The 115,343-nt window shown below is 50.5% G+C and carries 99 protein-coding genes, 2 pseudogenes and 1 other annotated feature (1 of these 102 running past the window's edge); of the genes and pseudogenes, 74 read left to right on the top strand and 27 right to left on the bottom strand.

Annotated features, from left to right (window positions below; translation table 11 throughout):
• Positions 1-41, top strand: partial view of an IclR family transcriptional regulator gene (locus GPK90_RS02930; RefSeq protein ID WP_215702103.1) — the 3' end only. Its footprint begins 736 nt before the window's first position; 41 of the gene's 777 nt are visible here — the last part of the coding sequence; its start codon lies off the left edge, out of view; it ends in the stop codon at positions 39-41.
• A gap of 257 nt (positions 42-298) precedes the next feature.
• On the opposite strand, the gene GPK90_RS02925 is transcribed toward GPK90_RS02930, so the two are convergent.
• From GPK90_RS02925 to GPK90_RS02915, 3 genes are all read right to left on the bottom strand, one after another.
• Positions 299-1,072 (bottom strand): ABC transporter ATP-binding protein, encoded by a 774-nt coding sequence (locus GPK90_RS02925; protein ID WP_118321706.1) that lies wholly within the window; start codon positions 1,070-1,072, stop codon positions 299-301.
• A complete protein-coding gene (locus GPK90_RS02920) occupies positions 1,065-1,955 on the bottom strand; it encodes an ABC transporter permease (protein ID WP_118321707.1) in 891 nt (296 codons plus the stop codon). The genes GPK90_RS02925 and GPK90_RS02920 overlap by 8 nt, the downstream gene beginning before the upstream one ends.
• Positions 1,956-2,116: 161 nt before the next feature.
• The gene (locus GPK90_RS02915) at positions 2,117-3,208 is read right to left on the bottom strand and encodes an ABC transporter substrate-binding protein (protein WP_215702102.1); all 1,092 of its coding nucleotides are present in this window, start codon (positions 3,206-3,208) and stop codon (positions 2,117-2,119) included.
• A 236-nt stretch (positions 3,209-3,444) separates the two neighbouring features.
• Positions 3,445-3,681, bottom strand: a binding site (T-box leader).
• A 320-nt stretch (positions 3,682-4,001) separates the two neighbouring features.
• Between GPK90_RS02915 and ftsH the strand changes: the two genes are divergently transcribed.
• The 15 genes from ftsH (at position 4,002) to GPK90_RS02835 (ending at position 28,064) form a co-directional block, all read left to right on the top strand.
• Positions 4,002-5,852: an ATP-dependent zinc metalloprotease FtsH gene (ftsH, locus tag GPK90_RS02910; protein ID WP_215702101.1), complete on the top strand. Its 1,851-nt coding sequence runs from the start codon at positions 4,002-4,004 to the stop codon at positions 5,850-5,852.
• A 372-nt stretch (positions 5,853-6,224) separates the two neighbouring features.
• A complete protein-coding gene (locus tag GPK90_RS02905) occupies positions 6,225-7,436 on the top strand; it encodes a hypothetical protein (protein ID WP_215702100.1) in 1,212 nt (403 codons plus the stop codon).
• A 146-nt stretch (positions 7,437-7,582) separates the two neighbouring features.
• Complete coding sequence (gene rpoB / locus GPK90_RS02900) at positions 7,583-11,446, top strand: DNA-directed RNA polymerase subunit beta (protein WP_118321711.1); 3,864 nt, start codon at positions 7,583-7,585, stop codon at positions 11,444-11,446.
• Between the two features lie 19 nt (positions 11,447-11,465).
• The gene (gene rpoC, locus GPK90_RS02895) at positions 11,466-15,137 is read left to right on the top strand and encodes a DNA-directed RNA polymerase subunit beta' (RefSeq protein ID WP_118530057.1); all 3,672 of its coding nucleotides are present in this window, start codon (positions 11,466-11,468) and stop codon (positions 15,135-15,137) included.
• Between the two features lie 317 nt (positions 15,138-15,454).
• Complete coding sequence (locus tag GPK90_RS02890) at positions 15,455-16,624, top strand: cation diffusion facilitator family transporter (RefSeq protein ID WP_118530055.1); 1,170 nt, start codon at positions 15,455-15,457, stop codon at positions 16,622-16,624.
• A gap of 179 nt (positions 16,625-16,803) precedes the next feature.
• Entirely contained in the window at positions 16,804-17,859 is a 1,056-nt protein-coding gene (locus GPK90_RS02885; protein ID WP_147352714.1) for a DUF6612 family protein, read from the top strand.
• A gap of 297 nt (positions 17,860-18,156) precedes the next feature.
• Positions 18,157-19,248: a glycosyltransferase family 2 protein gene (locus tag GPK90_RS02880; RefSeq protein WP_215702099.1), complete on the top strand. Its 1,092-nt coding sequence runs from the start codon at positions 18,157-18,159 to the stop codon at positions 19,246-19,248.
• A 138-nt stretch (positions 19,249-19,386) separates the two neighbouring features.
• The gene (locus GPK90_RS02875) at positions 19,387-20,232 is read left to right on the top strand and encodes a collagen-like domain-containing protein (protein ID WP_215702098.1); all 846 of its coding nucleotides are present in this window, start codon (positions 19,387-19,389) and stop codon (positions 20,230-20,232) included.
• Positions 20,233-20,392: 160 nt separating this feature from the next.
• Positions 20,393-20,803 carry a PaaI family thioesterase gene (locus GPK90_RS02870; protein WP_118297454.1) on the top strand — a complete coding sequence of 137 codons (411 nt, stop codon included), beginning with the start codon at positions 20,393-20,395 and terminating at the stop codon, positions 20,801-20,803.
• Positions 20,804-21,180: 377 nt separating this feature from the next.
• On the top strand, positions 21,181-21,600 hold the full coding sequence (gene rpsL / locus GPK90_RS02865) for a 30S ribosomal protein S12 (protein ID WP_118297453.1): 420 nt from the start codon (positions 21,181-21,183) through the stop codon (positions 21,598-21,600).
• Between the two features lie 261 nt (positions 21,601-21,861).
• Entirely contained in the window at positions 21,862-22,332 is a 471-nt protein-coding gene (gene rpsG, locus GPK90_RS02860; protein ID WP_021905592.1) for a 30S ribosomal protein S7, read from the top strand.
• Between the two features lie 15 nt (positions 22,333-22,347).
• Positions 22,348-24,474 (top strand): elongation factor G, encoded by a 2,127-nt coding sequence (gene fusA, locus GPK90_RS02855; protein WP_021905591.1) that lies wholly within the window; start codon positions 22,348-22,350, stop codon positions 24,472-24,474.
• 139 nt (positions 24,475-24,613) lie between these two features.
• Positions 24,614-25,807 (top strand): elongation factor Tu, encoded by a 1,194-nt coding sequence (gene tuf, locus GPK90_RS02850; RefSeq protein WP_118530051.1) that lies wholly within the window; start codon positions 24,614-24,616, stop codon positions 25,805-25,807.
• Between the two features lie 476 nt (positions 25,808-26,283).
• On the top strand, positions 26,284-26,496 hold the full coding sequence (locus GPK90_RS02845) for a FeoA family protein (RefSeq protein WP_215702097.1): 213 nt from the start codon (positions 26,284-26,286) through the stop codon (positions 26,494-26,496).
• Positions 26,497-26,846: 350 nt separating this feature from the next.
• Entirely contained in the window at positions 26,847-28,064 is a 1,218-nt protein-coding gene (locus GPK90_RS02835; RefSeq protein ID WP_252197332.1) for a pyruvate kinase, read from the top strand.
• Between the two features lie 307 nt (positions 28,065-28,371).
• On the opposite strand, the gene GPK90_RS02830 is transcribed toward GPK90_RS02835, so the two are convergent.
• Both GPK90_RS02830 and GPK90_RS02825 read right to left on the bottom strand, forming a co-directional pair.
• Positions 28,372-29,520 carry a glycerate kinase family protein gene (locus tag GPK90_RS02830; protein ID WP_215702096.1) on the bottom strand — a complete coding sequence of 383 codons (1,149 nt, stop codon included), beginning with the start codon at positions 29,518-29,520 and terminating at the stop codon, positions 28,372-28,374.
• A 59-nt stretch (positions 29,521-29,579) separates the two neighbouring features.
• Entirely contained in the window at positions 29,580-31,025 is a 1,446-nt protein-coding gene (locus GPK90_RS02825; protein ID WP_215702095.1) for an amidohydrolase, read from the bottom strand.
• 493 nt (positions 31,026-31,518) lie between these two features.
• Here GPK90_RS02825 and GPK90_RS02820 point away from each other — a divergent pair, with 493 nt between their 5' ends.
• The 3 genes from GPK90_RS02820 to GPK90_RS02810 all read left to right on the top strand — a co-directional run bounded on the left by GPK90_RS02820 (position 31,519) and on the right by GPK90_RS02810 (position 34,217).
• A complete protein-coding gene (locus GPK90_RS02820) occupies positions 31,519-32,223 on the top strand; it encodes a response regulator transcription factor (RefSeq protein ID WP_215702094.1) in 705 nt (234 codons plus the stop codon).
• Complete coding sequence (locus tag GPK90_RS02815; RefSeq protein WP_215702093.1) at positions 32,220-33,665, top strand: sensor histidine kinase; 1,446 nt, start codon at positions 32,220-32,222, stop codon at positions 33,663-33,665. Before GPK90_RS02820 ends, GPK90_RS02815 begins: the two co-directional genes overlap by 4 nt.
• A 105-nt stretch (positions 33,666-33,770) precedes the next feature.
• Positions 33,771-34,217, top strand: coding sequence for a hypothetical protein (locus tag GPK90_RS02810; protein ID WP_142411843.1), 447 nt, complete (start codon positions 33,771-33,773; stop codon positions 34,215-34,217).
• Positions 34,218-34,454: 237 nt separating this feature from the next.
• On the opposite strand, the gene GPK90_RS02805 is transcribed toward GPK90_RS02810, so the two are convergent.
• A complete protein-coding gene (locus GPK90_RS02805; protein ID WP_118297442.1) occupies positions 34,455-35,183 on the bottom strand; it encodes a phosphatase in 729 nt (242 codons plus the stop codon).
• A gap of 375 nt (positions 35,184-35,558) precedes the next feature.
• Here GPK90_RS02805 and GPK90_RS02800 point away from each other — a divergent pair, with 375 nt between their 5' ends.
• The 7 genes from GPK90_RS02800 to GPK90_RS02770 all read left to right on the top strand — a co-directional run bounded on the left by GPK90_RS02800 (position 35,559) and on the right by GPK90_RS02770 (position 41,995).
• Positions 35,559-36,455, top strand: coding sequence for a S1 RNA-binding domain-containing protein (locus GPK90_RS02800; protein ID WP_215702092.1), 897 nt, complete (start codon positions 35,559-35,561; stop codon positions 36,453-36,455).
• Positions 36,456-36,522: 67 nt separating this feature from the next.
• Positions 36,523-37,242 (top strand): GTP pyrophosphokinase, encoded by a 720-nt coding sequence (locus GPK90_RS02795; protein ID WP_118530362.1) that lies wholly within the window; start codon positions 36,523-36,525, stop codon positions 37,240-37,242.
• Between the two features lie 96 nt (positions 37,243-37,338).
• Entirely contained in the window at positions 37,339-37,794 is a 456-nt protein-coding gene (dtd, locus tag GPK90_RS02790; RefSeq protein WP_118321724.1) for a D-aminoacyl-tRNA deacylase, read from the top strand.
• A gap of 31 nt (positions 37,795-37,825) precedes the next feature.
• A complete protein-coding gene (locus tag GPK90_RS02785; protein WP_215702091.1) occupies positions 37,826-39,217 on the top strand; it encodes an aminopeptidase in 1,392 nt (463 codons plus the stop codon).
• 390 nt (positions 39,218-39,607) lie between these two features.
• On the top strand, positions 39,608-40,795 hold the full coding sequence (gene tig / locus GPK90_RS02780) for a trigger factor (protein WP_215702090.1): 1,188 nt from the start codon (positions 39,608-39,610) through the stop codon (positions 40,793-40,795).
• A gap of 79 nt (positions 40,796-40,874) precedes the next feature.
• Entirely contained in the window at positions 40,875-41,666 is a 792-nt protein-coding gene (locus GPK90_RS02775; RefSeq protein WP_118513729.1) for an HAD-IIB family hydrolase, read from the top strand.
• A gap of 182 nt (positions 41,667-41,848) precedes the next feature.
• Positions 41,849-41,995: a hypothetical protein gene (locus GPK90_RS02770; RefSeq protein WP_182426457.1), complete on the top strand. Its 147-nt coding sequence runs from the start codon at positions 41,849-41,851 to the stop codon at positions 41,993-41,995.
• 109 nt (positions 41,996-42,104) lie between these two features.
• Here the strand turns inward: GPK90_RS02770 and GPK90_RS02765 are convergent, their stop codons facing one another.
• Entirely contained in the window at positions 42,105-43,433 is a 1,329-nt protein-coding gene (locus GPK90_RS02765) for an N-acetylmuramoyl-L-alanine amidase family protein (RefSeq protein WP_215702089.1), read from the bottom strand.
• A gap of 409 nt (positions 43,434-43,842) precedes the next feature.
• Between GPK90_RS02765 and GPK90_RS02760 the strand changes: the two genes are divergently transcribed.
• From GPK90_RS02760 to phoU, 12 genes are all read left to right on the top strand, one after another.
• Positions 43,843-45,819, top strand: a complete 1,977-nt coding sequence (locus tag GPK90_RS02760; RefSeq protein WP_215702088.1) for a thiamine pyrophosphate-binding protein — start codon at positions 43,843-43,845, stop codon at positions 45,817-45,819.
• Positions 45,820-45,982: 163 nt separating this feature from the next.
• Positions 45,983-46,936 carry an NAD-dependent epimerase/dehydratase family protein gene (locus tag GPK90_RS02755; RefSeq protein WP_215702087.1) on the top strand — a complete coding sequence of 318 codons (954 nt, stop codon included), beginning with the start codon at positions 45,983-45,985 and terminating at the stop codon, positions 46,934-46,936.
• 171 nt (positions 46,937-47,107) lie between these two features.
• A complete protein-coding gene (locus GPK90_RS02750) occupies positions 47,108-48,067 on the top strand; it encodes a glycosyltransferase family 2 protein (protein ID WP_118513719.1) in 960 nt (319 codons plus the stop codon).
• Positions 48,064-50,262 (top strand): glycosyltransferase family 2 protein, encoded by a 2,199-nt coding sequence (locus GPK90_RS02745; RefSeq protein WP_215702086.1) that lies wholly within the window; start codon positions 48,064-48,066, stop codon positions 50,260-50,262. Before GPK90_RS02750 ends, GPK90_RS02745 begins: the two co-directional genes overlap by 4 nt.
• Positions 50,259-51,245: a glycosyltransferase family 2 protein gene (locus GPK90_RS02740; protein WP_118530011.1), complete on the top strand. Its 987-nt coding sequence runs from the start codon at positions 50,259-50,261 to the stop codon at positions 51,243-51,245. Before GPK90_RS02745 ends, GPK90_RS02740 begins: the two co-directional genes overlap by 4 nt.
• 242 nt (positions 51,246-51,487) lie before the next feature.
• Positions 51,488-52,906, top strand: coding sequence for an undecaprenyl-phosphate glucose phosphotransferase (locus tag GPK90_RS02735; protein ID WP_118513715.1), 1,419 nt, complete (start codon positions 51,488-51,490; stop codon positions 52,904-52,906).
• Positions 52,907-52,922: 16 nt separating this feature from the next.
• Entirely contained in the window at positions 52,923-54,689 is a 1,767-nt protein-coding gene (locus tag GPK90_RS02730; protein ID WP_243022236.1) for an LCP family protein, read from the top strand.
• A gap of 455 nt (positions 54,690-55,144) precedes the next feature.
• The gene (locus GPK90_RS02725) at positions 55,145-56,092 is read left to right on the top strand and encodes a phosphate ABC transporter substrate-binding protein (RefSeq protein ID WP_215702085.1); all 948 of its coding nucleotides are present in this window, start codon (positions 55,145-55,147) and stop codon (positions 56,090-56,092) included.
• 162 nt (positions 56,093-56,254) lie between these two features.
• On the top strand, positions 56,255-57,193 hold the full coding sequence (pstC, locus tag GPK90_RS02720) for a phosphate ABC transporter permease subunit PstC (RefSeq protein WP_215702084.1): 939 nt from the start codon (positions 56,255-56,257) through the stop codon (positions 57,191-57,193).
• Between the two features lie 45 nt (positions 57,194-57,238).
• On the top strand, positions 57,239-58,075 hold the full coding sequence (gene pstA, locus GPK90_RS02715; protein WP_346011201.1) for a phosphate ABC transporter permease PstA: 837 nt from the start codon (positions 57,239-57,241) through the stop codon (positions 58,073-58,075).
• Positions 58,076-58,141: 66 nt separating this feature from the next.
• Entirely contained in the window at positions 58,142-58,903 is a 762-nt protein-coding gene (gene pstB / locus GPK90_RS02710) for a phosphate ABC transporter ATP-binding protein PstB (protein ID WP_275950555.1), read from the top strand.
• Positions 58,904-58,905: 2 nt separating this feature from the next.
• On the top strand, positions 58,906-59,568 hold the full coding sequence (gene phoU, locus GPK90_RS02705; RefSeq protein ID WP_118530003.1) for a phosphate signaling complex protein PhoU: 663 nt from the start codon (positions 58,906-58,908) through the stop codon (positions 59,566-59,568).
• 37 nt (positions 59,569-59,605) lie between these two features.
• On the opposite strand, the gene GPK90_RS02700 is transcribed toward phoU, so the two are convergent.
• Positions 59,606-60,415 (bottom strand): carbon-nitrogen hydrolase family protein, encoded by an 810-nt coding sequence (locus tag GPK90_RS02700; protein ID WP_215702081.1) that lies wholly within the window; start codon positions 60,413-60,415, stop codon positions 59,606-59,608.
• A gap of 232 nt (positions 60,416-60,647) precedes the next feature.
• On the opposite strand from GPK90_RS02700, the gene GPK90_RS02695 reads away from it, so the two are divergent.
• The 32 genes and pseudogenes from GPK90_RS02695 to GPK90_RS02540 all read left to right on the top strand — a co-directional run.
• Positions 60,648-61,094, top strand: a complete 447-nt coding sequence (locus tag GPK90_RS02695; protein ID WP_021905563.1) for an ACT domain-containing protein — start codon at positions 60,648-60,650, stop codon at positions 61,092-61,094.
• Positions 61,095-61,098: 4 nt separating this feature from the next.
• The gene (locus GPK90_RS02690; RefSeq protein WP_215702080.1) at positions 61,099-62,310 is read left to right on the top strand and encodes a homoserine dehydrogenase; all 1,212 of its coding nucleotides are present in this window, start codon (positions 61,099-61,101) and stop codon (positions 62,308-62,310) included.
• Complete coding sequence (locus tag GPK90_RS02685; protein ID WP_215702079.1) at positions 62,307-62,648, top strand: DUF2752 domain-containing protein; 342 nt, start codon at positions 62,307-62,309, stop codon at positions 62,646-62,648. The genes GPK90_RS02690 and GPK90_RS02685 overlap by 4 nt, the downstream gene beginning before the upstream one ends.
• Before the next feature lie 368 nt (positions 62,649-63,016).
• The gene (locus GPK90_RS02680) at positions 63,017-64,111 is read left to right on the top strand and encodes an S-layer homology domain-containing protein (RefSeq protein ID WP_215702078.1); all 1,095 of its coding nucleotides are present in this window, start codon (positions 63,017-63,019) and stop codon (positions 64,109-64,111) included.
• Between the two features lie 141 nt (positions 64,112-64,252).
• Complete coding sequence (locus GPK90_RS02675) at positions 64,253-66,016, top strand: efflux RND transporter periplasmic adaptor subunit (RefSeq protein WP_215702077.1); 1,764 nt, start codon at positions 64,253-64,255, stop codon at positions 66,014-66,016.
• 85 nt (positions 66,017-66,101) lie between these two features.
• Positions 66,102-66,854, top strand: a complete 753-nt coding sequence (locus GPK90_RS02670; RefSeq protein WP_215702192.1) for an ABC transporter ATP-binding protein — start codon at positions 66,102-66,104, stop codon at positions 66,852-66,854.
• Complete coding sequence (locus GPK90_RS02665) at positions 66,838-68,022, top strand: ABC transporter permease (RefSeq protein ID WP_215702076.1); 1,185 nt, start codon at positions 66,838-66,840, stop codon at positions 68,020-68,022. Before GPK90_RS02670 ends, GPK90_RS02665 begins: the two co-directional genes overlap by 17 nt.
• Positions 68,023-68,136: 114 nt before the next feature.
• On the top strand, positions 68,137-69,408 hold the full coding sequence (locus GPK90_RS02660) for a PspC-like choline-binding domain-containing protein (RefSeq protein ID WP_215702075.1): 1,272 nt from the start codon (positions 68,137-68,139) through the stop codon (positions 69,406-69,408).
• A gap of 88 nt (positions 69,409-69,496) precedes the next feature.
• Complete coding sequence (locus GPK90_RS02655) at positions 69,497-70,549, top strand: N-acetylmuramoyl-L-alanine amidase family protein (RefSeq protein WP_215702074.1); 1,053 nt, start codon at positions 69,497-69,499, stop codon at positions 70,547-70,549.
• Between the two features lie 215 nt (positions 70,550-70,764).
• Positions 70,765-71,619 carry an energy-coupling factor transporter ATPase gene (locus GPK90_RS02650; protein ID WP_215702073.1) on the top strand — a complete coding sequence of 285 codons (855 nt, stop codon included), beginning with the start codon at positions 70,765-70,767 and terminating at the stop codon, positions 71,617-71,619.
• An 18-nt stretch (positions 71,620-71,637) separates the two neighbouring features.
• A complete protein-coding gene (locus tag GPK90_RS02645; protein ID WP_215702072.1) occupies positions 71,638-72,630 on the top strand; it encodes an energy-coupling factor transporter ATPase in 993 nt (330 codons plus the stop codon).
• Positions 72,624-73,424: an energy-coupling factor transporter transmembrane component T family protein gene (locus GPK90_RS02640; protein WP_117469271.1), complete on the top strand. Its 801-nt coding sequence runs from the start codon at positions 72,624-72,626 to the stop codon at positions 73,422-73,424. Before GPK90_RS02645 ends, GPK90_RS02640 begins: the two co-directional genes overlap by 7 nt.
• A gap of 157 nt (positions 73,425-73,581) precedes the next feature.
• Entirely contained in the window at positions 73,582-74,616 is a 1,035-nt protein-coding gene (truA, locus tag GPK90_RS02635; protein ID WP_118529980.1) for a tRNA pseudouridine(38-40) synthase TruA, read from the top strand.
• A complete protein-coding gene (locus GPK90_RS02630) occupies positions 74,613-76,028 on the top strand; it encodes a sodium:solute symporter family protein (protein WP_215702071.1) in 1,416 nt (471 codons plus the stop codon). The genes truA and GPK90_RS02630 overlap by 4 nt, the downstream gene beginning before the upstream one ends.
• The gene (locus GPK90_RS02625) at positions 76,025-77,365 is read left to right on the top strand and encodes a sensor histidine kinase (RefSeq protein WP_215702070.1); all 1,341 of its coding nucleotides are present in this window, start codon (positions 76,025-76,027) and stop codon (positions 77,363-77,365) included. Before GPK90_RS02630 ends, GPK90_RS02625 begins: the two co-directional genes overlap by 4 nt.
• On the top strand, positions 77,343-78,698 hold the full coding sequence (locus GPK90_RS02620) for a sigma-54-dependent transcriptional regulator (RefSeq protein ID WP_117469275.1): 1,356 nt from the start codon (positions 77,343-77,345) through the stop codon (positions 78,696-78,698). The genes GPK90_RS02625 and GPK90_RS02620 overlap by 23 nt, the downstream gene beginning before the upstream one ends.
• A 224-nt stretch (positions 78,699-78,922) precedes the next feature.
• On the top strand, positions 78,923-80,134 hold the full coding sequence (locus GPK90_RS02615) for an NRAMP family divalent metal transporter (RefSeq protein ID WP_215702069.1): 1,212 nt from the start codon (positions 78,923-78,925) through the stop codon (positions 80,132-80,134).
• 94 nt (positions 80,135-80,228) lie between these two features.
• The gene (locus GPK90_RS02610) at positions 80,229-80,990 is read left to right on the top strand and encodes a LamB/YcsF family protein (RefSeq protein ID WP_215702068.1); all 762 of its coding nucleotides are present in this window, start codon (positions 80,229-80,231) and stop codon (positions 80,988-80,990) included.
• 71 nt (positions 80,991-81,061) lie between these two features.
• Complete coding sequence (gene pxpB / locus GPK90_RS02605; RefSeq protein ID WP_118529972.1) at positions 81,062-81,793, top strand: 5-oxoprolinase subunit PxpB; 732 nt, start codon at positions 81,062-81,064, stop codon at positions 81,791-81,793.
• On the top strand, positions 81,793-82,890 hold the full coding sequence (locus tag GPK90_RS02600; RefSeq protein WP_215702067.1) for a 5-oxoprolinase subunit C family protein: 1,098 nt from the start codon (positions 81,793-81,795) through the stop codon (positions 82,888-82,890). Before pxpB ends, GPK90_RS02600 begins: the two co-directional genes overlap by 1 nt.
• A 130-nt stretch (positions 82,891-83,020) precedes the next feature.
• Positions 83,021-83,842: a putative hydro-lyase gene (locus GPK90_RS02595; protein ID WP_215702066.1), complete on the top strand. Its 822-nt coding sequence runs from the start codon at positions 83,021-83,023 to the stop codon at positions 83,840-83,842.
• 472 nt (positions 83,843-84,314) lie between these two features.
• Positions 84,315-85,661: an MATE family efflux transporter gene (locus GPK90_RS02590; RefSeq protein ID WP_118529965.1), complete on the top strand. Its 1,347-nt coding sequence runs from the start codon at positions 84,315-84,317 to the stop codon at positions 85,659-85,661.
• A gap of 181 nt (positions 85,662-85,842) precedes the next feature.
• Positions 85,843-86,277 (top strand): 50S ribosomal protein L13, encoded by a 435-nt coding sequence (gene rplM, locus GPK90_RS02585; protein WP_015553390.1) that lies wholly within the window; start codon positions 85,843-85,845, stop codon positions 86,275-86,277.
• Positions 86,278-86,305: 28 nt separating this feature from the next.
• Positions 86,306-86,698 carry a 30S ribosomal protein S9 gene (rpsI, locus tag GPK90_RS02580; RefSeq protein ID WP_021905542.1) on the top strand — a complete coding sequence of 131 codons (393 nt, stop codon included), beginning with the start codon at positions 86,306-86,308 and terminating at the stop codon, positions 86,696-86,698.
• Between the two features lie 464 nt (positions 86,699-87,162).
• Positions 87,163-87,984, top strand: coding sequence for a ParA family protein (locus GPK90_RS02575; protein ID WP_066562181.1), 822 nt, complete (start codon positions 87,163-87,165; stop codon positions 87,982-87,984).
• Positions 87,941-88,867: a ParB/RepB/Spo0J family partition protein gene (locus GPK90_RS02570; RefSeq protein ID WP_215702065.1), complete on the top strand. Its 927-nt coding sequence runs from the start codon at positions 87,941-87,943 to the stop codon at positions 88,865-88,867. The genes GPK90_RS02575 and GPK90_RS02570 overlap by 44 nt, the downstream gene beginning before the upstream one ends.
• Before the next feature lie 12 nt (positions 88,868-88,879).
• Positions 88,880-89,155, top strand: a complete 276-nt coding sequence (locus tag GPK90_RS02565; protein WP_215702064.1) for a DUF5720 family protein — start codon at positions 88,880-88,882, stop codon at positions 89,153-89,155.
• Between the two features lie 29 nt (positions 89,156-89,184).
• On the top strand, positions 89,185-89,370 hold the full coding sequence (locus GPK90_RS02560; RefSeq protein ID WP_215702063.1) for a hypothetical protein: 186 nt from the start codon (positions 89,185-89,187) through the stop codon (positions 89,368-89,370).
• Between the two features lie 67 nt (positions 89,371-89,437).
• The gene (locus tag GPK90_RS02555) at positions 89,438-90,298 is read left to right on the top strand and encodes a DUF6017 domain-containing protein (protein WP_007886611.1); all 861 of its coding nucleotides are present in this window, start codon (positions 89,438-89,440) and stop codon (positions 90,296-90,298) included.
• Between the two features lie 50 nt (positions 90,299-90,348).
• Positions 90,349-90,660 (top strand): DUF5720 family protein, encoded by a 312-nt coding sequence (locus GPK90_RS02550; protein ID WP_008728385.1) that lies wholly within the window; start codon positions 90,349-90,351, stop codon positions 90,658-90,660.
• A 98-nt stretch (positions 90,661-90,758) separates the two neighbouring features.
• Complete coding sequence (locus GPK90_RS02545) at positions 90,759-91,259, top strand: PcfB family protein (protein ID WP_007886614.1); 501 nt, start codon at positions 90,759-90,761, stop codon at positions 91,257-91,259.
• A pseudogene (locus GPK90_RS02540) lies at positions 91,256-92,242 on the top strand (type IV secretory system conjugative DNA transfer family protein); the annotation flags it as partial. The gene GPK90_RS02545 and the pseudogene GPK90_RS02540, both read left to right, overlap by 4 nt.
• Positions 92,243-92,557: 315 nt before the next feature.
• On the opposite strand, the gene GPK90_RS02535 reads toward GPK90_RS02540, so the two are convergent.
• The 6 genes from GPK90_RS02535 to GPK90_RS02510 all read right to left on the bottom strand — a co-directional run bounded on the left by GPK90_RS02535 (position 92,558) and on the right by GPK90_RS02510 (position 97,388).
• Positions 92,558-94,234 (bottom strand): recombinase family protein, encoded by a 1,677-nt coding sequence (locus tag GPK90_RS02535; protein WP_019727566.1) that lies wholly within the window; start codon positions 94,232-94,234, stop codon positions 92,558-92,560.
• 100 nt (positions 94,235-94,334) lie between these two features.
• A complete protein-coding gene (locus GPK90_RS02530; RefSeq protein WP_004607973.1) occupies positions 94,335-94,562 on the bottom strand; it encodes a transposon-encoded TnpW family protein in 228 nt (75 codons plus the stop codon).
• Positions 94,563-94,979: 417 nt separating this feature from the next.
• A complete protein-coding gene (locus tag GPK90_RS02525; protein WP_019727567.1) occupies positions 94,980-95,240 on the bottom strand; it encodes a helix-turn-helix domain-containing protein in 261 nt (86 codons plus the stop codon).
• Positions 95,221-95,661, bottom strand: coding sequence for an RNA polymerase sigma factor (locus GPK90_RS02520; RefSeq protein ID WP_008978027.1), 441 nt, complete (start codon positions 95,659-95,661; stop codon positions 95,221-95,223). The genes GPK90_RS02525 and GPK90_RS02520 overlap by 20 nt, the downstream gene beginning before the upstream one ends.
• Before the next feature lie 535 nt (positions 95,662-96,196).
• The gene (gene rlmN, locus GPK90_RS02515; RefSeq protein WP_008978028.1) at positions 96,197-97,186 is read right to left on the bottom strand and encodes a 23S rRNA (adenine(2503)-C(2))-methyltransferase RlmN; all 990 of its coding nucleotides are present in this window, start codon (positions 97,184-97,186) and stop codon (positions 96,197-96,199) included.
• 22 nt (positions 97,187-97,208) lie between these two features.
• Entirely contained in the window at positions 97,209-97,388 is a 180-nt protein-coding gene (locus GPK90_RS02510) for a cysteine-rich KTR domain-containing protein (RefSeq protein ID WP_002588768.1), read from the bottom strand.
• A gap of 382 nt (positions 97,389-97,770) precedes the next feature.
• Here GPK90_RS02510 and GPK90_RS02505 point away from each other — a divergent pair, with 382 nt between their 5' ends.
• From GPK90_RS02505 to GPK90_RS02490, 4 genes are all read left to right on the top strand, one after another.
• Positions 97,771-98,124: a helix-turn-helix transcriptional regulator gene (locus tag GPK90_RS02505; RefSeq protein WP_008978029.1), complete on the top strand. Its 354-nt coding sequence runs from the start codon at positions 97,771-97,773 to the stop codon at positions 98,122-98,124.
• 267 nt (positions 98,125-98,391) lie between these two features.
• The gene (locus tag GPK90_RS02500; RefSeq protein WP_008978030.1) at positions 98,392-98,721 is read left to right on the top strand and encodes a plasmid mobilization protein; all 330 of its coding nucleotides are present in this window, start codon (positions 98,392-98,394) and stop codon (positions 98,719-98,721) included.
• On the top strand, positions 98,682-100,028 hold the full coding sequence (locus GPK90_RS02495) for a relaxase/mobilization nuclease domain-containing protein (RefSeq protein WP_008978031.1): 1,347 nt from the start codon (positions 98,682-98,684) through the stop codon (positions 100,026-100,028). The genes GPK90_RS02500 and GPK90_RS02495 overlap by 40 nt, the downstream gene beginning before the upstream one ends.
• A gap of 65 nt (positions 100,029-100,093) precedes the next feature.
• Positions 100,094-100,345, top strand: a complete 252-nt coding sequence (locus GPK90_RS02490) for a helix-turn-helix domain-containing protein (RefSeq protein ID WP_002585088.1) — start codon at positions 100,094-100,096, stop codon at positions 100,343-100,345.
• A gap of 177 nt (positions 100,346-100,522) precedes the next feature.
• Here GPK90_RS02490 and GPK90_RS02485 read toward each other — a convergent pair whose 3' ends face one another.
• The 13 genes and pseudogenes from GPK90_RS02485 to GPK90_RS02425 form a co-directional block, all read right to left on the bottom strand.
• Positions 100,523-100,888 (bottom strand): cysteine-rich VLP domain-containing protein, encoded by a 366-nt coding sequence (locus GPK90_RS02485; protein ID WP_067539660.1) that lies wholly within the window; start codon positions 100,886-100,888, stop codon positions 100,523-100,525.
• Positions 100,885-101,091: a transposon-transfer assisting family protein gene (locus tag GPK90_RS02480; protein ID WP_002569181.1), complete on the bottom strand. Its 207-nt coding sequence runs from the start codon at positions 101,089-101,091 to the stop codon at positions 100,885-100,887. The genes GPK90_RS02485 and GPK90_RS02480 overlap by 4 nt, the downstream gene beginning before the upstream one ends.
• A gap of 2 nt (positions 101,092-101,093) precedes the next feature.
• Positions 101,094-102,047, bottom strand: coding sequence for a hypothetical protein (locus GPK90_RS02475; protein WP_008978032.1), 954 nt, complete (start codon positions 102,045-102,047; stop codon positions 101,094-101,096).
• 3 nt (positions 102,048-102,050) lie between these two features.
• Positions 102,051-105,419 carry an antirestriction protein ArdA gene (locus GPK90_RS02470; RefSeq protein ID WP_008978033.1) on the bottom strand — a complete coding sequence of 1,123 codons (3,369 nt, stop codon included), beginning with the start codon at positions 105,417-105,419 and terminating at the stop codon, positions 102,051-102,053.
• Positions 105,420-105,659: 240 nt separating this feature from the next.
• Positions 105,660-107,750, bottom strand: a complete 2,091-nt coding sequence (locus GPK90_RS02465) for a DNA topoisomerase 3 (RefSeq protein ID WP_008978034.1) — start codon at positions 107,748-107,750, stop codon at positions 105,660-105,662.
• Positions 107,751-107,765: 15 nt separating this feature from the next.
• Positions 107,766-107,954: a hypothetical protein gene (locus GPK90_RS02460; RefSeq protein WP_002569177.1), complete on the bottom strand. Its 189-nt coding sequence runs from the start codon at positions 107,952-107,954 to the stop codon at positions 107,766-107,768.
• Entirely contained in the window at positions 107,951-108,652 is a 702-nt protein-coding gene (locus GPK90_RS02455) for a DUF4366 domain-containing protein (RefSeq protein ID WP_002585094.1), read from the bottom strand. The genes GPK90_RS02460 and GPK90_RS02455 overlap by 4 nt, the downstream gene beginning before the upstream one ends.
• Complete coding sequence (locus GPK90_RS02450) at positions 108,645-108,923, bottom strand: DUF4315 family protein (RefSeq protein WP_002569175.1); 279 nt, start codon at positions 108,921-108,923, stop codon at positions 108,645-108,647. Before GPK90_RS02450 ends, GPK90_RS02455 begins: the two co-directional genes overlap by 8 nt.
• A gap of 38 nt (positions 108,924-108,961) precedes the next feature.
• Positions 108,962-111,031: a C40 family peptidase gene (locus tag GPK90_RS02445; protein WP_002569174.1), complete on the bottom strand. Its 2,070-nt coding sequence runs from the start codon at positions 111,029-111,031 to the stop codon at positions 108,962-108,964.
• 35 nt (positions 111,032-111,066) lie between these two features.
• Complete coding sequence (locus GPK90_RS02440; RefSeq protein WP_008978036.1) at positions 111,067-112,026, bottom strand: DNA-methyltransferase; 960 nt, start codon at positions 112,024-112,026, stop codon at positions 111,067-111,069.
• Complete coding sequence (locus GPK90_RS02435; protein ID WP_067539662.1) at positions 112,023-114,461, bottom strand: VirB4-like conjugal transfer ATPase, CD1110 family; 2,439 nt, start codon at positions 114,459-114,461, stop codon at positions 112,023-112,025. The genes GPK90_RS02440 and GPK90_RS02435 overlap by 4 nt, the downstream gene beginning before the upstream one ends.
• Positions 114,412-114,813: a PrgI family protein gene (locus tag GPK90_RS02430; RefSeq protein WP_067539664.1), complete on the bottom strand. Its 402-nt coding sequence runs from the start codon at positions 114,811-114,813 to the stop codon at positions 114,412-114,414. The genes GPK90_RS02435 and GPK90_RS02430 overlap by 50 nt, the downstream gene beginning before the upstream one ends.
• Before the next feature lie 177 nt (positions 114,814-114,990).
• Positions 114,991-115,266, bottom strand: a pseudogene (locus GPK90_RS02425) (VirB6/TrbL-like conjugal transfer protein, CD1112 family); the annotation flags it as partial.
• Between the last annotated feature and the right edge of the window lie 77 nt (positions 115,267-115,343).

Below are 115,343 nucleotides of genomic sequence, written 5' to 3'. Positions count from 1 at the left end.
AGAAAGAACTGGAGAAGACGCTGGGATTCTCGAGAAGCTGAGGAAAGCACAGGAACAGTTACAGAATAAAAAGAGCGATGAGTTCTGGAATCTGATGTCGGATCCCGGAGTTCATCGCTCTTTTTCGTTACCGTGTGTGGGGATTTTCAGTGTGTGTATTGTAACTGGATTTTACTGATACTTTGTAACTGGTCAGTAGGTCTGCGCACTTGCTGCGCTGACCGTAATAAAACACAGGCTTGAAGGCAAAAATCCCATCGGTGAAGCCGATTTGGAATGGATTTTTGATATTTCCCGATCAGTTTCCGCACTCGATACTGATCGCGTTGAACATGTCGAGGATATCATCTACTTTCGTGTTCGCCTTTTCCTCGCCCTTTTTGTCCATGACCGCATGTCCCTGGTGCATCATCAGGAGACGGTCGCCGTACTCGACGGCAAAGCGGAGATTGTGGGTGACCATGATCGTTGTCAGGTGTTTCTCCGCAACGATCTTTCCTGTGAGTTCCATGATGATGTCGGCGGTCTTCGGGTCGAGGGCTGCAGTGTGCTCATCGAGGATCAGAAATTCGATCGGGGTCATCGTGGACATCAAAAGTGCCATCGCCTGGCGCTGGCCGCCGGAGAGAACGCCGACCTTCACGCCCATCTTATCCTCAAGACCGAGTCCTAAGATCTTTAACTGGTCGCGGTAGAAATCGATGCGGGACTTGTTTGTTCCGGGGAGCAGGTTAAACGGTTTTCCTTTATTATCGGCGAGTGCCATATTCTCCAGGATTGTCATGTTCGGGCAGGTTCCCATTGCCGGGTGCTGGTAGACGCGACCGATGCGGCGCTGGCGCTTGTACTCCGGCATCTTTGTGATATCGACTCCGCCCATCGTGATCGTTCCGGAGTCGACCGGAATGCTGCCGCAGATCAGGTTTAACATGGAAGTCTTTCCGGATCCATTGCTGCCGATTACGGAGACGAACTCGCCGTCGGCGATGCTCAGGTTGAAATCCTTAAAGAGGCACATTTCGTTCACGGTGCCTGCATTGTAATATTTATTGATGTTCTTTAATTCAAGCATGATGTGCCCCCTTTCTCTTCATGGAATCACTGATGATCAGGATCAGAAGAAGGATCGCCGCAGTGATCAGTTTCAGGTCAGTTGCTTTTACGATGCGCATGGAAATGACGAAAGCGACGCATGCCTTGTAGAGGATCGCGCCTGCGATGACCGCGGTGGTCGCTTTTAATTTTCCGAAGCGATGGAACAGCTGGGTTCCGAGGATGACGCTTGCGAGACCGAAGACCATGGTTCCGGTTCCGATGGAGATATCGAAGAAGGCCTGCTTCTGAGCAAGAACTCCTCCGGCGAGAGCTGCGAAGCCGTTCGCGATCGCAAGACCGATGATCTTCACGCGGCCTTTGTCCTCCGCGAGAGAGGTTACGAGAGCGTCATTGTCTCCGGCTGCCCGGAGCAGATATCCGGATCTCGTGTTTAAGTACCAGTCGAGGACGAATTTGCAGATCAGGGCGATCACTGCAAGAATGATCACAACGATGTACGGTCTCACGGATGCCGGCAGGCTGTTTCTCGTCCATTCATTGTCGAAGATCGTATCCTGGGACAGGAACGGGAGATTGGCTTTCATTCCGGCGATCCGAAGATTTACGGAGTAGAGAGCGGTCATGACAATGATACCGGAAAACAGATCGCGGACCTTGCATTTTACATGAATAAAGCCGGTCACGCATCCGGCGAGCACGCCTGCGAAGAAAGAGAGCGGTAATGCCCACACCGGGGAAATGCCTTTCACGATCAGCCCTGCGGTCAGCGCTGCGCCCAGGGGGAATGTTCCATCGACCGAAAGATCCGGAAAGTCCAGGATCTTGTAGGTGATGTATACGCCCAGGGCCATGATCGCGTAGATCAGCCCTTCCTCAAAGATTCCTAATAAGATTGCCATGTTATCCTCCGAAAATCAATAACCTATATTTTATCGCGGTTATTACAGTGGGTGTTCAGCTCTGCTGAACAGTTACTTTTACAGTTACATTCTGGTGCAAAGTCCGGCAAAGCGGATGAAATGCTTTGCCGGACTTCCTGACATTGTGTCTGTTTGAATTATTACTGGGTGATCTCAGTGAATAATTCTTTTGCATTCTTGGAGAGGTCCTCCGGGAATGTGATCCCGAGATCCTCAGCGACTTTGGAGTTTCCGTAGAAAGCTGCTTCCTCGATGACTTCAAAGTTCAGTTCGCTTGCTTTTTTCTCGCCCTTTAAGACTTTGGCAGCCATGCGTCCTGTCTGCTTTCCAAGATCAACATAATCGAGACCCATTGCAGCGAGGCAGCCGATCTTGACCTGTTCGATCTCACTTCCGAATACCGGGATGTTCTTTGCGTTTGCTTTGGAAAGGATCAGCGGAAGAGAAGCAACGACGGTGTTGTCCGTTAAGTTGTTTAAGCAGTCAACCTGTTCTAAGAGGCTGTCAGCTGCCAGTGGGATGTCTGCTGTGGAGGAAACGCCGGACTCAACGATCTCGAAACCGTAATCAGCAGCTTTTTCCTTATACTCTGCGAGTGTGGAAGCGGAGTTTACTTCGCTTGTTGTATACATGATACCGATCTTCTTCGCATCCGGAAGGATCGCGCGGATCATTTCGAGCTGCTGCTCGACCGGAAGCTTGTCACTGGTACCTGTCACTTCGCCAACCGGAGTTCCGTCAGCGTTTGCGAGCTCAGCTGCAACCGGATCCGTAACGGCTGTATAGATGACCGGGATGTCGTTCTTTCTGCCGACGCTGTATGCGCTCTGGGCGCTCGGTGTTGCGATCGCGCAGATGAGATCCACCTTCTGTCCGGCGAAGTTTGTACTGATCTGTGCTGCTAACCCTGGGTCAGCCTGTGCGTTTTCTTCTAATACGGTAAGATTTTTGCCTTCCACGAATCCGTTCTCGGCGAGACCTTCGATGAAACCTTCCCGGCAGTTGTCGAGAGAGCCGTGAACAGCGAACTGGTTGATGCCGATCGTGTAGGAACCGTCTGCGAGAGCGGTATCCGCTGCGTCTGCGGATCCTGCAGTTGTTGCTTCAGCAGTTGTTGTCTCGGCAGCTGTCGTCTCAGCGGCAGTCGTTGTGGAAGCTGTGTTTGAAGAGCAGCCTGCGAGAAGTGCTGCGGTGAATGTTGCTGCGATGATTGCTTTGATCGATTTTTTCATAATTTTGTTCTCCTCTTCTACTTTTTAATTGAGATGATTCGTAACTGCATTCCGGGTCTTTCCAATCCGGTCATGCGGTCCAGTAGTTGTTGGAGGTGTGGAGCGAAGGTGCCGTGGTGTGGGATATCTTGTACAGAGCATGTATTTTTGCTGCCATACATCTGTAGGGAGCTGCCGTCGGCAGGTCCTTTAGGTATAAAAAAATCCCAAGGATCAGATATCGATTTAAATCTGATCCTTGAGACGAATTTCATATCCGCGGTGCCACTCAATTTGACCTTTCGGTCCGCTTTTTTCGTATACCAACATATACGCCGCTCTCTTAACGACTGCGGTAGCCGTCAGTCCATACTAAAATTCAGGACTGCCCTCGAAAGTCCATTCCATTTCCAGTGCAATACTGCAATCCCACCGCCTGCAGCTCTCTGTGAAAACACGATCGAAAATGTACTCCTCTTTCTCAACGGTTTTTCTTGTTTGGTTATGGGTATCATAGTACGGAAAGGATTGTTTGTCAAGAAGAACAATAAAAAAAGTTTGGAAACCTGCAAACTCCGCCAGCCAGAAAGAAAAATGGTAATTTCTAAAAAAAATATAACATTTCAGAAACTTCCATAAATTCCATTGACTTTCAATGTTTCCTGATATAGGATAAATATCACACGAAATGACAGGGTGTCACTTCGCGGAGATGCTCAGAAAACAAAGCTTGTAAAAGGCAGAAAAAGTAACAGCAGAGGCTCGGATGCGATGAAAAGCTCTGCAGAAAAATGAAAATCAAGGAGGCAGACGTATGGGTACAAAAGACGGCGGAAAAAAGCCGAACCCGAATGATCTCAATTCATTTAAGGGATTTTTCTATTATATGATCATAATTCTGGTCATGACGGTCCTGTTAAACGGACTCGTATTCCCGTCCGCACTGAAAAGTCAGGTAAAGGAAGTCGGCTACAACGAATTTCTGGCCATGGTAGACAATAACCAGGTCACACAGGTAGAGAAAGATGACACGAACGGCGAGTACGTGTTTATCGCGAAAGACAGCAATGGAAAAGAGCAGGTCTACAAGACAGGACTCTGGGATGACCCGGATCTGACAGATCGCCTGTACAGCAAGGGCGTCACATTCGATAAAGTGATTCCGAGAAAAGAGTCAGCGATCATGAATATTTTCGTGAACTGGATCCTTCCGTTCGTGATCATGATTGGGCTCGGGCAGATCTTAAGCCGCAGCATGGCGAAGCGCATGGGCGGAAACGCGATGACATTTGGAAAGTCCAATGCAAAGATCTACGCGGAGAGTGAGACCGGCGTGACATTCGCGGATGTCGCAGGTGAGGAGGAAGCGAAGGATGCGTTAAAGGAGATCGTAGATTTCCTTCATGATCCGAAAAAATATGCGGATATCGGTGCCACACTTCCGAAGGGCGCCCTTCTCGTAGGCCCTCCAGGAACAGGTAAAACATTACTTGCAAAGGCCGTTGCCGGTGAGGCGCACGTTCCGTTCTTCTCGATCTCCGGCTCCGAGTTCGTTGAGATGTTTGTCGGCATGGGCGCCGCAAAGGTCCGGGACCTCTTCAAGCAGGCAAATGAGAAAGCTCCGTGTATCGTCTTTATCGACGAGATCGATACCATCGGTAAAAAGCGTGACGGAAGCGGCATGGGCGGAAACGATGAGAGAGAACAGACCTTAAACCAGCTTCTTACAGAGATGGACGGATTCGACGGACGAAAGGGTGTTGTGATCCTGGCGGCTACAAACCGTCCAGAGACCCTTGATAAGGCCCTCTTGAGACCGGGCCGGTTTGACAGAAGAATTCCGGTGGAGCTTCCGGATCTCAAAGGCCGTGAGGCGATCCTGCGGGTACATGGAAAAGATGTCAAGATGGATGAGTCCGTTGACTTTAACGCCATCGCGAGAGCGACTGTCGGAGCCAGCGGTGCCGAGCTTGCGAACATTATCAACGAGGGCGCACTCCGTGCCGTCCGCATGGGACGCCGCGTTGTATCCCAGGCTGATCTGGAGGAGAGCGTTGAGACTGTTATTGCCGGTTACCAGAAGAAGAACGCTTCCGTATCCGAGAATGAACGCCGGATCGTCGCTTACCACGAGATCGGTCATGCCCTCGTTGCAGCGTGCCAGAGCAACTCCGCTCCGGTACACAAGATCACAATTATTCCGAGAACATCGGGTGCTCTCGGTTATACGATGCAGGTGGAGGATGGCGAGCGTCTTCTTATGAGTAAGGAGGAGGCACTTAACAAGATCGCAACTCTGACCGGCGGCCGTGCGGCGGAGGAATTTATGTTCCACTCTATCACGACCGGTGCATCCAACGATATCGAGCAGGCCACAAAGCTTGCCCGCGCTATGGTGACCCGCTACGGTATGAGCGACCAGTTCGGTATGGTTGCCCTTGAGACCGTGACGAACCAGTACCTTGGCGGAGACACCTCCCTCGCATGCTCACCGGAGACAGCGAAAGCCATCGATGACGAGGTGATCGCTACCGTGAAGGCACAGTACGAGAAGGCAATGGGAATCTTAAGAGACCATGCAGCAAAATTAAACGAACTTGCCGGATATCTTCTCGAGAAGGAGACGATCACAGGAGAAGAATTTATGGAGATCCTGAACCGGTAAAAGCAGTATATCAGTGTGAGAAGACTCAGAGACCATGCAAAGTGGCTGCTCTGAGTCTTTTTTAGTTTTGGGAAAAGAATCAGTTACTTTTCATAGGTAGGAATTTTCTGAACTGAAAATTCCGTACAATACAGTGGTGGTAGTGGATTTTGCCGATTCGGAATGCGAAGCATCGGCAAAATCCTGTTACAGTGCGCGGGCAAGGAGTGCCCGTGTACTGTAACAAGAATCAGGCATTGGGCTGACGATGTGAAATCTCGATTGTGTGCACTGGAAACCTATGTTAAAATGAGAGTAGAAATTTAGATGTTGGGCTTAAAATACAAAATTAAAATGACCTGAAAAGAGGAATACCGACAGGAGGAAAAACGGATGAAACAGAGATATTGTCCATACTGCGACCAGAAAATGACATCGGGTCTATACTGCAGCGGATGCAAAAGGATCGTGTGGCATCCATATGTGCAGGATGTGGATTACTATTTAAATGAGAGGCATCCGCGCCATGAGTCAGACTGCCTGTACCATGATGGCGGAAGCGAATACCCTGGAAGCAGCGTGTCCGGTACAGATTCGTACGCGGGCATATTTAAAGGGAATGGGGCATCAACCAGAATACAGGGCGGAAAGAAAAAGACAAATCGGGAGAAGAAGACAGCGGATCCATTCCAGAATATGGGAAACAGGACGACGGGGCAGCGGAATGCGTTCGAACATATGAAGAGCCAGCTTGAACAGTACCGCAGCCAGGCAGATACCTGCCAGAGTGGAACTTACAGCAGCCAGTCCGCGAAGAACATCATGGACCGCGTAAACTCCGAGCGGGGACGGAAGAAGCCGTTTACCGGCATTCTGATCGTCGTGATCATCTGGCTGGTATTTTCCGTCGGCGGAAACCTGCTGTTCCTTATCACTCATGCGATCCGGGAATCGATCTACGGGATCGAGAACATCTTCGACTCGTCCAACGGCGATCTCTGGTCCTCTGCCGATTCCAACGCCGTGGAGGTCCTTGGGGAGGGCGAGCTCTCCGACGAGGAGGTGCGGGCCATCGGAACAAACTGTACAAACTACGGTCACTATGACGCCCAGCTTGCGGATGTGACGGCCGCCCTGGACCGGCTCCTGCCGCAGTACGGATTTTCTGAGTGGTCGATGGAGGACACATACAGCTACAACTATGCTTCGGACGATATGAGCTGGTACAACACAGATCAGGCCTATTATCTGAGCCGTGATGGGGAGTATGTGGGAAGCATTACCATCTACGCCGACACGGCAACGGACGATCTCCATGGAATCGGTGCCTACAGCAGCGACGAGGAGGCCTTCTACCAGATCGTGGACGTGCTGGAAGCCACATTCCAGGAATTCGGCTATCTGGATACGGATCTAAATGGACAGGAGGTATATCAGGAACTGATCAATACCGAGGATATGATCGTTAGTAAGACAGATGACAGTGTCAACGGATTTACCACAGCTTATGGACCGGAGATTTTTGCAAGTAAAGAAAGCCCGTCAGGGGATGATTTCTACTCGATCCAGATGTATGCGCCGGGGTATTACACAAGCGTAGAGTAGGAAAACTTTGTAAAAAAGTGCTTGACAGATTGACAACCCCATGGTAGTATGAAATGTGCACTATTGTGGTATCATGTGCATATGGTACCAGTATGCCCAAAATTAGTTATTGATTATAGAGAAAGAAAACAGGGGTGAAACGTCAAATGGAGAAAAGCAGAATGCGTCCGGTGCCGTCCGGCAAGAGCGTAAGAATGAGCTTCTCAAGACAGAAAGAAGTTCTTGAGATGCCGAACCTGATCGAGATCCAGAAGGATTCTTATCAGTGGTTCCTCGACGAGGGCCTGAAAGAGGTCTTTGACGATATCTCTCCGATCGCTGACTTTGCTGGACATCTTAGCCTGGAGTTTGTAGACTTCACGCTTTGCAAAGATGACATCAAATACACGATCGAAGAGTGCAAAGAGCGTGATGCAACTTACGCCGCACCTTTGAAAGTCAAGGTGAGACTCTGCAACAAAGATAAAGATGAGATCAATGAACACGAGATTTTCATGGGCGATCTGCCATTAATGACAGATACCGGCTCCTTCGTTATTAACGGTGCAGAGCGTGTTATCGTCAGCCAGTTGGTACGTTCCCCTGGTATCTATTATGGTATCGATCACGATAAGATCGGTAAAGAATTATATTCCTGTACCGTAATCCCGAATCGTGGAGCATGGTTAGAGTATGAGACAGATTCCAACGACGTGTTCTATGTACGTGTAGACCGTACCAGAAAGGTCCCGGTAACTGTCCTGATCCGTGCGCTCGGATATGGTACAAACGCTGAGATCATCGATCTCTTCGGTGAGGAGCCGAAGCTTCTCGCAAGCTTCACAAAGGATACATCCGACAACTATCAGGATGGTCTCCTTGAGTTATATAAGAAGATCCGTCCGGGCGAGCCGCTGTCTGTCGACAGTGCTGAGAGCCTGTTAAACGGCATGTTCTTCGACCCGAGAAGATATGATCTCGCAAAGGTCGGCAGATATAAATTCAACAAGAAGCTTCATATGAAGAACCGTATCGTCGGACAGATTCCGTCCGAGGATATCGTTGATACAGAAACAGGCGAGATCCTTGCGGAAGCAGGAAAAGCGATCACAAAAGATCAGGCGATCGCGATCCAGAACGCTGCGATCCCGTATGTATGGATTCAGACAGAAGAGCGCGTGGAGAAAGTCCTTTCCAACCTTATGGTTGACCTTTCCGCATATGTGTCCTTCGATCCGGAAGAAGTAGGTATCACAGAGTTAGTATATTACCCGGTATTAAAAGACATTCTGGAAAAAGCAGGGGATGACGAGGAAGAGTTAAAAGCTGAACTCCGCCGCAACGTCCACGAGCTTGTTCCGAAATGCATCACAAAGGAAGATATCCTTGCTTCCATCAACTACAACATGCACCTTGAGTACGGCATCGGCGTAAAGGATGATATCGACCACCTTGGAAACCGTCGTATCCGTGCAGTCGGAGAGCTCCTTCAGAACCAGTACCGTATCGGTCTCTCCAGAATGGAGCGCGTTGTACGTGAGAGAATGACAACACAGGACATCGACGGAATCACTCCGCAGTCCCTGATCAATATCAAACCGGTCACTGCAGCAGTGAAGGAGTTCTTCGGAAGCTCCCAGCTGTCCCAGTTCATGGACCAGAACAACCCGTTATCCGAGCTTACGCATAAGAGACGTCTCTCCGCGTTAGGACCGGGCGGTCTGTCCAGAGAGCGTGCAGGATTCGAGGTTCGAGATGTACACTACACCCACTACGGTCGTATGTGTCCGGTCGAGACTCCTGAGGGACCGAACATCGGTCTTATCAACTCCCTCGCAAGCTATGCGAAGGTAAACCAGTACGGCTTCGTTGAGGCTCCGTACCGTGTCGTAGACAAGAGCGATCCGGCTAACCCGCGTGTTACCGATGATGTTGTCTACATGACAGCTGACGAAGAGGATAACTACATCGTAGCACAGGCGAATGAGCCGCTCGATGAGGAAGGCCACTTCATCCACAACAACGTATCCGGTCGTTTCCGTGAGGAGACTTCCTCCTTCCAGAAGAAACAGATCGACCTCATGGACGTATCCCCGAGAATGGTATTCTCCGTTGCTACTTCCATGATCCCGTTCTTACAGAACGATGACGCGAACCGTGCCCTGATGGGATCCAACATGCAGCGTCAGGCTGTACCGCTGCTTTCCACAGAAGCTCCGGTTGTTGGTACCGGTATCGAAGGCAAGGCTGCCGTTGACTCCGGTGTCTGCGTAGTCGCTAAGAATGCCGGCGTTGTTGAACGCTCCGCTTCCAACGAGATCATCATCAAGAGAGATTCCGACGGAAACCGCGACGTTTACCGCCTGATCAAATTCTCACGAAGCAACCAGTCCAACAGCTACAACCAGAAGCCGATCGTTTACAAGGGCGATCATGTAGAGAAAGGCGAGGTTATCGCGGACGGACCGTCCACAAAGGATGGCGAGATCGCACTTGGTAAGAACCCGCTGATCGGATTCATGACCTGGGAAGGTTACAACTACGAGGATGCGGTCCTGTTAAGTGAAAAACTTGTTATGAACGATGTCTACACATCTGTTCATATTGAAGAATATGAATGCGAATCCCGTGACACCAAGTTGGGACCGGAAGAGATCACAAGAGATGTTCCGGGTGTCGGCGATGACGCATTGAAAGACCTGGATGAGCGCGGAATCATCCGCATCGGCGCTGAGGTCCGTGCCGGTGATATCTTAGTCGGAAAGGTAACTCCTAAGGGAGAGACCGAGCTGACAGCTGAAGAGAGACTTCTTCGTGCGATCTTCGGTGAGAAGGCAAGAGAAGTCCGCGACACATCCTTAAAAGTACCGCATGGCGCATATGGAACCATCATCGACGCAAAACTCTTCACAAGAGAGAACGGCGACGAGCTTGCTCCTGGCGTAAATGAGACAGTCCGCATCTACATCGCTCAGAAACGTAAGATTTCTGTTGGTGATAAGATGGCCGGCCGTCATGGTAACAAGGGTGTTGTCTCCCGTGTACTTCCGGTAGAGGATATGCCGTTCCTTCCGAACGGACGTCCGCTCGATATCGTATTAAACCCGTTAGGCGTGCCGTCCCGAATGAACATCGGACAGGTCCTTGAGATCCACTTAAGCCTTGCAGCAAAGGCACTTGGATTCAATGTTTCCACACCGGTATTCGATGGCGCAGACGAGAATGATATCCAGGATACACTGGAGCTTGCAAACGATTATGTAAACATGGAATGGGATGCATTCCAGGAGAAGTATAAAGAGATCCTTCGTCCGGAGGTTATGGAATATCTCGGTGAGCACCTTGATCACCGTGCTCTCTGGAAGGGCGTTCCGATCAGCCGTACCGGTAAGGTACAGCTCCGCGACGGACGTACAGGCGAATACTTCGATGGCCCGACTACGATCGGACACATGCACTACCTGAAACTGCATCACCTGGTTGACGATAAGATCCATGCACGTTCCACAGGCCCATACGCACTCGTTACACAGCAGCCGCTCGGTGGTAAAGCACAGTTCGGCGGACAGCGTTTCGGTGAGATGGAGGTTTGGGCTCTTGAGGCTTACGGCGCGGCTTACACACTTCAGGAGATCCTGACAGTGAAGTCCGATGACGTTGTTGGACGTGTAAAGACCTACGAGGCGATCATCAAGGGCGAGAACATTCCGGAGCCGGGTATTCCGGAGTCCTTCAAGGTACTCTTAAAAGAGTTACAGTCTCTCGGACTGGATGTAAGAGTGCTGCGTGACAATGGTGAGGAAGTCGATATGTCTGAGAACATCGACTACTCTGATACAAACTACGATCTTCGTTCCATCATCGAGGGAGACCGCCGCTACAACGATAAGGAAGACTTATCCGACTACGGATTCCAGAAGCAGGAATTCAAGGGCGACGAGCTTGTCAATGTGGAAGACGATGACTATACAAACGACGGTGCCAAAGACGACTATGTCGATGACGATTATACCGAGGATGACGACAAATAATTAGAAGGGAGTACCGTTCATGCCTGAGACAAATGAAACTTATCAGCCGATGACATTCGACGCGATCCGTATCGGACTTGCCTCTTCGGAAAAGATTCTGGAATGGTCCCATGGTGAGGTTAAAAAACCGGAGACCATCAACTACAGAACCTTAAAACCGGAGAAGGACGGTCTGTACTGCGAAAGAATCTTTGGACCGACCAAGGACTGGGAGTGCCATTGTGGTAAATACAAGAAAATCAGATACAAAGGTGTTATCTGTGACCGCTGCGGCGTTGAGGTAACGAAGTCCAGCGTGCGCCGTGAGCGTATCGGACATATCGCGCTTGCCGCTCCGGTATCCCATATCTGGTATTTTAAAGGTATCCCGAGCCGTATGGGTCTGATCCTGGACATCTCCCCGAGAGTCCTCGAGAAAGTTCTGTACTTTGCTTCCTATATCGTTCTGGATGCAGGAAATACCGGACTTCAGTTAAAGCAGGTCCTTTCCGAGAAAGAGTACCGCGATGCTGTTGAAAAGTACGGCTACGGCACATTCCGCGTAGGAATGGGTGCTGAGGCAGTCCAGGAACTTTTAAAGAATATCGATCTGGATAAAGACTCCGAAGAGCTGAGAAAAGCTCTTCAGGAGGCTTCCGGCCAGAAGAGAGCGAGAATCATCAAGCGCCTTGAGGTTGTTGATGCATTCCGCAGCTCCGGAAACAGACCGGAGTGGATGATCATGAACGTGATCCCGGTCATCCCGCCGGATATCCGCCCGATGGTACAGCTCGACGGCGGACGTTTCGCGACATCCGACTTAAACGACTTATACAGAAGAATCATCAACCGTAACAACCGTCTCGCAAGACTTCTCGAACTCGGCGCTCCGGACATCATCGTCCGCAACGAGAAGAGAATGCTCCAGGAGGCTGTTGATGCCCTGATCGATAACGGCAGACGCGGAAGACCGGTTACAGGACCGGGCAACCGTGCGTTAAAGTCCCTTTCTGACATGTTAAAAGGTAAGCAGGGACGTTTCCGTCAGAACCTTCTCGGTAAACGAGTTGACTATTCCGGACGTTCCGTTATCGTCGTTGGACCGGAACTTAAGATCTACCAGTGCGGTCTTCCGAAAGAGATGGCGATTGAGCTCTTCAAACCGTTCGTTATGAAGGAACTCGTTGCAAACGGAACTGCACACAACATCAAGAACGCGAAAAAGATGGTCGAGCGTCTTCAGACAGAGGTCTGGGATGTTCTCGAGGATGTAATCAAAGAGCATCCGGTTATGTTAAACCGTGCCCCTACTCTTCACCGTCTTGGTATTCAGGCGTTCGAGCCGATCCTTGTAGAAGGTAAGGCAATCAAGCTTCACCCGCTCGTTTGTACCGCATTCAACGCGGACTTCGATGGAGACCAGATGGCGGTTCACCTTCCGCTGACGATGGAAGCACAGGCAGAGTGCCGCTTCCTTCTTCTCTCCCCGAACAACCTGTTAAAACCGTCCGATGGTGGTCCGGTAGCAGTTCCTTCCCAGGATATGGTCCTCGGTATCTACTATCTGACACAGGAGAGACCGGGCGCAAAGGGCGAAGGCATGTTCTTCAAGAGCCCGAACGAAGCACTTCTTGCATATGAGAACGGAGCCGTTACTCTTCATGCGAGAATCAAAGTCCGTGTGACAAAGACACTTCCGGACGGAAGAACGATGACAGGCATCGTTGATACAACTGTAGGACGTATCCTCTTCAACGAGATCATCCCGCAGGACCTTGGATTTGTCGACAGAACGATCCCGGGCAACGAGTTAAAGCCGGAGATCGATTTCCTCGTAAAGAAGAAACAGTTAAAGCAGATCCTCGAGAAAGTCATCAATACACACGGAGCGATTCAGACAGCGATCACTCTGGACGATATCAAGGCGATCGGTTACAAGTACTCCACAAGAGCCGCTATGACCGTATCCATTTCCGATATGACTGTCCCGGCAACCAAGAAACAGCTCCTTGCGGACGCTGAGGCAACGGTTGACCGTATCGCAAAGAACTTCCGCCGTGGTCTTATCACAGAGGAAGAACGTTACAAAGAAGTTATCGATGTATGGAAAGCAACCGATGACCAGTTAACACATGACCTTCTGACAGGTCTTGATAAATACAACAACATCTTCATGATGGCGGACTCCGGAGCCCGTGGTTCTGATAAGCAGATCAAGCAGCTTGCTGGTATGCGAGGACTTATGGCGGATACAACCGGTCACACGATCGAACTCCCGATCAAGTCCAACTTCCGTGAAGGTCTTGACGTACTTGAGTACTTCATCTCCGCACATGGTGCGAGAAAAGGTATGTCCGATACCGCTCTTCGTACAGCCGACTCTGGTTACCTGACAAGACGTCTTGTCGATGTATCCCAGGATCTCATCATCCGTGAGACAGACTGCTGCGAAGGAAAAGGAACGATCCCGTACATGGAGATCGAAGGCTTTACAGACGGTAAAGAGACGATCGAGACTCTCCAGGAGAGATTAACAGGCAGATATATCGCTGAGACGATCACAGATCCGGATACCGGAGAAGTTGTTGTCAAGGCAAACCATATGTGTACACCGAAACGTGCCGCAGCCGTTATCAAGGTTCTTGAGAAGCTCGGCAGAAATACCGTTAAGATCCGTACAGTCCTGACATGTAAATGCCATATCGGTGTTTGCTCCAAGTGCTACGGCGCGAACATGGCGACAGGTCAGCCGGTACAGGTCGGCGAGGCTGTTGGTATCATTGCCGCACAGTCCATCGGTGAGCCGGGTACACAGTTAACCATGCGTACATTCCACTCCGGCGGTGTTGCTGGCGGCGATATCACACAGGGTCTTCCGCGTGTCGAGGAGCTTTTCGAGGCAAGACGCCCGAAGGGACTTGCGATCATTGCTGAATTTGGTGGTGTTGTCACAATTAAAGATACCAAGAAGAAACGTGAGATCATCGTTACTGATCCGGAGACCGGAAACTCCAAGACTTATCTGATCCCGTATGGTTCCAGAATCAAAGTTACGGACGGACAGGTTCTCGAGGCCGGTGACGTTCTCACAGAAGGTAGCATCAACCCGCACGACCTGTTAAAGGTTAAGGGCGTTCGTGCCGTACAGGATTACATGATCCGTGAGGTACAGCGTGTTTACCGTTTACAGGGTGTAGAGATCAACGATAAGCATATCGAGATGATCGTGCGTCAGATGTTAAAGAAGATCCGTATCGAGGAGAGCGGCGATTCCGACGTTCTTCCGGGCGTATCCATGGATGTTCTTGATTTCAACGAGATGAACGAGGAGCTCATCGCTGCAGGCAAACAGCCGGCAGAGGGCAAACAGGTCATGCTCGGTATCACAAAGGCATCCCTTGCAACCGATTCCTTCTTATCCGCTGCATCCTTCCAGGAGACCACAAAGGTTCTTACTGAGGCTGCGATCAACGGCAAAGTAGATCACCTGATCGGTCTGAAAGAGAATGTTATCATCGGTAAGCTCATCCCGGCTGGTACCGGTATGAAGCGTTACCGCAACATCAAGCTCAGCACCGGCGAGATCGAGGAGAAGAAGCCGGAGCCGGAAGTTCAGACTGCTGCTGAGCCGCAGGAGGAGACAGAAGCTCCGATTGAAGAGGCTGAGAAGATCATTCTCAACGAGGATGACACACAGGAAGTTGATGAATAATCGATTATAATGTGTAAAGCTTTATGAAAACAGGCGATCGTGCAGGTTTTCAGAACAGACAAGTTTATATTGTGGGGAAGCTCCTGGAAACAGGAACTTTCCCATAGGCTGATGCATATAAGAACAGCGAGGAGAACATGCGAGATCATGTTTTTCCTCGCTGTTTGAGTATACGGAAGGTTAGAGACAGGCAACTTTTACCAGGGGATATCTGGAAGGATTTCTTTCATTTGCGGATCTTATGATGGTTCGACCTGAATTTCAGGCTTATGTTTTATAGTCTGTATGCAAAGTGCAGACTGATTGGAGTGTTTTATATGATTACAATATTATCGAGCTTATTTATAAAAAACAGAGATCAGGTCGGAGACGGCAATGTGCGCCGCGCCTACGGAATGCTCTGCAGCATCGTCGGGATCGCACTCAACGTCTGCCTGTTTGCCGGCAAGTACCTGGCGGGAGTGATCAGCGGATCGATCGCCATCACGGCGGATGCGTTTAACAACCTGTCAGATGCAGGATCATCATTTATCTCCCTGGTGGGGTTCAAATTTTCCGGCATGAAGGCAGATGCGGACCATCCGTTCGGACACGGTAGGATCGAGTATGTGTCCGGCTTCGGCGTTTCCATGATCATCATCCTGATGGGATTTGAGCTCTTAAAGACATCGGTCGGGAAGATCTTTCATCCGGAACCGGTCGAGACAAGCACTCTGGCGGTCGGAATCCTCATTGTCTCTATCTGCGTGAAGGCATATATGTTCTTCTATAACCGTTCCGTGGGAACGAAGATCCAGTCGGAGACGATGAAGGCGACAGCGATGGACAGTATGAGTGACTCCATCGCGACAACGGCAGTCCTGGTCTCGATGGGGATCGCGTATGCGACGGGAGTCAACGTGGACGGATGGTGCGGATGTCTGGTTGCATGCTTTGTTCTCTACGCGGGATATGGCGCTGCGAAGGATACTTTAAATCCACTCCTCGGAGAGGCACCGTCAAAAGAATTTGTCGATGAGATCAAGTCCATCGTACTCGCGCATCCGGAGATCCTTGGGATCCACGATCTTGTGGTACATGACTACGGCCCGGGAAGACGCATGATCTCCCTGCACGGGGAAGTATCCGGTGACAGCGATATTTTTGAGATCCACGATGTGATCGACAGGATCGAGAAAGAATTAAAGAGAAAACTCGGCTGTGAAGCTGTGATCCATATGGACCCGATCGTTGTCAATGACGAGAAGATTAACGAGACGAAAAAAGAGGTCGTGGAGATGATCCGGGAAAATTTCCCGGGTGTCACGATCCACGATTTCCGGATGGTGCAGGGACCAACCCACACGAACCTGATCTTCGACGCAGCCGTTCCGTTCCAATATGGAAAGACAAACGAGGAAGTAAAGAAAGGGATCGCGAAGCTGATCACAGAGAAGTGGAGCAACTATTATGCGGTGATCCAGGCGGAGCAGTCGTATACGGAATAGGAAAGAAATGATAACAGAATCCTGAAGAATTACGGAAAAAATATAAATCCGACATACAAATGAATTGCGGAAGAGAGCGGAACCTGTTATATTGTCAATAGATGCTGCCTGAAGATACAGGCGAAAAAGGTCCTGCGCCGGAAAGGCGTCCGGACGGTAAAAACAAGGAGGTCTCTCTTATGAAAAAGTGGAAAATGGTCCTGACAGCTGCGATGCCGCTTGCAATGGCACTCTCGTTCCCTGCATTTGCGGGTGAGTGGCAGGAAGACATGAACGGCTGGAAATACCAGAATGATGACGGTTCCTACTGTAGAAACGGCTGGTACTGGCTGGATGGTGATCATGACGGCTGGGCACAGTGCTATTATTTCGGAAATACCGGATATGCGATGACTGATTACGGTCGTGCGGACGGTTATGAGATCGACAAGAATGGCGCGTGGAGCGTAAACAGTGTAACCCAGGTGAAGTCGGTTCCGACTGATGTGGAAGAGAATGATCCGGAGGCCATGGAAGTTTACGAGGAAGCGCAGCAGTTAAATGAAACGCTCAAGAGCGAAAATATCGATGTGAACTACCGGATTACAACATCTTATCTTGATGAAACTCTGGATATGACTATGGACATGAACATCAAGATGAGGGAGACGGAAGACGGAAACATCGAATTCCTCTGCGACGGAACATCCAATACACTGGGAACAGAGGTGCCGATCGAGATGTTCTATACGGGCGGCAACATGTATGTGGACATGATGGGAATTAAATATAAGCAGCCGATGTCTTTGGAAGATGCTGCAAAGCAGGCGACCCAGCTCGATATGAACCTGGGTACAGATGTGATCAAAGGTCTAAGAATGTATCAGAACGGCGATACAAAGAAACTTGCCTACAACATCAACGAAGATAAGATCAATGAAGTGATCCAGGCGATCACCGGTGCGACAGCAGAGACATATGCGACTCTCGGTGTTGGCATGGACATGAAGGTCAACGAGGCAAACGGCGAGATGACGATCAACAAAGATGGCTACTACGAGAACATGAAGATCTTCATGGATGTTACAATGAACATTACAGATATGGAGACATCTGAGGTCGATGTGATGAACTACAAGATCGACATGAACATGGACTGCAAGAATCCGGGTAAGGAAGTTCTCTTTGAACTCCCGTCCACAGACGGATTTGAGGAGCTGAATCTTCTGGATCTGACAGGTGAGGAGCAGGAGTAAAAACGGTACATCAGTCTGGGCTCTGCGGATAGACGGCAGACGGGACAAACCTGCAATAAATACAAATGAAGAGTGAATGCCGGAAATAATGCCGGAGAAAACGGGCGCTGCCTTTGAATCCTTATGGATCCAGGCAGCGCCTGTTTATATACGGTGCGCCGGGGGCAGATGGATTCACACAATGGATTCACACAACATGAGAGAACTTTAAGAGAGCTGCCGGTATAAAATATGAAATATTCGGACAGATTTTACAGGATCTCATATATTGATAAAAAGGGACAACAGAGGGAATGTATGGCTTCTGTCAGTTTATGCATGATCGTCCGCAATGAAGAACAGGTCCTTGGAAGATGCCTTTCCGGTGTGAAAGATTTTGCGGATGAGATCATCATTGTCGATACCGGTTCAAACGACAAAACAAAGGAAATCGCGTCATTGTTTACGGATCAGATCTATGATTTTCCCTGGATCGATGATTTTGCGGCGGCGAGGAATTTTGCGTTTCAGAAAGGAACGGGAGACTATCTTTTCTGGCTGGATGCGGATGATGTGATCACGGAAGAAGAGCAAAAGAAACTGATGAAACTAAAAATGCGTCTGGATCAGGAGAAACCGGACGTGGTGATGATGAAATATGCAGTTGGATATGACGGAAGCGGAAGTCCGTCATTTTTCTTTTATCGGGAACGTCTTCTGAGAAGATGCGAAAGAGCGGTATGGAAAGGGCGGATCCATGAGGTGATCGAACCGTTTGGAAAGACAGTGCGGGAAGATATTCTGATCGAACATCGGAAGATCGGGACGGGAGATCCAGACCGCAATCTCAGGATCTTTGAAAAGATGATACGGGAGAAGGGGAAAAACGCGGGTCTGACTGCGCGTGAACACTATTATTATGGAAAGGAACTGTATTACCATAAACGATATAAAGAGGCGGCCGGTGTGTTTTTGACTTATCTGGAAAGGTCTGACGGCTGGCACATCGACCGGATAGACGCGTGCAGGCACGGGGCATTTTGCATGTATCAGCTGGGAAAGCGGGATGAGGCACTTTCTTTTCTGCTCATGGGTCTGCGGGAAGGAATTCCGGGACCGGAACTCTGCTGTGATCTTGGATGGTGGTTCTTTTCCGGAAAGCGGTATGCGGATGCGGAATTCTGGTACCGCCAGGCACTGAAAACGGGAAGATTGGCCGGGGAGGAAGGATTTATCATGCCGGAATACCGCGGATATATTCCGTATCTCCAGCTTTGCGTATGCCATGACCGGATGGGAGAGAGAAAAAAAGCGTGCTGGTATAACGAGCTGGCGGAACGATGCCATCCGGGAACGGAAGCGTGCAGAAAGAACCGGGAATATTTTGCACGGATCGGAATGAGAAAATAAAAATGCTGCGGCAGGATCAAGGCCGCGGATGGAGCGATAAAGAGAGCAGGAACGAATATGGACGGGCAGCATAAAGTATAGTAAACGGATATCCGGTTACGGAATATTCGTGAAAAATAAGGAGAAGGAGATTCAGATATGAGAAATATGGATTATGATCCTTATCGTGATGCCGGCTGTATAGGGGAGCGAAATCGCTGTGAAAATGGATGCCAGGGTGCGGGATGCGGCGGAAACTGCGGACGGCCGGGTGGAAACTGCTGCTGCAGAGGTCCGATGGGGCCGAGAGGTCCGCAGGGATGCCCGGGGCCAATGGGACCAGCAGGGCCGATGGGGCCGACCGGTCCGCAGGGATTTCCTGGATATGACGGTGCGCAGGGGCCGATTGGTCCGACAGGGGCGCAGGGCCCGGTGGGAGCGACAGGAGCGCAAGGTCCGGTAGGAGCGACTGGTCCAACAGGAGCAACCGGAGCAGTAGGCCCGGCAGGCCCAGCTGGAGAGGCAGGAGCGCAGGGTCCAACAGGAGCGACCGGAGCAGCAGGTCCGGCAGGTCCGGCTGGAGCGACAGGAGCGCAGGGTCCGGCGGGAGCGACGGGACCGACAGGCCCGGCCGGAGAGACGGGAGCACAGGGCCCGGTGGGAGCAACAGGAGCGACCGGAGCAGTAGGTCCGACGGGACCGACAGGGGCAACCGGAGCAGCAGGCCCGGCTGGAGAGGCAGGAGCGCAGGGTCCGGTGGGAGCGACGGGTCCGACAGGAGGAACCGGAGCGGTAGGCCCGACAGGACCGACTGGAGCAACCGGCCCGGCAGGCCCAACAGGGGCGACAGGCCCAACGGGAGCAACTGGTCCAACAGGCCCGGCAGGAACCGTGACAGCGGCAGCTCCGGTCGCGGACGCGACGAGCACGGAAGATGTGGTAGCTCAGCTGAATGCCCTGATGGCAAGCCTTCGGACTGCAGGTCTTCTGGCAGTCGATGATTGAGAATGCCCGGAGAGGAGATCTACAGCCGGATCTCTTCTCCGGTTCTTGCATGGAAGAACTACATATGATAAAATGCAGTCGGAGACAGCAGGTGAACATGCGTGTTTCATGACAGCAGAAAACTGCGCAGCACGTTATGACAGAATTTTAGGAGGCAGAAATGAGTGAAAAGATACAGTACGGGATCGATCCGGACGAATATGTAAAAAATAATCCCTTTATGGAATATACGAATATGAAGATCGAAAAGATCTCACCGGAGTGCAGCGAGATCAGCATGAAGATCACACATGGCGTCACAAACCTGATGGGAATGGTACATGGCGGAATGCTCTACGCACTCGCAGATGTGGTCACGGGACTGACGGCGAGAGCAGATGGAAAGAAGTATGTGACTCAGAGCGCACATGTGAATTTTATCCGGAACGTATCGGAGGGGACTGTCCATGCGAAGGGGATCCTGGTCCGCCGTGGCCGTACGATCACGATCGTGCGGAGTGAGGTGACAGATGAGAAAGGAAATCTCCTTGCAGATGTGACGGTGGACATGTTCTGTCTGGGAGAAAAATAATAGTAAGAAAATACTGTGAACGGCAGCATGGTACTGGACCATGGATGCGGTACCTGACAACACAGGCGCATGCCCGGGATGTGCGGCTGTGGAATGGGGCAGGAAACGGATGATCCCGAGAGATAAAAATGATGGAAAATCCGCTTGGAAAACAGACAAAAACAGCAAAAATCACAAAGGTTAAAAATGAGACAACTCATCCAGGCGTGTCATGGTCGGAAAATGCCGTATTTTCAAAGAAAATTTAAGGTTTCACCTTGACATGCGGAAAATCTCTGTATATAATAATGGGGCGTGCACCGGGTACGTCCCGTTTTTTTGTGCGCATAAAGGCTGAAAGCAGCAACCAACAGTCAATATCACAGGAGGTGAAAAGAATGCCAACATTTAACCAGTTAGTAAGAAAAGGTAGAGAGACTGCTGTAAAGAAATCTACAGCTCCGGCACTCCAGAAAGGATACAATTCCCTTCATAAGAAAGCCACAGATACATCTGCTCCGCAGAAGAGAGGTGTATGCACAGCTGTTAAGACTGCAACTCCTAAGAAGCCGAACTCCGCTCTTAGAAAGATTGCCAGAGTACGTCTTTCCAACGGTATTGAAGTAACAAGCTATATCCCGGGTGAGGGACATAACCTTCAGGAGCACTCCGTTGTTCTGATCCGTGGTGGTCGTGTTAAGGACCTTCCGGGTACCAGATACCACATCATCAGAGGTACTCTTGATACTGCAGGCGTTGCCAACAGAAGACAGGCTCGCTCCAAGTACGGCGCAAAGAGACCGAAAGATAAAAAATAAGGTTATTACAAAGTAATAACTGCTACTCAAATGTAGCGCAGCGGAGTTCAGGTATTCCGTCTCAAGCAGAACGGTCAATAGCTTGAACAACCGCAAGAGGGATCACTAACAGGAATAAAGTGAATGCAGATAACGCATATTAGTGCCGGTGGTATTTGACCTGTGGTTGCAGGAAATAGATAGAAAACCGCGCGCGAACACATTTTATGGAAACATGTGAGTACCGATGATATAATTTTTATAATTAAGGAGGGAAGTAACGTGCCACGTAAAGGACATACTCAGAAAAGAGACGTATTAGCAGACCCGCTTTACAGCAACAAAGTTGTAACCAAGCTGATCAACAACATCATGCTTGATGGTAAGAGGGGCGTTGCTCAGAAGATTGTTTATGGCGCTTTCGAAGAGGTCGCTGAGAAGACCGGTAAGGACGCTGTAGAAGTATTCGAAGAGGCTATGAACAACATCATGCCGGTTCTCGAAGTTAAGGCAAAACGTATCGGTGGTGCAACATACCAGGTACCGATCGAGGTTAAGCCGGAGAGAAGACAGGCATTAGGCCTTCGCTGGATCACTCTCTATTCCCGTAAGAGAAGCGAGAAGACCCAGGTAGAGAGACTTGCAAACGAGATTATGGATGCAGCTAACAACACAGGCGCATCTGTAAAGAAGAAAGAGGAAATGCATAAGATGGCTGAGGCTAACAAGGCATTTGCTCACTACAGATTCTAATAGGAGGAAAAATCCTTGGCTGGAAGAGAATATCCGTTAGAGAGAACCAGAAATATCGGAATCATGGCTCATATCGATGCTGGTAAGACAACAACGACAGAGCGTATCCTTTATTATACTGGTATTAACTATAAGATCGGTGATACTCACGAAGGTACAGCTACCATGGACTGGATGGAGCAGGAGCAGGAGAGAGGTATCACAATCACATCCGCAGCTACGACTTGTCACTGGACACTCCAGGAAAAGACAAAGCCGAAGGCTGGTGCACTTGAGCACCGTATCAACATCATCGATACACCAGGCCACGTAGACTTCACTGTTGAGGTTGAGCGTTCCCTCCGTGTACTTGATGGCGCTGTCGGCGTTTTCTGTGCAAAGGGTGGTGTAGAGCCGCAGTCTGAGAATGTATGGCGTCAGGCTGATACCTACAATGTACCGAGAATGGCATTCGTCAACAAGATGGATATCCTTGGTGCAAACTTCTACGCTTGTGTAGATCAGATCCGCAACAGACTTGGCAAGAATGCAATCTGCATTCAGCTCCCGATCGGTAAGGAAGACGAGTTCAAGGGAATCATCGACCTGTTCGAAATGCAGGCTTACATCTACAACGATGAAAAGGGTGATGATATCTCCGTAACAGACATTCCGGAAGATATGAAGGATGATGCAGAGCTTTACCACAGCGAGCTCGTTGAGAAGATCTGCGAGCTTGATGATGACCTCATGATGCAGTATCTTGAGGGTGAAGAGCCGACCGTTGACGAGATGAAGAAGGTTCTTCGTAAAGCTACATGTGAGTGTGATGCAGTTCCGGTATGCTGCGGTACAGCATACAGAAACAAGGGCGTACAGAAACTCCTTGATGCGATCATCGAGTACATGCCGTCTCCGCTTGACATCCCGCCGATCAAAGGTGTTGACCTTGAGGGCAACGAGGTTGTTCGTCATTCTTCCGATGATGAGCCGTTCTCCGCACTTGCATTCAAGATCATGACAGACCCGTTCGTAGGTAAACTTGCATTCTTCCGTGTTTACTCCGGTACAATGAATTCCGGTTCCTACGTATTAAATGCAACAAAAGACAAAAAAGAGCGTGTTGGCCGTATTCTTCAGATGCATGCAAACAAGAGACACGAGCTTGACAAGGTTTACTCCGGTGATATCGCAGCAGCTGTTGGCTTCAAGTCCACAACGACTGGTGATACAATCTGTGACGAGCAGCATCCGGTAATCCTTGAGTCCATGGTATTCCCAGAGCCGGTTATCGATATCGCAATCGAGCCGAAGACAAAAGCCGGACAGGATAAGATGGGCGAGGCTCTTGCAAAGCTTGCTGAAGAGGATCCGACATTCCGTGTTCATACAGATACAGAAACAGGCCAGACAATCATCTCCGGTATGGGTGAGCTTCACCTCGAGATCATCGTTGACCGTCTCCTTCGTGAATTCAAGGTAGAGGCAAACGTTGGTGCTCCGCAGGTAGCTTACAAGGAGACAATGACTAAGGCTGTTGATGTAGACAGCAAGTACGCGAAGCAGTCCGGTGGTCGTGGTCAGTACGGTCACTGTAAAGTACACTTCACACCGATGGATCCGAACGGCGAAGAGACATTCAAGTTCACTTCTTCCGTTGTCGGCGGTGCTATTCCGAAGGAATACATCCCGGCTGTCGGCGAAGGTATCGAGGAGGCTACAAAGGCTGGTATCCTTGGCGGATTCCCGGTACTCGGTGTAGCTGCAGATGTATACGACGGATCTTACCACGAGGTCGACTCTTCCGAGATGGCATTCCACATCGCTGGATCCATGGCATTCAAGGATGCTATGGCGAAAGGCAACCCGGTACTTCTTGAGCCGATCATGAAGGTTGAGGTTACAATGCCTGAGGAGTACATGGGTGACGTTATCGGTGACGTTAACGCACGTCGTGGACGTATCGAGGGTATGGAAGATATCGGCGGCGGCAAGATGGTTAAGGCATATGTTCCGCTTGCTGAGATGTTTGGCTACTCCACAGACCTTCGTTCCAGAACACAGGGTCGTGGTAACTACTCCATGTTCTTCGAGAAGTACGAGCAGGTACCGAAGAGCGTTCAGGAGAAGATCATCGCTGAGAGAAAGGGCGCTGCGAAATAATCCCACGGGATTATTTCCGGTTTCCTCTTGCATATAGCAAGAATAGGCTTGAAAAACTTTTTCGAATAGAATATAATAGTATTCAGCCTAAGTTAAATATAATAGCCCAATGGGCGCAAATTAAGGAGGACGTTTTAAAATGGCAAAAGCTAAGTTTGAAAGAACCAAACCGCATTGTAACATTGGTACCATTGGACACGTTGACCATGGTAAAACAACATTAACAGCAGCAATCACAAAAGTTCTTGCAGCAAGAGTTGCAGGTAACACAGCTGAGAACTTTGAAGATATCGATAAAGCTCCGGAAGAGAGAGAGCGTGGAATCACAATCTCCACAGCTCACGTTGAGTATCAGACAGAGAAGAGACACTATGCACACGTTGACTGCCCAGGCCATGCTGACTATGTAAAGAACATGATCACTGGTGCTGCTCAGATGGATGGTGCTATCCTCGTTGTAGCTGCTACTGATGGTGTTATGGCTCAGACAAGAGAGCACATCCTGCTTTCCCGTCAGGTAGGCGTACCGTACATCGTAGTATTCATGAACAAGTGCGATATGGTTGACGATCCGGAGCTTCTTGAGCTCGTAGAGATGGAGATCAGAGACCTTCTTAACGAGTACGAGTTCCCGGGCGATGACACTCCGATCATCCAGGGTTCCGCTCTTAAGGCTCTTGAGGATCCGAACGGTCCGTGGGGCGACAAGATCATGGAACTTATGGACGCTGTAGATAGCTACATTCCGGATCCGGTTCGTGACACAGATAAGCCGTTCCTTATGCCGATCGAGGATGTATTCACAATCACAGGTCGTGGTACAGTTGCTACAGGCCGTGTAGAGCGTGGTACTCTTAAACTCAACGATGAGGTTGAGATCGTTGGTATTCACGAGGAGACTCGTAAGACAGTTGTAACTGGTATCGAGATGTTCCGTAAGCTCCTTGACCAGGCTCAGGCTGGTGATAACATCGGTGCTCTTCTTCGTGGCGTTCAGAGAACAGAGATCCAGAGAGGTCAGTGTCTTGTTAAACCGGGTTCCGTAACCTGCCACAAGAAATTCACAGCTCAGGTTTACGTTCTTACTAAAGACGAGGGTGGCCGTCATACACCGTTCTTCAACAACTATCGTCCGCAGTTCTACTTCAGAACAACAGACGTTACAGGCGTTTGCGAGCTTCCGGAAGGTACAGAGATGTGCATGCCGGGCGACAACGTTGAGATGACAATCGAGCTTATCCATCCGGTAGCTATGGAGCAGGGTCTTCGTTTCGCTATCCGTGAGGGCGGCAGAACTGTTGGTTCCGGTAGAGTTGCTACAATCATCGAGTAATTAATTCGAAATTTAATATATAGTATCTCCGTGAGATATTTGTGTCCAAGCGTAAGAGACCCGCAGAACAAAGTTCTGCGGGTTTTTCTGTATTTTGAAAAAACATCAACAGAACGCTTGATCCGCATCCTTGGAGAACCAACCAGAACCTACAAAGATCGGATTTTCGAATGCTATTATCGGACCGAAAAACGGCATTGGAAGTTTATAATGCGATGGAGCATGTTATGTCACAGCTGATATAGAAGATAAGAGTGTATCTGTCCAAAATGCACATAGATAAAGAAGAAGTGTTGTTTCATAGAGCGTGAAAAGATTATCTGCCCCTAACTGGTTTTATGCTTGACTAACCGATAGTTTGAAGAGTATCCTGTAAAAGAAGATACAAAAAGAATAATGCAGAGAAAGATGTCAGACAATATATAGCGAACATAAAAGGAAACTTATTGTAGAGTATAGAATCAGGGGGCGTAATCATGCAGGCTTTATCAACAGCGAAATCCGGGGAACGGTACACGATTAAATGGATGCTTGGAAATCAGCAGGTGATGGATTTTCTTCACCGCCACGATTTCTGCGAGGGGAATGCGGTTGACGTGATCCAACAGAACAATGACTGGATGATCATCGGAAATGATGGATGCAGACTTGCAATCGGATGCGAGGTTGCAGACCGGATCCAGGTGTAAAAGAAAGTAAAAGAGTGAGAACGGCGGTTGGAATTTCGATCATGAGATCGGATAGATCCGGCTGCCGTTTTTCTATGTGTAACGGAATGAGAAGAAAACCATATTTATGTGGATCCAAGGCGCCGGAAGCAATTATGTACAAAATTCGAAACGGATGATTTGCCACGTTTGAAAACTGTTTTTACGAAATTCGAATAACAGATGGTTCCTGCTCGGAAAATCCGGGATCGCGAAGGATCGTTGATGCAACTGCGCAGAGTTACCTGTTTACCAGATGTGAGTGACAAGTGCGATGCCTTATGTTATTCTTGGAACAGAATGGTTATCAGGAGAGTGGGGGAAGAATTACAATGGTAAAAATCTATGGAACACTGGGGCCTGCATGTCAGGATGAAAAGATCCTGACGGAAATGTTTGCGCTTGGAATGACCGGAATGAGGTTGAATTTATCCCATGTGACACTGGCAGAGTCCGGGGAGCTGATCGGGAAGATGAAGTGGGCGGCAGAATCATGCGGGGTGAAGCCGCAGCTCCTGATCGATCTTCAGGGACCGGAGCTTCGCACAGGGGCGGTTGCGGAGCCAATCCTGCTGAAGAATGAAGAAATCGTGGAGATCTGTGCGGCGGCTGATTGGAAGACTGAAAATGAAAGAAATGACAGATGTGGGGATATGGATCTGATTCGTTCAGCAACGGATCAGAAAGATCAGAAGGTTGTTGAATTTTTAGAAAAAAACAGCAGAGAAGAATTAACGGAAACGGCCGATAAAAAGAAAAACAGTGAAAGTTCGCCGGTGCAAAACCGGACATCTGCTCAGAGGATGTCTGCCCGGATCGAGCTGCCGGATATTACGATCCCATACCTGATTCCAGGGCAGGAGATTCTCCTCGATGATGGGAAAATTCACCTGAAGGTTGTGGAAAATTCGGAGAATATAAAGCCGGGAAGTGGAGAAAAACGGAGATATTTCGCAAAGGTACTCTGGGGTGGACTGTTGAAGAGCAGAAAGAGTGCAGCATTTCCGGGAGCGAAGATCAATTCTCCGACACTGACAAAAGCTGATCTTGAAAATATCCGGCTCGCGAAAGAGATGGGCGTAACAGGAGTCATGCAGCCGTTTGTGCGGGGACGGGAAGATCTGGAATGTGTAAAAAATGCTCTGCAGGAAGCCGGAGCTGAGGATGTGAAGCTTTTTGCAAAGATCGAGAATCTGGACGGAGTACGGAAACTGGAAGAGCTGCTTCCGGGAGCCGATGAGATCGTAATTGCCAGAGGAGATCTTGGAAATGCGGTCCATCTTTGGGACCTTCCCAGTGTGCAGAGAGAAATCTCGCAGAAATGCCAGGCGACCGGAAAACCGTTTATGGTGGTGACGCAGATGCTTGCGTCCATGGAGCGGAACCCTGTTCCGACCCGCGCGGAGGTGAATGATATCTTCCACGCGGTGCTGGACGGTGCTTCGTCCGTTATGGTGACTGGGGAGACTGCGGCCGGAGATTATCCGGTGGAGGTGATCCGGTATCTGGTCAATACGGTGAGAAGTGCGGAACTTGTGAGACAAGGGTAGAAAAATGAAGTCAAAAGGCTCTATATCGATCGGTGGTGGATTCCTGGAATCCCACCTGATTATTGATATAGAGCCTTTATTTACGCGAACAACGAGCCAATGTCCGCGCTTGCGCGAGACCTTGGCAACTGTCCGGATAGATCCGGAAAATATGTGGAGTAACGATGCAGTTCAGTGTGGATCAAAGTGGATTGTCTGCGCTGACCGGTGTTTGGTGGAGACAATACCGGGAACGGTTACGGTTGCGGCAGCGTTTTTGGATTTCACATGCAGGTCCATACAGATTCCGTAAATGTGAGAACAAAAATTACCGGAGTTGCTCCTGACTGCCCGCGAGGAAAATCCGAAGAACATTTTCAGCAGCCCGCTCCAGATTCTCCTTTGCATGCTCCATGGCCTCTTCAAGTGTTATGATGCCGGGGACAGTATCGAAGATCGCGTCAATCCCAAATTTATAGAGAGCTTCACAGCCCTCGCCTTTTGCACCGGCGATCGCAACGACAGGGACGTTCCTGATCTTTTTTGCGCGGGAGGCAACGCCAACCGGGACTTTTCCGAGTGCGGACTGGGAGTCGATCCGGCCTTCTCCGGTGATGACAAGGTCTGCGAGTTTCACGTGCTCATCGAAATTTGTGAGATCCAGGACGAGATCAATCCCGGAACAGATCGTAACCGGAAAATACGGGATAATTCCGCAGAGAAGGCCGCCGGCAGCACCGCTGCCATCGGTTTCCGCTGTGCTGCATTTCAGTTGATCTTTTAATACAGATGCATAGTGATCCAGAGCTGAATCCAGGATCCTGACCTGATCAGGAGTGGCTCCCTTTTGCGGACCGAAAATGGCAGCAGCTCCGGAAGATCCACAGAGTCGGTTTTTCACATCGCATGCAATGACAAATTCACATTCGCTTGCCTCAGTCAGCAGACCAGCTGTGGAGATCTGAGCAAGTTCGCTTAGATGAACACCGCCAGGGGCGAGTTCTTTTCCGGTCTTGTCGAGAAAGGAAATTCCAAGCGCCTGAGCCAGTCCGGCACCGCCATCGGTCGTGGCGCTTCCTCCGAGACCTAAAATGATCTTTTTTACGCCATGTTCCAACGCATGTCGGATCAGCTCTCCGGTTCCGAACGTGGAAGCGCGAAGAGCATCCCGCTCCTTAGGCTTTAACAAGGTAAGTCCGGAGGCTGCCGCAGTCTCGATCACAGCGCTCCCATCCGGCAAAAGTCCATATTCGGCTGTGATAGCCCGTCCCAACGGATCATGCGCGGGAACGCGGACCTTTGTTCCATTCATGGCTGCAACGAGGGCATCTACAGTTCCCTCACCGCCGTCAGCGACGGGAATTTTCGTGACAGCCACATCGGGGATCACGGCTTTTGCGGCAGATTCGATGGTGTCAGTGACTTCACGGGCAGAGCAGCTTCCCTTAAAGGAATCCGCGGCGATCAGTATATTCATGGTTAATTCCTCCTGAAATTGAAGCAAAGATGCTAGGGCAGATCCTCTTTATATGAATTTTAGTATGTATCAAGCGGCGGCTGCACGGAATCCGGCAGCGGGCAGGTGTAGTGTCCGCCGTTTCGCTTTGTGACTTCCTTCTTTGCCGCTTCGATCACGTCCGGGCGGTCCATCGTTCGGATGCAGGAGAGAGCCAGGACTTTTGCGGCAGTCAAGAGACCTTTGTGGGCCAGCGGGCTGCAGGACTGGGCAACCATCTGCCAGGAATGTCCTACATTTCCGACGCACGCGGTAGCAATGTTGATGTTTAAGGTCGGTGCTGCATAGCCGACATCGCCGACATCGGTGGAACCGGCGGTCAGTTTGATCTTATCCGGGTTGAACGGATGGATCTCGGAATCCAGCGGTTTTTCGAGGATCTCTTCGAGACGGTCTTCCCCGTAAGTCTCGATGATCTGTGTGCGGATATTTTCCATTGTGGTTTCCGGATAGGTATTTAAGAATTCTTTCGCCATCGCGTAATCTGCATCATCCCATTTCGGAGCACCGACTTCCTGTAAACACTCATCGGCAACTTTTGCGAGGGCATTGTTCGGAAGGTATTCCGTGAATGCCATGGAAAGTTCACACTCCACGGAGGTATCGGTCATGATGGAGGCGCCGCGGGCAACGTTTTTCACGCGCTCGAAGAGCTCTTTTACCTGGTATACCCACGGGGAACGGACCTCGTAGCGGATCGTTGCGTGATCCTGGACAACGTTCGGGGCAGTTCCGCCTGCATCAATGTAGGCATAATGGATTCTTGCCTCCGGGATCATGTGTTCTCTTAAGTAGTTGCAGCCGACGTTCATGAGTTCTACGGCATCCAGAGCGCTTCTTCCGAGATACGGGGTCGCGCCGGCATGGGAGGCAACGCCTTTAAAATAGAAGTTTGCACCCATGATCGCATTGCTGTGGTTGTATTCGACGGCGTTTTTTGTTGCCGGATGCCAGGAGTATACGAAATCAACGTTGTCGAACATTCCGGCGCGGGCCATGAACTGTTTGGCACCGGCACCTTCCTCAGCAGGGCAGCCGAAGTAGATGATCGTTCCGTCTTTCTTATTTGCGATCAGGTATTCTTTCACAGCGATCGCTGCTGCGAGCGCACCGGTTCCGAGTGCGCAGTGACCGCATCCATGGCCGGGAGCGCCTTCCGTCAGAGGTTCTTTGTGCGGATCTGCTGCTTTCTGGCTTAAGGATGAGAGTGCATCGTACTCTCCGAGAATTCCCATGACCGGTTTTCCGGTTCCGTAGGAAAAGGTTCCGGTAAAGCAGGTCGGGATTCCGGCGTCGCCCTCGGTCAGGGTAAAGCCTTCTTCTTTTAAGATAGATTTTAACAGGGCTGCTGATCTTGTCTCGTGGAAAGCGAGTTCCGCGTATTCCCAGATCTTATCGTTGGCATCCAGGATTTTTGCAGATTTCTCGTCGATCACACGGGTGAGAAGTTCCAGGTCTTTGTTCATGTGGGGTCCGTCCTTTCTTTTAGGGTGTGGGCGATGCTGGAGTCTTTTACACTGCACCGCATTATAGGGATAGTTTACTACAGTTTCTGGAAAAGTACAATGGGAAATATGATATGATTGTATTGGCGAAAGTACGCGGTGAGCTTCCGAGCAGGAGCACTCAGGGATGCGGGGATGGTTCCTCTAAGCTCCCGGGAGACTGCTAAAGACGGAAAAACGATGACACAACTCGCTGCGCTCAAACAAGTGTCATCTTTTTTCCAACGCAGTCACCCGGGACCTAAGAGGAGCCAGATCCCCGGATCAAGGTGCTCCTGTTCGGAAGCTCACCGCTGGTAGTTATTGGGAAAATGGAAAAAGCACAGAGGGCAATACTCCTGTGTCTTGCGGCAATTCTGCGGCAGATATTTACCATGCGAGGAAGAACGTGATATAATCGTGACAGTAATGCGAGAAAACTATCTGGATAGATAAAAATCAGGAGGAAATATATATGTCAAAACTGATCTATGTCGCGGATGATGAGAAAAACATCTGTTTTCTGATAGAGAATTTCCTGGAAAAAGAGGGATATGAGGTGGAGTGTTTCGGGGATGGAGAGTCTCTTCTGGAGGCGTTTGAGAAAAAAGCTCCGGATCTCTGTATCCTGGACATTATGATGCCGGGAATGGACGGACTGACGGTCTGCACGCAGATCCGGAAGACGAGCCATGTTCCGATCATCATCGTTTCCGCAAAGGATTCCCCGCTGGACCGCATCACGGGGATCACTCTCGGAAGTGATGACTATATGGTGAAACCGTTCCTGCCGCTGGAACTCGTGACGAGAGTCAAAGCGTTGTTCCGCCGCGTGGATGCGTTCTCCGGACAGGAGGAAGAGTCGAAGGATTCCTATGAGATCGGGGATATCAGACTTTACCCGAAGCGCCGCGCTGCGAAGTTAAAGGATGAGGATTTTGCCCTGACTCCGCTGGAATTTGATTTTCTGTGCCACATGCTGGAGCGGAAGGAACATGCGGCGAGCCGCGATGACCTCTTAAAATCCCTGTGGAAGGTGAACAGCAAGGAAGTAGACACGAGAGCTGTGGATGATATGGTGAAACGTCTCAGAAAGAAGTTGAAGGACCAGAAGAGTACTGTGAAGATCGAGACGGTATGGGGATATGGCTTCCGCCTGACGAGTGGAGGAGAGGAATGAAATTAAGTATCCGGATGAAGATCTTCCTCCCGGTGATGCTGCTTTTGATCGCGTTTCCGGTGGCGGCATGGTTCGTGTTCAGCTATGCGCTGGACGGACATATGAGCTACAATGCGAAGCGGGATCTGGGGCAGATGGTGAAGACCGTGGAGGAACTTACGGAGGAGTACAGCAACGTGGATGTGCCGGATGAGAACAGCGCACAGGATGACCGCGGAAGTCTCCTGAATGCCCTGAGAAACTCGGCCCAGACGGAGTCCGGTGAGACGAAGATGCTGGTGATCGGAAAGAATTACCGCGTACTGTATCCGAAAAACTACGATGATCAGCCGGAGATGACCCAGATGTACTCGGAATTCCTGATAAGAATGACAGGAAATGATCCTTCGTTTGAAAGCGGGGAGATCTCCGAGGAGATGATCGGAGATACGAGATACATGCTCTATTTTCTTGATGTGGGGCAGAAACGGTCGGGGCGTGTCCAGAATATCCTGCTGTACTGCCCGATCCATGATACAAGCGTGATCTTACATGAAGTGTCGAGACTGGTGCTCATGATCATGGGGGTCATGGCGGGAGTCTCCATCGTGCTGTTCTGGTTTGTAGCTGGAAGTATCTCAAATCCGGTGAGCCGCCTCTGTGAGGCAGCGCGCGGGATCGGTGAAAAGAAGTTTAAAAAGGTGGAGACCGGGACAAACGTAAAAGAGCTTTATGAACTGGAGAATGAGATCAACCAGATGCAGGACAATCTTTTGAAGGCGGACGAGGCGGAGCGCGTCTTTTTCCAGAATGCGTCCCATGAACTCCGTACCCCGCTCATGTCCATCAGCGGCTATGCCCAGGGGATCCAGCGAGGTGTCTTTGAAGATACATCCCAGGCAGCAGGAGTGATCCTGGATGAGAGCAGCCGTCTGACGGAGGTGGTCGACGGGATCCTGACGCTCACGAGAATGGACCAGATGCGCTACCAGGTCGTTCCGGTGGAGCTGGGGATCCGGGAATATATCGAGGATCAGATCGAGCGGCTGGAAGGTCTTGCTTACCAGAAAAAAATAAAACTGGAATTTTTGCCGGGAGACGAGCATAAGATTATCTCGGATGTGATGCTGCTTGGGCGGGCGTTCTCAAATGTGACATCAAACTGTATCCGCTATGCAAAGGAGACGGTTCAGATTTCTGTGGAAGAGTCGGGGGATCAGCTGAAACTTACGATCCGCGACGATGGACCGGGGATTGCAGAGAATGATCTGCCGCATCTGTTCGACCGTTTTTATAAAGGAAAGAACGGAAATCACGGGCTGGGGCTTTCCATCGCGAAGCGTTCCATGGAATATATGGGAGGCGATATCGCGGCAGAAAGCTCGCCGGACGGTGCCGTGTTTACGATCATACTGCCGCAGGATTGCCGCAGCTTTGCCGTAGAAGAATGGACGGAAGTGTGATAAGATGGTAACAGTTCAGAGGAAGGATTCTCTGTACACGAAAACATGGAAAATATCTGCGGATTTTTGGAAATCTGTTATCAGCTTACATCACAGGAGGACACAATGATGAAGAAGATTTTATTTTTATTCGGTCTTCTGGTATGTCTTGCGGGAATGCCGCTTACGGCCTTTGCGGATAATAAGACTGCGAAGCAGACGTATGAAACAGCAATCTCAGACAACTGGAAAACGATGTTAAAGAACAGTATCGCTCTGGATACGATCAATGCGGAGAATAATACGCATCTGCTGGAATGGCAGGATGTGAAGAATCCGTCGGATGAGGCGGTAAAACTTGTGGATAAGATCCAGAAGCTCCAGGCGGAGCAGGAAGAAGATCAGGAGAGTATGGACCCTTACACAAAGGCGAAGAAATCCTGTGACGCGAAATTAAACGCGGACGGCGCGAATGCGGCGCTCGAGAACATTATCCGGATCCAGAAGGACCGTCTGAGCGATCAGAAGGAACTGCAGGCGCTGTGGGCGAAGGTTGATAAACTGTTAAAGTAGAGCGCAGGTTCAGCTCTGAAAACCGCCTGCCCGGTGGAACAAAGATCTGACAGGAACGGGTTCCGGTGAGCAGGTCCAGAAAAATAACCTGAAACATGGTTTCTTACGAAAGAAAAACGGCTGTGAAGAAAAGAATCACTTCACAGCCGTTTTTGTGCTCATTTTTCTGTAAAAAACATCGGTTTATGGATCTCGCTGGCGGGGCAGGAGAATTTCTGCCATTTCGATACGAGATGTTCAGCCCTGAAAATCCGCCAAGTCCGGGATATATTCCTTCAGGATCTCCGGGTGATAGTTCGCGATGAGTGTTTCCGGGAAGTTTAACTCTTTTAAGAGGGCCTCCGCGCGCGCGTGGTCGCCGACCGATGTCGTAAAGTGTGCATCGCTGTTCATGATGACCGGAACCTTGTAGCTGGCGCAGAGCGGGAGAATGATCCTGTCATTTTCATATGCGTGGATGCGGGAACCGCCTGGTGTCAGGGAGGTGTTGTTGAGCTCGATCATGCGGTGGTTGTCCTTTGCGGCTTTTACGACCGCCTCATAGTCCAGTGGAAATTTTCCATCATCCGGATGTCCGAGGATCGTGACATACGGATTTTTTAACGCTGTGAGCACCGCGAAGGTGTTGTCTTCCATTGTTCCCGGTTTCAGGCAGAGGTCATGGAGACTGACGACTGTGTAGGATAAGCGCTTTAACATCCGCTCTGACAGGTCGATGGTTCCGCTGTAGTCCACGATGTTTAATTCACATCCGAATAAAAGACGGACACCCTCTAAGACCGGCGGGATCACATTGAAGTTGCAGAATTGCATTTCCCCGCAGCTTCCCGGCATGGACGGGGCGTGCTCGGTGATGCCGAGGATCGGCAGGTTCTTTAATGCAGCGGCATGGACCATCTCCGTGATGGTTCCGTAGGCATGTCCGCTCGCGATGGTATGGGTATGCAGATCAGCATAATCTTTCATGGTAAATGCCTCCAAAAATATCAGAAAATTCCTGTTTCAGTTCAGAAAATTCCTACCTGTGTACAGTAATCACTATGCGTTACAGTCTACGGGCATTTCATGCCCGCACACTGTAACGGGATTTTACCGATGCTTCGCATTCCGAATCGGCAAAATCTGCGACCATAACGGTGTCATACGGAATTTTCAGTTCAGAAAATTCCTACCTGTGTACAGTAATCACTATGCACATTTTATCATAAAATTTTTATGAAAACTATGGCAAATATTCACAGAATATGGTTAAATAGAGGAAGAAATTATCATCCATTCTTATGGCCTTTTTATAGAAATAAGCGGAATAAAAATGGAGGATGAGAAAAGGAGAGATGAAATATGGAATCCATGGACGATTACAAAGAGGAGTTAGAAGCTTCCCTTAAAAAAATTAGAGTTGGCGATGTTGTGACTGGTACCGTGCTTGATGTGACAGATGACGCGGTGATCGTGGACTTAAAGACCTACGCGGACGGCGTGATCCGCAAAGAAGATCTGAGCGAAGATCCTGATTTCAACATGGCGGAGATGATCCATCCGGGTGATGAGATCACGGCGACCGTGATGGCGACAAATGACGGGGAAGGAAACATGGTCCTCTCCAAAAAGGAGGCAAACCAGGTCCTTGCGTGGGATAAACTGAAGACTATGATGGAAGAGCGCACGGTCGTTCCGGTAAAGATCGCTGAGATCGTAAACGCAGGTGCTGTCGCATATCTGGAAGGGATCCGCGGCTTTATCCCGGCTTCCCGCCTCAGCGACGAGTATGTGGAAGATTTAAAGGAATTCGACGGAAAGACGATCGAAGTGACCGTGATCACGGCAGATGAGGAGACACACCGTCTCGTATTATCTGGACGCGAGGCAGCGAGAGAGAAAAAACAGGAAGAGACAAATAAAAAGATCGCAAAATGTGAAGTCGGCGCTGTCATGAACGGCACGGTCGAGACTTTAAAGGATTACGGCGCATTTGTTGAGCTGGAAAACGGACTTACCGGTCTCCTTCACATCTCCCAGATCAGCACAAAGCGGATCAAACATCCGGGTGCGGTGCTGAAAGAGGGACAGAACGTAAAAGTAAAGATCATCTCCACCGCGAACAACAAGATCAGTCTGTCCATGAAAGAGCTGATCGAGGAGGAAGCGGAGAGAGAAGCTGAGGACACCTACGGATATAAGGAAGAAGGTCAGGCAAGCACAGGTCTTGCGGATCTCTTAAAGGGTCTGAAGCTGTAGCAGGAAAGCGTGAAGACATGGTCGCATGGACGGAACGTTCCCGGCTGCAAAGAAAGGGGGCGTCAGCATGACGAAAGAGTCTGGAGAGTTTGATCAGATCGATCAGTGGAAATCAACGATGTTTTTATACAGCTCCGCGTTAAAATCCATCAACACGAAGATCGAGATCTTAAATAATGAATTTATCCAGTTATACAATTACAACCCGATCGAACACATCACTTCCCGGTTAAAGACGCCGGAGAGCATCGTGAAAAAGCTGAAGCACGATGGATGTGAGGTCACGATCGATAACATGGTGGAGCATTTAAACGACATCGCGGGGATCCGGATCATCTGTTCCTTTATGTCCGATATTTATCCCATCGCGGATATGATCGCCAGACAGGCGGATATTACAGTCCTGCATGTCAAGGACTACATTAAATATCCGAAGGCGAACGGATATAAGAGCTACCATATGGTGGTGACGATCCCGGTCTATCTGTCGGAGGGAAAGAGAGATACGAAGGTCGAGATCCAGATCCGCACCATCGCGATGGACTTCTGGGCGTCCCTGGAACACAAGATCGCTTATAAGTTTGAGGGAAAGGCACCGGATTATCTGGAACGGGAGTTAAAGTCCTGTGCAGATATGGTGGATATGCTGGATATGAAGATGTTCTCCTTAAACCAGGCGATCATGGCCGTCGAGGAGGAAGAGCGCAGGCGTGAGGAAGAAAAGCGCCGCGAGCGTGAGAAAGCAGAAAGAAAACAGGAGGAACTTGCAGGAAACGGTCCGACATAGACCGTTTTCGGCTGTTTTGATGACAGAAAGTTCCAAGACGAAAGATCTGCACTCCGGAAAAGCGGATGCAGAGCGGCCAGTCTGGAGGAAAGATAGATGAGAGTCGTACTACAGAGAGTAAAACATGCGTCGGTACATGTGGACGGGCGGGAGACCGGTTCCATCGGACAGGGATTCCTGATCCTTCTCGGTGTATCTGATGAGGATGATGAGACGATCGCAGATAAAATGGCGGACAAGATCTGCAGACTCCGCATTTTTGAGGATGAGAACGGAAAGACGAACCGCTCTCTTCAGGATGTGGGCGGCGAGATCCTTGTGGTGAGCCAGTTTACACTGTATGCAGACTGCCGGAAGGGCAACCGTCCGAGCTTTACTGGTGCAGGAGCGCCGGATCATGCGAACCGTCTCTATGAATATTTTATGGAACAGTGCAAAAAGCATGTGGAAAAAGTGGCGCACGGGGAGTTTGGAGCGGATATGAAGGTGGATCTGCTGAATGACGGACCGTTTACACTGATGCTGGACAGCAAAGAGCTGTTCCCGAAATAGGATACTATTACACATACGGAGGATTTTTAGAATGAACGGCAAAGATCTTGAAAAAGCACTTCTCTGGGAAGCTCCGCATATCGGCGAAAAAGCGCCGGAGCAGATCCCGGAGGCACAGGATTTCTGTGAGGGATATAAGACATTCTTAAATGAGGGAAAAACAGAGAGAGAATGCGTGAAAAAAGCAGTTACACTCCTGGAAAACGCAGGATATCAGAAATTTGATCCGAAAGCTTCCTACAAAGCAGGGGATAAGATCTACTGGAACAACCGGAAGAAGGCGATCATTGCTTCCACAATCGGAACAAAAGATCTGAACGAGGGATTGAGGATGAACGGTGCCCACATCGATTCCCCGCGCCTAGATTTAAAACCGAATCCGCTGTTTGAGAAGGATGAGATCGCATATTTAAAACCGCACTATTACGGCGGGATCCGCAAATACCAGTGGGGGACCGTGCCGTTATCCATGCATGGCGTCGTTGTAAAAGCTGACGGAGAGGTCGTTGAGATCTCCATCGGCGAAAATGAGGGCGATCCGCAATTCTGCGTGACAGATCTTCTCCCTCATCTCGCTTCCGAACAGAACGGGAGAAAGCTCGCGGAAGGTTTAAAGGGCGAGGAACTCAATATTATCATCGGTTCGATCCCGTACCATGACGAGGAGAACGAGAAAATCAAAAATCCGGCAAAGCTTCTTGCGATGAAGTTACTGAACGAGCGCTACGGGATCACGGAAAAAGATTTCACCCGTGCGGAGATCGAGATGGTCCCGGCATACAAGGCAGTCGATATCGGACTTGACCGCGGACTTGTGGGAGCTTACGGCCAGGATGACCGCGTCTGCGCGTACACAGCTCTGATGGCGGAGATCGGGACAAAGAATCCGGAACACACGACATTTACGATCCTTACGGACAAAGAGGAGATCGGTTCTGTCGGGAATACGGGACTTCACTCGGACTATGTCCATCATGCGGTCGAGGACCTCGCGGAGAGCTTCGGGGCGGACACAAAGACTGTGCTGCGCCATTCCATCTGCCTTTCTTCCGATGTAAACGCGGCTTATGATCCGACGTTCGCGAGTGTATACGAGAGCAGAAACTCGAGTTATGTAAACAAAGGCTGCGTGCTCACAAAATATACAGGCGCGAGAGGAAAGTCCGGCAGCAGCGATGCAAGCGCGGAGACGATGGCAAAGGTCATCGGCATCATGGAAGAGAACGGTGTGTACTGGCAGACCGGTGAGCTCGGTGCAGTCGATGCGGGCGGTGGCGGAACGATCGCCCAGTATGTGGCGATGATGGATGTGGATGTTGTGGACCTCGGCGTTCCGATCCTTTCCATGCACGCACCGTTTGAGCTGGCTTCGAAGCTTGATGTATACAATACATATAAGGCGTTCTGTGCGTTCTATAAATAAATGCGGATGACGGCTGGACCGGCAGGAGCTGTGTCCAGGAGTCGGAAGGACATTTCTAACGCCCCGTTTTGAAAAAATTGAAACATTATTGAAAAACACTCTGGAAGAGATCCTGATGGACGTAAGACATGGAAGATCTTTGCAGAGTGTTTTTATTTACGCGAACGACGAGTCAAAGTCCGCGCTTGCGCGAGACCTTGGCGACTGTCGCGATAACAAGGGGAAACTCGTGAAGCGTTTTTTCACTTGTTTTCTAACACATGTCTTAAATTTCTGTGAACACTCTTTTTTTTCGCGTGACGGTATGTTAGAATGAGTATTACGCGCGGATGTTCCGGAAAACGGGAGACACGCGGGGAATATGAGACAGAATGGAAGGAAAAAGAAAACATGAAAAAAATCATAAAAGCAGGTCTCTGTGTTGCAGCAGCGGCTGTGATCGTAACAGGATGCGGAAATAAGAGCCAGAACACAGAGAGCAGCTCTGCGTCTGAGGAGCAGGCAGCAGCTGCAACTGTTGAGACGGAGACAAAATCCGAGGAAGAGCTTCACGACGAGGAGAGCGTGACTCTCGGAGATTATAAGAACCTGACTTATTCTGCAAAGGTAGAGGAAGTGACGGATGAACAGGTCCAGACAAGATTAAAGGAGCTCTGCGCAGAGTATCCGGTAACGATCGAGGGACGCCCGGCTGCGGAAGGCGATACCGCGAATATCGATTATTCCGGAACAAAGGACGGCGTTGCGTTTGACGGCGGAACTGCAGAAGGTTACGATCTGAAGCTTGGAAGCGGAACTTTCATTGACGGCTTTGAGGACGGTGTGATCGGCATGAACGTCGGAGATGAGAAAGACTTAAACTTAAAGTTCCCGGATAACTACGGAAACGCAGATCTTGCAGGACAGGAAGTCGTATTCCATGTGAAATTAAACCAGTTAAAATCTGAGTCCGAGAGCAAGGTGGACGATGACCTCGCAAAACGTTATTACAACGATGATACAGCGACTCTTGATCAGTTAAAAGAGGAAGTGTGTGCGGATCTCCAGGCGGAGGCCGACAGCCAGTTCTTCAACGCAGCCGGAAGTGAGCTCTTAAATGAAGTGATCAATAACTCCGAAGTCACAGCAGATCCGGACGCTGTTGATGACATGTTCAACCAGTTAAAGACCACATACTCCAGCTATGCGAGCAGCTATGGTCTTGAGTTTGACCAGTTCCTCAGCATGTTCCTCGGAACGGATGAGGATGGACTTCGCGATACTGCTGAAAACCTTGTAAAACAGCAGCTCGTTTTAGACGCGATTCAGGCACAGGAAAATCTCTCTGCGACTGAAGATCAGAAAGATAAGCTCGCTGTTATGAATTACTTCAAGAATGCAGCGCAGATGACGGCAACATACGGTGAGGACTCCGCAAACCAGATCTTTGATATGGGTGCTGTCTACTACTACCTGATCGGCAATTCTACTTACGTTGAAGCGCCGGAGACCACTGCAGAGACAACGGAAGCAGAGAATATCTTAGAAGAAGCAGAGACTGTTGCAGAGGAAAGCGAAAGCAGTACGGAAGCAAAATAATATGGACAGGAAATGGTCCGGCTATTCTGCAAAGTGCTGAGCAGAGATGCTGACAGCAGAAATGCGATAAGAGAACAATATGAAAAGAAAAGCATTATTTTTTGACATTGACGGAACGCTCTTAGTGGATGCGTCGAAAGAGCTTCCGAAGAGCGCGGCGGCTGCGATCACCGAGGCGCGCCGCGCCGGACATCTGATATTCATCAATTCCGGGCGGACGAGATGCCTGATGAAGGATGTTGAGGGGAAAGTACCGGTCGACGGTTACCTCTGCGGATGCGGAACCTACATAGAAGCGGAAGGAAAAGCCCTGCTTCACAGAAAGATCTCCGCGAAGCGCCGGATGGAGCTCCAGAGAGCGATCCTCGCGTGCAGACTCGACGGGATCCTTGAGGGACCGAAGGTTTGTACGGTCCAGGTCGGCGTCTCCCACATGGAAGAGATCGAACATGTGAAGAACGTTGTATATAAAAACCAGGGACTTGCGAGTGCAGACTGGAATACGGAAGAAGTCGACTTTGATAAGTTCTGTGTGCTGGCGGATGAGAATAGTGATGCGGAGAGCTTCTTAAAGATCCTGGCGCCGGATATGACCGCGATCGACCGGGGACACGGACTCTATGAGTGTGTGCCGACGGGCTATGATAAGGCGACGGCGATGGAAGTGATCCTGAAACACTATGGGATCGCGAGAGAAGATTCCTACGCCTTCGGTGACAGTATGAATGACCTGGCGATGATCCGCTATGCCGGAAACAGCATCATCATGGAAAAACACGCGAAAGGCCTGGAACCTTACGCGACCTTTATCACGAAGGACGTGGAGGATGACGGGATCGCATGGGCATTTGAAAAACTTCATATCATATAAAAGATGAGTTTTGCGGCAGTTCTGCTTTTGAGTGGGACTGTCGCTTTGCGTTTTCGAAAGCTGTCGAAACTTGCGTTCAAAAACTACTTTTCAATTCTGGAAAAATGTATTATATATTTAAGAAAAAGGAAGCAGACGCGGGAAAGGGCGGCTGCGGACGAGGCGTAAGGGGGACGAAAACAATGAGCATGGAACGACATTACAAAAGTGCTCTGGAAGAAGAAAACCAAAGGCTTCGCGAAGAGAACGACAGGCTGATGGACATTGTGGTACAGATGAAAGGTACACTGAACCGCCTGGTAAAAGCGTATATTACAGAAAGTAAATAGGAGAATGCGGCTGCACAGAACTGATCGGGCAGCCGTGGATAGAAATAACCGCGGATGGCTGCGAAAGGCAGCAGGTCCGCGGTTATTTCGCAGGAATTCAATGTCCTGTTTACTGGACGACACCGGCCGTATTTACAGTCCAGATCGTTCCGTTCGCATCTTTGATATCTTTATATCCACGTCCAAGCTCCGGTTTCGCTGTGGAAGTGGAGGAAGCGGACGCTTTCTGTACATTTCCGGCTGTTCCGACAAGGTAGGTGGTGCCGTTTAAGTCCGCCGGTGCATATCTCTGGTCGGCAGTGGCGTCCTGTCTCTTTCCGTATACATAGAGGATGCCGTCGCGGAGTCCATGGTATCCCTGACCTTTCTTGTCGCCGTCGGTGTGGAAGAACCAGTTCTCGGTCTCACCCGTCTCCTCATTGAAGATCGTCTGTTTTCCTGTCTTCATGATGCCGTCCTCGCCGAAGCAGAAGTTCGCGATCTCATCGTTCGCCACATTCACGATCTGTCTTCCGGTTTGCATGATGCCGAGATCACTGAAGGCGTATTTTTTCGCGTTGATCGTGAAGAGAGAATTCCCCTTTTTCGTGGAAACGTATGGTTTTCCTGCTTTAAAGCAGAAGGTGTACACCTCGTCGGCTTCGTGGATCCCGGAAATCCCCTCAATGGAGTGAAAACCTTCGGCGCGTTTTCCGTCCCCGGACGGTCCGTAGTACTGATAATCTGTGACGTTCGGGACAGCTGCATTGCTGTCGGTCGCGTCCGCATCGCTCCCGGACGGCATCAGGACCCAGCCTGTCTGCATTTTTCCGTCGATGAAGGTGTAGTAATTTCCGTCGATCTTCTTGTCATACTGGGTAGTCACCATCTTTCCGTCGGAGTTAAAGTAGTACCAGCTCTCAGAAGATCCCGGCACATGACTGTTTTCCTCCAGGCGGATCCATCCGGTCTTCATCGCCCCGTCTTTTTCTGTTCCAAGATAGTAAGTAGCTCCGTCGATCTCCGTCTTTCCTGTCGCCATATGGCCGGACTCGTCAAAATAGTACCATTTAGAGTCAAATTTTACCCATTTGGAGACAGCGGACTTTCCATCCTTTTCAAAGTAGTACCAGAAGGTATCGGGAGTCTCCGGGGAGTCCGGATCTTCCTCATTCTTTAATTCTACCCATGCACTTGTCACCATTTTTCCTTCGCTGTCCACATAATATTCGTCGATCTTCGCATCGGTTACGATCTGACCGTTCTCACCAAGATAGTACCAGTCTTCCCCGCGCTTTCTCCATGCATCGGTGGTGAGGTACCCGTCTTCATCGTAATAGACCTTTGCATCTCCTTCTGTCACCCATCCGTGGGATGCAGCGTAAGCCGGCAGCCCGGAGACCATTGTCATGAATGCTGCTGCGGATAAGACAGCGGCGATCCTTGTCTGTTTTTTCATAATATCCTTCTCTCCTTTTTGATATGAAATCATGCTCTTGTCCGGCAGGTCAGAAGCTTGTGGACAGGACGGATCGGCAGCAGCTCCTGAGATCATGCCGTACAGTTGTTTTTGTTTACCGGCTGATTATAACAGTCTGTGATGACGGAATTCCAGTGTGGGTTCCTGGCATATCTGGAACACCGTGGAAAGGATTTCACCGGGTGGAAAAAACGGAAAACAAAGGGGAAAAAATGCCCCGGGGATCCCCTGAAAATCCCGTTAAAAACATGATTTACTGGACTGTATGCGGTCCGCATGGTATAATCGAGGAAGGTATACCCGGCGCAGACTCAGCCATGTGTCTGGGGGAAAAGGAAGGTCAATATGGCTGGAATCTGACAGTTTGAGAGAGGAGAAGGTTTCACTTATGAGAATGAAAGTTTCTGATTATATTGCCCAGAAGCTGGTAGACGAGGGGATCACCGATGCATTTATGGTGACCGGAGGCGGTGCGATGCACCTGGATGACGGACTCGGACATCAGCCGGGACTTCACTGCTATTTTAACCACCATGAACAGGCATGCGCCATCGCTGCGGAGGCGTATGCGAGAATCCACAACAAGATCGCCGCGCTCTGCGTGACGACAGGCCCTGGCGGAACAAACGCGATCACGGGCGTTGTCGGCGGCTGGCTCGACTCGATCCCGATGCTCGTTTTATCCGGACAGGTCCGCTACGACACGACGGCCCACAGCACAGGTCTGGGGATCCGCGCGATGGGAGATCAGGAATTTGAGATCACAAAGGCAATCGACTGTATGACAAAGTACAGCGAGATGGTGCTGGATCCGATGCGGATCCGCTTCTGCCTGGAAAAGGCCCTTTATCTGGCACAGACAGGAAGACCTGGTCCGTGCTGGCTGGACATCCCGTTAAATGTCCAGGGCGCGTATATCGAGACGGAATCCTTGCTGGGATTCGATAAAGATGATTACGAGGCGGGCGGCACCGGCTGGTCCGGACATGGAACCGGATGTTCCGGATGCACGATCTGCATGATGAATAAAATTGAAGGAAAACCGGCTATGATCCCGTCCGATGTGAGCGGACGGGGAGAAAAGCGCGTGAAACTTCCGGACCCTGTGACAGTAGAACAGGCGAGAGAGATCTTAAAGAAGGTTCGCGAGGCAAAACGCCCGGTGATCAATGCCGGAAACGGGATCCGGATCGGAAAAGCGTTTGACGTATTTACAAGAGTCGTGAAAAAGCTCGGGATCCCGGTCGTTACCGGCTGGAACAGCATCGACTGCATGTACGATACAGACCCGCTCTATGTGGGACGTGCCGGACATATGGGAGACCGCGCCGGAAACTTTGCGGTTCAGAACAGCGACCTCTTATTATCGCTGGGAAGCCGTCTTTCCATCCGCCAGGTTGGCTACAATTACCCGACATGGGCGAGAGCAGCGTATGTGATCTACAATGACATCGACGCGGAAGAGTTAAAGAAACCGACGGTCCACGTTGATATGCCGGTCCATGCGGACGTGAAGGATCTTCTCGAGAAGCTGGAACTCGTTCTCGATGAGGAAGAATTTGATCCGAACGGCGGTGCAAAGGACAAAGAGGCAGTGGACAGCTGGATCCGTCAGTGCCAGACCTGGAAAGAAAAATATCCGGTCGTTCTGCCGAAACATTATGAGGCCGGAGACGATGAGCCGGCAAACGTCTACGCGGCGATCAAGGAGATCAGCAAACGCGTGGAGGAGGATGTGATCACGGTTGTGGGCAACGGCTCCGCGTGCGTGGTAGGCGGACATGCCTATGAGATGAAGAAAGGACAGCGGTTTATCAGCAACTCTGCGATCGCTTCCATGGGTTACGACCTCCCGGCGGCGATCGGTGCATGGGTGGCGGACCATACAAAGGATATTATCCTTGTGACCGGTGACGGAAGCATCCAGATGAACCTTCAGGAACTTCAGACGATCATCCATCACCACATGGGCATCAAGATCTTCCTGATCAACAACGGCGGCTACCACTCCATCCGTCAGACCCAGAGGACCCATTTCCATGAGCCGCTCATCGGAATCGGCGTGGACAGCCATGACTTAAGCTTCCCGAGTATGGAGAAACTTGCCTGGGCTTACGGCTATCCGTATGTGGCGGCGCATCACAACAGCGAGCTTGATGCTGCTGTGGAGAAGACACTTGCGACGGAAGGTCCGGTGATCTGTGAGATCTTTGTTGATATGAAGCAGGGATTTGAGCCAAAGGCATCTGCGAAGATGCTGCCGGACGGAACGATGGTATCTGTACCGCTTGAGGATCTTGCGCCGTTCCTTCCGGAGGAAGAACTCAAGGAGAATATGTATATCCCGCTGGTGGAAAATAAGTAGGTTTGTCAGTGACGCAGGTCTGCGCACTTGCTGCGCTGACCTTAATAAAGGATAGGAATGAAGGCAAAAATCCCATCGGCACAGCCGATCCGGAATGGATTTTTGCTCGTAGCTGTGAAGGTACTGAACAGCTGCGTTTGTCAGAGGAAAGGGGCAGCATAATATGAATATCATCATGACAGGCGCGACGAGTTTTGTCGGCGCGGCGACAGTTCGGGAACTCTTGCGGAGAGGACATACGGTTACTGCCATCGCGCGCCCCGCGTCCTCAAAACTCGGCATGATCCTTGACGGAAACGAGGAGGCGCTTTTATCCGGGCGGCTTCTCGTGACTGAAAACGATCTCTCCGAGCCGGAACAGCTTCTGGAAAAAGTGACAAAGCCGCAGGATGTCTTCTGCCACTTCGGCTGGGGCGGTTCCGGAAGTGCGTCGAGAACAGACCGGGCGCTTCAGGAAAAAAATCTGGAGATCTCCCTGGAGACGATCCGGACTGCGAAGGCACTGGGATGTAAAAAGTTCCTGTTCTCCGGATCCCAGGCAGAATACGGAATGCACCGGGATCTGATCACGGAGGAGACGGCCTGCGAGCCGAAATCCCTCTACGGCGAAGCGAAGCTCGCGATGCGCGAAAAGGGCGAAACGCTCTGCGGGGAGCTCGGCCTGCGTTACATTCATGCGCGGATCTTCAGCGCCTACGGACCGGGAGACCACCCGTGGACGTTAGTCGAATCCTGTCTGGACGCATTTTTGAACAACAGGGAGATGTCCCTCGGCGCCTGCACGCAGAACTGGAATTTCCTCTATATCGATGATCTGGCGAGAGGAATGGCGGCGCTCTGCGAGGCGGAGGAAACGGCATTTGAGGGGATCTCAAATCCTGTCTTTAACTTCGGAGGCGCGGAGACAAAGGTATTAAAGGATTTCGTGGAGGAGATCCATACACTCTGCGGCGGAAAGGGCGAAACCCGATACAATACCCGCGGGGAAAATGCGGAAGGTCTGATCAACCTGATGCCGTCCATTGAGAAATTAAAGGCGGTGACGGGATGGAAGCCGGAAGTCGACTTTAAGACCGGCATTACCCGGATGATCGCACTTAGGAAAAGGACCGTATAGAGAGGAAAAACGGGGAAACTCGGGCAGGACCGGCTGCGGTGGTGCATAGCGGATCCGGATCGACAAAAAATGCCGTGAACACTGCCCGGTATTGACAAAACAGAAAAAATGGTTACAATGATAAAAGTTAAAGATCAGGTAACAATTATTTAAGGAAGAAGAAAATATAACATGAAAAAAATCAGCGTTTTGATTCCATGCTATAACGAGGAGGAGAATGTCGTTCCGATCAGTGAAGCGGTCATCGGCATCATCACAAAAGAGCTGCCGCAGTACGACTACGAGCTGGTCTTTATCGACAATGACTCCACGGATAAGACGAGAGAACTGCTCAGGATGCTCTGTGCAAAGAACCCGAAGATCAAGGCGATCTTCAATGCGAGAAACTTTGGACAGTTCAACTCCCCATATTATGGAATCCTTCAGGTAACCGGTGACTGCGTGATCTCCATGGTCGCAGATTTCCAGGATCCGGTGGAATTGATCCCGAAGTATGTCCATGAATGGGAGAATGGCTATAAGATCGTTATCGGGATCAAGACGAGCAGCAAAGAAAATCCGGTCATGTACTGGCTCAGAAGCTGCTATTACAAACTGATCCGTAAATTGTCTGATGTAGAGCAGATCGAACATTTCACGGGATCCGGTCTCTATGACAGACAGTTTATCGAAGTGTTAAGAAATTTGGATGATCCGACTCCGTTCCTTCGCGGAATTGTCGCGGAGCTTGGATTTAAGAGAAAAGAGATCCCGTATGAACAGCCGAAGCGCCGCGCGGGGAAGACTCACAATAACTTCTATAAATTATACGATGCGGCGATGTTAAGCTTCACCTCCTACACGAAAGCGGGACTGCGCCTTGCGACATTCTTTGGCGCATTTTGCGGCGGGATCAGTTTTCTTGTCGGAATGGTATATCTGATCATGAAGCTCCTCTACTGGGACCGCTTTGCGGCAGGTATGGCGCCGCTTCTGATCGGAATGTGTTTCCTTGGTTCGGTCCAGATCTTCTTTATCGGACTGCTCGGCGAGTATATCATGAGCATCAATACCCGTGTGATGCACCGTCCGCTTGTTGTCGAGGAGGAGCGGATCAATTTTGACACGCCGGCTGCGCAGGAGGAAGTATGAAATACAGTGTTGAAGTGATGAGAGTCCGTGAGCAGACGATCCAGTTAAATGGCTGGGCTGTGGAAAATGACCCGGATTCCGTGATCACATACCGGATCGAGGACGAAGCGGGGAATCCGGTGGATGCGAAGATCGTTCCGACAAGGCGGGACGACGTGAGCCAGATCTACTACAAAAAGATCATCGACCGCGATCTCGGGTTTGATATCCGTTTCCCGTATGAACATGGAAAGATCTACTATCTTGTAATCTGCGGGGAGAAGAAGACGACCCGCGTGAAATACAGCGATATGATGATCCGCAAAAAGACAGGAGCGGCGAACCGCAAAGTCCAGAAACTTATGAACCTGATGAATATGGAGACGGTTCATGTTGCCTGGGATTTCCTGAAAGAGAATGGTCTGAAAGCCCTGATCTTAAAATCAAAGCATAAGATCCAGGGAATCGATGACGATTACGACTACGCAGAGTGGTGGAATCTCACAAAACCGTCGGAGGAAGAGCTGGAAGCGCAGAAAAAAGAGACCTTTGAGTATATGCCGAAGTTCTCCATCGTGATCCCGGTCTATAAGACTCCGGAGAAATTTTTAAAGGAAATGCTGGATTCCATCGTGGAGCAGACCTACGCGAACTGGGAACTCTGTATCGCGGACGGCAGCCCGGCAGGAGAGAGCGTTGAGAATGTATTAAAGAAATATGCGGAGAAAGATTCGAGGATCCGGTATAAGGTTCTGGGCGAAAATCTCGGAATTTCCGGTAATACCAACGCGGCTCTCGAGATGGCGGAGGGCGATTTTGTTGTCCTTGCGGACCATGATGACCGTCTGACACCGAATGCGCTCTTCGAGTGCGCGAAAAAACTGAATGAAAACAGATCATGTGATGTCCTCTATTCCGATGAGGACAAGCTGGATATGGATGGAGATGAACTGTTTGACCCGCATTTTAAGCCGGATTTCAATCCAGACCTTCTGACGAGCGTCAACTATATCTGCCATCTGTTCGTGGTGAAGAAAGAACTGCTTGATAAAATCGGCGGTTTCCGGGCGGAGTATGACGGAGCCCAGGATTATGACTTTATCTTCCGCTGTACGGAGAATGCAGAGAAGATCTGCCATATCCCGAAGGTCTTATACCACTGGCGCTGCCATCCGAATTCCACGGCGAGCAACCCGGAGAGCAAGCTTTACGCCTTCACAGCCGGTTCCCGCGCGATCATGGACCACTATAAGAGAGTGGGGATCGAGGCGGAGAAAGTGGAAAAAGGCGTGGACTACGGCATTTATCACACGACATTTAAGATCAAGGGAGATCCGCTTGTCTCCGTGATCATCCCGAACAAGGACCACACCGTCGATCTCGACAACTGTATCCGCCCGATGCTGACGGAAGGGACGTACAAGAACCTCGAGTTTGTCATCGTGGAGAACAACAGCACGGAACAGGCGACATGGACCTACTATGAGAAGATCCAGAAGGAATTCCCGAATGTACACGTTGTCCGCTGGGAGCGGGAGTTCAACTACTCCGCGATCAACAACTTCGGCGTACAGCATGCAAAGGGCGAATACCTTCTGTTCATGAACAACGATATCGAGCTGATCGCAAAGAACTTTGTCGAGGAGATGCTCGGCTTTGCCCAGAGAGAGGACGTCGGAATTGTCGGCGCAAGACTTCTCTATGAGGATGATACGATCCAGCACGCCGGCGTTGTCATCGGATTCGGCGGCATCGCGGGACACACGTTTATCGGTCTCCACAAATCTGAGAACAGCTACTTCAACCGGGCAATGTGCGCCCAGGATTACAGCGCCGTCACAGCGGCCTGCATGATGAGCAAGCGCTCCGTATTTGACGCCGTGGGCGGATTTACGGAGGAACTTGCCGTCGCATTCAATGATATCGACTACTGCATGAAGGTCAGAAAGCTCGGAAAACTCGTGGTCTATGCTCCGTATGCGGTGCTGCATCATTACGAATCGAAGTCCCGCGGTCTTGAGGATACTCCGGAGAAAGTGGCGAGATTCAACCGCGAGATCGCAACCTTCGCGAAGCGCTGGCCGGATATCTTAAAGAACGGAGATCCTTATTACAACCCGAACCTGACGCTGCGGAAATCAAATTTTGCTCTGCGGGACCTGAAAAAGGAGAAGATCGGGGAACCATATAAACTGGAGGTACCGTTAGACGAATGAAGACAACGATCATAATCCCGAATTATAACGGACTCTCGTTTATGGAACCGTGCTTTGAGGCTCTGGATAGACAGACGACAAAGGATTTTAAGATCCTTGTGGTGGACAACGGATCCACGGACGGAAGTGTGGAGTGGCTGAAGGAGAAACAGATCCCGTCGATCTTTCTTCCGGAGAACACCGGCTTTTCCGGTGCGGTCAATGTCGGGATCAAGGCGGCGGATACTCCGTATGTGATCCTCTTAAATAACGATACGAAAGTGGCTCCGCACTATGTGGAAGCGTTGGAGCGGGCCATGGACCGGTCGGAGAAGATCTTTTCCGTCAGCAGCAAGATGATCCAGATGTATCATCCGGATCTCATGGACGATGCCGGAGATATGTACAGCGTTCTCGGCTGGGCATTCCAGCGAGGCGTTGGACGTCCGGAAGGTCTTTATAAAAAAAGCTGCCGCGTGTTTACGGCCTGTGCCGGCGCGGCGATCTACCGCAGGGAAGTGTTTGAGACGATCGGATACTTCGATGAGATGCACTTCGCGTACCTTGAGGATATCGATGTGGGATACCGGGCAAAGCTTTACGGATATGACAATGTGTTCTGTCCGGAAGCGGTGGTGTACCATGTGGGAAGCGGGACCAGCGGTTCCAAATATAACTCCTTCAAGGTAAAACTTGCGGCGAGAAACAATGTCTATTTAAATTATAAGAATATGCGGGGGTGGCAGCTGCTCTTGAATTCCCCGTGTCTTCTGGCCGGTACTTTTGTGAAATTCCTGTTCTTTAAGAAGATGGGATTCGGAAAAGATTATGTGGCCGGGTTCCTTGAGGGGATCAGAACACTGAAAAACTGTAAGCGTGTTCCTTCCTTTAAGGGAAGATTAAAGCGGGAGATCGGGATCCAGATCGAGCTGATCGCCGGCACCGCAGTTTATATTTATGAGTTTTCCAGGAGACAGGCAGCAAAGCTGAAAGTCAAAGCCTGAATTGCAATTCAACGGTTGCTGCAGTGCGCGGACAGGGAATGTCCGCGTACTGTAACCGATATTTTACGGAAATCTCAGATTTTCTTAAGAAAACGTTTATTTGCAAACAGGAAAAATTTATGTATACTATGTATGCATAATTTTACGATGGCGGTACTATGCTCTGACCGGGCTGTCACCATTACAATGCTGCGGAACAATAAAACCGGCAGCATTTTCCTTGGAAAACAGGGTGAAATCATATGATCAAAGACAATCAAAAGAGCCTCAACCGTTTTCATGTGGTGCTTGATGCCTGCGTGACCGCGTTCTCTTATCTGCTCGCATGGTTTATCGTGATCGGAAGCGGATGGGCGAACCAGCTTGGAAAACGGACACTTGAGGTCGGATTTTATTTTGGCGCGCTGCTCGTTATTATTCCGGCGTATCTGCTTTTGTACTCCTTATTTGGACTGTACACCCCAAAGCGTGTGCTTGGGCGCAGAAACGAATTCGGAAAGATCTTTAAGGCAAACTCGATCGGATTTTTAATTTTCGGTCTTGTCCTGTACCTGGGAAGAAAAGAGCCGCACCTCTACAACTTCTCCCAGAGGCTGGTTGTATATTTCTACGTTCTGAACGTGGCATTTATGACGATCGAGCGGAACGGGATCCGGATCGTGCTCCGGTCCATGCGCTCGAAAGGATACAATCAGAAACATATCCTTTTGGTAGGATATTCCTCCGCGGCAGAAGGTTTTATCGACCGGGTGAATAAGAATCCGGAATGGGGATACAGGATCCGCGGGATCATTGATGATACGAAGGAACGCGGAAGTGAGTATAAGGGAGTTAAGGTCATCGGTTGTGTCGAGGACCTTGATTATATTTTAGAGCAGAACAGTCTCGATGAGATCGCCGTTACACTGAGCCTTGGCGAATATGAAAAGCTCCGCCATATTGTTGCGCTCTGTGAAAAATCCGGCGTACACACGAAATTTATCCCGGATTATGGGAATATTATCCCGACGATCCCCTATATGGAGGATCTCCAGGGACTACCGGTGATCCACATCCGCCGTGTTCCGCTAAATGATCCGGTGAATGCAGCGATCAAGAGAGCTGTGGATATCGTGGGTGCGATCGTGGGGATCGTTTTATTCTCCCCGATCATGCTGATCGTGGCACTGCTCATCAAACTGACATCTCCGGGACCGATCATTTTCTGTCAGGAACGGGTCGGACTTCACAACCGCCCGTTTAAGATGTATAAGTTCCGTTCCATGACGGTCCAGGATCCAAGTAAGGAAAAGAGCCGCTGGACGACAAAGGGAGATGCCCGTGTAACTCTCATCGGAAAAATCATCCGCCGTACAAGCATCGATGAGGTTCCACAGTTTTTCAATATTCTCATGGGGGATATGAGTCTTGTGGGACCGAGACCGGAACGGCCGTTTTTCGTTGAAAAATTTAAGGAAGAAATCCCGCGATATATGATCAAACATCAAGTCCGTCCCGGTCTTACCGGTTGGGCACAGGTGAATGGTTATCGTGGAGATACCTCGATCATTAAGCGGATCGAGCACGATCTCTACTATATCGAGAACTGGACGCTTGGTCTTGATTTCAAGATCATGTTCTTAACAGTTTTCAAGGGATTCATCAATAAAAACGCTTACTAATACGAGGACAAATGACATGAATTATGAAGACGAATTAGACCGTTCGCGCGCAAGAAAAAGCAGACGGCGTGAGAGCGAAAGGGAGACAGCTGCAAAGCATCATTCCCACGAGACAGAAAATCTGTATTCCATGAGTGCGGATCCGGGAAGCCGGGCAGGGCGCGCAGCAGCGAAGAGCCATGGCGCAGGTTCCCATAACCACAAGAGACGCAAAAACGGAAACAAAAAGAAAAAGATCATCATCGGTGTTCTGATCGCACTGATCGTTCTGGTGCTTGGGTTCTCCGGAGCTGTCTACGCATATATCCAGCACAACTTCGGAAAAATGAACGGACAGAATGAGTTCGATCTGAAAGATGTTCTGAATGAGAATATCTCTCTGGAAATGAGGGATAAGATGGAAAAAGGATACTGGACCATCGCCGTGTTTGGTCTGGATTCCCGTGACGGATCGACCGGAAAGGGAAGCCAGTCCGACGTTATCATGATCGCAAACTTAAATCGTGAGACAGGTGAGATCAAACTGGCATCCGTATTCCGTGATACTTACCTGAATGTGAGTGACAAAAACACATATAATAAGATCAACGCGGCATACGCTCTTGGCGGTCCGGAACAGGCGGTCAAGGCACTGAATAAAAACCTGGATCTCAATATCACACACTATGTTGCATTCAACTGGAAAGCAGTCGCGACTGCAATCAATATCCTTGGCGGTGTTGATATCGATATCAGTAAATCTGAGTTTTATTATATTAACGCATTTATCACAGAGACTGTAAAAGGTACCGGAATCGGATCTGTTCAGTTGAAGAGCGCCGGTGTGAACCACTTAGACGGTGTCCAGGCCGTTGCTTACGGACGTCTCCGTCTGATGGACAGTGACTACGCGCGTACCGAGCGTCAGAGACTTGTCATCCAGAAGGCATTTGAGAAGGCAAAGAAAGCAGATTTCGCGACCTTAAACAGCCTTGTGGGAAATATGTCCGCAATGTGTGCAACAAACATCAATGTCAATGATCTTCTTCCGATGGTGAAGAATATCACAAAGTATCATCTCGGCGACAGCATGGGATTCCCGGCAGCACGCGGAGAGAAGAAGATCAAGATCGGAAAAAACAACGCGGCCTGCGTTATCCCGCAGACGCTTGTCAGCAACGTGACAAGTCTCCATAACTTCCTCTATGCGGAGGAGAACTACACACCGTCGAGCACTGTTCAGACGATCAGCAGCAAGATCGCCTCGGCTACAGGACTCAGCAAGGCAGGCAAGGAGATCGACCATGTAGCGACTGATCAGGGCTATATCCCGAAGGGAGCGACAGAGTCTACGACACTTTCTGCCGAGGAAGAGAGCAAGAAGGAGAGTCAGGAAGAGTCCCAGATGGAATCCATGCTCAATGAGTCGAGAAAAGAATCGGAGAGCACAAAGGAGACTGAGACGGGACCAGATGGAAAGCCGATCGAGACTTCTTCCGGAAGTCATGAGAGCAGCAGCGCGGCTTATGAGACGGATGAGCATGGAAATATCTATGTGAAACCGACGGAGAGTCATGCGGCGAGCCCGACGGATGAAGCAGAGACCTCCACAGAGGCATTCCATCCATCAAATCCGCAGGAGACAACAGCGGAAGTTCCGGTCGGACCGGGATATGAGCATTCCACCGCGGCAGTACCGGAGGCGACAACGAGCGCCGGTCCGGCATCCCAGTCAGAAGCACAGAGCTCCGTGACGGTTCCAGGTGGTGCAGTCGCACCGGAAGGTCCGGCAGCAGGAGTATAAGGAGCGCAGGAGGGCCGGAAAGCCGCTCCTGTAGGATCATGGTGATCGAATGGCTGCGGGAAGCTGCTATGGCGGACCGAAGAATGTAAAAAGTTCAGGATCATAAAGAGAAAAGACGCATCGTCTGATGAGTCCGGAGTGAAAATTCCGGGCGGTCAGGCGGTGCGTTTTTTTCTGTATTTACGCGAACAACGAGCCAAAGTCCGCGCTTGCGCGAGACCTTGGCGACTGTCGCGATAACAAGGGGAAACTCGCGAAGCGTGTTTTCACTTGTTTGAGAGAACTGGTTTTACCCGGCTATATTTTTAAACGAAATTATGAATTTACAATTTACATAGATTATACAAACTAGTTACCGAATCATGGTTTTTGCATTTTTTGTTTCGTGATAAAAATATTACTGTACAGAGAAAGAAAAACAAAAACAAAGACCTTTTGAGGAGGAGAAAGAAATTATGAAAACAGGAAAAGTAATGGCACTTGCAGGTGCAGGAGTTTTAGCAGTCAGCATGATGACAGGATGCGGAAGCAGCAGTACAGCATCCACAACAGCAGCAGCGACAACAGCGGCAGCAGCAGAGACAACAAAAGAAGCAGCGACAGCAGCAGAGAAAACTGCAGATCTTACAGGATCAATTACAGCGGCAGGTTCTTCCGCATTAAAACCGCTGGTTGATGATGCGGCAGACATGTTTATCGAGAAATACCCGGACGTTTCCATCACGATCGATGCAGGCGGATCCGGAGAGGGCTTAAAGCAGGTTTCCGAGGGAACCGTAAATATTGGTAACTCCGATGTTGAGGCATCCGCAAAGCTTGACGAAGCACAGGCAAAAGAGCTTGTTGATCATCAGGTATGCGTAGTCACAATGGCTCCAATCGTAAATAACGATGTAAAAGAAGGCGGCGTTGAGGATCTTACAAAACAGCAGCTCATCGACATATTCACAGGAAAGACAACAAACTGGAAAGAGGTTGGCGGACCGGATGAGAGCATTGTCCTTGTAACGAGACCGACATCTTCCGGTACAAGAGCAACCTTCCAGAAATACGCGCTTGACGGAAACGAGGAAGCTTCCAACACTTCCATGGAAACAGATGATTCCGGTGTTCTTCTTCAGAATGTAAAAGATACGAAGGGTGCGATCGGATATGTAGCACTTTCTTATCTGACAGGTGATGCGGGAGTTGCAACCGTAGCGATCGATGGCGCAGAGCCGACACTTGAAAATACATACGCTGGAAAATATCCGGTATGGACATTTGAGCATATGTACACAAAGGGTGAGCCGGACGAAGTTGTAAGCGCATTCCTTGACTACATCATGTCCGATGAGTACGGCGCAAAGATGGAATCCTTAGGATACGGCGTATCTTCCAAGATGACAAATACCGAGCATTAAGACAAAACTTAAGACCGGGCAGTGAGCCATGATCCGACCGTATGAAAGAAAAAGAGGACATGGACAAGAGAACTGCGAAACAAGGGCGGGGCAGACGAATCTGGCCCGCCCCGATATGATTTATGATAGAATTTGCTTCGAATATAGGAAGCAGGAGGACTTATGAAGAATGGTAAAGAAAAAAGCATGTTCGTCAGAGAATATCTGTGGCGGGATCTGATGACCGTCTGTGGACTGTTCGTAATTCTTCTGACGATCGTGATCGGCGCGTTCCTTGTATACAAGGGATCATCCACATTCCTGGTTTACAGACATTCCTTCCTGGAATTCTTAGGATCTGCAGACTGGGCACCGGAGGACAATATGGCAGGCGGCGGCAGCATCGGTGCGCTGATCTTCATCGCTGGGTCGCTCTGCACCTGCGGCCTGGCGCTTCTCATCGCGACTCCGTTTTCCCTGGGATCAGCGATCTTCATCACGGAGATCTCCCCGGAGTTTGGCGAGAAATTCTACCGCCCGGTAGTCGAGATCTTCGCCGGGATCCCGTCTGTTGTCTATGGCTGGGTGGGACTTACGGTGCTTGTACCGGCGATCAAGATCTTGTTTGACCGTCAGGTGGGACATTCCATCTTGGCAGCAGGTCTGGTCTTAGCGGTCATGATCTTCCCGACGATCACAAGTGTTGCGGCGGATGCCCTTCACTCCGTACCGAAGGAATGCAGAATGGCGGCGTACGGACTCGGCTCTACCCGCTGGCAGACCATATACCGGATCGTAGTTCCGGCGGCAGCGCCTGGAATCATTTCCGGTGTGATCTTAGGTCTCGCGAGAGCCTTCGGTGAGGCCCTGGCGGTTGCCATGGTCATCGGTCAGACAACAGCGCTTCCCACAAGCATTTTTTCAACGACAAAGACTCTGACCACCGAGATCGCGGCCCAGATGGGCAACGCCATGGAGGGCGGCGAGATGAAATCCGCCCTCTGGACCATGGCACTGTTGTTATTTGCAATCTCCCTGTTCTTCATCTTCCTGATCCATCATGTGACAGCGGTAAAGCCGGAGAAAGAAGAAAAACAGCCTGCGGCAAAGGGGGAAAAGTAAACAATGGAAAATAAGATCAGATGTTCACGAAACGTGGATCGCGTTATGACAGTTGTTTTTTACCTGGTCGCAGTTTTCTTCTTCGCGCTGCTCATTGGGTTTGCCGGTAAAGTCATCATCGGCGGTCTCATGGGAGCAACGCCGGAAATGTTCCGGTTCGCGAGAAAAGGCAGCATCGGAAATCAGTTATTCAACACGATCTACCTTGTATTTATTTCACTTCTTGTATCCGTACCGCTCGGCGTCTGCGCCGGGATCTACCTGGCCATGTACGCAAAGCAGGGAAAGATGACAAAGTTTTTAAGAATGTGTATCGAGACACTTTCTTCCCTTCCGTCCATCGTTGTGGGCCTGTTCGGATATCTGGTATTCCTCGTATTCTTCGGAATGGGAAAGAGCCTGATGGCGGGTGCCCTCTCCGTATCGATCCTGACACTTCCGCTTATCACGACGACCACCGAGGATGCCATCAAGGGACTCCCGGCGGGATATTTTCAGGCGAGTTTAGGTCTTGGAGCGACAAAATGGCAGTCCATCTTCCATGTACTTCTTCCGGCATGTCTCCCACGCATCATGACAGGCGTCATCCTGGCGGCAGGACGTGGATTCGGTGAGGCGGCGGCGCTCCTCTACACCACAGGGTCCGGAAGTGACCTGCGCTGGGGCAACTGGAACCTGGCAGCCCCGACCTGCCCGTTCAACCCGTTCCGCCCGGCAGAGACATTGTCGATCCAGATCTGGAACCTTCAGGTAAACGGTCAGGATAAGGCACTGGCGAACACCGCCTCCGCGGTCCTTATGATCCTGGTTCTGGCATTCAGCATCGGTGCGAATGTGTGGAGCCATCACTTAAAGAAGAAGAATTCCGGCGAGGAAGCATAAGGAGACGCCGTACAGCCGAAACAATACATGAGACCGGCATATGACAGTTTTAGAGAGGAAAAATATATGACAGCGATAAAACCGAAATTTGATATCGAAAAGCTGAATCTGCATTACGGCGCCTTCCACGCGTTGAAGGATATCAACATGCAGATCGATGAACATAAGATCACAGCTTTCATCGGACCGTCCGGATGCGGAAAGTCCACATTTTTAAAGACCTTAAACCGCATGAATGATCTTGTGGAGGGTGTGAAGATCGAGGGAAAAGTAGAACTTGACGGAAAGAACATATTTAAAGATATGGATGCCATCACACTGCGTCACAAGGTCGGCATGGTCTTCCAGCAGCCGAATCCGTTTCCGAAGAGCATCTACGACAATGTGGCTTACGGCCCGAGAATCTTCGGAATCACAAAAAAAGCAGATCTCGATGAGATCGTTGAGAGAAGCTTACGGCAGGCGGCGATCTGGGATGAACTGAAGGATCGCCTAAATAAAAGTGCTCTGGGACTCTCCGGCGGACAGCAGCAGAGACTCTGCATCGCAAGAACTCTGGCAGTAGAGCCGGAGGTTATCCTGATGGATGAGCCGACCTCTGCTCTGGATCCGATCTCCACATCAAAAATTGAAGATCTGGCGATGGAGTTAAAGGATAAGTACACGATCGTGATCGTCACCCACAACATGCAGCAGGCAGCGCGTATTTCTGATAAGACCGCGTTCTTCCTGTTAGGTGAGGTCGTCGAGTACAATAATACAGGCGATCTGTTCGCGAACCCGAGAGATGAGCGCACAGAGAGTTACATCACAGGGAGGTTTGGCTGATTATGAGAGATGCATTTTTAAAACAGTTGGAAGAGCTGCATAAGATGCTCGCGGAGATGGGAAATCTTTGCGAGAGCATGATCGACGGAGCGTACGAGGCACTGATGAACATGGATCGGGAACAGGCAGCGAAGATTCTGGCAGCGGACGCGAATGTCGATTTAAAGGAGAGGGACATCGAGAGCAAATGCTTGAAGCTCCTGTTAGAGCAGCAGCCAGTGGCAAGTGATCTCAGAACGATTTCCTCCACCTTAAAAATGATCACGGATCTGGAGCGGATCGGTGATCAGGCAGGCGATATCGCTGAGATCGTAAAGACGACCGATCTTTCCGCTCCGGTAAAGGCCACAAGACTTGGCGAGATGGCAAAAGCCGTTGCATCTATGGTTCGTGAGAGCATCGAGAGCTTTGCAAACGGAGATCTCAAAAAGACAAAAGAAGTTATTGAATACGATGATGTGATCGATAACCTTTTTAATGAGGTCAAAAAAGAACTTGCCGATGGTATCTTAAACGGTGAGGCAACTCAGGAACAGATTCTTGATGTCTTGATGATCGCCAAATATCTGGAGCGGATCGGTGACCATGCAACAAATATTGCGGAGTGGGCGGAGTACGCGATCACCGGTGTTCATCGCAATAGTGAGATGGAAGAGCATCTGTAAGCATAAAAAGGAAACTTAAACGAATGGAGAACCTGATTTACAGATTCTCCATTCGTGTTTTCAGAAGTGGAAGCTGCTCCCGGACGGACGTGATCTCGTCAAGATCAATGGTAGTGATCTGCATTCCCTCGTGCTCATCCATCTGATTTAAGACTCTGCCCCATGGGGAGACAGCGATAGAGTGACCGAAGGCCTGATAGGAGGCGGAGAGATCTCTCGCCGGAGAAGTTCCGAAGACAAAAATCTGGTTGTCCAGAGCGCGGGCACGGAAGGTAAGCTCCCAGTGTGCCGGTCCGGTAGTCATATTGAAGGCTGCCGGAACAAGGACGATATCAGCACCTTCCAGCACCATCCGTCGGAAGATCTCCGGAAAGCGTATATCGAAACAGATGCAGAGACCGATTTTTCCAAATTCCGTGTCGAATACGGTAGCGGAGTCTCCGGGAGTCAGAGTATCAGATTCTTTAAAATACTGTCCGCCTTTTACATCAATGTCGAAGAGGTGGACTTTTCTGTGGCGGGCAATCTGCTTTCCGCTTCGGTCAAAGACATAGGCGGTATTGAAAACATGTCCGTCCTGGTCACATTCCGGGACGGATCCGGCGGAAAAGTAGATCCCGAATTCCTTTGCAAGGTCAGAGAGCGCCTGCCAGACCGGTCCGCCTGCTTTTTCTGCATAAACAGGGAAATTCGGTGTTTCATAGGGGCAGTTGAACATTTCCGGAAGGCAGACGAGATCTGCGCCGGAATTTTTTGCTTTCTGGATCAGAGGGCGCAGAGCCTCGATGTTCTGCATTTTATCGGAAAATACGTGGGTCTGAAGCTGGGCGATGGTCATGGATGACATATGGAAACCTCCTTAGGTTTAATATGAATTAAGTGTAAGTCCTGCAAAGGAGAAATGTCAAGCGGCAGGGGCAAACACACAAACATCTGCTTGCATAAGCATCCAAAATATGCTAAGATTCTTGCGTACACATGTTTTTCTGGGACGCACATATGGTAACGTGCCAGAGCAATGGACGAAAAGTATGATTTCGGTAATAAAAAAGAAATTTTTAGCTTGCGAGGTCTGATATATGGAGAAAAAAAACAAGTATTATGTGGTTCGTGACAAAGCGCTGCCGGAAGTCCTTCAGAAAGTCGTTGAGGTGAAACGTCTCCTCGAGGCGGACAAAAACATGACGGTGCAGGAGGCGGCGGAACAGGTCGGTTTAAGCCGCAGTTCCTTCTATAAATATAAGGATGATATTCTTCCGTTTTCCGACAACACGAGAGGAAAGACAGTGACACTTGTGACCCAGATGATGGACGAGCCGGGGCTTCTGTCTGACCTGCTCCACATCGTTGCGGATTACCGCGCGAATATCCTTACGATCCACCAGACGATCCCGGTAAACGGATCCGCGACGGTAACGCTCAGCGTGGAAGTTCTCTCAGATACGGGAAATGTTGCCGGTATGGTTGAGGAGATCGAGCACTTAAAGGGCGTACAGAACGTAAAAATTTTAGGAGTGGAGAAATAGACGGATGAAAGCGGCAATTATGGGATACGGAACCATCGGTTCCGGCGTGTATGAGGTTCTTTACAAGAACTGCAAAAGCGTAGAGAAAAAGGCTGGAGAGCCGATCGAAGTAAAATATATCCTGGATCTCAGGGAGTTTCCGGGAAGTCCTGTGGAGAAGCTTGTGATCCATGATGTGGAACAGATCGTAAATGACCCGGGGATCGGGATCGTTGTGGAGACCATGGGCGGAACAAAACCGGCCTACGAGTTTGTAAAGCGCTGCCTGCTCGCGGGAAAGCATGTGGTGACTTCCAATAAGGCACTGGTTGCGGCCCATGGGACAGAGCTGATCCGGATCGCCGCGGAAAAGAACATCAGCTTCTTGTTTGAGGCAAGTGTCGGCGGCGGTATTCCGATCATCCGCCCGCTTGTGGAGAGTCTCGGCGGCGAGGAGATTTTAGAAATCTCCGGTATCTTAAACGGAACGACAAACTACATCCTCACAAAGATGAATGAAGAGGGATGGAGCTTCGAGGAGGCGTTAAAGCGCGCCCAGGAATTGGGCTACGCGGAGCGCAACCCAGAGGCAGATATTGAAGGATATGACACCTGCAGAAAGATCGCGATCCTGACTGCGGTCGCAACAGGAAAAGAAGTAAACTACGAGGAGATCCCGACCCAGGGAATCACAAAAATCACTTCCATGGATTCCAGCTACGCGGCACATATGGGTGCGGCGATCAAGCTCTTCGGAACCAGCGTGAATAAAGATGGAAAGATCTATCTGGAGGTCGCGCCGGTCCTCGTGGATGCGAAAGACCCGCTGTATGCGGTGACAGATGTGTTCAACGGAATCCTCGTTGTGGGAAATATGCTGGGTGCGTCCATGTTCTATGGAAGCGGAGCAGGAAAACTGCCGACAGCCAGCGCCGTTGTCGGGGATATGATCTCCGCAGTCCGCTTCGGCGATGAGCCGGAGAAGATCGGCTGGAGCAGCGAGAAGCTTGAGGTACATCCGGCGGCTGAGCTTTCCAGAAAGTACTTTGCACGGTTTGAGGGTTCTGAGAGAGCAAAGAAAGAGGCCGTTGCGGCAGCTTTCGGTGACGTGAAATTTGTGACACTGGAAGGAAAAGATGAGTTCGCGGTTCTGACCGGTGAGATGACAGGGGAAGAGTTCGACGCGGCAGCAGCAAAGGTCGGTGGACTGCGCCAGAAGATCGCAGCCAGATTATGATCCCGACATGGTTCCGGATGCCATGCCTGTTTCAGATGATGACCGGGCTTTACTGTCCGGGATGCGGGGGAACGAGAGCCGTCCGGGCACTCCTTTCAGGGCATCCGGTACTAAGCTTTCTGTACCATCCGGTGGTGCCGTATATGGCATCGGTAGCTGTGTGGGCTGCGGTTTCCTGGATCCTGTATTTTGCCACGGGAAACAGGAGATTCCGACCGGAGTTGGATGACCGGATCGCTTACGCAGCGGCGGGGATCGTGATCTTAAATTTTATCATAAAAAACGGACTTCTGGTATTCGCCGGGATCGATGTGATCGGGCGGCTGCCGGGGGTGTGAGAATAGGGAGAAGACCTGGAGTGGGTACCGAAAGTGGTATCTGCGCCGGGTCTTCTTTGCATATAAGCGTAGGCTTGTAGCGGCCAGGGACGGGCAGGCGGCTGCTAGCAAATCCGTTCGCCACAGTTTTGACGCAGAAATGCCCGGTTTTGCGTGCCTTCTTTCACAGTTTGAACATAGGTCAAACACAGATGAATCACAAATTTCTGGTAGAGTTATTACGGAAATTGAAATAAACAGTAAGAAAAATGCAAGGAGTTCTGACTGTATGTACTTTAAAAGTACAGAAACCGGGTCTGTGAGACTATTAGAAAAAAATACATGGAGATGTTGATCTGGCGATCAAGGTGGATGAAAGGAGAATGGGAATGAGAAGAGGAAAGATGATAGCGGCGGTACTGACGGTCTGCGCGGTGGGCGCGGGGATGACGGTAAACGCCTATGCGGCCAGCACCACAGTTGAGATGAGAAAGAAGACAGTGAGACTGCTTGGAATTTTGAGTACGAGCAACTATCAGACAAACGTATCGAGAGGTGAGTTTGCGGAGCTTCTCGTAAAGGCCTCCAATTACCGTGAGACAGCGAACTCCACGGGAACCGTGTCCGTGTTCGCAGATGTTTCCGCGAAATCCCAATACTCCTCAGCGATTCGCACCGCGGCGACAAATTCCTGGATGTCCGGTTATCTCGGAGGAAACTTTAAGCCGGACGAGGGGATCACGATGCGGGATGCCATCAAGGCAGTCCTGGGAGTCTTAGGATACACAAACGAGGATTTCTCCGGAAGTCTTCAGGAGAGCCGCCTTGCGAAGTTCAAGTCCCTGTCCCTGGATTCTGGGATCTATCGTGATCTTGACGAGGTCCTCACGAGGGAAGACTGCATCAACCTGTTCTATAACCTGATGAAGGCGAAGACAAAAGAAGGAAACCAGTACGGCAGTAAGATATTTGACCTGACCTACAATTCCGACGGCGAGATCAATACATCCTCGATCCTGGATAACAGTTTAAAGGGACCGAAGATCTTAGACAATGACAGCCGGAACTTAAAGAGTCTTGTTCCGTTTTCCCTGAAAGACGCTACCATGTTTTTAAACGGCGAGGTGTCCGATGAGAGCGAGATCAACGATTACGCCACCGTGATCTATTACCACGAGGAGACAAAGATGATCTTCGCCTATTCCAACGGCGGTGAGAACAAAGGCGCCACGGAGGGCCGGATCAAGGCGATCTACTACGATTCCAGCGACCCGTTCACACCGGTGAAGGTGGTCTTAAACACTGATTACCAGGACAACGGCGGTGAGGGCGATGAGTTCCAGATCAGCGGATCGGAGCTCCAGTACCTGTTCTCCGTTTACGGAGAGTTTGAGGTGGATGACAAGGTTGCCATCGTGTGGGAGAAGAGCGGAAGCGACGAAAATGCGACTTATACGGTTGTAGATGTTGTCGGAGATTATTGATTAGTTACGAATATACATATAATACATGAAATAGAAATACCGCAGAAGGAATGCGGGTAGAGAAAATTAAGGCAAGGAAATTCAGATCTGGAACATAGTTAAGAGAAGCGGAAGATTTCAATAGACAGGAAAGGAATGAGTATGGAGAACGAAAAGGTGGCCGTAGGTAAGAAACGGAAAAAACGGAAAGGAAAAAGCGGGAGGATCGTGATCGTGCTTATAGTGGTTCTGGCAGTGCTGCTTGGCGGATTTTTCCTCTATAAGAAAAAGACCACGAGCCAGAAACGTCAGGGTGACCAGTCTGTGTCAACGGCGACAGTGAAGCGGACGGACATCAGTTCAGAGCTCACGGCGTCCAGCGCCCTGTCTCCGAAGGACACCTACGAGGTGACATCCCTGGTGGAAGGAGAGGTCATCGAGGCGAACTTTGAGGAAGGCGATGTTGTAGAAAAAGGTCAGGTCCTCTACCGGATCGACGCATCCTCCATGGACTCTGACCTGAGCTCCGCAGAGACAAGTCTCCAGCGCGCGAAGGAAAGTGCCCAGACGGCACAGTCCGATTACGCCGAGGAGACAGCGCGGATCGCCGGAAATACATACCGCTCCACAGCGTCCGGATATGTCAAGACTCTCTATATCAAAGAGGGCGATAAGGTAAATAATGGAACGAAGATCGCGGATCTCTATGATGACTCTGTTATGAAGATCACAGTCCCGTTCCTCTCAGGCGAGGCGGCGGAGATCAACGTGGGTGATGAGGCGGCAGTGATATTGGAGGACACCGGCGAGCAGATCTCCGGAACCGTCACGGTTGTCAGCAGCATGGAGGAAACACTTTCCGGCGGACGCCTCGTGAAGAACGTGACCGTTGAGGTATCCAATCCTGGCGGACTTACGACAGATACGGCGGCATCCGTAAAAGTCGATGGATTTGTCTGCAGCGCCGAGGGAACATTCGCCGCGAAGACGGAGACGACCCTGAGCGTGGAAATCTCCGGAAACAAGAGCCTTGAGATCGAGAACCTTCTGATTCATGAAGGTTCTTATGTGGAGAAAAACTCCGAGCTGTTCCAGGTGACCGCGAAGACGGCGGAAGAGTATTTAAAGGAATTCAAGGATGCAGTGGAGAGCGCAGATGACAATCTGGAAAACGCGGAGAACAAACTGAGCAACACCCAGGACAGTGTGGATGACTACACGATCACAGCGCCGATCTCGGGGACAGTGATCACGAAAAACGCGAAGGTTGGGGATAAGATCTCCAAGAGCTCCAGCGGAACGACCACCATGGCGGTGATCTATGACTTGTCCACCATGACACTGGAGATGTCCGTGGATGAACTCGATGTCTCAAGCGTCAAGGTCGGCCAGTCTGTGGAGATTACGGCAGACGCGGTGGAAGGTGAGACATTCACAGGAACCGTCACAAATGTGAGTCTGCAGAGCAGCTACTCCAACGGTGTCACAAACTATCCGGTGACAGTGACTCTGGACGATACGGGAAGTCTTCTTCCTGGCATGAACGTGGATGCGAAGATCATTCTCGACAGTTCTGAGAATGCGCTGGTGATTCCGGCCAGCGCGCTGATGCGTGGAAACAGAGTGTATGTGAAGAAGAGCACCGGCTCCGGAAAATCCGGCAGCAGCAACGTCCCGGACGGCTTCGAGGCGGTCCAGGTGACAACTGGAATCATCAACGACGATTATGTGGAGATCCTTTCCGGCCTCTCTGAGGGGGACGAGGTCTACATTTCCTCCGATTCCGGAAGCTCGACGCAGACCGATCAGATGCAGATGGGCGGCATGGGCGGTCCTGGCGGTGATATGGGCGGAGGCGTACCGGGCGGTCCTGGAGGAAACGGCGGAAATGGCGGCGGCAACGGCAGCGGACGAAGATCTCAGTAGTGCATAGGAGATAAATTGTATGGAAAAGACTGAATTCTCAATACAAATAGATACCGCAGAGCAGAAAAAAATGTCTGACGAGCCGATGAAACAGGAAGAGGCAGTTTCAAAAGTTCATGAGAAGTTGGAAAAGCAGGAACCTCTGATAGAGCTGCGCAATATCTACAAGATCTACTACATGGGCGACGAGGAAGTCCATGCCAACGACGGCATCAGCCTTTCCATCAACAAAGGCGAGTTCGTCGCCATCGTCGGCAAATCTGGAAGCGGAAAATCAACCCTGATGAACATCATCGGCGCCCTGGATGTCCCGACGGAGGGCGAATATTTCCTCGGCGGCGAGGACGTGGCGGATATGTCCGACAACGAGCTGGCGGAGATCAGAAACCGCATGATCGGCTTTATCTTCCAACAGTACAACCTGCTTCCAAAGTTAAATCTCTTAGAAAACGTGGAACTGCCGCTTCTCTACGCCGGTTATGACAAAAAGGGACGTCGGGAGCGGGCTATGAATTCCCTGAAAAGGGTCGGACTTGAAGAAAAATGGAAGAATCTTCCGAACCAGCTCTCCGGCGGCCAGCAGCAGCGAGTCTCCATCGCGCGGGCTCTCGCAGGAGATCCGTCCTTAATCCTGGCGGATGAGCCCACGGGTGCCCTGGACTCCAGGACAGGCCGGGAAGTGCTTGATTTTTTAAAGAAACTCAATGAAGAAGGAAACACGATCGTCATGATCACCCACGACAGCTCCATCGCCCTGGAGGCGAAGCGGGTGGTGCGGATCCATGACGGAAAGATCAATTTCGACGGGGATGTGAAAAAGTATGCTGCAATCATTTAAAATGGCGTTAAAAAGTATCTGGGGCAACAAAATGAGATCCTTTCTCACGATGCTTGGAATCATCATTGGTGTCGCGTCGGTGATCATTCTGGTCAGTATCGTCAACGGCTATATGTCCTACATGGTGGAGAGCTTTTCTTCTATGGGTGTCAATCAGATCACGGTCCAGTACAAGGCGGTGGCATCCAGAAGTATTGATGTGAACGAATTTTATGAGTTCTACGAGAAACATTCAGACCTCTACGAGAACATGTCCCCGAACGTGTCCGTCAGCGTCACGGTAAAACATGACTCTGACACCATGGATTCCACCAGTGTCGGCGGCTACAGTGAGGATTATCTTGCAATCAAGGACTACGAGATCGAGCATGGCAGAAATCTCCAGTACTCCGACATGGAGGCGAGACGAAAAGTCGCGGTCATCGGCGCTTATGTGGCGGAGGAACTCTACGGCGGCTCCCGGAACGCCGTGGGCGAGACGGTCAAGTTAAACGGTGACAGCTACACCATCGTAGGCGTTGTGGAACGGCAGACGGAGAGCAGCTCTGAGTTTAATGACGGATGTATGGATGACTTTGTGTGGATCCCGTATTCCAGAGCTGTGAAGATGGCGAGAAATGCTGTGATCAACAACTATATCTTCACATCGCGGGACATCAACGACACGGAAACATGCACGACAGAACTTAAAAATTTTCTCTATGAAAAGATGAAGAGCGAAAACCTCTACACGGTGACAGCAATGAGCTCCCTTCTTGATTCCTTAAATGAGCAGATTGCCATGATGAGCATGATGCTGGGCGGTATCGCGGGTATCTCCTTGTTAGTTGCAGGCGTCGGTGTCATGAACATCATGCTGGTGTCCGTGACAGAGAGAACCAGGGAGATCGGCATCAGGAAGGCCCTCGGCGCAAAGAAGAGCGTGATCATGTTGCAGTTCGTCATCGAGGCGCTGGTCACAAGCTCCATCGGCGGAATCATCGGAATCATGATCGGAGCCTTAGCAAGTACGGGAATCGGTGCCCTCATGGGAATCGACGCGCCGCCGACCATGACGGCAGTTGTGATCTCGTTTAGCGTTTCTGTTGCCATCGGACTGATCTTTGGTTACATGCCGGCGAGCCGGGCGGCGAAGCTGAACCCGATTGATGCTCTGAGAACGGATTAAAGTCTTGATTTGCCACGGATTTGCCGATAAAAGACAGAATATCGTAAGTTGACGGGAGATATTGTCCAACCTTATAATATAGTTAAAGAAAGATACTTGAGGGGAGGCAATCCTATGGCAGAAAGAAAATGGAAAAAAATAAGTACATGGATGGCCGCATGGGTCATGGCGGTCGTGTTTGCGGTATCCGGGGCGCAGACAGCGTTTGCGGCGACCAGTTATGTGAACAGTGTCAGCATCACACTGGATGTGACACCGACGGTGGGGGAATCCCTGCCGGATCTCGATGTGGGATACAATTCTGATAACTGCGAGGTATCAATCCCGAACAACGATAAATATGATATCGTATCCGCAAAGTGGTCTTCCACAAAGAACGACGTGAAGATCGGCGGAACCTACACCATGAAAGTTACTTTAAAGACTTTAAATAACTATAGGTTCAGCAGCAGCTCCTACACTTCCTCAAAGGTAAAGGTAAAGAACGGAACTTTTGTCAGCGCTTCGAGAACATCTTCCGACCGTCTGGTGGTTACCGTAAAGACAAAACCGGCAAAGGGCGATCTTGACGCGCCGGGCGAGGCATACTGGCAGACCACAAAGTCCGGAAGCTCCGATCTCGGACTCGCGAAGTGGGAGGCCGTTGAGGACGCGTCCTACGAGGTGTACCTCTACCGCGGCAGCAAGAACGTCTACAAGAGCGGCGAGATCCACACCAGCAGCTGTGATCTCTTTCCGTATATGAGCTCCAAGGGAACCTACACCTTTAAGGTGCGCGCGCTCCCGTCAAACGATGAGGTATCCAAGTACGCGTCAAAGAGCGACTGGACCATATCCGATGAGGTCTATATCGATGAGGATGACGCGGCGAGAGCGGCAAAGAAAAAGCCGTCAAGCGGCAACAACAGCAGCACAAATAATTCCGGAAATTCCCAGCAGGCCCCGTCAAATGGGAATGCGGTCGGCTGGATCCTCGACGGAAACCGCTGGTATTATCGTTACCCGGACGGAACTTATTTAAAGAACGGCTGGGGATTTATCGGAAATATCTGGTACTTATTTGACGCAAACGGAATGATGCTCACCGGCTGGCAGATGAAGAACGGCGTTTATTACTACATGAACGGTGACGGAAAGATGCAGACGGGCTGGCTTCTCTACAACAATACCTGGTATTATCTCTCCGAGAGCGGAGCTATGGTGACCGGCTGGATCACGCTGGGTGATAAGGCTTATTATCTCGGCGGCGACGGCGGAATGCTCACAGGATGGCAGAACATCGACGGACAGATCTACTACCTGTATCCGGATGGACATAAGGCGGTCAATGAAGTGATCGATACCTTCTATTTAGATCAGGATGGTATCTGGAGAAAACCGCAGTAAAGATCTGAACCTGCGGGGCATGCAGTTATGCGGTGAAAATCGTCGGAATATTTTCCAGCAGACTGAAAATACAGGAAAGGAGCACCTTATGAGACAGAAAACTTTTGGAAAATGGCTTGCGGCAGCAGGAATTCTGATCGTGATGACGATATGGATGGTTCTTCCTGCACTGGCTGCGCCGACGGTGAATTCTATAAGGATCACCTTTAAAGACAAGTATGAAGATCCCGGCGTGATTGAGGAGCCGGAGATCAGCTGCAGCAGCTACGGGATCGAGATCACATCCGTGGAGTGGAACAAGGATGTAGAAAAATGGAATCCTGGAATGAAAGTGACGGCAACGCTGATTCTTTCCTCCAGCGGAAGAGAGTTCTCCTCCAGCTACGGTTCAAAGTCCTGCCAGATCTCCGGTGCGACGTTGAGTAAGGCAGTGAAAGTGGATGATGACCTGAAGGTCACAGTCACTTACTACCCGGTGGTATGGCTGGAGTCCCCGGATGAAGCCGGCTGGAGCGCTTCGAACCATATGAAAGCGGTCTGGAAGAAAGTCGATTATGCGACGGGATATCAGATTCGCCTGTACCGGGATGACTATTATCTCCGGACCATCGATGCGACGGGAACCAGCAAGGACCTCTCCGAGTATATGGGAAGAGAGGGAAACTACTATTATGAGATCCGCGCGGTGGGAAAGACAACGAACGATGCGAAGTACCGCAAGAGCAGTGATTATATTACCTCTTCTGACCGATATTTGGATGACCTTGGCGACACAGAAGGCAGCTGGAAGAATTACGCGGATGGAAAGAAGTATGTGGACGAGAATGGCCAGATCGTGACCTCCCAGTGGTACCGGATCCTCGGAACCTGGTATTATTTCGATGAAAACGGATATATGGTAACAGGCTGGAGACTGGTCAATAATAAGTGGTATTACCTCGAAAGTGACGGAAAGATGGTGACCGGCTGGAAGCAGGTTGGCGGTGTCTGGTACTACATGGATACTGACGGCGCGATGGCTACCGGCTGGCGTCAGACAGCACCGGGACAGTGGTATTACCTGAACGCGAATGGAGCGATGGCAGCGTCCACTGTGATCGACGGATGTACGTTGGATGCATCGGGGCTCTGGGTAAGTTAGAAAGGAATGATGGGCGGCATGTCATGGGAGAAATCCTGTGTCATGCCGTTTTCACATATCTGAAAAGGTAAGCTCCTGGAACCATGCGAAAACACTTGACTTACTATGAGATATCAACTAAAATTTAGAAACGTGTAAACATTTGTCGCGGCAGCCTGAAGGTGTATGCGGCGCCGCAGTCACTTGAAGTTTATGAAAAACGAGAAAGGATTTCTATGGGAATCATTAAAGCAGTGAACCTGATCTTTGACTATATCAGGCACGATGAAGAGGAAGACAAGGATGAGGTCAGCCATGCGTTAAAAGGCGTCTCTCTGGACATCAAGGAAGGCGATTTCGTAGCGATTTTAGGACACAACGGATCCGGAAAATCCACATTCGCGAAGCTGATGAACGGAATCCTGCTTCCAACGGATGGAACAGTCTATATTTCTAAAATGAGGACGGACGACGAGGAGCATCTCTGGGATGTACGAAAGACGGCGGGAATGGTATTCCAGAACCCGGACAACCAGATCATCGGAAACGTGGTGGAAGAGGATGTCGGATTCGGACCGGAGAACATGGGAGTTCCGACGGAGGAAATCTGGGCGCGGGTCGACAAGAGCCTTGAGGCGGTGGGTATGACAGCGTACAGACTTCAGTCTCCGAATAAGCTTTCCGGCGGACAGAAACAGCGCGTGGCCATCGCAGGCGTTATGGCGATGAAGCCCCGGTGTATCGTTCTGGACGAGCCGACAGCAATGTTAGACCCGAACGGACGCCGCGAGGTCATTAAAACGGTTCATGAACTGAACCGTCAGGAAGGGATCACGGTAGTTCTGATCACCCACTATATGGAAGAGGTCATCGACGCGGACCGCGTAGTCGTTATCGACGGTGGACATGTCGTGATGGACGGAACCCCGAGAGAGGTCTTTTCCAGAGTCAAGGAACTGAAAAAATACAGCCTCGATGTGCCGCAGGTAACGGAACTGGCAGATGAATTAAAGGAAGCCGGAATGGATCTTCCTTATGGAATTCTTTCCATCGACGAGCTTGTGGACGAACTTGTTCCGCTCTTAAAATAGTGGAGAAATGGTGGAAATATGGCAATCGAAATTAAACACTTGAATCATATATACGGGCAGGGAACGATCTTTGAGCAGTATGCCTTAAAGGATGTAAATCTTACGATCCATGATGGCGAGTTTATCGGCCTCATCGGTCATACCGGATCCGGAAAATCAACCCTGACCCAGCATTTAAACGGACTTTTAAAGGCAACGAGCGGAGATATCCTTTATAACGGAGAGAGTATTTATAAAGAGGGATATTCCATGAAAGAGCTCCGCAGCCATGTGGGGCTTGTTTTCCAGTATCCGGAGCATCAGCTGTTTGAGGTGGATGTATTCTCAGATGTCTGCTTTGGACCGAAGAATCTGGGACTCCCGAAGGAGGAGATCGAGAAGCGCGCGAAAGAGGCGCTTGACATGGTGGGACTCGATGAGAGCTTTTATAAGCAGTCCCCCTTCGACCTCTCCGGCGGACAGAAGCGTCGAGTGGCTATCGCGGGTGTTCTCGCAATGAAGCCGGAGGTCCTGATCTTAGATGAGCCGACAGCCGGCCTCGACCCGAAAGGCCGCGATGACATTTTAGGACTCGTACAAAAGCTCCATAACGAGCAGGGGCTGACGATCATTCTCGTCTCCCACAGCATGGAGGATGTGGCGCGATATGTGTCACGTCTTGTAGTCATGAACCACGGCGAGAAGGTCTTCGACGGAACCCCGAAGGAAGTATTTCGCCACTATAAAGAGCTGGAAGCCATTGGCCTTGCGGCTCCGCAGATCACCTATGTGGTGCACAAGCTGATCGACAAGGGGATCCCGCTGGATCCGGATATCACGACGGTGGAAGAGGCGAAGAATGCGATTCTTAAGATCTGGCACGAAAAGAATGGAAAAAGTTCCGGAAATGCAGCTCAGGTAAGCACAGCTGGAGCCGATTCCGAGAACGCAGGTCATGGGAACGCCGCCGGAACAGCCTCTGGGAATGCGGACATCACAGAAAAGACAGCCGGGGAGGAAAAGACATGTTAAGAGATATCACACTTGGACAGTACTACCCGGTTGATTCCCTGCTTCACAGGCTGGATCCGAGAACAAAATTATTTGGAACTCTTGTATACATCGTAACCTTATTTATCGCGGACAACCTTTGGGCATACCTTGCGGCGACGATCTTTCTGATCACTGCCATCAAGCTCTCCAATGTCCCGGTAAAATTCATGGTGCGCGGCTTAAAATCCATCATGTTCCTGCTTCTCCTCAGCGTCAGCTTTAACCTGTTCCTGACGCCGGGTACCCCGATCTTTAAGATCGGTTTCCTGCAGATGACCTGGGAAGGTCTCCGGTTTGCGGCATTCATGGCGATCCGTCTTGTTTATCTCGTTATGGGATCCACGATCCTGACACTCACAACGACGCCGAACCAGCTGACAGACGGTCTGGAAAAGAGCCTTGGATTTTTAAAGAAGGTCGGTGTTCCGGTCCATGAGGTGTCCATGATGATGTCTATCGCGCTCCGGTTTATCCCGATCTTAATTGAGGAAACGGATAAGATCATGAAAGCGCAGATGGCGAGAGGTGCCGACTTCGAGAGCGGGAATCTGATCCAGAAGGCGAAATCCATGGTACCGCTTCTTGTACCGCTTTTCGTATCCGCATTCCGCCGTGCCACGGACCTCGCGATGGCCATGGAGGCGAGATGCTACCGCGGCGGCGAGGGCAGAACAAAGATGAAGCCACTTAAGTACGCGAAGAGGGACCACATGGTTTATGGGGCGTATCTGGTGTATTTTGTGGTGGCAATTTTGCTTAAGGTCATTTTGTAAAGAAATGAACGATTTCAGCCGGGAAAAAGTAATTTGATATCTGATTCTATCCGGAAAACCGGGCAGAATTGGATTCGGCTGCAAATTAGCTGCTGGATTTGTATAAAAGTAAATTTGCCCGGGAATCCCCGGGCAGCAGAGGGAAAACAATAAAGCTATGAGACGAATCAAACTGACGGTTGCCTATGATGGCACCGCATACAAGGGCTGGCAGCTCCAGCCCAATGGCGTTACCATAGAGGAGATGTTAAATAAGGCTCTTTCGGATCTTCTGAAAGAGCCTGTCTGCGTCATTGGGGCAAGCCGGACTGACTCCGGTGTCCATGCAAGAGGAAACGTGGCGGTCTTCGACACGGAGAGCCGGATCCCGGGAGATAAATTCTGTTACGCGGTAAACCGCGGACTTCCGGAGGATATCCGTGTGGTGGAATCCGAGGAGGTTCCCCTGGACTGGCATCCGAGAAAGCAGAACTGCGTAAAGACCTACGAATATCAGATCTTAAACTGTAAGATCGAGATCCCGACAAGACGCCTCTACGCCCATTTCTGCTATTACCCGTTAAACGTGGAAAAGATGAATGAGGCGGCAAAATATCTCATCGGGGAACATGATTTCATCAGCTTCTGCGCCGCAAACCACCAGGCGGAGGAGACGGTCCGGACGATCTACGGGGCCGAGGTGAAAAAGAATGATGAGGACATCGTAACGATCCGCCTTTGCGGCAGCGGATTCCTCTACAACATGGTGCGGATCATCGCGGGAACCCTGTTAAAAGTCGGAACCGGTGAGTGGGAGCCGGAACATGTGAAAGAGGTACTGGAGGCAAGAAACCGCAAAGAGGCGGGACAGACTGCTCCGGCGAAGGGGCTGACACTTGTGGGAATCGAGTATGAGAGGGAGATCCCAAAGGAGATCATTGGGAGGAATGAACATTGGGACGCTGTTCTGGACCAGACCAGCTTGGAATCCGACGGAGTTTCCCGCGTGCGGATCAGGTTCTCCGAACCCGAAGAACTCCCCCGCCTGATCCGCCGCATGGTGCATCAGGCATACCGGAATGGGGCGAAGGAAGTGTTTGTGACGATTCCGGATGGATATGAGGTGTCGGAGACGGAAAGCTATGGATATTACCGACTCCGCAGGCTGGATGACGGCAGCTACGGAACGGAATATACGGGGAGAGCGCTATGAACCAGGTACTGATCCAGCTGATCTATTTTGTGATCTATTCCGTTGTGTTCCTGGTCATCGGAAAGCTCTCCTTTTCGGAAAGCGATTCTCTCTCCAAGTTTTTCGTCGGTGAGAGAAAAAATGACGAAAAACGCCTGTTTTTCACATTTGTCGGAACCTGGGTCTCCGCGGCGACGATTCTGGGATTTACGGGAAACGTATACCACAGCGGACTCTCTGTCATCGCGTCGTCGGTCATCCCGTGGTTTATCGGCGCGGGTCTCCTGTATCTGATGACGGACCGGCTATACGAGAATGATGTCCTGTCGATCCCACAGCTGATTGGAAAAAAGCATGATTCAAAATTTCTGCAGACAGCATCGGCCATTTTTATGATCTGCGGCTATATTTTCTATCTGATGATCCAGATCAAGGGATTTGGCATCGCGGTATCCAGCCTGCTGAATATCAATTACAAGGTCGCTGTCTTTCTTGTCTATCTTTTTATCCTCTATTCGAGCTTCGGCGGCTTTAACTCCGTCACGAAGTCGGACTGCCTCAATCTGATTATGCTCTCTGTGAGCATCGGGGTTCTGTATCTGGTTATCGTAAAAAACGTTCCGGGACACTGGTTTTTGACGGATCAGACTGTGCATGAACTCATAAAGAGCAAGGGCGTTTTTGAAAATCAGACAGCGGAGATTGGAATCTTCGTATATATCTCCATGTTCTTTGGCTGGGGAATGGGACTGGCGTCGAATCCCCAGTATATGGTCAGGATCCTAGCGGCGAGGGATAAAAAAACCGCAAAACATATGATCCTGCATGCACTGATATTCCTGTGCGTGCTGTACTTTGCACTGACCCAGATCGGTCTTGGACTGCGGATCCTCTTTCCGCAGCTGAAAAATTACTGCTCCGCGGATGACGTATTTATCTATGCAGTGGTCAATCTCATGAACACACCGTTCAGCGGTTTCTTCCTGATCAGTGTGATCGGCGCCTGTGTCTCAACGGCGAACTCCCAGCTTCACCTGATCGGCTGCATGCTGTCCTACGATGTGGCTGCCCAGATCACAAAAAAGAAGATGTCGGAGGAGCAGATTCTCATCCTGGCGCGGGTATTTATCTTCATAGGTGGCACGGCTGCACTGATCTTATCCGTAAATCCGCCGGAGGACATGCTGTCCTTCGGAGCGGACATCTGGGGATTATTCTCGGCGGCGCTTGCCCCTCTGATCTACGGTGGACTGTACTGGAAACGGAGAACGAAAGCCGGGGCGGTGGGAGCGTTCTTTACGGGACTTATCTGCTCTGTCCTGTTCTGGAAAATGGATCTCCAGATATACTGGGCATTTCCGGCAACACTGTGCGCGGCGGCGGTCTATGTTGTGATCCCGATGTTTGAGAAGAAGAGAGGGGCAGAAGAATGAGCGGAAAGAAAAAACAACTGTTTCGATCATGGTTCTGCAGGATCGAGCATGAGATCATGCTGCCGTTCGTCACGGTGGGAATTCTGGTGGTCTGTGCATTCTGTGCTATTTCGGTGTATAATGGATATACAGAAAAGCTTAAGGACAGAAAAGAGTACGCGAGGACCACGATCCGCGGCATGGAGGCGGATATTTACTATCTGCAGGGAAAACTGAGTGAGGATGAGATCCGGCAGAAGTATAATTTCTATCATGATCCGGCGGTGCGGATCATGGCTGCCGACGGTACGGTCATCACGGGTGACGAGGAGATCCCGGACGGGAACATGGAACTCCTGTACGCGGACAGTGGAAATTCCCTGGGATGGCGTCTGGAATACTGGATGGATAAAAAGTCATTCGAGAACGCGATCCTGGAAGAACAGAATTATGTCATTGTGGGCGCTGTGGCCAGTCTCCTGGTCATCGTCCAGGTCAGCGTGTTCCTCGCCTGGAGTCTCACAAAACCGATCCGCAGCATGGGCGCGGCGTGTAAAAAGCTCGATGAGAACAAGGACGGGTTCCGGGAGTACAGCTTTCCGGAGACAGCGAGAAAGGACGAGATCGGCCAGCTGGCGAGAACTTTTGAGGATCTTCTGAAAAACCTTGATAACTACACGAAAATGGAGTATACGAGCCGGATGTCATCGGCGCTGGCCCACGAGATCAAGAATCCGCTGGCCGGGATCCGTTCCGGGATCCAGGTCCTGGGCGGACGGGCGGTGAAGGAGAATGAAAAGCTTCTCTGCGACAGCATGCTCCATGAGATCGACCGGGTGACTGGGCTGATCAATGACCTGTTTACGCTGTCGGTAAAGAAGGAAAACCACAGACATGTCTTTCCGGCGGATGCGGTGCTGCGGGAGGTGGCATCTATCTACGCGAAGGAGTGCGAGCAGCAGAATGTCACGTTCGAGACAGACTGCGTGGCATGTGAGGTGTTTGCCGATGAGAATGAAATGCGCCAGATGCTGTACAATCTTCTGACGAACAGCATGCGGGCGGTCAGCCGGGACGGCACGGGGAAGATCCGTCTCTCAGTGTCTTCCGACGGAGGTATGACTACATTCTGTGTCTCCGACAATGGAAAAGGAATGAATGAAGAGGAACTGAAACGTGCAAGAGAACCGTTCTACACGAAGAGCATTAACGGCGTCGGACTCGGTCTGGCGATCGTAAACCGGCTGATCGAGCAGAACCACGGCAAAATGGAAATGGAAAGCGCTCCGGGCTGCGGAACAACGGTGCGCCTGATTTTTGAAAGCAGGGATGAACATGAAAAAGGTACTGATCGTTGATGACGAATTTCTGATCCGGTTTACGCTGGAGGAAGGCCTGAAGGACCGGGGATACGAGACCCAGTCGGCGGAAACGGTGAAGGACGCTCTCGAGAAGATGAAAACGTTCCATCCGCAGGTGATCCTTCTGGATAATCGTCTGCAGGACAGCCTCGGGATCGACGAGATCTCCACGTTCCGTTCCGCCGATGAGGAGGTCCAGGTGATCCTGATGACGGCGTACGGCTCTGTCGCCCAGGCGGTGGAGGCGACGAAGCGCGGCGCTTACGACTATATTTTAAAGCCCTTTGATATTGACGAGATTGACCGGATCGCCAGCCGCTGCATTGGCCAGATGCAGGATCGGGAATCCCTGGAGTTCCTAAAGGGAAAAACGCAGGAATTTATCGGAGTCAGCGATGCCGCGATGCGGATCCGGCGCCACATCGAACTTCTCGGAAAGAATTCCACGGTGAATGTTCTGATCCGGGGCGAGACCGGAACGGGAAAAGAGGTTGCGGCGTCCCTGATCCATGCCTGCAGCGACCGGAGGGACCACCTGATGGTCCGCATCAACTGCAGCGCAATTCCGGAACATCTGATGGAGAGCGAGCTCTTTGGCTATGAGCGGGGGGCCTTTGCGGGTGCGATGAAGACGAAGAAAGGTTTGATCGAGCTGGCAGCAGGCGGAACCGTGTTCTTGGATGAGATCGGGGAACTTCCCCTCTCCATGCAGACAAAGATCCTCACATTTCTGGATCATAAGAAGTTCAAGCGTGTGGGTGGCCTGGAGGACATCGAAGTGGATGCCCGGGTGATCGCGGCGACAAACCGGAATCTGGAACACGCCGTAAAGCAGGGGGAATTCCGGGAAGACCTTTTTTACCGGATCAATGTCATGGAACTTGTGATCCCGCCGTTACGGGACCGGAGAGAGGACATTCCGGCGCTCTGCGATTATTACCTGAAATATTATAACGGCATGTTTGGAAAGAATATCACCCATGTGGATCCTGATTTTATGCGGGAGCTGCTTTTGTATGACTGGAAAGGGAATGTTCGGGAACTGAAAAATATTTTTGAGCGCTGCTTCTTATTCTGTCAGGGGGACGTGCTTGAAAAACATGTGGAATTAAAACGGGTGGACTGGAAAGATGATACCCGGACAGGAGAACCGTTTGCGCTAAAGGATCTTCGGAAAGGACCGATCAGTCTCGATCAGGAGGTTTCCATGCTGGAACAGATCTACATGGACCAGGCGCTGAAGCTCTGCGGAAACAACGTGACAAAAGCGGCGGCCCTTTTGGGGATCACAAGATTCTCCATGAAGAGAAGACTTGATAAGGAAGACTGAAATCTTACGGCCCTCGCGGAAGGGCGCAGATCTGATGAACAATTGAAAACGTGCAAAAATTCACATCGTGCGAAATCGCTCGCTGAAAATGAGCGGATTCGCACGATTTTTTTGAAAATTTAAAAAAGATTTTCCAAAACCGAAAAATATAGTTGAATATCACTAAAAAGTCAGATAAAATCAAGACATCAGTTGTAGAAAAGATACGAAAGGGGTACTCATTTATGGGGGAAAAGAAAAAACACAGCAACATGACGACCTTGATGGGAGCTGCGTTCCTGATGGCGACATCCGCGATCGGACCGGGCTTCCTGACACAGACTTCCACATTTACGGCTCAGTATAAAAGCATTTTCGCGCTGGTGATCATCTGCACGATCCTGCTGGATGTGACGACACAGTTGAATATCTGGTCGGTGATCGGTGTGTCCGGCATGCGCGGACAGGATATTGCAAATAAAGTCCTTCCGGGGCTCGGATACTTTATCGCGTTCATGGTTGCCCTCGGCGGTCTGGCATTCAACATCGGAAATGTCGGAGGCGGCGCCCTGGGACTCAACGTATTGTTCGGAATACCGACGACGGTTGGAACCTTTATCGCGGGAATCATCGGAATCCTGATCTTCCTCTCCAAGGACGCGAAGGCCAGCATGGATAAGCTGACAAAATACCTTGGAAGTATCATGATCATCGTAGTTCTCTATGTGGCGATCAAATCCAAACCTCCGGTAGGGGACGCTGTGAGCAGTATTTTCCACCCGGGCGATGTGGGTGTCCTTGTCCTTCCGCTCATCACGCTTCTCGGAGGAAGCTGCGGCGGATATATCACATTCTCCGGTGCGCACCGTCTTCTTGACGCCGGATATTCCGGAAAGAAAGATCTTCCGCATGTACGCCAGTCCGTTTTAATGGGTGTCAGCGTTTCTGGAATCATGAGAATCCTGCTGTTCCTTGCGGTTCTCGGTGTCGTGACAGCAAACCCGGATGTGACACTCGACGCTTCAAACCCGGCAGCAGACGCGTTCCGTCTCGGAGCGGGCGTGATCGGATATAAGATCTTTGGTCTTGTCCTTTTCTTCGCCGCTACAACATCCGTCATCGGCGCGGCTTATACATCGGTTTCATTTTTAAAGACTCTTCATCCGTTTATCATGAAGAATGAAAAGTGGTTCGTGATCGGATTTATCACAGCCTCCACACTGATCATGGCGATCCTCGGAAAGCCGGCAGCACTTCTTGTACTTGCAGGCGCTTTAAACGGACTGATCCTTCCGCTGACACTCTTAACGATCCTTCTTGCGAGCAGAAACAAGAAGATCGTCGGCGAGGATTACAAGCATCCGACGATCCTCATAGTTTTAGGTGTGTGCGTGGTACTGCTCACAGGATTCTCCGGAATCAAAGCTCTTCCGGGAATCTTAAAGATGTTCGGCTAAGGCTAATTATGTATTGAGATTATGATGCAAGTCGTTTAAAATAGTAGATAGGAAATTTAGAAAATACCGGCAGGGAAAGCAAGGAGGAAATTTTATGTACCGTGTAGACTTAAACAGTGACCTTGGAGAAAGCTTTGGAAATTATACGATCGGAATGGATGAGGAGATCTTAAAATACGTCTCCTCCGCAAACGTGGCATGTGGCTGGCACGCAGGTGACGCGATGGTGATGGAAAAGACCGTTGCTCTGGCGAAAGAGTTCGGAACAGCCGTCGGCGCACACCCGGGCTTCCCGGACCTTGTGGGATTTGGACGCCGCAATATGGCAGTGACGCCGGATGAAGCGAAAGCTTATGTCCGCTACCAGCTGGGCGCTCTCATGGCGTTCTGTACCGCCCACGGCGTAAAGATCCAGCATGTAAAACCGCACGGCGCTCTTTACAATATGGCAGCTGTTGACGAGAAGTTAGCCATCGCAATGTGTGAGGCAGTTTATGAGGTAGATAAGGACATCATCTTCATGGGACTTGCAGGTTCTAAGATGATCACGGCAGCAGAAAAAGTCGGTCTCCGCGCTGCAAGTGAGGTCTTCGCTGACCGCGCTTACAACGATGACGGAACTCTCGTATCAAGAAAGCTTCCGGGTGCAGTGATCAAGGACAAAGACCTTGCGATCAAACGTGTGATCCGTATGGTAAAAGAAGGAAAAGTTGAGTCCATCAACAGAAACGATATCGCGATCAAGGCAGACTCTATCTGCGTTCACGGAGATAACCCAAAGGCATTGGAGTTCGTAAAGAATATCCGTGAGACACTGATCGCGGAAGGCGTCGAGATCAAAAATTTAAGTTTATAGGAAAAAGAGTGCAGCTGTTTGACATCTTACAAATGTCAAACAGCCGCAAATGTATAGAGAGGAGACTCGCTGTGGGAAATGTAAGATATCTGGTTTCCGGTGACTGTGCAGTCACCGTGGAATTTGGAAATGAGATCAGTCCGGAGATCAACCGGAAGATCCGCGCATTCAAGATCGCGTTAGAGAAAGAACAGATTGAGGGAATCGTCGAGACCGTACCGACCTACCGTTCCCTTCTTGTTGTATACAAGCCGGAAGTGATCCGGTTCTCAGCACTGACAGAAAAATTTGAGCAGGTTCTGTCCTCCATGGGCAGCATCCAGATCCCGCCGCCAACGGTGATCGAGATCCCGGTGCTTTACGGCGGGGAGATGGGACCGGACCTTGCGAATGTGGCAGAGCATAACGGACTTACGGAAGAGGAAGTCGTAAAGATCCACTCCTCCGAAGAGTACCTGATCTACATGCTGGGATTTATCGCGGGATTTCCGTACCTCGGCGGCATGGACAAGCGTATCGCGACTCCGCGTTTGAAGAGTCCGCGCGTAAAGATCGAGGGCGGCTCCGTGGGAATCGCCGGAGAGCAGACTGGAATCTATCCGGTGGCATCCCCGGGCGGCTGGCAGCTCATCGGAAGAACTCCGTTAAAGCTGTATGATTCCGAGCGGGAAAAACCGGTACTCCTGGAGTCCGGACAGTATATCAAATTCCGCCCGGTGACGGAAGAAGAGTACAAAGCCATCGAAAAACAGGTGGAGAACGATACATATCAGTATGTAGTATATGATAAGGAGGCGGAGTGATGGGCATTCAGATCATAAACGGCGGATTCCTGACAACGATTCAGGATATGGGACGTTACGGATTTCAGGAGACTGGAATGTCCGTATCTGGTGTCATGGATACCAGGGCAGCGTCACTCGCCAATATCCTTGTTGGAAATGATACGAACGAGGCGGTCATCGAGATCACGATGATGGGCCCGACGATGAAATTTACAGAAGATGAGATCATCGCGGTGACAGGCGGCGACCTCGGGGCAAAGATCGACGAAAAACCGGTGGAGAGATACCGTGCGGTTCTGGTAAAAGCGGGCCAGACGTTGAGCTTCATGGGCATGTACGGCGGAAGCCGTGCGTATATCGCTTTTGCGGGCGGACTTGATATCCCGGTCGTTATGGGAAGCAGATCCACGAACCTGAAATCAAAAGTCGGCGGATACGAGGGAAGAAAATTAGGAACCGGCGATGAGATCGCTTTCCGCGCTCCTGCATCCTGGCTCCCGCATATGGCCGAGCGTGTATACGGACTTCCGTCTTACGGTGCAAAGGAATGGACCCTCAGAGTCGTTATGGGCCCGCAGGACGACTGTTTTACAGATAAGGGAATCAACACCTTCTTAAACAGCACCTACACGATCTCCAACGAGTATGACCGCATGGGCTGCCGCATGGAAGGCGATGTGATCGAGCATAAAAACGGCGGTGACATCATCACTGACGGCATCAGCTTCGGCGCTGTCCAGGTTCCGTCCCACGGAAATCCTATCGTCATGATGGCGGACCATCAAACCACAGGCGGCTACACAAAGATCGCCAATGTGATCTCTGTGGACCTTCCGGTGCTTGCCCAGTGCATGCCGGGAATGAAGATCCATTTTGAGAAAGTCACGGTGGATGAGGCGCAGGCTCTCTATTGTAAGGAAAAAGAAGAGTTTGACGCGCTTGCGAAGAAACTGAATACCCCGGTGGAACCGGCGGATGATGAGCAGGCGGTGGCGATCGCAGCGGCATCCGAGGCGAACAAGACCGCATGGGTAAAGGCGGGAACCTATAAGATCTCCGTAAATGGAAAAGAGTTTCTTGTGGAGCTTGAAAAAGAGGTTGTGAGATTCAGGTAAAAAAATATGGGGATGCAGACCGGAAAATGACCTGATCGGCGAAGCGTTTCAGCAGAATGGGGCGTGGGAAACAGGAAACTTAAGATGCCGGAAACGAAAAGAACGGCATAGGAGAAAGGGGTAGTGAAAAATGGGAGATTACAGAACGACAAGACCGGAAGAGATCTGGAAAAAGATCCGTGACGGTGAGATCACAGAACCGACAGCCGGAATGTGCGGGGGATACGCACAGGCAAACCTTGTGATCCTGCCGAAAAAATATGCGGAGGATTTTAAAAAGTTCGCGGAGCGCAACCCGAAACCGTGTCCGATCCTCGAGATCATGGACGGCTCCCCGCTGGTTCATGATATGGGCGAGGGAGCGAATATTGTTACCGATATTCCGCGGTACTTTATCTATAAAAACGGCGTGAAGGTCGATGAAGTGACAGATGCTTCTGAATATTGGCAGGATGATTTCGTTGGTTTTCTTATCGGCTGCAGCTTTTCCTTCGAGGAGGCGCTCTTACAGGCAGAAATCGACGTGCGCCATATCTCAATGGGAAGAAATGTGCCGATGTACAAGACGAACATCGAGTGTGAGAAAGCCGGTGTGTTTGAAGGTCCGCTTGTATGCAGCATGCGCCCGATGACGCCGGAGAACGCAAAGAAAGCGGCGGAGATCACGGAGAAGTTCCCGAATGTTCACGGTGGTCCTGTCCACATGGGCGATCCAGAAAAGATCGGCATCAAGGATATCGACCATCCGGACTATGGAGATCCAGTGGAGATCCGCGAGGGCGAGATCCCGGTATTCTGGGCCTGCGGTGTGACCCCACAGGCAGCCGTCGAGCGGGCGAAGCCGCCGATCGTCATCACCCACGCCCCGGGTCATATGTTTATCACAAATGTGAAGAACGCGGAGTTAAATGATTATCTGGAGAAAAAGAAGCAAGGTACGAAATCGCTGTGAAACAGAAGGAATCGCAGCATCGCAGATGTGTGATCAGCTGCCAGCATCGGACATGGCAGACTTTGCCGGACAGATGCGGAAGTGAGATGTTCGGGCCTTAGAGAGTGAGAGGTTCGGATCACCGAGTCTTCGGGCTCCGGATAGTTGACAGAATCCGAAATCTATGTTATTCTACCAGACGTTAAAACTCGTGTGGATTTTTAGAGAAGAACTTTTTTCGCCACACAATCACCTAAAAGCTTTATGGGTGGTTGTGTGGCGTTTTTTGTTTAACAGAAAATTCCGATAGAACTTCCCGCTAAACAAAAAGGAACTACGGGCCAATGATGTGTACTCGCGCGAAGATGCAGATTGTCGCAAGTGACTGCGCTCGGTGCAAGAATGTGTCGAGGTACCTTCTTTTTATTGCTTATATCAACGAAGTTTTACATATGGAACCGTTACTTTAAAAATTATATGGGAGGTTAGAATCATGAATGAAACTTTCATGAAGGAGAAGCCGATCTTTCCTCTTCTCCTCGGAATGGGAATGCCCATGGTCCTGTCCATGCTGGTGAATTCCCTTTATAATATAGTAGACAGTTATTTTGTTGCCCGGATCAGCGAGAATGCCATGGAAGCGCTGTCTCTGGTATTTCCGATCCAGAATTTCATCAATGCCATGGCCATCGGTTTCGGGGTGGGGATCAACGCTTTGATCGCCACAGCGAGAGGTGCCGGAAAAGAGAATGAAGCGCGCCGGGCAGCGACTCAGGGCGTTGTCCTGTCTGTGATCCACGGGATCATCCTCTCTGTGATCTGCATCGTCATCATGCCAGGATTCCTTAGGAGATTCACAGGCGATCAGGAGGTCATCCGGTACGGTGTGCGCTACGCATCCGTCGCATTCCTGTTTTCACCGATCATCATGGCAGGACTGGCTTTCGAAAAGATCTTTCAGGCAGTGGGGCGGATGAAGGTGTCCATGATTGCCCTGCTTGGCGGCTGCATCACAAACATTATCCTGGATCCGATTTTAATCTTTGGACTGGCATTCTTTCCGAAAATGGGAATCTCCGGCGCGGCAATTGCCACAGGTGTGGGGCAGCTTATCTCGCTCGCAGTCTACCTTGCCTTCTATTTCCGAGGTCCGGTTCCGGTAAAGCTGGAAGCAAGGTATAAGATTCCCGGTGGAAATACGATGAAGAAGCTCTACGGGATTGGGATCCCGGCGATCCTCAATCTGGCGCTGCCCTCCGTCATGATCTTTGTGTTAAATGGTCTGCTGGCGCAGTATTCCAGAAGCTATGTGGTTATTCTTGGAATTTACTATAAACTGCAGACCTTCCTCTATTTCCCGGCCAGCGGCATCATCCAGGGCATGCGCCCGGTGATCGGTTACAATTTCGGCGCCGGAGAGCGTGAGAGAGTCGGGAAGATCTATAAGATAACGTTAGCTATGGCCGGCGTAATTATGGCAGCAGGAACGGTGCTCTGCCTTACGATCTCCAACACGCTGATTGGTGCCTTTACCGACAACGCGGAGACCATCGCAGCAGGCGGCGCGGCCCTCCGGATCATCAGCGCCGGATTCATCGTCTCAACGGTCTCAGTAACAGCGTCTGGTGCCCTGGAGGGAATCGGCATGGGTGTCCAGTCCCTTGTGATCTCCCTGCTCCGCTATATCGTAGTCATCCTTCCGTCTGCCTTTATTCTCTGCCATCTGTTCGGCGGCGGCGCAGTCTGGAACGCGTTCTGGATCACGGAGTTTGCGGCAGCAGTTGTGGCTGAGATCGTGTATCGGGGAACGATTAAGCGGACCATGCCAAAACCACGATAAAATATAGGTTTTTCGGCAAAATTTAATCGAAATTTTGAAGAAAAATGGTTGACACACCCGACCATGTATAATATAATGTATAACTGTGACATCGGTTGAAAATGCTGTAGCCAAAGCCCCGGAGACAGTATTTTACGATAAAGGAACATTGATTGATTTAGTACAAACAGGAGGTCAACCCATGAAGAGCTTTATGGCTAGTCCAGCAACAATTGAGAGAAAATGGTACGTAGTTGACGCTACAGGATATACATTAGGTCGTCTGACATCAGAAGTAGCAAAGATCTTAAGAGGAAAGAACAAACCGATCTACACTCCGCACATCGACTGCGGCGATTACGTGATCGTAACAAACGCTTCCAAGATCAAAGTTACAGGTAAGAAGTTAGACCAGAAGATCTACTACAGCCACTCCGACTATGTAGGCGGAATGAAAGAGACAACTTTAAGAGAAATGCTCGAGAAGAAGCCGGAGAAGGTTATCGAGTTAGCAGTTAAGGGAATGCTCCCGAAGGGACCTTTAGGAAGAAGCATGATCACAAAACTTCACGTTTACGCTGGCCCGGATCACGAGCAGGCAGCACAGAAGCCGGAAGTTTTAGAAATCAAATTTTAATTAGAGGTCTGAAAGGAGGAAATTCATAATGGCTAGCACAAAATATTACGGAACAGGCAGAAGAAAAAAATCTATCGCAAGAGTATATCTTGTACCGGGAACAGGTAAGATCACAATCAACAAGAGAGATATCGATGAGTATCTTGGTCTTGAGACATTAAAGCTCATCGTTCGTCAGCCGTTAGCAGCAACAGAGACAGCTGATAAGTTCGACGTTATCGTTAACGTTCGCGGCGGCGGAGTTTCCGGACAGGCAGGCGCTATCCGTCATGGTATCTCCAGAGCTCTGCTTCACGCAGACATCGAGTACCGTCCGGTATTAAAGAAAGCTGGTTTCTTAACAAGAGATCCGCGTATGAAAGAAAGAAAGAAATACGGTCTCAAAGCAGCTCGTCGCGCTCCGCAGTTCAGCAAGCGATAATCGACTGCTCAGACTATATCAAAATGGTTCAAAAAGCCCGGAAAATCAAGGTTTTCCGGGCTTTTGCTATATCTAAACGGGCTGATATGGTTTGACCAAATTTGGCAAAACGAGAGCCGATTTCATCCAATTTTTAGTGGTCCGCAAGTGGTTAACTGGCTAAAAAGAGGGCAAAAAGAGGGGGAAGTGGTTCCCAAAGTGGTTAACCGAGAGCCGATTTTTGGGGTGCTTTTCAGCCCTCCTTCCCCTCGTTTTTTGGCTGTGGCAGTTTGGCATAGTTTGAGCTAATTTGAATAATTGAATATGAATTTGATGTAGCACACAGTATAAATGCTGGGTGCTTTTTTCATTTCAGGAACTCGTATTCCGGCGATAGAAAGAGCCGTCACTTCACTGTTAATTTTGAAGTGGCGGCTTTTTCTATTTCCAGAAACAACAGCAACAATCAGAAATGAGGTGAAGTCATGAACACACAAATCATCGCCATCGCCAACCAGAAAGGCGGCGTTGGCAAAACAACAACCTGTGCGAACTTGGGAATAGGTCTGGCACAGGCCGGAAAGAAAGTGCTTCTGATCGACGGGGACCCGCAAGGAAGCCTGACAATCAGCTTGGGAAATCCGCAACCAGACAAGCTGCCATTTACACTGTCGGATGCAATGGGCAAAATTCTGATGGATCAGCCTATACGCCCCGGAGAAGGTATTCTGCATCATGCAGAAGGCGTTGACCTGATGCCTGCGGATATTCAGCTTTCCGGTATGGAGGTTTCTTTGGTAAACGCCATGAGCCGTGAAACGATTTTACGGCAATATCTGGACACACTGAAGGGACAATATTCCCATATCCTCATCGACTGCCAGCCCTCCCTTGGTATGCTCACAGTTAATGCGCTGGCCGCTGCGAATAGGATCATTATTCCCGTTCAGGCAGAGTATCTGCCCGCCAAAGGACTGGAACAGCTTCTATCTACGGTCAGTAAGGTGAAACGGCAGATCAATCCAAAGCTCCAGATTGACGGTATCCTGCTGACGATGGTGGATAACCGCACCAACTTTGCCAAAGAGATTGCTGCTTTGCTGCGGGACACCTATGGAAGTAAAATCAAAGTCTTTGGAACGGAAATCCCCCATTCTGTCCGGGCAAAGGAAATTAGCGCAGAGGGAAAAAGTATTTTCGCTCATGACCCTGGCGGCAAGGTGGCAGAGGGGTATCGAAATCTGACGAAGGAGGTGTTGAAACTTGAAAAGCAGCGCGAAAAAAGTAGAGCTGGCATCGGTAGATGATCTGTTTTCTACGGAGGAGAGCCGTGCCGATGCTCAGAGAGAAAAAGTAGTAGAAATCCCGCTGTCGGAACTGCACCCGTTCAAAGGGCATCCATTCAAAGTCAAGGATGACGAAGCAATGATGGAAACCGCAGACAGTATCAAGCAATATGGTGTGCTGGTTCCTGCGATTGCCCGTCCTGACCCGGAGGGTGGTTATGAACTGGTGGCCGGACACAGACGGCACAGGGCAAGTGAACTGGCAGAAAAAAAGACCATGCCGGTAATTGTCCGTGATCTGGATGATGATGCCGCCACGATCATTATGGTTGACAGCAATTTACAACGAGAAAGCCTGCTTCCCAGTGAAAGGGCCTTTGCCTATAAGATGAAACTGGATGCCATTAAGCACCAAGGAGCCAGGACGGATTTAACCTCGGCCCAAGTTGGGCCGAAGTTGACTGCGGCAGAAAAAATCGCGGAGAACAGTCCAGATAGCAAATCACAGATTAAGAGATTTATTCGCTTGACTGAGCTGATTCCCGAACTGCTGGACATGGTGGATGAAAAGAAAATTGCCTTAAATCCCGCCTATGAGCTGTCCTTTCTCAAAAAGGAGGAACAGGTAGACCTGTTGGACGCGATGGACAGCGAACAGGCTACCCCTTCTCTTTCTCAAGCCCAGCGGCTCAAAAAATACAGTCAGGAGGGGCATCTGACCCTCGATATGATGCGTGTCATCATGGGTGAGGAAAAGAAAAGCGATCTGGACCGAGTGACATTTACCTCTGACACCTTACGGAAGTATTTCCCTAAAAGCTATACGCCCCAGCGGATGCAGGAAACCATCATCAAGCTGCTGGAGGCATGGCAGAAAAAGCGTCAGAGAGACCAGGAACGATGAAAGGAGCCGCCTATGATGGATATTTCAGCCCGTGAGCTGAAAGGACACAACATTCTTGCCGTAGAGAGGTTTTGGGATAACACACGCTGGATGATTGAGTTTTCCGTCCTGCGTCCCAGCACAGCTTACGGCAGCCCCGGAGAGGAAATGCGGCTGTTTTTGACCGAGGACGGGTATCAGGCTGCCCTGCAAAGCCAGCAGTGCCGGGAGATCAAGATCAAGCGTTACGCTCGTGTGATTGAGGGACATATCCTCGATTTCAAACCGGGAAAACGCCGCCGCTCATAAACCCATACAACGAAAGGAAAGGAATGACTATGTGTACGGTAAAGGAAATTCAAGAAGCAATCCGGGAAGATTGCAAATCTCAGCATGACATGGAATCAACGGATATTGACCGAGTGATGCAAACACTTCCTTTCGCCCAGGAGGAGTCATTTACAGAGGCGCGTCCTCGAAAGCCGCTGTTTTGGTTCTATGCAAGAAAATTTGAAAAGTGTTGAACACCGCAATTCTTTGGAATGAGGATTGCGGTTTTTTTGTACCCAAAATTCGGAAGGAGTGAGGTCGATGGCCGTTTTTCGCATTGAACGGACCCGTGATTATACTGTAATGAGCAATCATCATTTACGAAATGCAAACCTGTCGTTAAAAGCCAAGGGGCTGCTTTCCATGATGCTGTCTTTGCCAGAGGACTGGAATTACACCACCCGTGGTCTTGCAAAGATCTGTAAGGAGGGCGTGGATGCCATAGGCGCTGCGTTGCGGGAATTGGAGGCCGCCGGTTATATTGTACGGCACAAGCTGCGTGACCGGCAGGGACGCATCAGCGATACAGAGTATGTCATATACGAGCAGCCACAGCTTAGAAAACCGGATACGGATTCACCAGATACGGAAAACCCGTATATGGATAAACCGGATACGGAAAAGCCCGCAGAATTAAATATAGAGAAATCAAATACTCAAAAACAAAATATTTATGGATCAAGTACCGATTCCATTCCCTTCCGGGATTGCGCGGCAGATTGTCTGCCGGAACGGAAAGGAAGGGATGCGATGTCACTCACAGAGATAGAGAGTTATCGGGAATTGATTCAGGAGAATATCGGGTATGAATACCTGTGTCAGCAGTATGAAACTTATCGGGAGGATTTGGATGAGATTGTGGAGCTGATCGTGGAAACGGTCTGTGCAAAGCGAAAGACCACCCGTATTGCAGGAAGTGATTTTCCGCATGAAATCGTTCGTTCCAGATTCTTGAAGCTGGATAACTCGCACATTGAGTTTGTCATGGACTGTTTACAGAAGAACACCACGGAAATTCGTAACATGAAGCAGTATCTTCTGACCGTTCTGTTCAATGCACCGACCACGATAAGCAATCATTACACCTCACAAGTAAATCACGATCTGTATGGCGGCTGGTAAATGGTCGCTTTTTTATTACCCGGAACTGCCGGGAGAAAGGAGCAAGCATGATGTCTGAGGGAAAGACCATAGGGCAGCTGATGGAAGAAATGCGGGCAAAGGCAGGAGCGCAGAATTATCACGGTCATGGATATATGGACCTCCAGCGTTTTGCGGAGGACACCCGGCACATGATTATTTTTGATGTGCTGACGAACGATTCCCCTGTTGGCTGGAAAGGCGAACGAACCCGCCTGTTCCTGTCGGATACCGGTTATGAAAAAGCACTGGATAGTCAGGAAAAGGGGCAGATTAAGATTTTGAGCCACGCAAAGGTACGTCAGGGCAATCTGCACTATGACCGTTCTGACCAGTTACGCTAAGGAGGGCGGTATGAAGCGTTATCTTCTGCGGCGGCTGGTGGTTCCGCCTTAGCAAAAAAAGAGATTCCCTGCAAACTTCGTGGAAAGGAGGCGAGAAAATGCAGGAAGAAGTGGAAAACAGAACTTTGACGCTGGTTGTCAGTGGAACAAAGTTTACCGGCAGAATGTTTAAGGCTGCCATAAGCAAGTACATGGCACATCGAAAGGAAAAGAAGCTGGAAAAACAGAGAAGCCGTGATGCGCCAGTTGTTCCGCATGGAAAACAGACTGTGAAGCAGCTTGTCGGGCAGAATCAGGGAATATCCAACATTGAGATCACAGACCCCTCTATCAAGGAGTTTGAGAAAATCGCCCGGAAATATGGTGTGGACTATGCGGTGAAGAAAGACCGCAGCAGCTCCCCGCCCAAGTACCTGATCTTTTTCAAAGGCCGTGATGCAGATGCTCTGACAGCAGCTTTTACAGAGTACACCAACAAAAAGGTCAAAAAGGCAACGAAAACAGAGCGCCCGTCCGTACTGGCAAAACTTAACCAGTTCAAAGAGATGGTTAAAAATGCTGTGGTGGATCGTACCAAGCGAAAGGAGCTGGAACGATGAAAAAGACATTGGACATCAAAAAGCTCATTTTGCTGAATATGCCGTATATCCTGCTGGGGCTGTTTGCTACCAATTTTGGAGAGGCATGGCGAATGGCACAAGGGGCGGATGCTTCAGAAAAGTTTCTTTCGCTGGTTGCGGTTCTGCCTGGGGCGTTGCAAAGTTTCTGGCCAAGCCTGCATCCATTGGACTTGTTGGTAGGGCTGTGCTGCGGTGCTGGTCTGAGGCTGGCGGTGTATCTTAAAAGCAAGAACGCCAAGAAATATCGACATGGTTTGGAATATGGTTCGGCCCGCTGGGGCAAACCGGAGGACATTAAGCCGTACATGGACCCAGAGTTCTCCAACAATGTCATTCTGACGCAGACGGAGTTCCTGACCATGAACAGCCGCCCGAAGCAGCCAAAATATGCCAGAAACAAGAACATCCTCGTCATCGGAGGATCCGGCTCAGGCAAGACGCGCTTTTTCGTGAAGCCGAACCTGATGCAGATGCACAGTTCCTATGTGGTCACTGACCCAAAGGGTACAGTGCTGGTGGAGTGCGGCAAGATGCTCGAAAAGGGCGGCTATGTCATCAAGTCGCTGAACACCATCAATTTCAAAAAATCCATGCACTACAACCCATTCGCGTACATCCGCAGCGAGAAGGACATCCTCAAGCTGGTCAATACGATCATCGTCAACACGAAGGGAGATGGCGATAAGTCCGGCGAAGATTTTTGGGTGAAGGCGGAGAAGCTGTACTATACAGCCCTCATCGGTTACATCTGGTACGAGGCACCTGATCACGAGAAAAACTTTACTACCCTGCTCGAAATGATCAATGCCTCGGAAGCCAGAGAGGACGATGAAACCTTCAAGAATCCCGTGGACAAGATGTTCGACGAGCTGGAAGCCCATGACCCGGATCACTTCGCGGTCAAGCAATACCGCAAATACAAATTGGCGGCGGGTGTTGTATGCTCTAAAAGACTTCTTAATCAAGCGGTTGGGAAGTCTCTTAGAACACACAACCTAAAACCGAAGAAAGGAGCGCAAGTTATGAGAAAAAACGAGAAAATCACTGCTCTGTACGAACGACTGAGCCGTGATGACTTTGGCAAAGATGATGACCAGCAGCGTGAGAGCAACTCCATATCCAATCAAAAAGCAATGTTGGAGGAGTTCGCCGCACGGCAGGGTTTTACAAACATTGTCCATTTCACGGACGATGGCATTAGCGGCACCTGCTTTGTTGAGGTAAGATAACGTAACCTTTTTTGCAGAGGGTGTTATCTTACCTCTTTTTGATGTATGTTAGATAGCATAACTCTTTACGTCGGCTCCAATCTGTCTGAAATAGGAGATACTTTCAGTAGGCTTGTCGCCTGTATCAACTCTGCCGACAAAGCTATAAAAGATTTCGATTTTGCGGGTGTTCGTTTCCTTATCCAGTTCGTGAATAAGAATGCGGTCAATAAATTCATGGACGTTTTCGTAGGTCAGTTCGGTAATGGCGGTGTATTTGCGTACCAGTGCGACAAACCTTTTCACGTCCGCGCTGCGCTCGGTGGCGTTGTCAATTTCCTGTGACAGTTCCGCAATCCTCCGGGTCAGCGTCTTTTTTTCTTCGTCATAGCCGGAAGTCAGAAAAGCAAATTGTTCATCTGAAAGTTTCCCTAAAGCGTTGTCCTCATAGAGCTTGCGGAACAAGATATTCAGCTCGCTAATCCGGCTCTGCGCCTTGTCAAGCTCTTTCCGTTGCTGCGTCAGCGTCTTTTGTACTGCCTTTGCGCTGCACTCGTTGGCGGTTTCGATAAACTCCTGTTCATGCTCTTTCACATAGGACAATACCCTTTGTAAATCGGCAAGGACAAGTTCTTTAAGGACGCTCTTTCGGATATAATGGGTAGTGCAAAGCTCGCCAGTCCTTATCCTGTTTCGATACTTGCCGCAAGTGTAGGCGTGTTTGCGTTCCAGTGTCCCGGCTCCCTGTTGCAGATACATTTTATAGCCGCAGTCCCCGCAAAAGAGAAGCCCCGAAAAAATGTCAATTTCATCAACCTTTGTAGGGCGGTGTTTGGTGGCAATCCGTTTCTGTGCAAGCTCAAAGGTTTCTTCATCAATCAAGGGTTCGTGTGTGTTGGGGAAGAAGTAACGCTTTTCCTCCGGGTTCTTCTTCGTCTTTTTCGATTTGTAAGATACCTTATAGCTCTTGCCTGTAATGGTATGCCCCAAATACTCTTTACGCGCCAGAATGTCATAGAGCGTCTTATCCGGCCAGTTGTAAATACAATTCGGGTGTGGGCGGGGGTGCCTGTGGCTTCCTGTGCGCCTGTACTGCAATTCTGCAACAGTCAATACCTCATGTTCCCGTAGCCAGTTCTGGATTTCGCAGATACGGTCGCCGCGCACATACATAGCGAAAATCTGTTTTACAATGTGCGCCGTTTCCGGGTCGGGCAATAGATGATTGCGGTCGTTGGGGTCAGCTATGTACCCATAAGGCACTTGCCCGTTGACGCGCTCGCCTTTCTGCGCCTTTGCCTGTTTGACAGCCCGGATTTTCTTTGAAGTGTCGCGGGCGTAAAACTCGTTGAACCAGTTCCGCAGAGGGGTAAACTCGTTATCTTCCCTTGCTGTGTCTACACCGTCGTTAATGGCAATGTAGCGCACTTCATATTCGGGAAAAACAATCTCTATCAGCTCCCCGGTTTTCAGATAATTACGTCCCAGACGGGAGAGGTCTTTTGTTATGACGGTCGCCACGTTCCCGGCTTCAACTTCGTGCAGCATGGCTTGAAGCCCCTCACGCTCAAAGCTCACGCCGGAAAATCCGTCGTCTACGAAAAAGCGCGTGTTGAAAAAGTGGTGTTCGTCAGCATACTTTTGTAAAATCATCTTTTGGTTCTGTATGCTCTCGCTTTCCCCGGCCTGCATATCTTCCTGGCTCAATCTGCAATATAAAGCGGTAATCTTGTCTGTCTGTAACATTTTGTCCTCCTTTCCGACGACAGACAAGCATGGCATTTGTACTGTCTATATTATACCACATACCGCTGCCTGTGTCATGTATAAAATGTGAAGAAACGCCCTATTTCCGGGCGTTTGCGGGGTTCAGTTCCATGTCTTTGCGAATGAGTTTTTTTATCTTTTTATCCAGTGTGTCCGTTGCGCGTTCACTTGCGGACGAACATACAAGGTAAGTAACTTTTCCTATTTTATGCTCCGTTGTGGTAACGGGCGTTTGGTTTTGCGTCAAAGAAAATCCCCCTTTCTTTCGCAAACATATAATACAGTCTATGAATAGCAGCAAGTCCACTATTCAATAAAACAAAGGCTTTAATCGGACGGTTATTAGCATAACCTCATGGGAATTTCACCCCGGCATGGTTCTCATGCAGCCCTACCCATTGCCTGCGACGCTCTTAACGCTCGGACTGTGGCTGTAAGGAAGTATCATTGTATATTCTGCGTGTCGTCGCCCGCAAGCCGCTACACTTGCTTTCCGGCGCGGTGTTGGTCGCTCGGCTGTCCGGGCGGGGATAACCTCACCCGGATAGCGTCATGGCGCACCCGCCGTATGGCTCGGCGCAAAAGGAACGTATCCGATTTGCCCTATGCTGCGCCGCCGTTATCTTGCGCCGCTTTCTTTGTCAAGGTTCAGAATGGCTTTGCTGCCGCGTCAGCAGCGGAACGGAAAAGGGGGAGAGAGAAAGCGTCCCGCCGCCGCTGCGGTTTATTCCTCTGCCTTAAAGGTGAGGACAGCCATCATCAGTTTTGCTTGCAGCCGTTCCCGAATGTCGTGGTCTACGCCGAAATAGACATTCCCGCGCTCGTCGTACAGCTTCCGCATGGAGAGGCGGGCTATGTAGCCGCTGAAATGCTGCAAGACAATCTTCATAGCGTCCGGGTCGCCCTTTGTCGCTACCACAATGACAGGATAGGGAACAAGGGCATTTTCCGGGTAGCCGGGTTCGTTACCATTCGTCCCATTCATCAGCATTTTCCTCCAGATATTTTCTTAATCTCTCAAAAGAGCTTGTCCGCCTGTACTGTATCGTGCTTCTCGACGTATTGAACAGTTCCGCAATCTCGGTATCGTTCATTCCCTCGAAGTAATACAGCAGTATGGCTTTGCGCTTTTCTTCCGGCAAAGTACGGATTGCTTCAAGAAGCAGCTTTGGCGTGATTTTCTTCCCGGCTTTCTCAAAGACGGTTTCAACAGTTTCCCGTTTGAAATATTCATCAAACGTATGAAGCTGTCGCGCTTCGTCTAAGGTCATGTCGGAAAAGGTCACTTCCTTTGCCCTGTGTCTGCGAAGCTCTCTATGAGTGTCGCACGCTTCATTGTGAAGTACCGTATTACAAAACTTCTGAAAAGCACACTGTTTGTAAAACTCCCTGCTGTTAGGTTCCACATTCTCACCTCCTTTCTCGTTGGAAAGTTGGTGGTGCTTCCCCCTTTTCGCGGGGCAATACGGCGGTTTTCAAAAACGCCGAAGATTTTTTGAAATTTCTTCAAAAAATTTTTTGAGCAGCAAAATGCGCCTGTCCGAAAAGCCCGGACAGGCGCATTGGTATTGTGAGTAGTATTTAGATGATTAGACAGTTCATATATACAAGCGTAATTTCCCCCGGTGGTGGTCGGGCTTTTTTTGATGTGTCAATGACCGTCGGATTTTGTCGATATGGTATGTGCTTCATGGCGGCTACCTCCTTTAGCCGCCGCTTTTAACAGTGATACCGCGTCATTTCTTGAGAAGATAAAAAGAAACGGCGGCTTTGATTTTTCAAAGCTGCTGCGGAAATCAAAGAACGACAAGCAACAGTTCTGATTTTGCTCCAATATGGTTATTGGGGGCACAAATTAAATCAAAAAAGAGCCGATAACAGCAGTATTTCAAACTGCATATTATCGGCTCTGCGTCTGTGCGTCTGGCTCTTTTAATTAAATTATTTTTGTTGTTTTTTGGCTTTATTATATGTATTAGCTAACTGTCCACAAGCTGCTTTAATCTCTCTACCATGAGAAACTCTCATGGTAACTTCAAGTCCTGTTTGCTCTAATTGATGTTTGAACGCAACCATTTCTTGTTTTTGTGGTGCTCTAATTTTTGAATTACTCGTCGGGTTGTATTGCAGCACGTTAATCATAACATTTTTGCCCTTAAACCATTTTGCAAGTTGCCTTATATCTGAGGAACGGTCATTTATACCTGGTAAAAGCAAATACGCAAATACCACTTTTCGATTATGCCTTTGTGAATAGGACAATGCTTGCTTAACAACATCTTCAATAGCGTACATGTGCATATGAGGAATGATACAGTTTCTCACAGCCTGTGTTGCTGCATGTAAAGATATTGTCAACTGAATTTTTAGATGTTCTTCGCGCAATTTTTTTAATTGATTAACTGGACCAACTGTTGATATGGTAATGCCGTCGGTTGGAAAGTTAAGTCCATTTCTATCTCGAAGAATATGGATTGCTGCAATCAAGTTGTCGTAATTGAATAAAGGTTCTCCCATTCCCATAAAAACGATACGATTTACTTTTTGACGTATCAATATGACCTGCTGCACAATTTCAGACGGTGTTAGATTACGAACGAAACCATTGCGTCCGGACTCACAAAAAATACAGCCAACAGAACAACCAACTTGCGTACTTACGCAAACAGTCCCACCATCTCGCCGTTTAATAAAAACCGTTTCGATATACCTGTTGTCTTTCAATTCATAAACATACTTTTCAGTATCGCTACTTTTATAGACTTTTTTTGTTGATATTGATAGATTTTTTTTGTGAAATGGCTGTTTATACAATTTCGCATATAAGGCTCTTGCTTTATCCTCTCCAATTACTTCCGACATTTCTTTGTAAGTAAATCCGTATGGGTCATTCAATATTTCCGTAGGTGTACTTTTAGGTAAGTGTTTCATTTAATATCCTTCCTTTTCAAAATTAAAAAGTTTGTTTTTCAGAGTTTTTGATTATGATTTCTAATTTTTCAACATCAACGATATGTGTTAATTTACATTTAGGGCAGAAAAGAGGAAAATTTCTTAATACCGTATTATAAAATACTTGAACCCTCGTCTTTCCGTTACAAATTGGACATTTTATCCAATATTTTTCAAGCATAATATTTCTCCTTTTGCGCAAAAAAATACAGGTCAATTCTCAACATGAGCATTGACCTGCATTTATACATATAACACTACAACAAAATTAAGGCATAGTTTTTATACTATGTCTATACATCGTTAGTTTTGTTGTATAGCATACGCAAAATAAGCATGACAAAAAAGCCCATATTGAAAATGGGAAAAATCTTTTTTAATTTCAATGCTTATCGAATACGCATGCTATGTAACATAAACATTTCCCCCCTTTTAATAATACTATACAAAAAAAGCGGCTAGTTGTCAACATATACATATGAATTATTTTAGTCAACTGATAGAACAGTGTAGACATATCCAAGAGGAAAGGTGAACAGTAAAATGTAATAGGGTGAATAATTATGGCAAAAAGACCAGTACCGAAATACGACTTCAAGGCTTTTGGGGCAGCGATAAAGGCGGCGCGGACAGGGCGCAAGGAGAGCCGCAAGAAAGTAAGCGACGAAATGTTTATCTCGCCGCGTTACCTTGCGAACATTGAGAACAAGGGGCAGCACCCAAGTTTACAGATTTTCTTTGAGCTTATGCTCCGCTACAATATATCCGTAGACCAGTTCCTTTTGGAAACGCCGCCGGAGAAGAACACGCAGCGGCGGCAGCTCGACGCGCTTCTTGACGGTATGAGCGATACAGGCATACGGATTGTGACCGCAACGGCAAAAGAGATTTCCGAAGTCGAAAAAGAGGGCGAATAGGAATGTCCGGCTTAAAACTGAACAGGATTTAGAAAGCGTTGCAATCTTTTTTGAATTGCAGCGTTTTTCTTTTGCGGAAGTTTGGCAAAATAGCTTTTTCTCCGTAGTAAGGGATAAGGGCATAAGGGATAAAAACATTCGTAGCAAGCATAGGAAGCGGGTACCCACTTCCGTATTTTCGCCCTCCCGCGCTGCGGCGCGTCGGTTGAAAATGGCTTGTTGGGAAGTGTCCCAAACCCTCGGAACGGAAAGGAAAGGAGCGAAGCAATGGACGGACGGAAAAGGACGGTGCAAATCAAATTCAGAGTGACGGAAGCGGAACGGGATTTAATACTGGAAAAAATGAAGCTCGTACCCACCCGGAACATGGCGGCGTATCTGCGGAAGATTGCCATTGACGGGTATATCATTCAGATAGACCACGCCGATATAAAGGCAATGACCGCAGAGATACAGAAAATCGGTGTCAACGTCAACCAGATAGCCCGCCGCGTGAACGCGGCGGGGAACGCATACCAAGAGGACATAGAGGAAATAAAGGGGGTGCTTGCGGAGATATGGCGGTTACAAAGATTAAGCCTGTTAAAAGCACCCTAAGCAAAGCCCTTGACTATATCGAAAACCCGGACAAGACGGACGGGAAAATGCTCATATCCTCTTTCGGCTGCTCCTATGAAACGGCAGACATTGAGTTCGGCTATACCCTCTCGCAAGCACTGGATAAGGGCAGCAATTTAGCCTTTCACTTGATACAGTCCTTTGCGCCGGGGGAAGTGGACTATGAGAAAGCCCACGAAATCGGGAAGCAGCTTGCCGACGCGGTGACAAAGGGGCAGCATGAATATGTTGTGACGACGCACATTGACAAGGGGCATATCCATAACCACGTCATTTTTTGCGCGGTGAATTTTGTAGACCATCACAAATACAATTCCAACAAAAGGAGCTATTACGGCATACGGAACATGAGCGACAAGCTGTGCCGGGAAAATGGCTTGTCCGTCGTCGTCCCCGGCAAGGGCAGCAAGGGAAAGAGCTATGCGGAGTACCAGGCAGAAAAGACGGGTACAAGTTGGAAAGGCAAGCTAAAGATTGCCGTTGACGCGCTTATCCCCCAAGTTTCCAGTTTTGAGGAATTGCTAACGCGGTTACAGGCGGCGGGCTATGAGATAAAGCCGGGGAAATATGTTTCATGCCGCGCCCCCGGACAGGAACGCTTCACCCGCCTAAAAACCCTCGGCGCAGACTATACAGAGGAAGCCATAAGGGAACGGATAGCGGGCAGACGGGCAAAGGCGGCGAAAGCCCCCAGAGAGCAGCGCGACGTTTCGCTGCTTATCGACATTGAGAACAGTATCAAGGCGGCGCAGAGTAAGGGCTATGAACAGTGGGCGAAAATCCACAATCTGAAACAGGCAGCTAAAACCATGAATTTCTTGACGGAACACAAGATTGAACAGTACGCGGATTTAGTCAGCCGGATTGAGGAAATGTCAGCGGAAAGCGGACAGGCGGCAGACGCATTGAAGAACGCGGAAAAGCGGCTTGCGGACATGGCGGTGCTTATCAAGAATGTTTCCACCTACCAAAAGACAAAGCCCGTCTATGACGCATACCGCAAGGCAAGGAACAGGGAGAAGTACCGCGCCGGACAGGAACAGGCGATTATCCTACATGAAGCCGCCGCAAGGTCGTTGAAAGCGGCGGGCATTGCAAAGCTCCCGAACCTTGCCGCGCTGCAATCGGAGTATGAAGCCCTCCAAGCGCAGAAAGAAGCCCTTTACGCCGACTATGGGAAGCTGAAAAAGAAAGTCCGGGAATATGATATTATCAAGCAGAACATTGACAGCATTTTACAGGCAGACAGGCAGCCGGAACGTGAAAAGGGAACAGAGCGCGGATAAGGATAGCAAAATCCCCGCCGCTGTGCTATGATAAGGCTATCAAATACAGACAGGAGCGTTGAAGCATGGAAAACCAGAAAATGCCGGAATATGAAACCATACGCGCCGCCGTTGCCGGGGAAAAATGGGCGGTGGAGAAAGTCGTGGAGTGCTACAAGGACGAAATCGACAGGCTATCGACGGTAGCGGTCAGACAGCCGGACGGAAGCACGAAACAGGAAATCAACGAAGATATGCGCCAGTCTATCACAAAGAAGCTGATAGAAGCCCTCCCGCAGTTCCCACTTGAAGAAATGGAAAAGGGAAATGTCAGATAGGCAAAAAAAGAACAGGACGCGGAAGCCGGTATATGACTTCCGCGCCCTGTCTTTTTATGGGTGCTGTTTTCGTGAATGTTACGCAGTAGAACGCCATTTTCGGGGATAAAGGTATAAAGTATCGCCTATCCGATTTTCACGCCCGGAAAGCCCTGTAAATCAAGGGATTTTCCGCGCCTACTGCGTAACAGGGGTGCGTCTTTTCCTCATGCGCTCGGCGGCTTGTCTGCGGGTGATACGCTTCCGGCAGACGGGGCAGTATTTGACACTGTTAGAGGTTGACGCAAAGAACGCGCCGCACTCGGTACATTTCTTCTTATCCCCTGTCTGGTAAAGCTCCGCATAGAGCAGCCTGTCGGCGGGAAGCACCGCAACCCGGAACCACTTGCAGAGAAGCGAATAGGAAATGAGCTGCGGACATACGCATTCGTCTCCGTCGTCCAGTAAGATACAGTTCCCGTTATCATAGTTGCAGCACGTCCGGCGCACAAGGGCGTTGACTTTCCGGCTCTGGGGCGGCGTCAGCCGCTTAACCCCGTTCATACTTCATCAGCGGCGTAAATGGGAAGCTCTGCAAATTCCGCTTCGGTCAAAGCGTCCACTTTGGAAAGGGTGCGCTTTGCAAGCTCCCGCATATCCGCGTCCATGTAGGGCAGCGCGGCGTTGACATTCTCAATCAAAGCCCGCTTGCCGCCCTCGTTGTAAATGCTCAAAAGGTTTGTTTCTTCAACAGTCAGTCTAATCATGCTCATACCTCCATATCGTGATTTTTTGTTTTTGCCGCCGCCTTTTTCGGGGCGGTCTTTGCCTTGTCTGCTTTAAGCTGCGCCCGGATAGAGGGGCGGGGCTTCCTTATCTCCCTGTCCCGGTTCTCCCCCTTGTCAATCAGCGCATACGTCCCATGTCTGCCCTCGATTTTGGAAAAGGAAAGAGTCTTATAGGGCAGCATGGAGAAAAGGCGGTCAGTGTCCTTTGTGGCTGCAAGCCGCATGAACGCCGGGGAAAGCTCTGCCATGAAATGGGTCTTGTTCGGGCTATTCGGCTCATAGTGCCGCTTCATTTCCCGCACAATGCGCCGCGCTTCCGTTTCAATCAGCCCGTCCCGCAAGGCTGTGATATGCGCCTTGAAGTCCCCCGGTGGAAGCTGCTCCCGGCTGCGCCGTTCTTCCTGTAAGAGTGATTGCAGCGCGTCCGGGTCGTCGGGTAGGGCTTCAAAGCGTTCAAACTTCCCAAGCTGCGGGTCTGGGTTGCCGTTGAAGAACCGTCCGGCGGGTATCTCCCTTTCCCCTCGCTCATAAATCAGCTTCACCGTATCGGCGGGCAGTTCCTTTTCCTTGACGCGCTCATAATGTTTAGCGTAGTCCAGTTCGTACAGATTGCCCTTAATTTTCCCGCGCTCCTTTCCCGTCAGCTCGATTGCATAGGCAAGGACGCGGTCGCTTGTCTGCTCCATGTAGAAACGCCATGTGTTGTGGGGCGCGGTGTCTTTGAGGAAAACGTCGCGCTCCCGGAAACAGTGCGTCCCGGACGGGCGGCAGAACCACAAAAGGGTCTTGTCCTCCCTGTTGGGGCTTGCCGCCGCCTTTGCGATAATCTCTTTGTCAATGTCTAAGTCGCTCTGGTAAAAGCCTGTGTTCTGCTTCATAATCGCTTCAAGGGAAGCGAACAAATCCACGTTTTCAAATTTACTCTGTTCCGGCATGGGTCAGCTCCTTTCCAAGTCCTGTGACTTCTGCTTTGCGTTTTTCTTCTGCGCCTTTTCCTTGTCGGCTCTAAGCTGCGCCCGGATAGAGGGCTTTTTTTCCGGCTTCGCTCCCTTGCCGCGCTCCTTGTCGGCTTTGACAGCGTTAGCCAGGTCAACAAGGGAAATCTGCTCGCCCGCCTTTACCTTTGCTTCCAGTTCGTCAACGGTGGGGGTGTTGTTGATGATACCGTCAATCATGTTTCCGTTCTGCTCTATGGTCTGCTCGGCGGTTTTCAAGGGATTGTCCCGCTGCGCCTGTTCTGCGGCAACGGCAAACGCCCGCGTCCCATTCCCCATAATCAGATACTTTCCGTCGTCCGACTGGTGGTGAAAGCCATATCCGGCGGCTTCTATCTGCTCCCGGCTCATAGCGGTTACATGGAAAGTCCCTCTCGGTGTTTTGACAGTTTCGCCCGTTTCCAAGTCGTCCGGGGTAAGCTGCTTCTGCTCCTGTAAAAACTCCGGCACTTCCCGGAAACCTACACTGTCAACGAAATGCGCCGCGTCCTGTCCGTCCTGATGAAGCACTACCACGTCCGAAACGGAAAGGCTGTGTCCCTTAAAATCTTTGGGGTGGTCGATATTGAAACGGGTGTAAATATCTTCAAGGGAAGTTTCCGGCGCAAGGGGCGCGGAATAGACAAGCTCATAGTTCGCCCTGTCAACCACATTTCCCGCCGCCTGCAGGCGGTCGTATGGCTCAAAGCGGAAATCCCTTGTTTCGTCCCCGCCTTTTATCTGGTAAATGGAAAAGGTGTCTTTGTCCTGTCCGGCGGTCTGCGCCGTTTCCTGTGCCTTTGCGTAAAGCTGCTTTACGTCGCCCTCGGTCAGCCCGCCGCTTTTGAGCTGCCCCATAAGCTCGCGGCATTTCTCCGGCGTTCCCGTATAAAGCACGTCGCCCATTTTCGCCCGCCCGTTCTCCTGTGTCACATAGGCTTGCAAGAGGTGGCTGTTTTCCGGGCTGTCGCCGTAAGGGTTCCGGCGCATCTTGTAAATCGTTTCCGGGGTAAAGGCTTCTTTCGGGGCTGCGCCCGCCTTTTCCTGTGCGCCGGATTTTCCCGGTGCGGCTGCTTCCGGCTTCTCTTTCCCGGCTGTATCTGCCTTTGCCGGGGCTTCCGGCTGCGGCTGTTCTTTCGGGGCTGCCTTTTCCTCTCTGGTGGGCTGCTCCTGTCCGGCGGTCTGCTCCTTGTCCTGTGCCTTTTGCAGCTCCGCAAGATTTTCGTCTATGGAATTGATAATCTCGGCGGCTGCGCTGCGTATCGTTTCAAGGGAGCTTTTCAGCTCGGACAGCTCCCGCCCGCTGCTCCACCCGGCGACATAGCCGAAAGAGTAGTCCGACGTGTCAAGCCCGTAATGTTGGCAGACAGTATAGGCGACGCTTTCCGCTTCGACTTCGCGGGTGCGGCGGTCAACGTGGGGCTGCTGCTCGTCCTTTGGCGCGTTGAGGTCAATGTCGTGCAGCTTCGCATGGGCGATTTCGTGAATGGCGGTCTTTAAGGTCTGTAATTCGCTCATGCCCTCGTTGATAGCAATGCGCTTGTCCTCCAAGTGGTAGTAGCCATGAGAGCCGCCCTCGATATTCTCAAAGGCGATAGGAACGGGGGAAGTCTTTTCAAGGGCTGCGAAAAAATCCTTGTAGCGGTCAACGTCGCCCGTCAGCTCGTCAACGGCAATATCCGGCAGCTCCTTTCCCTCGGTCTGGGAAACGTCAAAGACGGATACCACCTTGTAGGCGGGTATGGTGACTTCCTTTTCCTCGGTGACGGGCTTTCCATCCTTGCCGATTATGGGCTTCTGTGTGTGCGGGTCGATTTTCTGCATTTCCTGTTTGATTTTATAGGGCGACGGGGCAATGATTTTAATTCCCTTTTGCCCTTTCATCACGTTTCGCTCAAAGTTATTCTTCCAAGCGGAAAAGCCCGCCACAAGGGAAGCGTCCGGCTTCTGCATGGCGATAAGGACGGTGTTTCGGAAGCTGTAATTATGGAATTTTGACATGACTTTCAGATATTCCTTGTAACGCTCGCTGTCAAAGAGTTCCGCAATACCCTGTTCCAGACGGTCGGTAATCTCTTTTAATTTCTCGGCGGGCTTCTCGCTCGTCAGCACGATAGGGATAACCGGGCGCGGCTCCTGTGGCTGCTCTGCGGTCTGCGCGGTTCTCTGCCCCGGCGCGGCTGCGTCAAAATCTGCTTTTTCCGGGTCGGGGCGTGACCGCTGCGGGGGCTGCGGCGTTACCCGGTATTCCTGTGGAACGTCGCGCCCGTCGTACCATTCTGTAAAGGTGTTGCGGTTGTTGTAGATATAGCCCTTTTCGGTAAACATACCGTCGTCGTTAATGGAAGCGTCGCGCCCGTATTCCTCATACATGAAATACTTTTTCGCTTCTTCGGGCAGTTCGGGTTCTTCCAGTTCATCAACCAGATAACGCCCGTATTCTTCTTCATTGTGGACGGACGGATAAATCCAGTAGCAGTCAAGGTTTTGTGCAAGGTTGATGATGTCCTGTAAGCTGTCGGCATGGTCGCCGTATTCAATGGCTGCAATGAATTTCTCCCGGTCGTCGTCAAACTGCATTTCCAAGAGCTTCCCTAAATAGTTCAGCTCGTCGGGGTGGGAATACTCGCTTAAATGTTCCGCCAAGCCGGGGATAGGGGATTGAAATTCTGTGAAATGCCATTCCTCGTAATGCTTGAAGTCAATCCCGATACGGTCAAAGACTTCTTTCAGATGTTCGGCAGTCGTGGGGAACGTCACCCATTCGCCCGCGGGTCTGCCCTCGGTGTACTTCCCAAGATTGGAAAGATAGCCGCTTAAAATCGGTTCTGCCATTTGTTCGCTCCTTTCTTTTTCAATCATGCGGTGCATAAGCTCAAAATCCTCAATGCTCATGCTCCCGTCAAATACATAGGGGTTAAAATCCTCTCCGTCCCGGTAGGGCTTTTCGGAAAAGGGAAGCCCCGCTTCATGGGCGGCTGCCCTCGCTTCCTCGATAACCTCCGGGGGAAGCCTGTCGTCATGCGCCCCGATAAAACCGTCAATGTCGTTCATGCTGTTTTCGTAGTGGTAGCGCACTCCGGCGGTCAGCTCGTCAAGGCTCATGTCCTCGCCTAAATGCCCGCAGTAATAGCCGTTTAGGATAACGGCGGCGGGGTCGGTGCTTTTGATTTCCTCTAACCGGCTCCTGTCCTCCGGGTAGAGGGTGTCGTCCATATCAAGATGAAAATATTCCGCGTTCCATGAACGCCCCTGTTTCCAGAACGCCACCCATGCGATACCGTCCCTAAGCTCGTCTTGATAGTCCTTTACGGTGTCCCGTAAACTTGCCATAGTGAAAAACCTCCTTTCTTTGGGGCAGCGTCACAAGCTGCATTTTTGGGCTGCATGGTCTACTACGGGTACGCCCGCATTTCTGCCAAAGATTTCTCAAAAATTTTTAGAGGGTGAAGCCCTCCGCAAAAGAGGGTTTGGGAAACTTCCCAACAAGCAAAATCCCCGTCCGGCGCGTCAGCGTCGCAACGGGGATTTACGGAAGTGGGTACCCGCTTCCTATGCTTGCTATTCAAGTTTTTAGTTCTTCTGTACTTCGATACGGTAGTTGACGTATTTCCCGCCAGTGTCAGCCAGAACGATAGTTCCGTCATAGGTCTTGCCTGTTTTCGGGGAATAGAGCTTCTTCACATTCACTTTGCCGGATTTAAGGAGCGCGGCGGCAATCTTCGCGGAAAAAGCGGTCTTGCGTTCCTCGAAAAAGCGGTCATTCTTCCACATGACAAAGGCACATTCTTTGTTGCTGCAATAATAGTTTTTCTTCCCCTCATGGACGGGGGAACCGCAACGGGGGCATTTGCCGACAGAGGGCTTTTCCTCCCGGAACAAATCCTTTTTCCCGTCCAGTGCTGCGGCGTGTGTCTGCACAAGCTCCCGCGCCATAGCTTCAATGCCGGACAGAAATTCGCCGGGGTCTGCGGCTCCCTTTGCTATCTGCGTCAGATTGTTTTCCCATTCTGCGGTAAGCTGCGGGGAAGTGAGCATATCCGGCAAGACTGATATAAGGGCGGCTCCGTTCTGCGTGGGGATAAGCTGCTTCCCCTTGCGCTCTGCAAAGCCGCCCTTTACCAGTTTTTCAATGACGGCGGCGCGGGTGGCGGGAGTGCCAAGCCCCCGGCGTTCCGCGTCCGGGTCGGTGTCCCCGTTCCCGGCTCGCTCCATAGCAGAGAGAAGCGACGCTTCGCTGTGGGGCTTCGGCGGCGTTGTGGTATGCTCCGTTACTTTTGCGGCGGGGTTAGGAAAGTTCTGTCCCTCGGAAAGCTCCGGCAGCGTCACGCCCTCATTTTCCCCGTCCTCTGCTTCGGGCTTATCTTTCAGCGTCGCCCGGTATCTGCGTTCAAGCTCTTTCCAACCCTCCGCAAGTACGGTCTTTCCCCTTGCGGTGAAGTCTGTCCCGGCGCATGAGAAAACCGCCGTAACCGCTTCATAAATATGCGGCTCGGCGGTGGCAAAAAGCAGACGCGCCCCCGCAAGGGTAAGGATATTCTTCTCGCTTTCCGGCAGCGCGTCCGGGTCAGCCTTTGCAAGCTCCATAGTGGGAATGATTGCGTGGTGGTCTGATACTTTCTTGCTGTCTAATACCTTTGCAATCTCCGGCGTGAAGTCCGCGCCCGCCATAAAGGGGAGCTTTTCGCAAAGCAGCGCGATAATGTCCGCTGCGGTGCCGCCCATGTCGTCAGTAAGAAAGCTGCTGTCCGTCCTCGGATAAGTAAGGAGCCGCTTTTCATAAAGGGATTGTGCAAGGTCAAGGGTCTGCTTTGCGGTGTAACCGAAAATGCGGTTCGTTTCCCGCTGCAAAGAGGTAAGGTCAAAGAGCTTTGGCGGGGCTGCGGTTTTCTTCTCTCTGGTAAGGGAAACGCATACCGCCTTTCCCGCTTCGCAAGCCCCTTTCAGCGCGTCGGCTTCTGCCTTGTCCGAAATCCTTTCGCTTGCCGCGTCCGCGCCGGATAAATCAAGGCGAACATGATAATATTTTTCTTTCTGGAAATGGGAGATAGCCGCGTCCCGGTCGGTGAGCATTTTTAAGGTCGGGGTCTGGACGCGCCCCACGTTCAAGGTCTTTCCATACAGGCAGGAGAAAAGCCGGGTGGCGTTAATGCCGATAAGCCAGTCAGCCTTTGCGCGGCAGAGGGCGGACGCAAAGAGCGCGCCATAGTCCCGCCCGTCTTTGAGGGAAGCAAAGCCCGCCTTAATCGCCCCGTCCTCCATTGAAGAAATCCACAAGCGGCGCATGGGCTTCTTGCAGCCCGCCACTTCGTAGACAAAGCGGAAAATCAATTCACCCTCGCGCCCCGCGTCACACGCATTTACCACTTCGGAAACGTCGGCGCGGTGCATAAGCTCTTTAATGGTTTTGAATTGCTTCCCCTTGTCCGGGTCAACGGCGTACTGCCATTCCTCCGGCAGAATGGGTAAGCTGTCAAAACTCCATTTTTTATATTGCTCCCCGTAGGCGGCAGCTTCCGCAAGCTGTACCAAATGCCCGACGCACCATGAAATGAGGTAGCCGCCGCCCTCGATATACCCGTCCTGTTTCCCCTTAATGCCAAGCGCGGCGGCGATAGTCTGCGCCATGCTCGGCTTTTCTGCAATCACAAGTCTAAATGCCATGAAAAAATCCTCCTTTCAGCGTTCCGGCGCGGTGTGCTTCTTCTCCTGTGCCTGTTTCAGACAATAGCCGATACAGGGGGATTGCGCCTTATAAGGGCAACGCATACACGCCGGGGATTTTGGAACGGGCGGCGCACTGTCACGCCGCCCGGTGGGTCTTTGTACCATCATTTTTTCTAAAGGGTTTTCGGTGAAAAGCGTCATGCTTCCTCGTCCTCCTGTTCTTCATCAGAAAGCCCGTCCCCCTCGTCCTCGTCGTAATCGTCAAAATCGAAATCTTCAAGGTCGGTGTCGCCCTTGACGTTCTGCTTTGGCTTCATAAACTTAAAATAATAGAACGCGCCCCCGCCGCCAAGAAGTGCCACGACAAGGAAAAGCACAAGCCCGCCTGTATTGCCTTTCTCTTTGGGCTGCTCTGTTGGTTTCTCGGTTTCCGGCTCCGCTTCCTTGCCGCTGCAAGCGGTCATGTTGTCCTTGCAGACAGGGCAGCTCACATTTACCTTTCCGGCTTCGCATTTATCGGTGCAACTGCAAACGGCGGGCGGGGCTGCTTCGGTGCTTCCGTCCTCCATAAGTGCTAAGAGGTCGGCTTCGTCCACTTGATTAAGGAAATGTACGGTGTCCTCGCCCTCGTCGTCCCGGTCAATGAGGATATAAAAGTAATTGCCGTTTTTGGTCGTTACGGTGATAAGCTGCTTGTTGCCGCCGAAATCGTCTACAAGGGTCGCGTTCCCGTCCGGGGTAAGGGGTTCTTCCTTTTGGGGTTCCTCGTAGACAACGCCGCTGTCGTTGGTGTCGTCCTCTCCCTCCGGGGTCTGTGCAAAAGCGGTGACGGAAAAGCCGCCCATAAGTACAAGGGCGGCGCAAAGTGCGGTCAAGGTTCTAAGGATTTTCTTATTCATTCTCGGTGTCCTCCATTTCTTCGGTGTCATGGTCTGCGGGTTCTGCGGGGTAGCCCGGCGCGGCTTCCATACCCGGAATACCGCCCCCGGAAAGCATAGCGGAAAGCTCATGCGGGGAAAGGCGCATGGAGCGCACAAGCTGTACGATTTGCAGGTTTTCCGCTTCGGTTTTCTGCGCTTCAAGCCCCCTTAATCTGTTCTGGTACTCGGTGATTTTCTCGCGGGTCTTTGCAATCTCTTTGTCGATACGTTCAATTTTGTTCATAGCCATCAATAAATTTCTCCTTTCAGATTTTCATTTTTTTGTTGTCAGTTCCAATTCATTAAGCCGTAGCCCTTGATACAGGAGTAATTGACGGGGTAGCTCTTTATCTTGCAGGCGTCGCCGGAATTGCCCTCGACGGTATAGACGCGCTCCCCGTCCGTTCCGATAACAAGCCCCACATGGTCTGCGCTCCCGTCCCCGTCCCAGTCGAAAAAGATAGCGTCGCCGGGGGCGATATTCTCATAGCCCCTCGCGCCCCATTGCCCGCGTGACTGGAACCAGGGTACGCCCTGTGACTGGCACCCGGCAAAGCGCGGCTCGCTCTTTCCGGCTTGATTGTAGCACCATGAAACGAAACAGGCGCACCATTCCACGCGGCTGTTAAATCCGTACCAGCTCCAAAAGGGTCGCCCGCCCACGTTGCCGACTTGCCGCTTCGCAAGGTCTACAACGGCGGTGTTGCCGGGGCGTGTGCCGTTTACAAGCTGTACGCCGCTTAAATCCTCGGACGCGCCCATATCGGGGGAGCCGCCGCCGAAAATCAGCGGTTTGTTTCCGCTTGTTTCCAGATAGACGCGGTACATTTCAAGCTGCTGTGGCGTTAGAAGTTCCTCCGCAATCTCGGAAATGGGCTTGTTCGTCAGCTTCACGTTGAGGATATGGTACTCGTAGGGTACTTCCTCGGTGGTCGTTTCCCCTGTTTCCGGGTCTGTGCTTGTTTCTGTGCGGTAGCGGATTTCCGTTTCTTCTGTCAGCGTCAAAGTGTACTGCATGGCAAAGACGCGATTTAGCTCTGCCTGTGCGCTCTGCGGGGTGTAGGTCTGCAAAAGGGCGGTGAGGTAGGACGCTAACTCATGGGGGTTATGCCCGATACTGTCAAGGTCATAGCGGTATTCGTCATAGCCGGGGTGGGTGCTTTCGATATTGTCAATCTGCTGCTGAAGCTCGTTTTCCTTTGCGGCGTAATTGTTCTCCGTCGCCACAAGGTCGCTGTCCTCCGACGTGTAGGAAGTCCCAAGTATGCCGTTCATCAAGCCGGAGAACATGGAACCGCAAGAGGAAAGCCCCGCCGATACCATGATGAATAAGAGCAGCGCGGCAACGGCGATACATACGCCCGCCGGGTGCCGCCCTACAAAAGCGATTGCCTTTTTTGTTTCCTCGGCGGTCTTTTTTGCCGCCTTGCGGGTGTTCTCTGCGGCTTTCTGCGCCGTTTTTGCGCCGCCTTTCCTTGCCGACTTTGCATACTGCCGCTTGATTTGCTGCTTCTGCATGAAGCGGGAAAGGGGATTGCCCGCAATCTGCGGATTGTCATGCAGGGCTTTATGGTACTGGAAATCCACATTCGCCTTGAACGCCGCTTTCTCTGCCTTTGCCGCCGCCCGGTAGGGTTTGAGCTTGTGGCTGTGGTAGCCCTCCTTGACTTTCCGCGCCCCGTACTTTGCGCCGCGCTCTGCCAGTTCTTCGGATTTGTGCGCCCCCTCAACGCCGGAATTGTCCTTTTCAACGGAATGTATCTTGTTGTGGACGAAAATACCCGCTTCCTGTGCGGGGCGGGATAGCGGGTTATTGTGGGGCTTATTCTTTCCTATGGGCTTTTCCTGTTCCTCAAAATGTAGGCGGGTCTTGCCTTTCCCGGTGGCTTCATCAAAGGTGCGCTCCCGTACAAGTTTCTTTTCTTTGGGGATAGCCGCCTTTGCCGCGTCCAGACGGTCGGCTGCTTTGTCCGATTTTCGGATATACCTTTCAAGCTCCGGCGTTGCCCGTTCCTCGTCGGTAAACTGCAAGCGGGAAGATTTTTCTTTTGCTGTGGCTTCTGCCTGTGCTTTCCTCGCCGCCTTTTTGCTCGCCTTTCTGGTACGCGCCCCGTCGATACGTTCCAAGACGCGCTCGGCTGCTGCGGTGTCCTGTTCCCGTTCTGCCCCCGGCGCATGGGGAAGCGGCGGCGTGTCGGTTAAGGGCGGGGAAGTTGCGCCGCCCGGTAGGGGCTGCGCTGCCTGTTCCGGCTGCGGTGGGGCTTCGGTCTTTGCAAAGTCCGCGTCCCTTATCCGCTTGCTGATACGTTTCTTTTTCCCGGTAGCGGCGTTTACCTCGACAGCCCCCTCGCGGGTCATTTTCTGCGTGACTTTTTCACGCGCCTTATATTGTTTTATGTGTCTGTCCCTCCAATCCGCGCCCTTGCAAGGGCGCAATACTCGGCGTTTATCTCAATGCCTATATAATGCCTGTCAAGCTGCTTTGCGGCTGCCCCCGTCGTGCCGCTGCCGAAAAAGGGGTCAAGCACAACGCCGCCTTTCGGACAGCCCGCCTTGATACAGGTTTCGGCAAGTTTTGGCGGGAACGCGGCGAAATGCCCGCCCTTGTAGGGAACGGTATTGATAAGCCACACGTCCCGCCTGTTCCGCATGGTCGGCATGAGGGCTTCGTCGTAGTAGCTGCCGCTTCGCGCCCGGTTAAGCCCCTGTACGTTCCCCTGTCCGGGTACTTCGTCCGCATATTTCTGTCCCGCGCTGCGCCCGGTGCGGTACCGCGCCGCCGTTGTGGGGGCTAACGGCTCGGCTATGGCGGCTGCGTCATAAAAATACTTCTTTGACTTCGTAAGCAGAAAGATATGTTCATAGCAGCGGGTAGGGCGGTCTTTCACGCTCTCCGGCATGGGGTTTTCTTTCTGCCAGATAATGTCGCTCCTTAAATACCACCCGTCAGCGCGTAGGGCAAAAGCTAAAAGCCAGGGAATACCGATTAAGTCCTTTTGTTTGCAGCCGGAAACGCGGTTGTTTCTTGCAATCTGCTGTCCGTTTCTCCCTTTCGGGTTCTTCGGGTCTGCATGGTAGCCTTTATTTCCTGTGCCGCAGTAGGTGTCCGCGATATTCAGCCAGAGCGTACCGTCAGAACGCAGTACCCGGCGCAGTTCGCGGAAAACCTCGGTCAGCCTGTCAATGTACTGCTCCGGCGTGTCCTCCCGCCCAATCTGCATATCAAGCCCGTAATCCCTAAGCGCATAGTAGGGCGGGCTTGTGACGCAACAGTGTACGCTTTCCTCTGGAAGCTCCCGCAAGGCATAGAGCGCGTCCCGGTTGATAATGGTGTCTGTCCTTAATTTTGTCATGCTTCGCCCACTTCCTCCGGCTTCGTCGTCATTACCCGGTAAAGCTCGGTGTCTTTCGGGAAGCGGTCTACAAAGGGCAGCACCACGTTCCCGTAGAAGATAAGCCCCTCGCCCGCTTCGGTGTGGGTGACATACTTCATCTGCTGCGGGGAGATGTTGAGCTGCTTTGCAAGGATAGCCCGGTCGCCCGCCGCCTGATTGAGCATGAGGACAAAATCAGAGTTTTCAAAGATATTCTCCACTTCGCGGGAAGCAAGCAAATCCTTGACGTTCTGCGTAATGGCTGTGGGTATGCCGCCCCATTTTCTGAAACGCTTCCAGATTTCAACGGAATAGGCGGCGGTCTGTTCCTCTTTCAAGAGAAGATGAAATTCGTCCATAAAATACCGGGTGGATTTCCTTTCTGCCCGGTTGACGGTGACGCGGTTCCATACCTGGTCCTGCACAATGAGCATACCTAACTTTTTGAGCTGCTTCCCAAGCTGCTTGATGTCAAAGCAGACAAGGCGGTTAGAAAGTTCCACGTTGGTACGGTGGTTAAAGACGTTCAAGCTGCCGGAAACGTAAAGCTCCAATGCCGCCGCGATACGCGCCGCTTCCGGCTCCGGCTGCTTCAAAAGCTCGTCGTAGAGGTCGCCCAAGATAGGCATTTTCTCCGGGTCGGGGTCTGCAAGGAAAGGGCGGTACACGTTCCTAACGGCGCGGTCAATGACGGTCTTATCGACGGGCTGCAAGCCCTCCTTGCCGCCGATTACAAGCTCGCAGAGGGAGAGGATAAAGTCGGATTTCAGCGCAAGGGGGCTGTCGTCCTCGGAATAGTTGAGGTTAATATCCATAGGGTTCACATACTGGGGCTTCCCGTCAATGCCCTTGCCCGTAGGCGATAACCGTATCACTTGCCCGTCAAGCCGCTGCACAAGGGAAAAATACTCTGCTTCCGGGTCGCAGATAATTATGTCGTCGTCGGTAATGAGGAAAGCGTTTGTCATTTCCCGTTTGGCGGCAAAGGATTTCCCGCTTCCCGGCGTACCCAAGATTAAGCCGTTGGGGTTCTTTAGCTGCTTGCGGTCGCAGAGTATCATGTTGTTAGACAGGGCGTTTAAGCCGTAGTACAAAGCCGCGCCCGTCTGGAAAAGCTCCTGTGTGATAAAGGGGATAAAGATAGCGGTGCTTGACGTGGTAAGCCCTCTTTGAATGGGGATAAGGTTCTCCCCAAGCGGTACAGAGGACATAAGCCCCGCTTCCTGTTGGTAGTCAAGGCGGGTCAAGGCGCAGTTGTTCTTCTGTGCAATGCCCGCCGCCGCGAATACGTCATTTTCCAGTTTCCGCTTCGTGTCCGCCATGTTCACCACAAGGAACGTCAAGAGGAACATTCTTTCATTCCGGCTCTGCAAGTCCTGTAAGAGGTTCTTCGCTTCGCTGCCGAACGTGGCAAGGTCGGACGGGATTATATCCATGTCGTAGCCGCTGCGTACCGCTTTTTTCTGTTCCTCGATTTTCATTTTGTCAAGGTCGGTGATTTTCCGCTTGATTGTCTTTATGGCTTCGGTCTGGTCGATACTGTGGATATGCAGATTGACGATAACGCCCGTTTCCAAGTCCAGAATATCCGATAAGATACGGTCGTTTAATTCCGGCGCAAGGATTTCAAGGAATGAAACCGCGCCGATTTTGCGCCCCATGCGGAAATAACGCCCCTCGCCAAAACGGAAAGAGGATGGGGCGATAAAGTCCTTTGTGGAAAGCCCGGACGGGGCAAGCCATGAAAAATCAAAGGCAAACTGCCCGCCCTCCGGGTGGAAAATGCCATGCAGCATTTTAAGGCGTTCATAGCCTGTCATGGGGCGGGCAGACACGCCCAAGAGCTTAAAGTTGTTGAGTACGTCCGTTTCGATACGGGCAAGGCGGGATTTCGCCGCGCCCAGACTGTCGGCTTCAATGGCAAAGGTGATATATTTTGCTTTGACAAGCCCGTTGTTTCCCTTTGCAAGCTGGTTTTTCAGCATATTCCGGTATTCTGTGCGGATAGAGTTGAAAGCGTCCTCCTGTGCCGGGATATTGACCGCCTTTTCCGCTTCGCCCCGCTGCGTCCCCTGATTGATGAAAGAGAGCTGCACCGAAACGGAAGCGTCAAAGTAGTTGAGGAAGTCGCACCAGTTCTCAAAAATGGCGGTCTTGTCGTCTGCCTGTGCAAGCTGATAGTTAATATCTTCAAAGGCGACGGTCTTTGAGTATTTCCGTCCCGTAACCTTGCAGATACCGTCCGGGTACATCTGGATATAGGGGATTGTCTGCTGTGCGGTGTGGGCTTTCCCGTCGCCCTTTGCCTGTCTGATGATTTCCGCAATCTGCTTTTTCTCGGCGCGGGTGAGCTTGCGGGGCGGGTTAGGCTTTGCGCTTCCCGCCGCGCTGTTTCTTCGTGTTTCCTTTTGCAATCGCTGATACCTCCTTTTCAAGTTTTCTCTGCCGTTCTAAGACGGAATAAAAGTTGTCTGTCCTGTATGGTCGTTCTTTGGGGGCTATGAATTTCGTCCGTATGATGTTCTTCACCACCACTTCAAGGGGCTGTCCATGCTTTTCATACATGGCGAACAGGAAACAGGGCAGCATGACGGCAATCATAGCCATAGACGCAAGGCTTGTGCCTGTGCTGTCTTTGAGCAGAAAGAAAAGCGGAAGCCCTAACAGGAGAGCTACCGCAAAACATACAATCTGCCGTTTGGTAAGGTTGAAAGCTACTTTTGTCTTGACTTTGGATAAGTCTTTGGGTACGGGTACATACGCCAAGTGGAAACCTCCTTTCTCTGGGTTTTTTGCTGCTGTAAGTTCCCATAGGGGTAATCAAGGCAAAGGTCAATTTCTGCCCTTTGCCCGTCCCTATTCTATGGGGTTTTCCCGCGTCAAGGTCGGGTAGTATTTTCGCCGCTTTGCTCTGAAAATCTCCACCCTACCCTTGACACGCCGCTAATGCGCGGAGAAAATCGACTTCGCCAGTGCGCCGGATTTGAACAGGGAGAAACAGAGGATAACGGTATAGGCTGCAAGGGAAAAAATCGCGCTGTGCAGGTTGTCCGCTATTATCATGTTGTTCACCAAAACCGCGTAAATGCCGACGCATATCATTATGAGGAAGCCTTGAAAGCCAAGCGCGAACAGGGATTTTAGGTAGTTGTTCCCTATCTGTCCCCATTCCCGATTAGTCATTGTTGCGAACGGGATAGGCGATACCGAACAGTAAAGTAGGGTAAGAACCCGGCGCCTTACCATATCACTATGGCAGGTTTCCGAGAACTCCCCTCCGAACCGGACTTACACCT

It is taken from the genome of Clostridium sp. MCC344 (assembly GCF_018785365.1).
Classification (GTDB): Bacteria; Bacillota; Clostridia; order Lachnospirales; family Lachnospiraceae; genus Pilosibacter.
This window is presented reverse-complemented; position numbering and strand designations above follow the sequence as displayed.

Bases quoted from the DNA above. Each gene is read 5' to 3' on its own strand.
- GPK90_RS02925 (WP_118321706.1), bottom strand. From the start codon at position 1,072: ATGCTTGAATTAAAGAACATCAATAAATATTACAATGCAGGCACCGTG.
- GPK90_RS02920 (WP_118321707.1), bottom strand. From the start codon at position 1,955: ATGGCAATCTTATTAGGAATCTTTGAGGAAGGGCTGATCTACGCGATC.
- GPK90_RS02915 (WP_215702102.1), bottom strand. From the start codon at position 3,208: ATGAAAAAATCGATCAAAGCAATCATCGCAGCAACATTCACCGCAGCA.
- ftsH (WP_215702101.1), top strand. From the start codon at position 4,002: ATGGGTACAAAAGACGGCGGAAAAAAGCCGAACCCGAATGATCTCAAT.
- GPK90_RS02905 (WP_215702100.1), top strand. From the start codon at position 6,225: ATGAAACAGAGATATTGTCCATACTGCGACCAGAAAATGACATCGGGT.
- rpoB (WP_118321711.1), top strand. From the start codon at position 7,583: ATGGAGAAAAGCAGAATGCGTCCGGTGCCGTCCGGCAAGAGCGTAAGA.
- rpoC (WP_118530057.1), top strand. From the start codon at position 11,466: ATGCCTGAGACAAATGAAACTTATCAGCCGATGACATTCGACGCGATC.
- GPK90_RS02890 (WP_118530055.1), top strand. From the start codon at position 15,455: ATGATTACAATATTATCGAGCTTATTTATAAAAAACAGAGATCAGGTC.
- GPK90_RS02885 (WP_147352714.1), top strand. From the start codon at position 16,804: ATGAAAAAGTGGAAAATGGTCCTGACAGCTGCGATGCCGCTTGCAATG.
- GPK90_RS02880 (WP_215702099.1), top strand. From the start codon at position 18,157: ATGGCTTCTGTCAGTTTATGCATGATCGTCCGCAATGAAGAACAGGTC.
- GPK90_RS02875 (WP_215702098.1), top strand. From the start codon at position 19,387: ATGAGAAATATGGATTATGATCCTTATCGTGATGCCGGCTGTATAGGG.
- GPK90_RS02870 (WP_118297454.1), top strand. From the start codon at position 20,393: ATGAGTGAAAAGATACAGTACGGGATCGATCCGGACGAATATGTAAAA.
- rpsL (WP_118297453.1), top strand. From the start codon at position 21,181: ATGCCAACATTTAACCAGTTAGTAAGAAAAGGTAGAGAGACTGCTGTA.
- tuf (WP_118530051.1), top strand. From the start codon at position 24,614: ATGGCAAAAGCTAAGTTTGAAAGAACCAAACCGCATTGTAACATTGGT.
- GPK90_RS02845 (WP_215702097.1), top strand. From the start codon at position 26,284: ATGCAGGCTTTATCAACAGCGAAATCCGGGGAACGGTACACGATTAAA.
- GPK90_RS02835 (WP_252197332.1), top strand. From the start codon at position 26,847: ATGGTAAAAATCTATGGAACACTGGGGCCTGCATGTCAGGATGAAAAG.
- GPK90_RS02830 (WP_215702096.1), bottom strand. From the start codon at position 29,520: ATGAATATACTGATCGCCGCGGATTCCTTTAAGGGAAGCTGCTCTGCC.
- GPK90_RS02825 (WP_215702095.1), bottom strand. From the start codon at position 31,025: ATGAACAAAGACCTGGAACTTCTCACCCGTGTGATCGACGAGAAATCT.
- GPK90_RS02820 (WP_215702094.1), top strand. From the start codon at position 31,519: ATGTCAAAACTGATCTATGTCGCGGATGATGAGAAAAACATCTGTTTT.
- GPK90_RS02815 (WP_215702093.1), top strand. From the start codon at position 32,220: ATGAAATTAAGTATCCGGATGAAGATCTTCCTCCCGGTGATGCTGCTT.
- GPK90_RS02810 (WP_142411843.1), top strand. From the start codon at position 33,771: ATGATGAAGAAGATTTTATTTTTATTCGGTCTTCTGGTATGTCTTGCG.
- GPK90_RS02805 (WP_118297442.1), bottom strand. From the start codon at position 35,183: ATGAAAGATTATGCTGATCTGCATACCCATACCATCGCGAGCGGACAT.
- GPK90_RS02800 (WP_215702092.1), top strand. From the start codon at position 35,559: ATGGAATCCATGGACGATTACAAAGAGGAGTTAGAAGCTTCCCTTAAA.
- GPK90_RS02795 (WP_118530362.1), top strand. From the start codon at position 36,523: ATGACGAAAGAGTCTGGAGAGTTTGATCAGATCGATCAGTGGAAATCA.
- dtd (WP_118321724.1), top strand. From the start codon at position 37,339: ATGAGAGTCGTACTACAGAGAGTAAAACATGCGTCGGTACATGTGGAC.
- GPK90_RS02785 (WP_215702091.1), top strand. From the start codon at position 37,826: ATGAACGGCAAAGATCTTGAAAAAGCACTTCTCTGGGAAGCTCCGCAT.
- tig (WP_215702090.1), top strand. From the start codon at position 39,608: ATGAAAAAAATCATAAAAGCAGGTCTCTGTGTTGCAGCAGCGGCTGTG.
- GPK90_RS02775 (WP_118513729.1), top strand. From the start codon at position 40,875: ATGAAAAGAAAAGCATTATTTTTTGACATTGACGGAACGCTCTTAGTG.
- GPK90_RS02770 (WP_182426457.1), top strand. From the start codon at position 41,849: ATGAGCATGGAACGACATTACAAAAGTGCTCTGGAAGAAGAAAACCAA.
- GPK90_RS02765 (WP_215702089.1), bottom strand. From the start codon at position 43,433: ATGAAAAAACAGACAAGGATCGCCGCTGTCTTATCCGCAGCAGCATTC.
- GPK90_RS02760 (WP_215702088.1), top strand. From the start codon at position 43,843: ATGAGAATGAAAGTTTCTGATTATATTGCCCAGAAGCTGGTAGACGAG.
- GPK90_RS02755 (WP_215702087.1), top strand. From the start codon at position 45,983: ATGAATATCATCATGACAGGCGCGACGAGTTTTGTCGGCGCGGCGACA.
- GPK90_RS02750 (WP_118513719.1), top strand. From the start codon at position 47,108: ATGAAAAAAATCAGCGTTTTGATTCCATGCTATAACGAGGAGGAGAAT.
- GPK90_RS02745 (WP_215702086.1), top strand. From the start codon at position 48,064: ATGAAATACAGTGTTGAAGTGATGAGAGTCCGTGAGCAGACGATCCAG.
- GPK90_RS02740 (WP_118530011.1), top strand. From the start codon at position 50,259: ATGAAGACAACGATCATAATCCCGAATTATAACGGACTCTCGTTTATG.
- GPK90_RS02735 (WP_118513715.1), top strand. From the start codon at position 51,488: ATGATCAAAGACAATCAAAAGAGCCTCAACCGTTTTCATGTGGTGCTT.
- GPK90_RS02730 (WP_243022236.1), top strand. From the start codon at position 52,923: ATGAATTATGAAGACGAATTAGACCGTTCGCGCGCAAGAAAAAGCAGA.
- GPK90_RS02725 (WP_215702085.1), top strand. From the start codon at position 55,145: ATGAAAACAGGAAAAGTAATGGCACTTGCAGGTGCAGGAGTTTTAGCA.
- pstC (WP_215702084.1), top strand. From the start codon at position 56,255: ATGAAGAATGGTAAAGAAAAAAGCATGTTCGTCAGAGAATATCTGTGG.
- pstA (WP_346011201.1), top strand. From the start codon at position 57,239: ATGACAGTTGTTTTTTACCTGGTCGCAGTTTTCTTCTTCGCGCTGCTC.
- pstB (WP_275950555.1), top strand. From the start codon at position 58,142: ATGACAGCGATAAAACCGAAATTTGATATCGAAAAGCTGAATCTGCAT.
- phoU (WP_118530003.1), top strand. From the start codon at position 58,906: ATGAGAGATGCATTTTTAAAACAGTTGGAAGAGCTGCATAAGATGCTC.
- GPK90_RS02700 (WP_215702081.1), bottom strand. From the start codon at position 60,415: ATGTCATCCATGACCATCGCCCAGCTTCAGACCCACGTATTTTCCGAT.
- GPK90_RS02695 (WP_021905563.1), top strand. From the start codon at position 60,648: ATGGAGAAAAAAAACAAGTATTATGTGGTTCGTGACAAAGCGCTGCCG.
- GPK90_RS02690 (WP_215702080.1), top strand. From the start codon at position 61,099: ATGAAAGCGGCAATTATGGGATACGGAACCATCGGTTCCGGCGTGTAT.
- GPK90_RS02685 (WP_215702079.1), top strand. From the start codon at position 62,307: ATGATCCCGACATGGTTCCGGATGCCATGCCTGTTTCAGATGATGACC.
- GPK90_RS02680 (WP_215702078.1), top strand. From the start codon at position 63,017: ATGAGAAGAGGAAAGATGATAGCGGCGGTACTGACGGTCTGCGCGGTG.
- GPK90_RS02675 (WP_215702077.1), top strand. From the start codon at position 64,253: ATGGAGAACGAAAAGGTGGCCGTAGGTAAGAAACGGAAAAAACGGAAA.
- GPK90_RS02670 (WP_215702192.1), top strand. From the start codon at position 66,102: ATGAAACAGGAAGAGGCAGTTTCAAAAGTTCATGAGAAGTTGGAAAAG.
- GPK90_RS02665 (WP_215702076.1), top strand. From the start codon at position 66,838: ATGCTGCAATCATTTAAAATGGCGTTAAAAAGTATCTGGGGCAACAAA.
- GPK90_RS02660 (WP_215702075.1), top strand. From the start codon at position 68,137: ATGGCAGAAAGAAAATGGAAAAAAATAAGTACATGGATGGCCGCATGG.
- GPK90_RS02655 (WP_215702074.1), top strand. From the start codon at position 69,497: ATGAGACAGAAAACTTTTGGAAAATGGCTTGCGGCAGCAGGAATTCTG.
- GPK90_RS02650 (WP_215702073.1), top strand. From the start codon at position 70,765: ATGGGAATCATTAAAGCAGTGAACCTGATCTTTGACTATATCAGGCAC.
- GPK90_RS02645 (WP_215702072.1), top strand. From the start codon at position 71,638: ATGGCAATCGAAATTAAACACTTGAATCATATATACGGGCAGGGAACG.
- GPK90_RS02640 (WP_117469271.1), top strand. From the start codon at position 72,624: ATGTTAAGAGATATCACACTTGGACAGTACTACCCGGTTGATTCCCTG.
- truA (WP_118529980.1), top strand. From the start codon at position 73,582: ATGAGACGAATCAAACTGACGGTTGCCTATGATGGCACCGCATACAAG.
- GPK90_RS02630 (WP_215702071.1), top strand. From the start codon at position 74,613: ATGAACCAGGTACTGATCCAGCTGATCTATTTTGTGATCTATTCCGTT.
- GPK90_RS02625 (WP_215702070.1), top strand. From the start codon at position 76,025: ATGAGCGGAAAGAAAAAACAACTGTTTCGATCATGGTTCTGCAGGATC.
- GPK90_RS02620 (WP_117469275.1), top strand. From the start codon at position 77,343: ATGAAAAAGGTACTGATCGTTGATGACGAATTTCTGATCCGGTTTACG.
- GPK90_RS02615 (WP_215702069.1), top strand. From the start codon at position 78,923: ATGGGGGAAAAGAAAAAACACAGCAACATGACGACCTTGATGGGAGCT.
- GPK90_RS02610 (WP_215702068.1), top strand. From the start codon at position 80,229: ATGTACCGTGTAGACTTAAACAGTGACCTTGGAGAAAGCTTTGGAAAT.
- GPK90_RS02600 (WP_215702067.1), top strand. From the start codon at position 81,793: ATGGGCATTCAGATCATAAACGGCGGATTCCTGACAACGATTCAGGAT.
- GPK90_RS02595 (WP_215702066.1), top strand. From the start codon at position 83,021: ATGGGAGATTACAGAACGACAAGACCGGAAGAGATCTGGAAAAAGATC.
- GPK90_RS02590 (WP_118529965.1), top strand. From the start codon at position 84,315: ATGAATGAAACTTTCATGAAGGAGAAGCCGATCTTTCCTCTTCTCCTC.
- rplM (WP_015553390.1), top strand. From the start codon at position 85,843: ATGAAGAGCTTTATGGCTAGTCCAGCAACAATTGAGAGAAAATGGTAC.
- rpsI (WP_021905542.1), top strand. From the start codon at position 86,306: ATGGCTAGCACAAAATATTACGGAACAGGCAGAAGAAAAAAATCTATC.
- GPK90_RS02575 (WP_066562181.1), top strand. From the start codon at position 87,163: ATGAACACACAAATCATCGCCATCGCCAACCAGAAAGGCGGCGTTGGC.
- GPK90_RS02565 (WP_215702064.1), top strand. From the start codon at position 88,880: ATGATGGATATTTCAGCCCGTGAGCTGAAAGGACACAACATTCTTGCC.
- GPK90_RS02560 (WP_215702063.1), top strand. From the start codon at position 89,185: ATGTGTACGGTAAAGGAAATTCAAGAAGCAATCCGGGAAGATTGCAAA.
- GPK90_RS02555 (WP_007886611.1), top strand. From the start codon at position 89,438: ATGGCCGTTTTTCGCATTGAACGGACCCGTGATTATACTGTAATGAGC.
- GPK90_RS02550 (WP_008728385.1), top strand. From the start codon at position 90,349: ATGTCTGAGGGAAAGACCATAGGGCAGCTGATGGAAGAAATGCGGGCA.
- GPK90_RS02545 (WP_007886614.1), top strand. From the start codon at position 90,759: ATGCAGGAAGAAGTGGAAAACAGAACTTTGACGCTGGTTGTCAGTGGA.
- GPK90_RS02535 (WP_019727566.1), bottom strand. From the start codon at position 94,234: ATGTTACAGACAGACAAGATTACCGCTTTATATTGCAGATTGAGCCAG.
- GPK90_RS02525 (WP_019727567.1), bottom strand. From the start codon at position 95,240: ATGAATGGGACGAATGGTAACGAACCCGGCTACCCGGAAAATGCCCTT.
- rlmN (WP_008978028.1), bottom strand. From the start codon at position 97,186: ATGAAACACTTACCTAAAAGTACACCTACGGAAATATTGAATGACCCA.
- GPK90_RS02510 (WP_002588768.1), bottom strand. From the start codon at position 97,388: ATGCTTGAAAAATATTGGATAAAATGTCCAATTTGTAACGGAAAGACG.
- GPK90_RS02505 (WP_008978029.1), top strand. From the start codon at position 97,771: ATGGCAAAAAGACCAGTACCGAAATACGACTTCAAGGCTTTTGGGGCA.
- GPK90_RS02500 (WP_008978030.1), top strand. From the start codon at position 98,392: ATGGACGGACGGAAAAGGACGGTGCAAATCAAATTCAGAGTGACGGAA.
- GPK90_RS02495 (WP_008978031.1), top strand. From the start codon at position 98,682: ATGGCGGTTACAAAGATTAAGCCTGTTAAAAGCACCCTAAGCAAAGCC.
- GPK90_RS02490 (WP_002585088.1), top strand. From the start codon at position 100,094: ATGGAAAACCAGAAAATGCCGGAATATGAAACCATACGCGCCGCCGTT.
- GPK90_RS02485 (WP_067539660.1), bottom strand. From the start codon at position 100,888: ATGAACGGGGTTAAGCGGCTGACGCCGCCCCAGAGCCGGAAAGTCAAC.
- GPK90_RS02480 (WP_002569181.1), bottom strand. From the start codon at position 101,091: ATGATTAGACTGACTGTTGAAGAAACAAACCTTTTGAGCATTTACAAC.
- GPK90_RS02475 (WP_008978032.1), bottom strand. From the start codon at position 102,047: ATGCCGGAACAGAGTAAATTTGAAAACGTGGATTTGTTCGCTTCCCTT.
- GPK90_RS02470 (WP_008978033.1), bottom strand. From the start codon at position 105,419: ATGGCAAGTTTACGGGACACCGTAAAGGACTATCAAGACGAGCTTAGG.
- GPK90_RS02465 (WP_008978034.1), bottom strand. From the start codon at position 107,750: ATGGCATTTAGACTTGTGATTGCAGAAAAGCCGAGCATGGCGCAGACT.
- GPK90_RS02460 (WP_002569177.1), bottom strand. From the start codon at position 107,954: ATGACGCTTTTCACCGAAAACCCTTTAGAAAAAATGATGGTACAAAGA.
- GPK90_RS02455 (WP_002585094.1), bottom strand. From the start codon at position 108,652: ATGAATAAGAAAATCCTTAGAACCTTGACCGCACTTTGCGCCGCCCTT.
- GPK90_RS02450 (WP_002569175.1), bottom strand. From the start codon at position 108,923: ATGGCTATGAACAAAATTGAACGTATCGACAAAGAGATTGCAAAGACC.
- GPK90_RS02445 (WP_002569174.1), bottom strand. From the start codon at position 111,031: ATGACCCGCGAGGGGGCTGTCGAGGTAAACGCCGCTACCGGGAAAAAG.
- GPK90_RS02440 (WP_008978036.1), bottom strand. From the start codon at position 112,026: ATGACAAAATTAAGGACAGACACCATTATCAACCGGGACGCGCTCTAT.